Origin of the sequence: Streptosporangium sp. NPDC001681, from assembly GCF_040298085.1 — a bacterium.
Classification (GTDB): Bacteria; Actinomycetota; Actinomycetes; order Streptosporangiales; family Streptosporangiaceae; genus Streptosporangium.
This window is the reverse complement of sequence record NZ_JBEOZN010000027.1, coordinates 1-85,874: the sequence shown is the minus strand read 5'-3', so window position 1 is coordinate 85,874 and position 85,874 is coordinate 1. Positions and strand designations below refer to the sequence as shown.

Genomic DNA, 85,874 nt, shown 5'->3' with positions numbered 1-85,874 from the left:
AGGAGGGAGCCGCAGCGTGCTGCGGTGACCGACGACAACGCGGCGAGGCGCCGCCTGACCGACCGCAGTAGGCAAAAGATCCGCAGGACAGGGCCTAGAAGGGTGTCTCTCCGGCCGGGTCGGAGTGCCGCCGCTGGGCCATGGCGGCCGCGAGCTTCACCCGGGCACCCTGAAGCCACTCCTCGCAGACCGCGGCCAGCTTCTCGCCGCGCTCCCAGAGCTCGATCGACTGTTCCAGGGTGAGCCCGCCCGCCTCGAGGCTGCGGACCACCTCGGTCAGCTCCTCGCGCGCCTGCTCGTACGACGGTCTCTTCTCATCGGCCACGCACCCCACCTTAGATCGTGACGCCCACCCGGTGACGCCGTGCCGTACCGGGAGTCGCGGCGCCTCCCCGCGACGGCGTGATCGACAAGGCACCTCCCCGGTCGCTCCGCAGGGTAGTACGGCTGGAAGAATGCCCAGGTGAACGTTCGTGACGCGACCACCAGGGACATCCCCGAGCTGGTGCGCCTCCGTGAGATCCTGGCCGACCGGATGGCAAGGGACGGCAACCTTCCCATCGAGGAGGAGTGGCAGCAGGCCTACGCAGAGAGCCTCGAAGAGCGGCTGGGCAGCCTCGACACCGCCGTCTACGTGGTGGACTCCCCGGAAAAGGGGCTGGCGGCCTGCGGGATCGGCCTCATCTTCGACCGCTTTCCCGGACCCAGCCTTCCCGACGGCCGCTACGGCTACATCCAGGGCATGACCACCGACCCGCGCCACCGGCGCAGGGGGCATGGCCGGGCCATCATGGGGGCCCTCCTGGAGTGGTACCGCGACAGCGGGATCCGCAGGGTCGACCTGCACGCCACCTCGGACGCCGAGTCGCTCTACCGGCGGCTGGGGTTCGTCGACGACGGCTACCCCTCGCTCACCTGGCGGGATCACTCCTGACCCGCACCCGGTCGTCGGGGAAGCGCACGGTCAGCTCGTCGCCGGGGGAGACCTCGCTCGCGAGCCGTACGACATCGCCCGAGGGGCGCTGCACGATCGCGTAGCCGCGCTCCAGCGTGGCGGCCGGAGAGAGCGAGACCAGGCGGGCGCGCAGGTGCTCCAGCGAATCGGCGGCGCGGTCCAGGGAACCGGTGAGGGAACGTCGTGCCCGGTCCCTGAGCTGCTCGGCCTGCTCGGCCCTGCGCTCGATCTCACGCACCGGGTCCGCGAGGGAGGGCCGGGAGCGGGCCGCGGCCAGCCAGGCCGTCTCGCGGTCCAGCCAGCCGCCCACCACCCTGCGGCCCCGGTCCCTGAGCTGACGGATCAGCGTCATCTGCTCGCCGACGTCCGGCACCACCTTCTTCGCCGCGTCCGTGGGCGTGGACGCGCGCACGTCGGCGACCAGGTCGAGCAGCGGGTTGTCCTGCTCGTGGCCGATCGCGCTGACCACGGGCGTGCGGCAGGCCGCGACCGCCCGGACGAGCGCCTCGTCGGAGAAGGGCAGCAGGTCCTCCATCGACCCGCCGCCCCGCGCGACCACGATGACGTCGACCTCGGTGTCGGCGTCGAACTTGCGCAGCGCCTCGATGACCTCACCGACCGCGTACGGCCCCTGCACGGCCACCGGCTCGACCTTGAACCGGACCGCCGGCCAGCGGCGCCGCGAGTTCTCCAGCACGTCGCGCTCGGCGGCCGAGTCCCGGCCGCAGATCAGGCCGACCGCGCCCGGCAGGAACGGCAGCCGCCGTTTCCTGTCGACGCCGAAGAGCCCCTCGGAGGCGAGCAACCGGCGCAACCGCTCCAGCCGCGCCAGCAGCTCGCCCACCCCGACCGGCCGCATCTCCAGCGCGGTGAACGCGAACGAGCCCTTGTTGACCCAGAAATCGGGCTTCAGGTGGGCCACGATCCTCGCGCCGTCGACCGGCCGGGGGACGGTCGCCTCGTAGACACCACGCGGGCAGGTGATCCGGGCCGACACATTGGCCACCGGGTCACGCAACGTCAGGAACACCGTGCCGCCTCGGGCGGTCAGCTCGGTGATCTGTCCCTCGACCCAGACGGTGCCGAGCTTGCCGATCCAGCCGCCGACCATCTGCAACACCGTGCGAACCGGGAGGGGCTGCTCAGGGGTGGTGTTCGAGCTCATGGCCGGGAGCCTACGCGCCGGAGGCGACTATTCCGCGGCCGCCAGCTTGGCCAGGCGGTTCTCGTACATCCGTACGACGGCCTCGCGGCCCGCGGTGGCGCGCTCGTAGGCGAGCAGCTCCTGAATCTGCTCGGACGTCCTGCCGCGCATCCGCGCCCGCAGCGACGCGACGGTCAGCTCCGCGTAGCCGGGCAGCGGCTCGGTCACCTCGACCGCCGCGACCCTGGTCTCGGTCACCTCGACCTGCACCGCCGCGGGCGTCTCGACGGGGGCGTCGCTCTCCGCCACCGGGGTCGCCGGGGCGGCGGCCTTGACGGTCTTGCGTGCCCTGGTCGTCCTGGCCTTCGGGGCGGCCTTGGGGGCGGCGGCCTCGGACTCCACGGACTCGGCGGCCTTGGCCTTGGCCCGGGTGGCCCTGGGCTTCTTCGCCGCGGGGGCCTCGGCGACCGGGGTTTCCACGACCTTCGTTTCGGCGGCGGGGGCCTCCGCGACCTCGGGCTCGACGGTGGCGGCGGGGGTTTCGGCGGCCTCCGGTTCGACGGTGGCCGGGGTTTCCACGGTCTTCGCCTCGGTGGCGGGGGCCTCCGCGACCTCGGGCTCGACGGCGGCGGGGGTCTCCGCGGTCTCCGGCTCGACAACGGCCGGGGTCTTGGCGGCCGCTGCCTCGGTGGCGGCCTGGGCCTCCGTGGTGGAGGGCTCCGCGACGGGGGCCTCGGCGGGCTTGGGCTCGGCGGCCTTGGCCTCCGGGGCGGGGGCCGGCGCCTCGGTGGCGGCCGGGGTCTCGACGGCCTCGGTCTTGGCCTCGGTGGCGGCGGGCTCCGCCGCCTTGGGCTTGGCGGGGCTGAAGATGACCGGCTCGCGGGTGGTCCTGGCGCCGTTGCTCTCGGCGGCGGTCGCCTTGTCCGCGGCCTTCTCCGGGCGCGGCGCGAAGATGACGGGCGCGCGGCGGGCGGGCTTCTCCACCTGCTCCGTGGCCTTCTCAGCGGTCTCCGCCAACTGGTCGCCGACCGTCTCGCGGGACCCGTCGGGCTCTTCTCCCTGGCCGGAGGTACCCTTGATCTTGGACCGTACGCGGTCGCCGAGGAGCAGGGCCTGGCCCACCCCGCTCAGCGCGGACTGCAGCATGTGCAGCGGCAGGTCTTTTGCCTTCTGTGTGACATTGCGGATCATGTCGGGGACTGACATATCGTCTCCCTGGGAGGTCTGTATCGAGAAAGGCTAGTGTGGCAAGACTGTGCCGCATGAGCTTGTGGGACGTATGGGCTGTCTCGCGGGCGTCTCCACGTAGCATAAGAGCATGACTTCCAAGACCTCCGCGACCCGACGCGTACTGGTGGCGAAGCCCCGCGGTTACTGCGCGGGGGTCGATCGCGCCGTGCAGGCCGTGGAGAAGGCGCTGGAACAGTACGGTGCCCCGATCTACGTCCGTAAGCAGATCGTCCACAACACCCACGTGGTCAAGACGCTGGAGGCGCGCGGAGCGATCTTCGTCGAGGAGACCGAGCAGGTGCCCGAGGGGGCCATCGTGGTCTTCTCCGCCCACGGTGTCTCACCGGCGGTCCATCAGGAGGCCGCCCGGCGCAGTCTCAAGACGATCGACGCCACCTGCCCGCTGGTGACCAAGGTGCACAACGAGGCCAGGCGCTTCGCCTCCCAGGACTACGACATCCTCCTCATCGGCCACGAGGGTCACGAGGAGGTCGAGGGCACCGCGGGCGAGGCACCCGACCACATCCAGCTCGTCGACGGTCTGGAGTCGGTCGGCACCGTGCGGGTCAAGGACCCCGAGCGGCTGGTCTGGCTGTCGCAGACCACGCTCTCCGTGGACGAGACGGTCGAGACGGTCTCCCGGCTCAAGGAGCGCTTCCCGAACCTGATCGACCCGCCGAGCGACGACATCTGCTACGCCACCCAGAACCGCCAGGTCGCCGTCAAGGAGATCGCCGCACAGGCGGAGCTGGTCATCGTGGTCGGCTCGGAGAACTCCTCCAACTCCAAGCGGCTGGTCGAGGTCGCCCTCGACCACGGGGCCGACGCCTCCTACCTCGTCGACGACGCCTCGCTCATCGAGGACGCCTGGCTCGACGGTGTCACCACGGTCGGCGTGACGAGCGGCGCCTCGGTGCCGGAGGAGCTCGTCACCGAAGTCCTGGCCCGCCTCGCCGGGCATGGCTTCGAGGACGTCGAAGAGGTCGAGTCCGTCCAGGAGAGCGTGCGCTTCGCGCTCCCGCACGAGCTGCGCAAGGACCTGCGCGCCACGGTCTGACCGCCCCGCTGTTCGCGGAGTGCCGCCGCCGCTACGGGCATGATGCCGCCCCGGCCCGTTGCGGCCGGCCATGGCCGGTTGTGGGATCTCCTGCCCGGCGGTTACGAGCCCTCGCGCGGCGTGCCGTACACCTTGGGCTCGAAGTACCCCTCGGGCTCGGGGGCGAAGGCGGAGTCGCCGCTCCTCGGCGCGGGAACGGAGGCCTTGCCGACCCTGAGCTCGTCGCGCAGCTCACGGACGCAGCGGGTCAGACCGCGGCGCCAGGCGATGACCAGCACCAGGAGCGAGCCGCCGAACAGCCACGGGGCGCCCTGCGAGAGCGCGGTGTACATGCCCAGGCCGAAGGCCTGGATGGGCGTGGGCGCGAACAGGGAACGGACCGCCTCGATGAGCACGGTGGTCACGAAGAAGACCAGGGGCGGAGAGACCACCAGCGACAGCAGGTCCCTGCGGTTCACCAGCACCGCCGCGGCCACGCAGCCGGCCACGAACGCCGCCCCGGTCAGCGCCGCCACCCCGAACAGCGCCTGCAGCACGCTGCCCACCAGCGTGGACGCCAGCACGAGGGCCAGCGCGCCCCGGACGGTCAGCCGGATGCCGCCGGTGGCCCGGCCAAGTTCACTCATACGATCACCCCGCCGGCCGGCTGTACGCCGCCTCGCTCGTCCACCACTGGCCCCCCATGACCTCGGCCCCCACGTCGTCAACTCCGTCGCCTCCAGTGTCCGGCCGTCGGCGCCTTGGGAGAACAGTTTCAGGGCAGGTCGTTGGCCAACCTACCGTTCAGGCGGGATACGAGAGGCGAGCTTGGCTCCTCTTCCGCGAGCAGTTCCGGCGAGGTCAGCGCGCGTGGCAGGTCCTCGATCGCCTGCGGCCTGTCCAGATCGGCCTCGACCAGTCCCAGATCGTTTAGTTTGCGCGCGCTCACCAGCACCCGGGTCTCCAGCGAGCCGACAGTCCTGTTGTACGACTCCACGGCCCGGTTCAGCGAGCGGCCCAGAGCGTCGACGTTACGCCCCATGCTGCTCAGCCGCTCGTACAGCTCCTTGCCGACCTCGAAGATCGCCCGCGCGTTCTCGCTGAGCGCGGCCTGCTGCCAGGCGTACTGCGCGGTGCGGAGCATGGTGATCAGCGTGGTGGGGGTGGCGATGTGGACCCGCCGCCGCATGGCGTACTCCAGCAGGGCGGGGTCGCGCTCCAGCGCCGGGGCGAGGAAGGCCTCGCCGGGGATGAACAGCACCATGAACTCCGGTGCCGGGCTGAACGCCTGCCAGTAGGTCTTGGAAGCCAGCCGGTCCACGTGCTCGCGCACGTGACGGGAGTGGGAGTCGAGCCGGGCCGACTGGTGGTCGGGGTCGGCCGACTCGGCGGCCTCCAGGTAGGCGGCGAGGGAGACCTTGGAGTCGACCACGATGTTCTTGCCGCCGGCCAGCCGTACCACCATGTCGGGCCGTAGCACGCCGTCCGGCGTGGTGACGCTCACCTGCTCGTCGAAGTCGCAGAACCGCTGCATCCCGGCGATCTCGGCGACCCTGCGGAGCTGGAGCTCTCCCCATCGGCCCCGGGCCTCGGGGCGTTGCAGGGCCCGTACCAGGGAGCCCGTCTGGGCGCGGAGCTGCTCGTTGCTCTCGCGGACGACGTCGATGTGCCTGGCCAGCTCCGCGTGGGCGGCCCGCTGGCCCGTCTGCGTGTCGCGCAGCTGTGTCTCGACGCGGGCCAGGGTGTCCTTCAACGGCTCGATCAGGTGCTCGACCGCCTGCTTGCGCTGCTCCAGCTCACCGGCCGCCTCGGCCCGGTTGGCGGCCAGCCTCGTCTCGGCCAGCTCCAGGAACCGCAGGTTGTTGACGTCGAGCGCCCGGCTCGACAGGGCCTGGAACCGCTCGGAGAGCTGCTCCTCGATGTAGACGACCTTCTCCTCGGCGATCTTCGCGCGGGCCTCGGCGTCGGCCAGACGCGCGATGACGTCGGCGGCTCCCGAGGAGGCGCGCGCCCGGCCCAGCAGGAAGCCGATCGCGAGCCCCGCGGCGAGGCCCACCGCGAGCTGGAAGGAGAGCGCCATGACGTCCACCCCGGCATGATTCCAGGCCCGGTCACTCCTGGCGCGCCGACACGCCTTCCGAAGGCGCCCGGGGCCGGACGGGGAGTTGCGGAATCGTGTCCGAACCTGGCCGAACCGGGGAGAGTCACCTGGACGGCTCCGATCGGTGCCGAACCATCGGCGGCGGGCGCCTGAACGGGATGTCCACCACCCTGTGACCTGCCCGTGGCAGGTAGCAGTGGGTCATTCCGCGTAAACTCGGCTCACGTGAGCCTGAGCATCGGCATCGTCGGATTGCCCAACGTCGGCAAGTCAACGCTTTTCAACGCGCTGACGAAGACCGCCAACGCCCTGGCGGCGAACTACCCGTTCGCCACCATCGAGCCCAACGTGGGCATCGTCGGCGTTCCCGACCCACGTCTTGAGAAGCTGGCCGAGATCTTCGGGTCCGCGAAGATCCTGCCGGCGAAGGTGGAGTTCGTGGACATCGCCGGGCTGGTCCGCGGCGCCTCGGAGGGACAGGGGCGGGGTAACCAGTTCCTCGCCAACATCCGCGACACCGATGCGATCTGCCAGGTCATCCGGGTCTTCAACGACCCCGACGTGACCCACGTGGACGGCGGCGTCGCCCCCGGGCGCGACATCGAGACGATCAACACCGAGCTGATCCTCGCCGACCTGCAGACCCTGGAGAAGGCGATTCCCCGCCTCCAGAAGGAGTCTCGGACCAACAAGGACCGCAAGTCCGTGCTGGACGCGGCGGAGGTGGCCTTCAAGCTCCTCGACGGCGGCACCACCCTGTACGCCGGAGCCTCCGGTGCCGGGATCGACCCGAAGGACCTGCGCGAGCTGCACCTGCTGACCGCCAAGCCCTTCCTGTACGTCTTCAACCTCGACGCGGACGAGCTGGTGGACGAGGAGCTCAGGGCCCGGCTCTCGGCGCTCGTCGCACCGGCCGAGGCCGTCTTCCTCGACGCGAAGATCGAGTCCGAGCTCGTCGAGCTCGACGACTCCGAGGCGCTGGAGCTCCTGCAGTCCGTCGGCCAGGAGGAGTCGGGCCTGGCCCAGCTGGCCAGGGTGGGTTTCGAGACCCTGGGCCTGCAGACCTACCTGACCGCCGGCCCCAAGGAGACCAGGGCCTGGACGATCTCCAAGGGCGCCACCGCCCCCGAGGCGGCCGGGGTCATCCACACCGACTTCCAGCGCGGCTTCATCAAGGCCGAGATCGTCTCCTTCGACGAGCTGGTGGAGACCGGCTCCATCGCCGCCGCCCGCCAGGCCGGCAAGGCCCGCATCGAGGGCAAGGACTACGTCATGCGCGACGGCGACGTGGTGGAGTTCCGCTTCAACGTCTGACCGATCCGCGTTCCCCGGGCCAAGGAGACCTCCCGTCTCCTTGGCCCGAGGTGTTTTCACCCCGCCTCTGTCGTCACCTCGCCGGCGCGGGTGCTTTTCAGGTGGCGCTCTCCGGTGGGCCGGCGATCCGTACGTCGGCCACCGCTCTTCTTCTCGGGCCGCCCAGCCGATCATCTAAGAGCTCTACTCCAAAAAGAGAGCACTGCTCTTGACATCGCTGCTCATATAAAAGAGCATTGCTCTCGAATTGGGGCACCGTTCTGATCGGGTCGAGTGCCTCTCCCACCTGTGATTCGGAGAGCCTCGTGAACGCCGGCAGTTTCCCCCCTCTCACCGGCCGGGCACGGCTGAGCGCCCTGTCCTTCGCGATGGCCGGCGCCCTCTTCCTGCTGTATCCGGTGGTTCGGCCGTACTCCGACGAGACGACGCTGCGCGGTGCGGAGGCGATGGCGTCCGGCGCCTGGATCGCGGCGCACCTGTTCGCGGTGGGCGGTTTCATCCTCCTCACCCTGGGCCTGCTGGGCCTGCGCACCGTGCTGAGGGACCGGCTCGCCTCGGGCGCGGTCGTGGTGACCTGGATAGGGGTGGGGCTCACCCTGCCGTACTACGGAGCCGAGGTCTTCGGGCTGAACGCCCTCGCGCAGCGAGCCCTGCAGGAGCAGGATCCCGGGCTACTGGAACTGGCCGGCGTGATCCGTCTTGGGGTGGTCTCGGGCGCCATGTTCATCGCCGGGCTCCTGCTGCTGGCAGCCGGTTCGATCCTGGCCGCCGCCGCCGTCCGGCGGTCCGGCACCCTGCCCAGGTGGAGCGGGGTCCCGCTCGCTCTCGGTTTCGCCCTCTTCCTCCCGCAGTTCTTCGGCACCCCGGCACTCAGGATCGCGCACGGCGCGCTGATCGCGGCGGGGGCTCTCTGGCTGGCGGTGTCCCTGTGGCGTACGGCCTCGGTGGCCACCTCCGAAGAGGAGGACACCGTCGCTGTCTCTGTCGGGTAGGCAGGGCGTCGAAGGCGGACGAGGGGCCGCGGAGGTGGGGCTATTTCGGAGGGTGTGACACTGGGTGACGCATTTCGTGTTAAATGCGCAGGTCGCGACAGTCCGGGGACCGTCTAGTTAGCAATGCGTGGCGTTTGAGTAATCGACCCATGCGCTGGCCAGGGGTAATGCGCTTTTCATTGGGCATCGGCGGCATCGCCGGTCTCGCCGGGGTTCCAGACCGGGTTTGCTCAGTCATCACGATGCCTGCAGCATAGGCGTGGCTTTCCTGGAAGAATCGGCGGGGCGGCTAGAGTAAGTGCGTCACCATGGCCAACGGGATCGGCGGCGATACGACACCGTGTGGCCGAGGATTGACGCGAGCGGAGGCGTGATGGCTCGAAGGTCGACGGTCCAGCGTGATCCCCGGATCGCTGGCGACCCTGAGCTGTCGGCATACCCGGACTTCCCCGACGACCCCGATCTCGGACGCGCCCCGGCGCGCGGGCGGGGCACGTCGCGTGGCCGCTGGTCCGGTGGAGGCGGTCGCTGGCTGGTGTGGACCGGCCGCGCCGTGCTCTGGGCGCTGATAGTCGTCATCGTGGTGAACGGGGTCCGCGCGCCCTTCGAGCGCTTCACCCAGCAGAACGCCCCCTCGGGCGCGGCACCCGTCTCCGACAGCGGATTCCCCGCCGCCCAGGGGTCCGCCTTCGCGACCCAGTTCGCCGAGGTCTACCTGAACTTCGACGGGGCCCGCCTTGAGGAGAGAAGGTCGCGGCTCGCCCCCTACCTGCCCGAAGGCACGGAGCCGCAGTTCGGCTGGGACGGTTTCGGCCGGATGAGCGCCGGCGCGGTGGAGCCGTACGGGATCGAGGTCGTGGACGCGGACAACGCGGTCGTCACCGTCCTCTACCAGTCGGACAACCGCCGCCAGCTCCTGTCGGTGCCCGTCTACCACGACCGGTCCACGAAGAGGTTCGTCGTCGCGGGGCGTCCGGGCATCCTGCCGGCGCCGAAGGCGGCCAACCTGCCGCCCAAGACCGCACCCGAGCGCGACCGCGCCGTGGAGCAGGAGCTGCGCACCCCGCTGGAAGACTTCTTCAAGGCCTACGCGGCGAGCGACACCGGCTCGCTGCAGCGTTACGCCGACGCCGGGATCACCCTGGAGGGATTCGGCGGCGCGTTCACCTTCCTGCAGCTCAAAGAGCTCGCCGTGCCCCTTGGAGGGGGAGCCGCCCGCGAGGTGACCGCGACGGTCCTGTGGGGTGTGCCGTCAAAGGCGAGGCAGTCCACCGACCCGGAACCCGCGGATCCCGGCCAGATGGAAGGCAAGCTCGAGCAGGCCTATCTGCTCACCGTGGTCAAGCAAGGCGACAAGTGGTTCGTCAAGGACATTCGCGGTGCGTATCGATCTGTGGCGAGGTAACGCATGATCGAATGGTGCCGGTCCACGGTGAGCAGACCCCCCCTGATCGATGAGCCGCCGGTTCGGGTTCGCGCGCGAGTGCGTCGCGGACCCGTCGCCGCCCGGGGGCCGCGATCGTGAGTACGGAGGACAAGAAGTGATTCTCAAGACCATGCTGCTGAGCGCCATGGAGTTCGCTCAGCCCACAGCCCCTCCGGCAGGCGTCAACACAGAAGGCCTCGCTGACTTCCTCCGCAGTTTCTTCGCACCGCTCTTCCTCGTCATCGTCTCGGTGGTGGCCCTCTTCTTCCTCTTCACCCGTGAGATCACCAGATTCGTTCAGTTCATCATCCTGGCGATCGCCATCGGAGTGATCTTCTACGTGCCGAACATCATCGAGGTGACTGCCAAGGCGATCGCGGGCGCACTGGGCATCTCGGGGGGTTGAGACCGCCTCCAAACGGTCAAACAAGGAGAGGCGGAGAGGAGGATCACGTGGATCTGCCCACGTACACCAATATCTGGAGGATCGAGAAGCGGCTCTACAAGCTGTACGACCTACGGCTGCCGACGCCGCTCCCGATCGTCTGGATCGGTGGGTTCGTGGGAGTGCTGGCCCCGTGGTCGCTCCTGCTCTACCTGCTCGGCCTGCCCTTCGCGGCCCCCTGGCACGTGCTCTACCTGGTGCCGCCCGGTGTCGTCACCTGGCTCTCCACCCGGCCGGTGATCGAGAGCAAACGGCTCACCGAGCTGATCCAGTCGCAGATGCGTTACATGGGCGAGCCGCGCACCTGGTGCCGGATGGCTCCCATCTCCGAGCCCGCCGAGGTCGCGCTGAACGGCCGGGTCTGGCGGGCCGCGCCGCAGCCCGCCTCGGTCCGGGTCAAGGCGTCGCGCAAGGCCCGCCACGCCCAGTCCAAGCGCGCCGCCGCACGCTCGCGCGAGGTGCGTCCAGCCGTGGCCGCCGCGGCGGCCGCCGCCGCCACCGCCCCGGTCGCCCGCGAGCGCGTCGCCTGGGGCGAGGCCCGCGCACTCCGTCAGGGCACCGCCCCGGCCCTCGCCCAGACCGAGGCCGCCCGGCCGACCCCGGTCGCCGTCCCCGTCCTGTCCGCGGTGCCCCGCGCCTCGCTGCCCGTCGTGCCCCCGGAGCCGGCTCCCGCCGAGACCGTCACCTCCCTGCCGGATACGCCGGTCCCGGGCCCGTCCTCGCGGCCGACCGCCGACGGCTCCGCCGACCGGCCCAAGGCCCGGCAGGACCGTCCTCCCGTACGGGAGGACGCCGAGGACACTCCGGCGACGTCCGGCACGCCGGACACACCCGAGGCTCCGGCCGCTCCGATCAGCACCGAGGCGCTGCGGCGGCTGCGCAGGCTCGCCGCCTCCGCCGAGGCCCAGCGCGCCGCCGCCCCGCCCGCGCAGCCTGTCTCTCCCGAGCCCGAGGCGTCTCCGGAGATCTCCGTGCCCGCCTCGCGCTCTCCCGTCCGGGAGCGTCCCGAGGCCCCGGTCGTGCCGCCGCCCTCGCCCTCGGCTCCGGAGCCGGCCCGGGTGGAGACACCCGCCGAGAGGCCGGCCGTCGTGCCCGACCCCGTGGAGAAGCCCTCCGCCCCGGCCGTTCCGTCCTTCGTGCCCAGGTTCGTCGGACCGGCGCCGGCAGGACGCCGTGACGCTGAGGCGGCCGAACTCCCGCCGGACGACAGGAGCGCCCGGCGCCAGCACCGCAGGGGGCGGCCCACACCGATCGGCCGGGCGGCCGACACCGCGAAGGCATGGCCGCCCGAGCGGCCCGCCGGGACGCAGGCGGGTCCCGGCATCCCGGGGGACACCGGCGTTCAGACAGGTGCCGGCATGTCGATCCGCGCGGTCCCCTCGGGAGCGGCGAAGGCCGATCCGGTGGCCCCCGTGGTGCCGGTGCCCACCTCCTCGGCCGGCGAGGCGGGGGCCAGGGTCCGCCGGGTGGAGTCGGTGGTCGGCCGGGACTCCTCGGGCGGCTGGCGGCGGCTGGCCCAGGTGGTGATCGGGCCTGGGGGCGGCCGTACGGACGGCTCGGAGATCGACGAGGCGCGGGCCAGGGCGGTGTTCAGCGGCAGCCGCCGGGTGGTGGTGCTGGGATGTACCGGCGGTGCCGGGCAGACCACGACCGCGCTCATGCTCGGGCACACCCTCGCCCGCTACCGGGAGGACCGGATTCTCGCGGTCGACGCCAGCACCGGCTCGCACGCCCTGTCCAGCCGGATCCAGGGCGAGTCGCCCGAGACCCTGAGCTCCCTGCTCGCCGGCCTCGACAACGTCCAGGGATACCTGGGCATGCGCGCCTACACCAGCCGTTGTGCCTCGGGGCTGGAGGTTCTCGCCGGGGATACCGACGCCGGTGCCGAGCAGCGACTGTCCGACCGCACGCTCTTCTCCGACCGGCGGCTCGGCCAGACGATGGACACGCTCGACCGGTACTACAAGATGATCGTCATGGACCCGGCGGCGGCCCTGGCCGCGCGGGTGCTCCCCTACGCGGACCAGCTCGTCCTCGTCGTCCCGGCCAGTGAGGACGGGCCCGACGCGGTGGCCATGACCTACGAGTGGCTCGACGGGCACGGCTGCGCCGACCTCCGTCGCCGGGCGGTCATGGTCGTCAACGGGGTGAGCCGCCGCAGCATGGAGGACGTGGAGCAGGCGGAGGCGGTCGCGCGGGGCAGGTGCCGGGCGATCGTCAGGGTCCCCTGGGAGGACGCGCTGGCTCCCGGCAGGGCCGATCGGGTGGAGCCGTCCCACCTGAGGGCGCCGGGCCGCCGGGCCTACCTGGCCCTGGCGGGTGTCGTGGTGGCGGGCTTCGGAACGGTGCAGGCGGGTCGACCCAGCGAGGAGGAACTAGCTCAGTGATCCCCCGGGCGCGAGAAGACGTGGTGAACGGGCGTGACGAGGTGCGGGTGAGCGGGCGGGCCGGAGGCCGTGCAGGCAGGGCCGTACGACCGGTGGGGGAGGGTCTGTGAGTCGTGCGTCCCGAGCGCGCAGCCGCCTCGCCGTCCGGTACTTCGACGACCGGATCCTGCTGACCGACTCGTCGGTCTGGGCCTATTTCAGGCTTCCCACCGTGAGCTACGAGTTCATCACTCCCGAGGAGCGGGAGGCGCTGGCCACCAACATCACGATCGCGCTGGCCGCCATCCGGATGCCGGACGCCGAGGTGCACCTGCGGGTGGCGCACCGCACCTACCCGGCCGCCGAATGGGCGATGGCGCTGAACGCCACCTCCGACGAGGGCCCCGGCTGGCGTGACTACCTGGAGGACATGTACCGGCACGTCTGGGCCAAGGACTTCTGGACCAAGGAGGTCTACCTCGGCGTGCGGCTCGGCACGCGCGGCAGGCAACTGGGCGCCGGGGTCCTCTCCCAGCTCTTCGGCTTCTACCAGCGCAGCGAGAAGGCCCTGGGCATCGAGGACGACCACGTCCCCAAGGCGGAGATCGCCAAGTGGTCCGAGCAGGCGGAGCGGCTGGGCAGGGCGCTGTCGGCCAGCGCCCTGTACGCCAGGCACGCCAGCTCCGTCGAGCTCGCCTGGCTGTTCCAGCACGCCACGACCGGCTCCCTCGGCGACCCTCCGGCCTCGGCCAGCCCCAAGCGGCGGTGGGGGCAGGGGGAGATCGAGTCCCTGGTCGAGGGGCAGATCCACAACGGCAGGGCGCTGCTCCGGATCGAGCAGCCGCACGGTGACTCCTACGTGGCGCACATGTCCTTCGCCCGTTTCCCCGACCTGATGCCCTTCCCCGACGGCGAGCCCTGGATGCACTTCGCCGACCAGCTGCCCTTCCCGGTGGAGATCAGTTCGAGGATGCGGCTGATCCCGCCGGTCAAGGCGAGCAAGGACGTGGCGCGCCAGCTCGCCCACGCCCGTGACATGGACATCCACATCCGCGAGGCCGGGGCGGAGGCGCCGCTGGCCCTGGCCGAGCAGATCGACGCGGCCCGGATGCTGGAGCACGGCATCACCAAGGAGCGCCTGCCGTTCGTGTACGGCTGGCACCGGCTGATCGTGTCGGCCCCGACCGAGGAGATCTGCGTACAGCGGGTCGAGGCGGTCGTGGAGCACTACCGCGACATGGGCATCGACATCGTCAACTCCACCGGCGACCAGTTCTCGCTGTTCTGCGAGACGCTGCCGGGCGAGCGGGTCAGGGTCAACGCCTACGCGCAGCGGCAGCCGCTGCGCACCATCGCCGGCGGCATGGCCACCGCCACCGTCGACCTGGGCGACCGGACGGACGAGGGCGGCTCGGGCTGGATGGGGCCGTACGTAGGGGAGACCCTGGGCCGGGCGCGCAGCATCGTGCACTTCGACCCGCTGGTGGCGGCGACGCGCAACCGGCCCACGGCCATCGCCATCACCGGCGAACCCGGCGGTGGCAAGACCACGCTGGCGCTGTTGATGATCTACCAGATGGCGCTGCGCGGGGTGACGGTCGCGGTCATCGATCCCAAGGGCGACGCCGACTCGCTGGTCCAGCTGCTGCGGAAGCGGGGCAGGAAGGCGCGGATCATCCCGCTCGGCTCCGCGGCACCGGGCCTGCTCGACCCGTTCTCCTTCGGCGACGACCTCGCGGCCAAGAAGACGATGGCCACCGAGACCCTGCGCCTGCTGCTGCCGCGCATGTCGGAGGAGCGCGAGTCGGCGATGATCCAGGCGGTCGCCGCGGTCTCCAACGCCGAGGACCCGTCGCTGGGCAAGGTGGTCGACTTCCTGGAGCAGACGGACGACGCCGCCTCCAAGAACCTGGGCGCGGTGCTCCGCTCCATGTCCGACATGCATCTGGCCAGGCTCTGCTTCGACCCCTCGGGCGGCGACCAGATCGACACCGAGGGCTGGACCACCGTCTTCACCCTGGGCGGTCTGACGCTGCCCGACGCCTCCACCGGCCGCGACGACTACTCCTACGAGCAGCGGCTGTCGGTGGCGCTGCTCTACCTCGTCGCGCAGTTCGCGCGAGGGCTGATGAACGGCCTGGACCGGCGGACCCCCAAGGCGATCTTCCTGGACGAGGCATGGGCGATCACCTCCACTCCCGAGGGCGCCAAGCTGGTGCCCGAGGTCAGCAGGATGGGCCGCTCCCGCAACACGGCGCTGGTGCTGGTCTCGCAGAACGCCGGTGATCTGCTGAGCGAGCAGGTGACGAACTGCCTCTCCTCGGTGTTCGCGTTCCGCTCCACCGAACGGGTCGAGGTGGAGCACGTGATGGCGCTGCTCGGCGTCGAGGCGTCCGAGGAGCACAAGGCGGTGCTGCGCTCGCTCGGTAACGGTGAGTGCGTCTTCCGGGATCTGGACGGCCGAGCAGGCCGTATCGGGGTGGACCTGATCTCGGATGAGCTGCTGCGCTGGCTGGATACGAACCCTACCCACGACAAACCCGACGAGAAAGTGCATGATCTTCCTGGGGGCGACAGAGTCGGTGGGCCGGGGGCTGCGGCGCTGGAGGTGCGGTCATGAAGGGCTCTCGCAAGAGGGGTTCCCGCAGGGGAAGGCTGGGCAGGCGGATCGCCATCGGGCTGGTGGCACTGGCCGCGTTCCTCGCGTTGCCGATGGTGTTCCCCGACGACGCGTCCACGGCCGTCGCAGCCGCTCCCTGCGACATGTCGCCCGACCTGTCCCCCGACATCGTCGAGGGAGGCGTGGACGGCCTGATCAAGCCGCCGGTCCCCGACTCCGCGCAGCCGGGTGCCCAGGCGGAGGTCCCCGCGGTTCGGGGCAACTACGCGACCTACGGCATGAGCGGCCAGTTCTGGCACACCCACCAGCTCGGCTGTGACGACATCGCGGCGGTGATGGGCAACGCGATGGCCAACACGGTCTTCCTGTGGGCCAAGGCGCTGGACCGGCTGACCATCACGACCTACCAGGCGGCCGCCACCGAGGGGCCGCTGGAGTCGATCAAGAACGTCGTCGACGACATCGTGGTCCGCCTGGCCGACGCCATGTACTGGCCGTACCTGCGGCCGCTGGTGATCCTCGGCGCCATCTGGCTGGCCTGGTACGGGCTGATCCGCAAGCGCGCCACCACCACCGCCGAGGGCGTCATCTGGATGGTCCTCGCGGTCACCGTGGCCGTCTGGTTCTTCAGCCGCCCCGGAGACCTCACGGGGCTGGGCAAGATCGTCACCGACAAGACCGGCGAGGTGGTCAACTCCGCCTTCTCCGGACTTCCCGGCGCGGGCGGCACCTCCTGCCTGCCGGCCAAGGGCGAGGCCAACCCGCAGGTCCAGGGCGGCGGATACGGTCAGAGCGGCGTGCCAGGAGTCGAGCAGAACTCCGACGCGCTCTGGTCCACCCTGGTCTGCAAGCCGTGGCTGATGGGCCAGTTCGGCACGGCCGACGCCGACGCCCCCGTCATCAAGGCGTTCGGCGCCAAACTGCTGGAGATCCAGACGATCGACGCGGCCGAGCTGAAGGCGCAGCAGGCGCCCGAAGCAGGCTTTCACCAGGCACGATACGAGACAGAGGTCGCCGACAAGCTGCAGAACACGCCGATCTTCCCCCTTTTCCAGGGCAAGGACTGGACGAACCGGCTGGGGGTCGCGATCGGCGCCTTCATGGCCGCGGTGGTCGCGGGGCTGCTGATCTTCCTGGTGGCGGTCTCGCTGCTGGTGCTCAAGGTCGGGTTCCTGCTGCTGCTGATCCTCGCGCCGGTCTTCCTGCTGATCGGCGTCCATCCGGGATCCGGGCGGATCATCGCCATGCGCTGGGTGGAGATGCTGATCGGCACATTGCTCAGACAGGCGGTGCTGGCCCTCGTCCTGGGCGTGCTCGTGTACGGCTACGCGCTGATCATCTCCACCGCGATGCCGTGGGGCATGCAGGTCATGTTCATGGCGATCCTGACGATCGCCGTGTTCTTCTACCGGCGGCCCTTCCAGCACCTGTTCGCCTCCATGGACGGGCACACGCTCACCACCAGGATGCTCGGTGAAGCGGCCACCGCGCCGACCCTGCAGCGGGCCGCGTCCGCGCTGCCGCCGGTCGCGGCGGCCAGGGTGGGCCGCTGGGGCATGCGCAAGGCGGAGCCGATGCTCCAGGCGGCCGCGATGGCCGGCGGAGCCTCCATTGGCGCGGCGGCCGCCGCCACGGTCGCCCAGGGCAGGGGACGCGGCGAGGACGGCGCCACGCCGGCCACCCCGTCGGGCACCCGGGTCCCGGTCGGCGCGCAACCGGCGCCGCTCGACACCGACTCCCAGGCGGCAGGGCGGCGCAAGGGCACCGGCCGCCCGGTCACCGCGGCCCGCCCGGGCGCGGCGCCACCGCTCAACCTCTCCGGTGCCGGTACGGGCGGCGGCGGCGCGCCCCCCACCAGGTCCGGAGGTTCCTCGGGACCTGGTGGGGGACGTGGCTCCGGCGGCTGGTTCGGCGGCTCGTCGGGAGGCTGGGCGCCGCAAGGCGGCTCCTCGGGCAACGGGGGGTCCTCGGCGGGCAGGTCGTCCGGCCCCTCGGCGGTCAGGCCCGCCGCGCCATCCTCGGGTGGCGGCGGCCGGTCGGGCGGCGGCATCTTCGGCGGCTCCTCGCGAGGCGGCTCCGGCTCGGGGTCGCGTAACGGCGGCTCCTCCCGCGGCTCTTCGGGGTCGAAGAGCTCGAACGGTTCGAGGTCGGGCGAGAGCATCTTCGGCGGCTCGCGGAGTTCCTCCGGCGGTTCGCGGAACCGGGACGCCGGGGGCAGGTCGTCCGAGGCGCCACCGCTCTGGATCACCAGGCGAGCGGAGCGCGGTGGTGATGCCGGTGAGCCGCCACCGTTCTGGCTCCGCCCGTCCAACCCGGACAGGGACTGACGTTGACCGAGGGAGGCAACCGGCGGGGAGCCGTCTTCGCGGTGCTGGTCGCGGTGCTCGCGGCGGTCGGCGTCTACCTGACCATGTGGCCGGAGAGCGGCGGCGGGGTGGAGAACCCGACAGAGCCCGCGGGGGCCACCCGTACCGTGGCAGCGGGACAGGAGCCGGTCGCGGAGCCGACGCGTCCGGAGGCGACGGCCAGCAACGCGCCCTTCGACGTCTACTCCTACCTGCCGATGACCAAGCAGGAACTGGCGGCCGCCGCCGACTACGCGCAGCGCTTCACCGCCGAGTACGGCACGTTCAGCTACGACGAGGACCCGGCGGTCTACGGCGACCGCCTCAAGGGTTACACCACGGCTGAGTTCTCCGGGGTGCTGCTGCGCACGGTGACCTCGCCGGGCACCGTCGAGGCGAACAAGGCCGACGAGGTCGTCTCGGTCGGCGCGGCACGGGTGAAGGAGATCCGGCAGATCAACAGCGCCTCGGTGGTGTTCGTGGTCGTCGGCACCCAGAACGTCACGGCCAAGAGCGGGGTGAACGAGAGGACCGCGGAGTACGCCGTCACGCTCATCCAGGTCGGTGCCGAATGGCGTGTCCACGACCTCCAGCCGGCGGATTCCGGCCAGGAGGGAGACGAACAGCCTTCCGAGACCGGCGCGGCCGGATGAACGGCGGAACCTCATGAGGGAGAACAGACACCTCCGCCTCGCGCTGGTCCTCGGAGTCGCCGGACTCTGCATGATCACGCTGATCATGGCGCCGATGATGATGATCAGCGGTTTTCCCTCGTTCCCCTCCATCACCGGGCAGGCGCAACCCGACTGCGGGAAGAACGTCCAGACGGTGGGCGACGAGTCGGAGACCGCGACGTCCGACATCCCCGAGGAGTATCTGAAGCTCTATCGCGAGCACGGGCAGAAGGTCGGCGTGCAGTGGAACGTGCTCGCCGGGGTCGGCAAGCGCGAGACCGACCACGGCCGCTCCACGCTCCCCGGCGTGCGCAGCGGCGTCAACTACGCGGGCGCCGCCGGGCCGATGCAGTTTCTCATCAGCACCTGGGGCGGCAAGGCCAAGATCAAGATCCCGTCCACGTTCAACGGCTACGCCTCCGACGGCGACGGAGACGGCTGGGCCGACGTGTACAACCCGGCTGACGCCATCCTAGGCGCGGCGAAGATGCTGAAGCGGAACGGCGCGCCGGAGAACGTACGGCGTTCGCTGTTCGTCTACAACCGTGCCTGGTGGTACGTCGACCAGGTCATGGAGATCGCCAAGAAGTACGCCAAGGACGGCGAGGTCAGCACCCCGCCCGAGGCGGACGACAGCTGCGACGAGCCCATGCTGGAGGCGGCGCCGACCGGTACGGTGGCCGGGATCCTGCAGTACGCGCTGGCCCAGCGGGGCAAGCCCTACATCTGGGGCGGTACGGGGCCCGCCGGTTACGACTGCTCCGGGATCATCTACATGGCCTACCGGAGCGTCGGCCTGACCATCCCGCGCACCACGTTCGTCCAGTGGCCGTTCGGCGTGAAGATCTCCGCGGGGCAGGAGCAGGCGGGGGATCTCGTCTTCTTTAACGCCGGTCCCGGCACCGGCCCGAACCGTCCGGGGCACGTGGGCATGGTGGTGTCACCGGGCAAGATGATCGAGGCGAGATGCCGGCTGTGCGGGCCGATCAAGGTCACCACCTACCGGGAACGCGCCAACATCATGGGATTCACCCGCCCGCTGCAACACCCCCAGATCCTGGAACAACTCAAGTTGAGGGAGCAGGGCTGACAGAATCGGGGCGTCGCGTTTGGAAAAGGGACGGCCTGGCCTACCCGGCAGGTGAATCGCTTCCTGTTACGGTTCCGGTGTTCGAAGCGGTCAGGGCTTGACCATCGCCCAACTCGGCCGGGGAAAGCGAGCAGCCGCTTTTCCCGGGGAGCGGAGGAGTCACGGAAAAGGTCGTTGTGGGCGCCGCCATCGTCGACGGCCAGGGCAGGCTGCTCGCCGCCCAGCGCGCCGACCCTCCCGAGCTGGCCGGCGGCTGGGAGCTGCCGGGAGGCAAGGTCGACCCCGGCGAGGACGAGCATACGGCGCTGGTCAGGGAGTGCCAGGAGGAGCTCGGCGTACTGATCGAGGTGGGCGAGCGGGTCGGCGGCGACTGGGCGCTCGCCGGCGGCTACGTCCTGCGGGTCTGGTTCGCGGTGATCGCCGAGGGCAGGCCGGAGACCAGGGAGCACCTGGATCTGCGCTGGCTGGAGGTGGACGAGCTCTACGACGTGGCGTGGCTGCCCGCGGACCTTCCAATCGTGCGGGCGGTACAAGGTCGTCTCAACGATGGGCAAGGTCGGTTCAATAAGGATTGATCGACTCCGCACCGTGACATAACTGCTACTGGACGTGGCGATGTCGCGGGTCCGTACCCGGGGAACGGAGATATGCGGTGACCGTATGGTGGCGTGGTACTCGGATCGTGTCGGCTGTCGGAGCGGGGGTGCTCATCCTCGGCGGCGCCTCGGGGGTGTACGCCGCCCAGCCGGCAGAGTCGGCCGAGTCGCCCCTCGACCTGGCCGCCGCCTCCGGTACGTGGTCGCGGTGGAGCCGCACCGGTGAGGTGATCCGCTTCCGCATCCGCCTGCGAGGGCCGGGCGCCGGCGCGCGGCTGGCGGTCGTGACGACCCCCGCCGATGCCCTCAGAAGCATCGAGTGCCCGGTGGCGACCAGGCCCGCGACACCGCTCCCCAAGGGGACTGCGGTCTGCTCGGTCGGTGACCTGCCCGCCGACGGCGGGCTCGTCGACGTGCTGCTCGCCGCGCCGCAGCGTCCCCGGGACATCACGCTGACCGCGATGGCCCGGATGCGCGGACCCGGTGGCGAGACGGTGCAGCAGGGTCAGGGCACGCTCAAGGGCTCGGATGTGGTGACCCGGCAGGTGCGGGGCACCATCGGGGGCACCGTTGGGGGCGCCGTCGGGAGCACTGCCGGGGGCGCCGTCGGGGGCACTGTCGGGAGCACCGCCGGAGGCACCGTCGGGAGCACCGCCGGGGGGCCGGACGCGGTGCCGCAGCAGATCCGGGGCGCCGTGGGGAGCCCGGAGCCGGTCCACGCCCAGCGGGAGGTCAGGCAGACTCTGCCCGTCTCCGGTGCTCCGGAGGTCTCCGGCCCTTCCAGGATCTATCTGGGAGATGCCGCCTCGGCCTGGCCCGCGGATCCGCAGGCGGGCGTGGAGACGCTCGGTGGCGTCGACCTGGTCCTCAACGCTCCCCAGGCAGTCGGGGAGCGGGGCTGGGTTCCGAAGATCGCCCCCGGCGCGTCGGAGGCGGAGAAGGCCGAGCAGCGCACGCTGGCGTTCCTTTTTGATGTTCTGGAAAGGCCGTCGGGCCCCGAGGTGCCGCGATCGGTCGTGGCGGGGGGCGGCAGTGCCGCTACGGGCATGGGCGGAAGCACGGCCGTGCCCTCGACCTCGGTGGCTCCCGCAGCCCCGGCTGCTCCCTCGGCCCCGCTGGCTCCCTCGGCCCCGGTGGCTCCCGAGGGCTCGGTTCAGCCGGGAACGCGGCTTCCCGCCGACGCCGCCGTTCCGGGCGCCGCACCGGAGACGAGTGGCGGTGTGGCCGGCCATGGCCCGGCCGTCGCCGTACCGAAGCCGGTGAAAGCACCTGAGGAACATCTCCTTCAGCGGCAGAACGGCAGGAACCATCCGGTCATGGGGTCTCACGCGGGACGCGGGGCGGCCGGGCGGAAGATGTCCGGGAAGCAGCGGGCGGCCTGCCGGTCCGGCGCGCGCCGCGAGGGGGCGGGCCGGCCGATGCTCGGGCCCGTGGGACCCGGCTATCCGGCAGGCGGCCAGACGGTGATCGGCAAGCCCGGAGCGCGCCGCCCGGTGGTGGCGCCGATGGGGCCCGGTTACCCGGGGGCCGTCCAGTGGCCGTCCGGACAACTCGTCCAGCCCGGTCAGGGCATGCCTGGCCGGCCGGCCAAGCCGGGACAGGGCATGCTCGTCCAGCCCGGCCAGGGTATGCCCGGTCAGCTCGGTCAGGGCATGCTCGTCCAGCCCGGTCAGCTCGGCGCGCAACCGCAGGGGATGGGGCAGCCGATGCTTCCGGGCCATCCGGGGGCAGGCGGGAAGGGAAAGGCCGGCCGGCCCGGTGCGCCGCAACGGGAAGCGGGCGGGCCGGTCGGTCCCGGCTACCCGGGGACCGGCTTCCCGGGGACCGGCTTCCCGGGGACCGGCTACCCGGGAGCGGGACAGCAGGTGCCCATGGGACAGCCGCCGGGCGGCCAGGCACCGATGGTGCCGCAGCAGGTACCGCCGCTGCCCATGGGGCAGGTGCCGGGCGTACCGTCGCAGGTGCCGCCGGCCTCCGCGGGGATGGCGGGGGCGGGCCAGCCGCCCGGTCTCGGAACCGGGCCCCAGCTCCAGTTGCCGCCGGCGGGATCCTTCCCAGCCGCCGCACAGGTCCCCGTACCGCAGGGTGCGCCCCTCCCGCAGGATCTCGACGGTCCGAACACCCAGGTCCAGGCGGTCGCCGAGTCAAGCCCGCTGCTGACGGGAGTACGGGGCCTACCAGCGGTGGGAGCAGCGGTGGGAGCACTCGTCGGCCTCCTCTGGCTGCAGCGGAGGATCCAGCGCCGCCGTCGTTCGCGACACGTTTTGTAAAAGGCGATTTACTGTTACTTTTGCCCAACTAGTATTTCTTTGACGTGTTCATGGTTGATTGCACGGAGGGCACCGGTGACGCGAGCACGGCTCAGGGCAGCTGTCTCCGCCGTTGTGATGTCTTTGGGGATCAGCGGTGCCTTCCTGGTCGCCGTGGCACCGCTCACCGGTTCCTCCGTGGCCGGCGCGACGGTCAGGACGATGGTCGCCGACCCGTCGTACATCCCCGGATGTGACGTCGATCCGGCGGGGCCCTGTGAGGAACCCACGCCGGTCGTCACGGTCACGGTCACCGAGGATCCCGGGGGCGGCACGGAGGAGACCCCGGTCCCGCAGAAGACCGTGACCACCACAGTGACCGTCCCGCCGACGACGAAGCCCCCGAAGACCACGGCCCCGCCGCCCCCGCAGGAGCCGGTCGCTCCGCCGGCCCAGGAGACCACGGCCCCGATCGCTCCGCCGGAGACCGAGACCAGCCCTTCGGCGTCCGAGGAGGCGGAGGTCCAGTTCCCGGCCAGCACCCCGTCGGACACGCTTCCCTCCGCCACGCCCAACCCCCAAGAGAGCGCCACGTTCGACGAGACCTCCGTGGCCGAGATCCGCAACGCGAACGCCGAGTTCGACGGGGCCACGCTGAGCCGCCAGCTCGGCATCCCGGCGCTGATCCTGGTGCTGCTGGTGCTGTTCGCCGTGCTGATCTTCGAGGGCAGGCTGCGCCGCCTGGCCCACGCCGCGGCCATCCGCCGGGCCGGTCCCCGGGGAATGGGTCCCCGCGTCGATTCGATGGACCCGATGGCCTATCACGGCGGTCCCGGCTACGCCGCCGGACCCGGTTTCGTTCCCGGCCCCTACCAGGGCGGCACGGCCTACGCGCCGATCATCAGCCTCGTCCCGATGCAGATGTACTCTCCGGTCTACCCGGAGGGCTACGCCCCCGGGCAGTACCCCTACGGCTACGAGCAGACGACGGCGTACATGCCCGCGCCCGGCTACGAGCAGCAGGCCACCGGCCACGGCGACCCGTACGGCCAGCAGACCGTCCAGGGGCAGGTGCCCTACGGCCCGGTGGGCCAGGACGGTTCGGCGGCCGCGTTCCACGGCACCCAGCCCTTCGGCCAGGAACCGCAGGATGATCGGAACCTGCCGGGCCGCCCCCAGGGCGATTTCCAGCCCCAGCCCTTCGGACCCGAGTCGCAGGGCGCTCCGGGTCAGGGTGGGCCGGACGAGCGTACCCAGCCCGGCCGGCCGGAGAACCTCGGCCCCGAGCCTCGCGAGGGGCGTTTCCCGCAGGGGCAGCCCGAGTCCCCCGGGGCGCCGTTCCCACAGGAGCCTCCCCGAGGCGGCCCTGGCGGCCACGGGGGTCCCGCCGGTGGGGCTCACGGCAGTGGGGCTCACGGCAGTGGTGGCCCGCCGGTTCAGGGTGGTCCCGGTGGCCCCGGCGGTGATCCGGCGACGCTGATCGGCCCCGGTGGTCCGGGGGCCTACGGTGGCCCCGGTAATCGGCCGGACGCCGGCGAGCAGCCCCCCATGGGGCCGGCCTCGACGGCGGTCTACCCGCTCCCCGGTCAGGACGCCGGCAAGAAGAAGCGCGGCCTCTTCCGCCGCTCCACCTGACCCGTACCGGCCCGGCGGGTCCCAGCCTCTGGAACCGTCCTCGCCTCCGAGCACGCTGTCGCGCGCGGACCTGATGTCAGTGGATACGCGGAAGCGGCGGCCACCGCTACCACGTGTCTCATCCCCGCCGCAGTAGGTCGCCATGGCCGCGATCCCGTGTCTGATCGCGTCCTCGTTGACGTCTCCGAAGCCGAACACGATCCCCGGCGAGCCCTCGCCGTTCGGCGATCGGTGTCGATCGAGCCCCCGCAGCCCGACGGAGCGCTGGGCCGCCGCGTCGACGATCTCCGCTTCGTCGGCTCCCTCGGGAAGCCGGGCGACGGCGTGGAAGCCGGCGGCGAGCCCCGTCAGTTCGAGGCCGGGGGCGTGCTCGCCGATCGCTTCGACCAGTTCGCTGCGACCGCCGGTTCAGGCTGCCGAGTGCCGGGTTCAGCCGAGATACGACCAGCAGCCTCCAGCACTTGAAACGCTGGGGAAACACGGCGGCGCCGCCCGGGGAGAGTCCCGTGGGCGGCGCCGCCGTGCAGGGGTCAGCTCTTCGAGCCGGAACGCTTGAAGATCTTGTTGCCCAGCCAGACCAGCGGATCGTACTTCCGGTCGACGACGCGCTCCTTCATGGGAATCAGCGCGTTGTCAGTGATCTTGATGTGCTCGGGGCAGACCTCGGTGCAGCACTTGGTGATGTTGCAGTAACCCAGGCCGTGCTCCTCCTGAGCGGAGTCCTTGCGGTCGGCCACGTCGTACGGATGCATGTCCAGCTCGGCGATCCGCATCAGGAAGCGCGGACCGGCGAAGTCGGGCTTGTTCTCCTCGTGGTCACGGATGACGTGACAGACGTTGTTGCACATGAAGCACTCGATGCACTTGCGGAACTCCTGGGACCGCTCGACGTCGATCTGCTGCATGCGGTACTCGCCCGGCTTCACGTCGGCCGGAGGAGTGAAGGACGGGATCTCCCTGGCCTTCTGGTAGTTGTACGAGACGTCCGTGACCAGGTCCTTGATCACCGGGAACGTCCGCATGGGCGTCACGGTGATCGTCTCCTCCTCGCTGAAGGTGGACATCCGGGTCATGCACCCGAGCTTCGGCCTGCCGTTGATCTCCATGGAGCACGAGCCGCACTTGCCGGCCTTGCAGTTCCAGCGGACGGCGAGGTCGGGGGCCTGGGTCGCCTGGAGCCTGTGGATGATGTCGAGAACGACCTCGCCCTCGTTCACCTCGACGGTGAAGTCCTCAAGCTTGCCCTCGCCGCCCTCGCCCCGCCAGACGCGGAACTTCGCCTTGTAACTCATGGTTACTCCTTGGCCAGCGCGTCAAAGGCGGCCAGCTCTTCCTCGGTGATGTACTTCTTCAGCTCGTCGCGGTCGAACAGCGTGATGAGGTCGTCCCGCATCGCGGTCTGGACCTGCTCCTCGACCGTGATGCCGGAGCCGTCCGGGGTGAGGGCACAGCGCAGGATCTTGGTCCGCCACTCGGCGGACATGACCGGGAAGTCGTCCCGGGTGTGGCCGCCGCGGCTCTCCTCGCGCAGCAGCGCCGCCTTCGCCACGCACTCCGAGACCAGGAGCATGTTGCGCAGGTCGAGGGCGAGGTGCCAGCCCGGGTTGTAGATCCGGCTGCCGGCCGCGCCGACGTTCTGGGCCCGCTCCTTGAGCTTCTCCACCGCCTCCAGCGCCTCGGAGACCTCCTCGGACTTGCGGATGATGCCGACCAGCTCGTTCATCGTCCGCTGCAGCTCGTGGTGGACCTCGTACGGGTTCTCGCCCGAGCGCTCCAGCGGGGCCAGCGCCTCCGCGCTCGCCTTGGCCACGGACTCCTCGGAGATCTTCGGCCGGGCGGCCAGACCGTCCACGTACGAGGCCGCTCCCATGCCCGCACGGCGGCCGAACACCAGCAGGTCCGACAGCGAGTTGCCGCCCAGCCGGTTGGAGCCGTGCATGCCGCCGGAGACCTCACCGGCCGCGAACAGACCGGGTACGGCCGCCGCGCCGGTGTCGGCGTCGACCTCGACGCCGCCCATGATGTAGTGGCAGGTCGGGCCGACCTGCATGGCCTCCTTGGTGATGTCGACGTCGGCCAGTTCCTTGAACTGGTGGTGCATCGACGGCAGCCGCTTGATGATCTCGGCGGCCGGGAGGCGGGTGGAGACGTCGAGGTAGACGCCGCCCTGGGGCGATCCGCGTCCCGCCTTCACCTCGGAGTTGATGGCCCGCGCGACCTCGTCGCGGGGGAGCAGCTCCGGAGGGCGGCGGTTGTTGGCCTGGTCGGTGTACCAGCGGTCGCCCTCCTCCTCGGAGGTGGCGTACTTGTCCTTGAACACCTCGGGGATGTAGTCGAACATGAAGCGCTTGCCCTCGGAGTTCCTCAGCACCCCGCCGTCGCCGCGGACGGACTCGGTGACGAGGATGCCCCGGACCGAGGGCGGCCAGACCATCCCGGTGGGATGGAACTGGATGAACTCCATGTTGATCAGGTTCGCCCCGGCCAGCAGGGCCAGCGCGTGGCCGTCGCCGGTGTACTCCCACGAGTTGGACGTGACCACGTACGACTTGCCGATGCCGCCGGTGGCCAGCACGATCGCGGGGGCGTCGAACAGGATGAGCTTGCCGTTCTCCCGCCAGTAGCCGAAGGCGCCACAGATGGCGTCGCCGTCCTTGAGCAGGCGGGTCACCGTGCATTCCTGGAAGACCTTGATGTACGCCTCGGCGTCACCGTGGAGCTTCTCGTCCTCCTGCTGGAGCGCGACCACCCGCTGCTGCAGGGTGCGGATCAGCTCCAGGCCCGTGCGGTCGCCGACGTGGGCCAGCCGCGGGTACTCGTGCCCGCCGAAGTTACGCTGGCTGATCTTGCCGTCCTTGGTGCGGTCGAACAGCGCGCCCCACGCCTCCAGCTCCCAGACCCGGTCGGGAGCCTCCTTGGCGTGCAGTTCGGCCATCCTCCAGTTGTTGAGGAACTTGCCGCCCCGCATGGTGTCGCGGAAGTGCACCATCCAGTTGTCGTCGCTGTTGACGTTGCCCATGGCCGCGGCGGCGCCGCCCTCGGCCATGACCGTGTGCGCCTTGCCGAACAGGGACTTGCAGACGATCGCCGTACGCTTGCCCTGCTGACGGGCCTCGATGGCCGCCCGCAGCCCCGCTCCGCCGGCGCCGATGACGACGACGTCGTATTCGTGACGCTCGATTTCCACTGGTGATCCTTATGCGAACGGGAAGGGAATGATGTTCTTGGCGACCAGCCGGACGTAGATGTCGGCGCCCATCACGCTGAACATGGAGATCAGTGCGAGCTCCTGGTGCTTGGCGTTGAGCTTGGAGACGATGCCCCAGGCCCGGTAGCGGACCGGGTGCTTGGAGAAGTGGTTCAGGCGCCCGGCCGTGATGTGCCGGCAGGAGTGGCACGACAGCGTGTACAGGTTGATGAGGATCGCGTTGACGATCAGGATCCACGTGCCCAGGCCGGTCGGCTTGGCGATCAGCGCCTTCACCGCGTCGTACGCCAGGACGAGGCCGATGACGATCGCCGCGTAGAAGAAGTAACGGTGAATGTTCTGAAGAATCAGAGGGAAGCGCGACTCACCAGTGTACTTCTTGTGCGGCTCGGCCACCCCGCACGCCGGGGGCGAGAGCCAGAACCCCCGGTAGTAGGCCTTGCGGTAGTAGTAGCAGGTGAAGCGGAACCCCGCGGGGAGGCCGAGGATCAGCAGTCCCGGGGGCAGGGCGTACCAGTCGCCGAACGGGGCGAGGCCGAACAGCCGCGCCTCCTCCGGACAGCTCGTCGCGAGACAGGGCGACGCGAACGGCGCGTGATATGGGGACACGAAGTAGCTCGCGTCGAAGATCGCCCACGTGGCGTAGACGAGGAATGCCGTGAAGATGATGAATGTGACCAGTGGATAGCGCCACCACGGGTCGGTTCGCAGGGTGCGCTCCTTGATCTGCGCACGTTGCCTTCTGGCCGGGCTCTCGGCCGTTGTCTGGGTCATCGAGACCTCTCCACCTCCCGCGAACCCCGCTCGCCTTGGGGTCCGGGTCGTTTCAGTTGTGCCGCGCGCTGGGCCATGGTCGCGCCGGCTCACACGTGCGCGCGCATGTTGGTGGGGGATACGTTACGACGGAGCCCGGGGGTTATGTGAGAGAGGTCACTGGTAATTTCACTAGCCAGGTGTGATTCCTGTCACGTTGGCGCGCAGAGGTGTCCTGCCTGCGACGTCTCACGAGGTGGACGATCACGGGGAGGTCTCGGGGGCCGTGAAAACGGGCGTGGGAATCCCGCCCGCGGGGGATCCCGCCGGTATGGGCGATGCCCGGCGGACCGGGGGATCCCGCCGCCGGGCGTGGCGTGCCGTCAGTAGTGCTGGCCGGAGTTGGGCAGCTTGACGACGGTCACGAAGAAGTCGTCGATCCGCCGGACCACGCTGATGAACTGGTCGAAGTCGACGGGCTTGGAAACGTAGGCGTTGGCGTGCAGGTTGTAGCTGCGCAGGATGTCCTCCTCGGACTCCGACGTGGTCAGCACCACCACCGGGATCCCGCGGAGCTTCTCGTCGGCCTTTATGTCCTGGAGCACCTCCCGGCCGTCCTTGCGGGGCAGGTTGAGGTCGAGCAGGATCAGGTCGGGCCGGGGCACGTCGGCGTACTCGCCCTCCTTGCGGAGGAAGGACATGGCCTGCTCGCCGTCGTTGACCACGTGCAGCTTGTTGCGGACCTTGTTGAGCTCGAACGCCTCCCTGGTCAGCAGGACGTCGCCCGGGTCGTCCTCGACCAGCAGGACGTCGATCCAGCGCAGGTCATTCATCAGCGGTGTCTCCTGAGGGAAGGGTCCAGCGGAAGGTCGTACCGGTCCTGGTGGTGTTCTCGGGTCCGCCGTCCTCGGTGTCCAGCCAGATGCGACCGCCGTGGTACTCGACGATCTTCTTGCAGAGAGCCAACCCGATGCCGGTGCCCGCGTAGACGTCCCGCCCGTGCAGGCGCTGGAAGATCAGGAAGATGCGGTCAGTGTACTTACTGTCGATGCCGATGCCGTTGTCGGTGCAGGAGAACTCCCACATGTCCCCGTCGCGCCGCACCCCGATGTGGATCTCCGGCGGGTCCTGCGAGTGGAACTTGATCGCGTTGCCGATGAGGTTCTGGAAGAGCTGGGTGAGCTGCACCCGGTTGCCGTGCACCCGGGGCAGCTCGTCGTGGGTCACCGTCGCCCCACCGTCCTCGATCGGCGCGGCGAGGTTGTTCAGCGCGGCCTTGAGTGGCACCGTGGCGTCGATGCCGGTGCGCTCGCCGCCCATCCTGCCGACCCGGGAGAAGTCGAGCAGGTCGTTGATCAGCATCTGCATGCGCTTGGCGCCGTCGACCGCGAAGGCGATGTACTGCTTGGCGCGATCGTCGAGCTGGTCGCCGTAGCGCTGCTCCAGCATCTGGGTGAAGCTGGCCACCTTGCGCAGCGGCTCCTGCAGGTCGTGACTGGCCACGTAGGCGAACTGCTCCAGCTCGCTGTTGGAGCGCCTCAGCTCCGTCGCCTGGTCCTCCAGCTTGCGCTGCGTCTCCGAGGCTCGGTGCCACTCGGCGAGGATGCGGCGGCGCATCGCGTCGACGTGGCCGGACAGCTCGGCCAGTTCGGCGGGATGCTCGACCCCGAGCTTGTGGTCGAAGTCCCCCTGGGCGACCGCGCGCACCTGCTCGTTCAGCTCCGCCAGCGGGCGGAGCACCGCGTGGCGCACGATGAGGGCCGAGACGATCGCGGCCGCGACCAGTGCCCCGGCCACCCCGATGAGCGCGATGTAGAGGGCCTGCCAGCCGCGGTCGAGCTGAGCGCTGCCGATCTCGTGCAGCCGGCTCAGGTGGCTCTGCAGATCCGAGAGGGACTGCCGGATCTCGGTGAACCGGGTGGCGTTGACCGTGGCGTTCTGCCGGGCGGCGTCGGTCTTCAGCGTCGGCACCGAGGCGATGACCTGCTCCGCGTAGTCGCGCCGCCAGGCGTCTCCGCCGGCCTTCAGCCGGGCGACCTCGGCGCTGACCGCCTGCCGCTCCGGCATCCGGGGGACCAGCGCGGTGAGCGCCGCCATCGCCCTGTCCTCCTCGGCGAGCGCCTTCCGGTAGTCGTTCAGGGAGGTGTCCTCGTTGGTCCTGCCGTACGCCCGCACCGAGCTCTCCTGCGCGGTCAGCGCGTTGGAGATCTCCAGGGTGCGCAGCGTCGCCGGGTCGATGACGTCGACCAGGGTCTCCCTGGCCTGGCGCGCGTCCTCGATCGACCTGATCGTGACGACGGCCGAGATCATGAAGATCAGTGCGATGCCCACCCCGGCGAACATGAACCAGCGTCCCACCGGAAGCCTCCCGAACCCCTTAGCGGGGGTGGGCGAGGGCAGGGGCTTGGGACTGGTGCCGCGATCCGAGCGCTCGGTCATCGTTTCCCGTTCCGGGAGATGAGCACGGTCGCCAGGTCGTCGCTGAGCGCGTCGCGGTTCAGCTCGATGACGCGCTCGATGAGGCGGTCGAGTTCGATCCCGCCCTGCTCCTGGACGAGCCTGAGCAGGCCCTCGGTGCCGAGCAGGTCGGGTCCGCCGCCCACGGTGGCCTCGATCAGCCCGTCGGTGTAGAGCAGCAGCGACCAGTCGTCGCCGAGCGCGACGTCGATCTCCGACCAGTGCACGTCCTGGAAGATGCCCAGTGGCGGTCCCGAGGGGGTGCCCGGCACCACGCCGATCGCGCCGTCGCGGATCAGCAGCGGCGGCGGGTGGCCGACCACGTGCATCCGCGCGTGGCTGAGCGCGGGGTCGATGGTGGCGATGCACAGGGTGGTGAAGATCTCCGCGGACTTGCGTTCCAGGCGGAGCACCGACTCCAGCGTGCCGAGCAGTTCGTTGCCGGTGTGCCCGGCCAGGACCAGGGTCCGCCAGGCGATCCTGAGCGCGACCCCCAGCGCGGCCTCGTCGGGACCGTGCCCGCACACGTCGCCGACCACCACGTGGACGGCGCCGTCGGGGCTCTGCACGGTGTCCCAGAAGTCACCGGCGAGCAGGGCGCGCCTGCGTCCTGGCAGGTAGCGGGCGTGGTGTTCCAGAACCTCCGTGGTCAGCAGCGGGACCGGGAGGAGCCCGCGTTCGAGGCGGGAGTTCTCCTTGGTGAGCAGTTCGGCCTCGACCAGCCTGCGCTGGGCCAGGTCGGCGCGCTTGCGCTCCATCGCGTAGCGGATCGCCCGCGCCAGCAGGCGACCCTCCACGTCCTGCTTGACCAGGAAGTCCTGGGCGCCCGCGGCGACCGCCTCCACGCCGACGTGGGCGTCGTTCAGGCCGGTCAGCACGAGCACGGCGGCATGCGGCGCCATCGAGAGCACCTGCTCCAATGCCTCCAGGCCGGCCGCGTCGGGCAGGGAGAGGTCGACGAGCACGCACTGCACGTCGGAGGTCAGCCGGACCCTGCTCTCGGCCAGGCTCCGCACCCAGATGATCTTCGGTGGGTTGTCCGCCTCGCCGAGCAACTCCTCCACGAGAAAGGCGTCGCCCGCGTCATCCTCGATCAGAAGAAGCGTGAGCGTTTCGTTGGCGGGGGCGGTCACTGACGCCTCTTCGTGAGCTCGGGAGAACCTGTCGACGCTACGTAGAATAGTGCGACACGTCAGGTACCGGGGCGCCGATGCGGGGTGATTCACCGCCCGCCGGACACCGGGGGAGGCACCGAGCGGCACGGGGGCCCGACGGTGTCCTCGCCGGGAGTCAACCCTGGATGATCAGGTCCAGTCCCTGGGGGAGGGTGCCCTCGTGGGCGGCCTCGGCGAGGAAGAGGAGCAGGGTCGCGCGGAAGGCCTGGGCCGCGCGGGTGGGCTCGACGTCCTTGCGGTGCGCGATGGCGATGGTGCGGCGCAGCCCGGGAGGAGCCAGGGGCGTCCCGGAAAGTCCCGGGCGGCCGTCCAGGACCATCGAGGGCACCAGCGCGACCCCCAGCCCGGCCTCCACGAAGCGCAGCACGGCGTCCATCTCGCCGCCCTCCACCGCGAACCTGGGCTCGAACCCGGCCTGCCGGCAGGCGTTGAGCGTGGCCTCCCGCAGGTCGTATCCGCGCCTGAACATCACCATCGGCCGGCGGCGCAACTCCTCGATGCGCACGTACGACCTGCGGGCGCGAGTGGTCGAGGGAGAGGCGACGACGAGGTTCTCCCGCAGCACCTCCTCGGTGACGAGGGCGGGGTCGTCGCTGTGCAGCGGCATGATGATCAGCGCCAGGTCGAGCTGGCCCCGGGCGAGGGTGCGGACCAGGTCGCGGGAGCCGCCCTCCTCCACGAACAGCTCGATGCCGGGGTAGGTGTGGTGGAACCTGGCCAGCGCGTCGGCGAGCAGCCCCGCGCAGAGCGAGGGCGTGGCGCCCAGCCGGACCCGGCCGCGGCGCAGCCCGGCCAGCTCGCCGACCTCGCTCCTGGCGGTCTCGGCGTCGGCCAGCATGCGGCGGGCCAGCGGTAGCAACGCCTCGCCCGCGGGGGTCAGCGTGACGTTTCCCCGGGCACGACTGAACAGCGGCGCGCCGAGCTCGGCCTCCAGGGCCTTGATCTGCTTGCTCAGCGAGGGCTGGGCTACGCGCATCCGCTCGGCGGCCTGGGTGAAGTGCCGAGCCTCGGCGACCGCCACGAAATAGGCGAGTTGCTGGAGCTGCACGTTTCCCTAGCGTACGGACCCTCCGACCGCGGATTCGGGGCGGGTGGTGGTGGGAGAGACAATGTGAGATTGCTCGCACCACGCGGCGAGACGCGACACTGGAAGCAGCGGGGACGCAGAGGTAATAGCCGCAGGCTATGGAAACCACATCCGCGATGACTTGGACTTGGATAAATCCCCTTACCTAGCGTCACATAGGTGACTGCCACGATTGAGCGCGGATCCGCCACCGCGTCTGTGAAACCCCCCGCGGACACCGCGAAGACCGCGAAGCCCGGGCGAAAAGGCGGCTTCCTGGGCTCCTCCAACGGCAAGAAGGCCGTGATGGCCATCACGGGCGCCGTGATGGTGCTCTTCCTCGTCGGCCACATGGCCGGAAACCTCAAGAGCTTCGCCGGTGCCGAGTCGTTCAACTCCTACGCGGCCTTCCTGCGGACCATGGGCGAGCCGATCTTCCCGCACCGGGTCCTGCTGACCGTCGTCGAGGTCGTGATGGTCGTCGCGGTCGCCCTGCACATGTGGTCGGCGATCTCCCTGGCCCGGCGGGCGAGCAAGGCCCGCCCGGTCAAGTACGCGGCCAGGCGCAAGTCCAGGGCGAACGGCTACGCGGTCCACACCATGCGCTACGGCGGCGTCGTCATCGTGCTGTTCGTGATCTACCACCTGCTGGACCTGACGTTCGGCGCGGTCAACCCGGCCGGTGGCGGCGCCACCCCCTACGACCGCCTGGTCGAGGGCTTCGCGCCGTCGCGCTGGTGGGTCACCCTGTTCTACGTGCTCGCCCTCGTCATGGTCGGCCTGCACCTGCGCCACGGCCTGTGGAGCGCCTTCCAGACGCTCGGCCTGGCGAGCAGCCGCAGCTACCGCCCGCTGAAGGCCGTCGCCGCGGGCCTGTCGGCGCTGCTGGTCATCGGCTTCCTCGCGGTCCCGGTGGCGGTCGCGATCGGAGTGATCAAGTGAGCAAGAGCTCGAACCCGGCGGGTCTTCCGCACGGAGAACAAGGGGTGAGGACCGCGATGAGCACGGGGTACACCGAAGGTGAGCCGATCCGTGACACCAAGGCCCCCGACGGCCCGATCGAGGACCGCTGGGAGAAGCGCAAGTTCTCCGCGAAGCTGGTCAACCCGGCCAACAAGCGCAAGCTCCACGTCATCGTCGTGGGCACCGGGCTGGCGGGCGGCTCGGCCGCCGCGACCCTCGGCGAGCTCGGCTACAACGTCACCTCGTTCTGCTACCAGGACACGCCCCGCCGCGCGCACTCCATCGCGGCACAGGGCGGTATCAACGCGGCCAAGAACTACCGCGGCGACGGCGACTCGATCTACCGGCTCTTCTACGACACGGTCAAGGGCGGTGACTTCCGCGCCCGCGAGTCCAACGTCTACCGGCTCGCCCAGGTCAGTGTGAACATCATCGACCAGGCCGTGGCCCAGGGCGTGCCGTTCGCCCGCGAGTACGGCGGTCTGCTCGACACCCGCTCCTTCGGCGGCGCGCAGGTCTCCCGTACCTTCTACGCCCGAGGCCAGACGGGTCAGCAGCTCCTGCTCGGCGCGTACCAGGCGCTGGAGCGCCAGATCGCGGCCGGCACCGTCAAGATGCACACCCGGCACGAGATGCTCGACCTGATCGTCTCCGACGGCCGGGCACGCGGCGTCATCGTCCGTGACATGGTCACCGGCGAGATCGAGCGGCACGTCGCCGACGCGGTGGTGCTGGCCAGCGGCGGGTACGGCAACGTGTTCTTCCTGTCGACGAACGCCAAGGGCTGCAACACCACGGCGATCTGGCGGGCACACCGGCGTGGCGCGATGTTCGCCAACCCCTGCTACACCCAGATCCACCCGACCTGCATCCCGGTCAGTGGCGACCACCAGTCGAAGCTGACCCTGATGTCGGAGTCGCTGCGCAACGACGGCCGCGTGTGGGTGCCGCTGAAGGCGGGCGACGCCCGTCCGGCCTCGGCGATCCCCGAGGAGGAGCGCGACTACTACCTGGAGCGGATCTACCCGGCGTTCGGCAACCTGGTCCCGCGTGACATCGCCTCCCGCGCGGCCAAGAACGTCTGCGACGAGGGCCGCGGTGTCGGCCCCGGCGGCCTGGGCGTCTACCTCGACTTCGCCGACGCGATCCGCCGTCTGGGCCGCGACGCGGTGGAGAAGAAGTACGGCAACCTCTTCGAGATGTACGAGCGCATCACCGGCGAGGACCCGTACGCCCAGCCGATGCGCATCTACCCCGCCGTCCACTACACGATGGGCGGCCTGTGGGTGGACTACGACCTGCAGTCCACGATCCCCGGCCTGTTCGTGATCGGCGAGGCCAACTTCTCCGACCACGGCGCCAACCGTCTCGGCGCGTCCGCGCTGATGCAGGGCCTGTCCGACGGCTACTTCGTGCTGCCGACCACGATCGGCGACTACCTCGCGAACGGCCCCTACGGTGAGGTCGACGAGGACGACGTGGCCGAGGCCGAGGCCGAGGTGCGCCAGAAGATCGACAAGCTGCTGACGAACAACGGCAACCGCACCGCGGACTCCTACCACCGTGAACTCGGCAAGATCATGTGGGAGTACTGCGGCATGGAGCGCACCGAGGAGTCGCTCCGCAAGGCGCTGGAGCGGATCCCCGAGCTGCGCGAGGAGTTCTGGCGGAACGTGAAGGTGTCCGGCGAGGCCGACGAGCTGAACCAGGCACTGGAACGGGCCGGACGGGTCGGGGACTTCTTCGACCTGGCCGAGCTGATGTGCATCGACGCGCTGCACCGCACCGAGTCGTGCGGCGGCCACTTCCGCGCCGAGTCGCAGGACGCCGACGGCGAGGCCCTGCGCGACGACGAGAACTTCTCCTATGTCGCGGCCTGGGAGTACGGCGAGCAGGGCCCGATCCTGCACAAGGAAGACCTCGACTACGAGTACGTCAAGATGAGCCAGCGGAGCTACAAGTGAGCGCATCCGACGCAGTCCGCGCGGCGAATGAGGAGAGGTAAGCGAACCATGAGTATGAACCTCACTCTCAAGGTCTGGCGTCAGAAGGGCCCCAAGGACGAGGGCCGGATGGTCAACTACCGGGTCGAGGACGTGTCACCGGACATGTCCTTCCTGGAGATGCTCGACGTCCTCAACGAGCGGCTCATCCTGGAGGGCGACGACCCGATCGCCTTCGACCACGACTGCCGCGAGGGCATCTGCGGCATGTGCGGCATGGTCATCAACGGCGTCGCGCACGGTGAGCAGGTGGCCACCACCACCTGTCAGCTGCACATGCGTCACTTCGAGGACAACGCGGTCATCACCATCGAGCCGTGGCGCGCCGCGCCCTTCCCGGTGGTGAAGGACCTGGTCGTGGACCGCTCGGCGTTCGACCGGATCATCCAGGCGGGTGGCTTCATCTCCGTCCCGGCCGGTTCGGCCCCCGACGCGCACAGCGTCCCGGTGAAGAAGGTCGACGCCGACGCGGCGTTCGACGCGGCCACCTGCATCGGCTGCGGCGCCTGTGTCGCCGCCTGCCCGAACGGCTCGGCCTCGCTCTTCACCGCGGCCAAGATCACCCACCTGAGCCTGCTGCCGCAGGGCCAGCCCGAGCGCGACTCCCGTGCCGTCGCGATGGTCGAGCAGATGGACGCCGAGGGCTTCGGTGGCTGCACCAACACCGGTGAGTGCACGGCGGTCTGCCCCAAGGGCATCCCGCTGGACACCATCGCCCAGATGAACCACGACTACCTGCGGGCCGCCAAGTAGACCAAGTGGTCGCCGGGCATCCGGTCCCGTCCCCCGGGGCCGGATGTCCCGATCGATCGTCCGGGCCTTCCCGGGTTCACCGAGCCGTACATCCGGAGTGATGTACGGCTCGCGCCGTCCCGGCGTGATCCATCCGGCCGGTGATGGGCTGATGACCGTTCGGCCGAGAGCGCGTTCTGCCGCCTCCTGACGCGCTCAGGGGGGTGACGGTTCCGATGCCGGGCGACGACACCGGGGATTCGACCGCCCGAGGACTCCGGCCGGTTCCTTCGGATCAGTGCCGGTCCGGCCGGCCGAGGTGGCGGGCGATCTCGTGGCGGACGTCGTCGGCGGTGAGGCCCGCCTGGGTGATGACCCGCATCCCGGGCCCCGTGCCCGCGCGGACCAGGCCGAGCAGGATGTGCTCGGTGCCGATGCGTTTGTCCTTCAGCCGCAGGGCCTCCCGCAGTGACAGCTCCAGGGTCTTCTTGGCGCCGGGGGTGAAGGGAACGTGGCCCCGGGGTGCCTTGCGGTCGCGGGGGCGATCCAGGGCGCCGGGCCCGAAGGCGGCCTCGACCTTCTCCCGGATCGCGTCGAGGTCGATGCCGATGGTCTCCAGGGCCTCCGCGTCGAGCTCGCCGGCACGGGGAGTGCGGCCGACCGCCTCGTCGGCCCGCTCGTGGGTGAGGCCCAGGCCGGTCAGCACCTGGGCGCCGACGCTGTCGCCCTGGCGTAGCAGGCCGAGCAGCAGGTGCTCGGTGCCGATGTGGCCGTGCCGCAGGCGCCGCGCCTCCTCCTGGGCGAGGACCGTCACCTGCCGGGCATTGTCGGTGAACCTTTCGAACATGGTCAGTCCCTCCGTCTCAGCAGCCCTCTGCCGCCCGCGTACTTCTTGTGCACCGCCTGCCGGCTCACTTCCAGACAGTGCGCGATCTCCTGCCAGGACCAGCCCTGGTCCCTGGCGTTCTCCACCTGGAGGGCCTCCAGCCGGTCGACCAGCGTCCGCAGTGCCCGTACGGCCCGCAGGCCGACGGCCGGATCGCGGCTACCGGCGTCGGATGCCAGCTGCGCCGTATCACTCATGCCTGTCAATTTAGGTTGACGAGGTCCATTTGTCAACTCTGATTGACGGCGACACGCCGGGGAGGCCGAAAATCGTTTGCCGGGCCAGGTCGGAGTTTGTGACCCTTGTTGTGAGATGCGCTCCTTACCAGCCGCCGACCCCGGCCTTCCCGATGCCCGCAGCCCGATCCGTTACCTGTTGTGGGTGGCCCGCATGCAGCGAGGCCCACTGCTCCTCGGCATCGGCTACGCCATCCTGTGGTGGCTGGCGATGGCGCTCGTACCCGCCGCGATGGGCAACGGCATCGACGCGATCACGGCCAAGGACCTGCCGGCCCTGGTCACCTGGGGTGCCGTGGTGTTCGCCCTGGGAATCACCCAGGCCGTCATGGGCGTCCTGCGGCACCGGATGGCCGTCTACAACTGGCTGAGTGCCGCCTACCGGACCGTCCAGGTCACCGTCAGGCAGTCGACCCGGCTGGGCGCGACCCTGCCCAAACGCATGTCCACCGGCGAGGTGGTCAGCGTCGGCAACTCCGACATCGCCCACATCGGTAACGCGATGGACATCCTGCTCCGCGGCAGCGGCGCCGTCGTCGCCATCGCCGTCGTGACCGTCATCCTGATCGACGCCTCGCCGCAACTGGGACTGATGGTGCTGGTCGGCCTGCCCCTCGTGGCGGTCGCCGTCGCGCCCCTGCTCAAGCCGCTGCACCGCCGCCAGAACGACCACCGCGACCTGCAGGGCGACCTCGCCACCCGCGCCGCCGACATCGTCACGGGCCTGCGGGTGCTCCGCGGCATCGGCGGTGAGCGGGTCTTCGCCGACCGCTACGGCGCCGAGTCGCAGCGAGTGCGCCACGCCGGTGTGCGGGTGGCCTCCGTCGAGTCGATGCTGGAGGGCGCGCAGGTCCTGCTGCCCGGATTGCTGATCGCCGGGGTGACCTGGCTCGGCGCGACCTTCGCGATGCGCGGCGAGATCACCGCCGGCCAGCTCGTCGCCTTCTACGGCTACGCGGTCTTCCTGATCGCCCCGGTGCGCACCCTCACCGAGGCGGCCGACAAGCTGACCAAGGGGCACGTCGCCGCCCGCAGGGTGGTGCGCATCCTGGCGCTGAAGCCCGAGGTGGAGGGCGGCACCGGCCGCTCGGAGGGTGGCCTGCTGCGCGACGTGACCTCCGGGGTCGCGGTGCGCCCCGGCATGCTCACCGCCATCGCGGCGGCCGTCCCCGAGGAGGCCGTGACCATCGCCGACCGGCTCGGCCGCTACAGCGACGGCGACGTCGACTTCGGCGACGTGGCGCTCGACGCCCTGCCGATCTCCGAGGTCCGCCGCCGCGTCCTCGTCGCCGACAACGAGGCCCAGCTGTTCGCCGGGGTGCTCAGGGACGAACTGGACGTCACCGGCCGCGCCTCCGACGAGGAGATCACCCGGGCGTTGCAGGCCGCGTGCGCCGTCGACATCGTCGAGGCGCTGCCCGGTGGTCTGGAGGGGCGCGTCGCCGAGGCCGGCCGGGAGTTCTCCGGCGGCCAGCAGCAGCGGCTCAGGCTCGCCAGGGCGCTGACCCTCGACCCGGAGGTGCTCATCCTCATCGAGCCCACCAGCGCGGTCGACGCGCACAGCGAGGCCCGCATCGCCGACCGGCTGGCCAAGGCCCGCGCGGGCAAGACCACGCTGGTCTGCACGACCAGCCCGCTGGTGCTCGACCGCACCGACCACGTCATCTACGTCGAGGGAGGCGTCGTGCGCGCCGAGGGCACGCATCGGGAGCTGCTGGCCACCCACCCGGGCTACACCGCCGTCGTGACCCGGGGTGAGGAGTCATGAGCAGGCAGATCCTGCCCGTCGCCGACACCGCGCAGGTTCGGGCGTACGCCCGCAGGCTCACCCTGAAATATCCCGGAGGGCTCATTGTGGCGCTGGGCCTGCACGGCCTGGCCGCCGTCGCCGGCCTGGCGGTGCCGTGGCTGCTCGGCGGCCTCGTCCAGGGCGTCCAGGACGGCACCGGGATCGACGTCACCGCGGTGTCGCTGGCCATCGGCGGCTTCCTGGTCGCCCAGGCGGTGCTGGTCAGGTTCGCCGTCTACGCCTCGGCCAGGCTCGGTGAGAAGGTTCTCGCCGAACTGCGCGAGGAGTTCGTCGGGCGGGTGCTCGGCCTGCCGCTGTCCGTCGTCGAGCGGGCCGGATCCGGCGACCTGATCTCGCGGACCTCGCGTGACGTCGACTCGCTGTCGCGCACCGTACGGCACGCCGTGCCCGAGACGATGATCGCGCTGGTCACCTGCCTGATCACCGTCGGCGCGCTGGTACTGGTCGGGCCGCTGCTCGCGCTGCCCTCGCTGCTGGCCGTCCCCATCCTGTGGATCTCCACCCGCTGGTATCTCAACCGGGCCAGGGACGGTTACCTGCGCGAGAGCGCCGCGTACGCCGACATGACCGACGGGCTGGCCGAGACGGTCGGCGGCGCCCGCGCGGTGGAGGCCCTGGGCCTGCAGGAGCGGCGGCACCGTCGCACCGACACCGACATCGCCCGATCGTGGGCGGCCGAGCGCTACACGCTGGGGCTGCGCACCGTCTGGTTTCCCTCGGTCGAGCTCGGCTACGTGATCCCGATCGTGGCGACGCTGGTCATCGGCGGTCTGTTCTACGTCCAGGGCTGGGTCTCGCTGGCCCAGGTCACCGCGGCCACGCTCTACGTCCAGCAGCTCATCGACCCGCTCGACCGGCTGCTGATGTGGATCGACGAGCTCCAGGTCGGCGGCGCCTCCATGGCCCGGCTGCTCGGCGTCGCCGAGGTGCCCGACGACCGCGAGGCCACCTCCGCCGCTCCCGAGGGCAGTGCGCTGGCGGCCGACGACGTCCGCTACGCCTACCGCGAGGGCCACGACGTGCTGCACGGCATCGACCTGCTGGTCGAGCCGGGCGAGCGGCTGGCCATGGTCGGCCCGTCGGGGGCGGGCAAGTCCACGCTGGGCCGCCTGTTCGCCGGCATCCACGGCCCCCGCACCGGCTCGGTGACCGTGGGCGGCGTCCCCCTGGTCGAGCTATCCCTGAACGACCTGCGCGGCCAGGTCGCCCTGGTGACCCAGGAGCACCACGTCTTCCGGGGCACGGTGCGCGACAACGTGCTGATCGCCAGGCCCGACGCCGACGACGCGCGGGTCCGCGAGGTGCTGGAGGCCGTGGACGCCTGGGACTGGGTCGAGGCCCTGCCCGAGGGGCTCGACACGGCGGTCGGCTCCGGCGGCGAGCACGTTCCCCCCGCCCAGGCCCAGCAACTGGCCCTGGCCCGGCTGGTGCTGGCCGATCCGCACACCCTGGTCCTCGATGAGGCCACCTCGCTGATCGACCCCCGCGCGGCCCGCCGCCTGGAACGCTCGCTGGCCGCCGTCCTCGACGGCCGTACGGTGATCGCCATCGCCCACCGCCTCTACACGGCCCACGACGCCGACCGCGTCGCGGTCGTGGAGGACGGCCGCATCAGCGAGCTCGGCTCCCACGAGGAACTGGTCGCCGCGGGAGGCTCCTACGCGGCCCTGTGGCGCAGCTGGCACGGCACCTCCAACTGACGAGTGCCGAGGGCCGTCCCGGCCGCGCCGCGAGGGTCAGTCTCGGAGGGCCTTCGGCCGGGCCGCGTCCTGTTTCGGAGGCTCAGGAGGGGCCGGGCGGCGGACGTGGACCGGCGTTCCGGTCGGGATCATGTCGAACAGGGGCTTGGCGTTGTGCAGCGGGACCCGGATGCAGCCGTGGGACGCGGGGTGCAGCGGGACCCTCTCCGAGCCGTGGAAGCCGATGGCCCCGTTGAAGTAGATGGTGTAGAACTGGTCGCCCAGTGGTCCGTGGGTCCATCCGGTGGTCCGCCACCAGGAGCGGAAGTCTCCGACGGGCGTGACGGCGACCCCGCAGTGGCCGTTCTTGCAGTAGTGCTTGTCGTTACCGGTCGAGATATGGGTGACCAGGGCCGGCTTGCCGTCCCGCCAGGCGGTGAGCAGCTGGCGACGCAGGTCGATCTCCACCCTGGTGGGCTCTCCCCAGGGCACCAGCGGTCTGAGACGCGCGGGGTGGGAGAGGGCCTTCCAGGTCGGCGGGTCGATCTCGTCGACGGCGGGCAGTCCGTTGGCCTTCTGGAAGGCCCATACGGCCGCGCGTAGCGCGGGGCTGTACTCCTGGCCGGGAGATCCCGGGTTGAACCCCAGCCGGTCGAGACGTTTTTTGACCTCCTGGACCTGGGGTCCCCGGTCACCGGGGCGAAGGACGGGAAAACGCGACAGTGAGGTGTGCTCGGAACGGGGTGGGTGGTCATCGGCGACGGCGGGTTCGGAGCGTCTCGGTGACGCGACGCCGGTGTTCGCGATGCCGAACGGCAGGCACGAGGTGAGCGCGAGGGCCGTGTTCGCGATCAGGAGGCACTTGACGATTCTCTGCATTTCAGTGAGCCTTTTTGGTCTGTCGTCGCGACCGGGCAGGGTGATATGCGGTGATGGAGGCACCGGGCCACCTCACCGTGTTCATGCCGTCTCGCGTCGACTCCGGGAAGAAAAGAGAATGCTCAGCAGGAGTAGGAGTACGTGCGGTCCTCCACGGCCGCGCGCACCAGGCCGACGGCCTCCTGGGCGCAGCCCCAGGAAAAGCTGAATCCGGCCCCGCCGTGTGCGAAGTTGTAGATGATCCGCCCTTCCTCGTCCCATTCGAGGCAGACGTTTTCCTTCCGGAACGGCCGCAGTCCGGCCCGTACCGGCTCATCGGGATCCAGCTCGAAACCTCGCAGCGCAGGCATGAAGGCCAGGCAGCGCTCGTACATGTCCCGCACCGGAGCGTGGTTCTCCAGGTTGATTCCGGTGTCCCACTCGTCCTTTTCCGCCAGCCCGCCGAGAACAAGGATCCGCGGACTGCGCGGCACGATGAAGACGATGTCCTGCTCGCCGTTGTTCGCCTCGTCGTGGGAGACGCAGTGGGCCTCGTCGATCCCGTCGTTGCGGACCCGCACCAGCGCACCGCGGAGTGGATACATGCTGACACCGCGGAGCTCGGCGGTGCCGAGCCCCGCGCAGCAGACGATCACCTCGGCGTCGAACCGGTCGAGGAGCTCGGCCTTCCTCTCGGTCAGCGTCCCCTCGATCCGATGCCGTCTGACCCGCACCCCGTGCGTTTTGACCTGCCGCATCAGCCACAGCATGTACCGGTCTGTGTCGATCATGGGCGCCAGGTGGGAGTAGGCGTCAACCACGCCGTAGCCGGGGCTGATGCCGTTCCGCTCGGCGAGCGATCGGTCGCGGACGAAGCCGCGCACCTTCCCCGCGAGCTCCCGCATCTTGTGGAGATCGTGGGGATTCTCCTCGACGGGGTGCTTGAAATAGAAGTTGGACCTCCGCATGGCCACCCCGGGAACTCCGGACCGGGCCAGCTCCTCGAATATCCGGTACGAGGTGACGCACCAGCTCTTGGAGCGGGCGAGCGAGACCTGGTCGTGGTGGTAACCGCAGACCGCGGGCGGCCACTCCCACAGCGCGCCCGCGACGACCGAGACGATGTCGGGTGCGAACCTGTCCGCGATGACGGTGACCCGGAATCCCTCCCTGGCCAGACACAGCGCGGTCGTCAACCCGCTCACACCGGCTCCGACGACAAGTACCTTCTCTGAATTCGCGCGCACCTGGGAACGCCTTCTTTCTGGATCCGTCCAGCTCGATCAATTTTCGGCGTGGCCGACCGAGGAAGGCCGTCACGACGAGCGCTGAAACTTCTCCAGGGTAAATCGAGGCACCGGTGAACCCCGGAATGGCGGCGAATCCGGGATGGGGGACGGGTGGCCACCGGCGAATGGGAAAAAAGTACCGAACGGGGAAAAGCCATACGCGTCCCAAATCCCGCGATGACGAGCGTTTGGCGGCGTGCCGGATTTTCATCGCCAATCCATGGATCGGCCCGGGAGAATGACGGCGTATTCTTGGCCGTTTCCCGGCGGGCACGGTGGGCCGATCGGGGGCATGGCGGGCTGGATTGCCTACGTTGCCCTGGGGACTCGCCTATATATCCTCGGTGGGACTGTTGGGGGTAGCTGGCCGGTCGAGTCGTACTTGTTCCAGAACGTGGCGACCGGAGGAATTCAGCCGCGCGCCCGATGGTGGACGCCGTGCAGGTGAGCGGTTCTGTGCCGCACCGGCACGGCGTCATACCCTCTGACGGGAATGGCCCCGGCTCAGACCAGGGCCTTCTTGAGGAAGTCGACCTGGAGCAGGAGCAGGTTCTCCGCCACGACCTCCTGCGGGGTCATGTGGGTGACCCCGGACAGCGGCAGCACGTTGTGCGGGCGACCGGCGGCCAGCAGAGCCGAGGAGAGGCGGAGGGTGTGGGCGGCGACCACGTTGTCGTCGGCCAGGCCGTGGATCAGCAGGAGGGGGCGGTCCAGCTTCTCGGCGTCGGCGAACAGGGACGAGGAGTCGTAGTGCCCCTCGTCGGGCCGGCCGAGGTAGCGCTCGGTGTAGCAGGTGTCGTACAGGCGCCAGTCGGTCACCGGGGCTCCCGCGACGGCCGCGTGGAACACGTCGGGGCGGCGGAGCACGGCCAGGGCGGCCAGGTAGCCGCCGAAGGACCAGCCACGGATGCCGACCCGCGTCAGGTCCAGGTCGTCGGGGAACCGCGCGGCGGCGCCGTGCAGGGCGTCGATCTGGTCCTCCAGGACCGGGGTGGCCAGGTCGTGCAGGACGGCCCGCTCGAACTCGGGGCCCCGCCCCGGGGTGCCGCGGCCGTCGGCCACGACCACCGCGAAACCCTGGTCGGCGAACCACTGGCTGGTCAGGTGCGCCCCGGCCGCGGCCAGGACGCGCTGGGCGTGCGGTCCGCCGTACGGGTCCATGAGGACCGGCAGTCTCGCAGAGCCCGGCACGTGACCGGAGGGCAGCAGCACCGCGGTGGCCAGGTCGCGCTCGCCCGCCCTGATCAGGGAGACCCGCAGGTCCAGGCCGGGGCGCTCGGCGTACGAGGTGATGTGGCCGCGGGGCGTGCCGTTGTGCAGGACGCGGGTGACGGAGCCCTCGCTTTCGAGGGTCTGACCGGTGATCACGAGGGTGCCGCCCGCGGTGTGGCCGCTGTAGACGCCGCCCTCGGTCGGGCTGACGAGTGTGATCTGACCCCTTCGGTACGCCCATACCGCGATCTCGGTGGGTTCCCCGCTCGCCCGGAAGAGCACGGTCTCGCCGTCGATGTCGAGGATCTCGCGGACCTGGAGGGTGGGCGGCGTGACGGGGTCGTCGCCGACGATCAGGCGGTGGCCGCCCTCGGAGGTGGCGGCCCAGACCAGGCTGCCGTCGGCCAGGTGGCCGGGCACGCCGGTGACGACGTCGACCCAGGCGGGGTCGGTGTCCTCGCGCACCAGGGTGGAGGTGCCGGTGGCCGGGTCGACGGCGAGCAGCCGCATGGTCCGCTGGTCGCGCGTCATGGTGACGATCGACAGGCCGTGGGCGTCCCAGGCGGCGTTGACCAGGTACTCGTCGTCGAAGGGCACGGGGACGCGGGCCCCGGTGAGGGTCAGCACGAAGAGTTCGACCCCGGCGTTGGCGGTTCCCGCGGAGGGATAGCGCTGCTCGGCGGCGGGCCGGGCCGGGTTGGCCGGGTCGGAGATGTGCCACCGCTGGACCGGCGACTCGTCGGCCCGCTCGACCAGGATCGCGTCCCCCGACGGGGACCACCAGTAGCCCCGCATGCGGTCCATCTCCTCGGAGGCGATGAACTCGGCCAGGCCGTAGGTCACCTCCGGGGCCTCGGGGCGGGCCAGCGCGTGGTCGACCTCGTCCGCCAGGTCCTGGATGTGGAAGGCGCCGCCGGTCACGTAGCCGACGTGTTCTCCGGTGGGGGACATCCGAGGGTCGATCACCGGTCCGGGGGTCTTCAGGTTCCTTATGTACCCGGTCTTCAGGTCGACGACGTAGAGGCCACCGGAGAGCGCGAACGCGGCGGTGGTCACCGTGGCGTCGGTGCTGTATCCGACGATGCCGCCGGCCTGCTCCCTGCTCCGCTCACGGCGCGCCCGCTCCTCGGGGGGCAGGTTCTCGTCGTCCGCGGCCAGCGCGCGCGGGTCGACGACGAGCCGTTCCGCGCCGCTGAGGACGTCGTACTCCCACAGGCAGGTCACCGGGTCGGAGCCGCCTCTGGTCCGTAGGAAGACGACGCGATCACCGCCCGGAGCGATCGTGAAACCGCGGGGCACTCCGAGGGTGAATCGGCGGGTTCTGGCGTGCAGGCGAGGAAAGCTCTCACTCATACGAGCCATCTTGCCAGTTCCGCATCGGCTGTCCTGTTTTCCAGAAGTGGTGAATTCGGAGGTTCTGGGCGATCCCTGGCATCGATACCCTCGAACCTATGACTGACCGGCGCCTGATGCTCGTGCATGCCCATCCGGACGACGAGACGATCGGCAGCGGGGCCACCATGGCCAGGTACGCGGCCCAGGGCGCGCACGTCACGCTGGTGACCTGCACCCTGGGGGAGGAGGGCGAGGTCATCCCGCCTGAACTGGCCCACCTGACCGCCGATCGCGACGACACCCTGGGAGAGCACCGCGTCTCCGAGCTCGCCGCGGCCTGCGCCGCGCTCGGCGTCACCGACCACCGGTTCCTGGGCGGCCGGGGCCGCTGGCGCGACTCCGGCATGATGGGCGTCGTCTCCAACCACGCCGCGAACGCCTTCTGGCAGGCCGATCTGGACGAGGCGGCGGGCGAGCTCGTCAGGATCATCCGCGAGGTGCGGCCCCAGGTGCTCGTCACCTACGACGAGAACGGCTTCTACGGCCATCCCGACCACATCCAGGCCCACCGGGTCACCTGGCGGGCCTTCGAGCTGGCGGCGGACCCGGCGTTCGGCGAGGGCGACCTGTGGCGCGTCTCGAAGTTCTACCACACCGCCATGCCCAGGTCGGTGATGATCAGGGGCGAGGAGGCGATGCGTGAGAACGGCGTCCCCTTCCTGGTCGAGCCGGTCGCCGACCTGCCGTTCGGCTGCGCGGACGATGACGTCACCACCGAGATCGACGCCCGCGCCCACCTCGAACGGAAGATCGACGCGATGCGGGCGCACGCCACCCAGATCAGCGTGAGCCCGCCCTGGTTCGCCCTGTCCAACGACGTCGGCCAGGAGTTGCTCGGGATCGAGCACTTCATTCTCCGCTCCGGCGCGCGGGGTCCCGCGGGGCCGGGAGCGCCGATCGAGGTGGGAGGTCTCGGCGAGCCTTATGGCCGCGAGGACGACCTCTTCGCCGGGATCGGTTAGCCTCGATGTTTGTGATGGAGCAGGTCCCCGCGACACGCGAACCCTCGGAGACGGTTGTCACCGTGGCGGTCAACGCGGTGCTCGTCATGCTCGGGCTGCTGATGGGCGTCCTCGGTGGGTTCGAGCACTCCTGGTACATCAGGCCCGTCCCGGTCTCCGCCCTCGTCTGCGTCGCCCTGCTGTTCGCGATCACCTACGGAGCGGGCCGGATGACCCGTGGCAAGGCGGCGGCCCTGTCGTTCGCGATGGGCTGGGCGCTGATCACCATGATCTGGATCAGCGGACGGCCGGAGGGCGACCTGGTCATCGCCAACGACCTGTCCGGCTACGTCTACCTCTACGGGGGCCTCGCGGCGGTCGCGGTGGGGGTCATGCTCGCGCCACCGGCCGCGGAGGGCGGCTCGTGGCTGCTCACCCAGCACGGGTACGGTCCTCGCCCGCAGCCCTCACCCGCCCCGCCGGGCCCGCAGGCCCCACCCGGTCAGGGGCCGCCGGGCCCGCAGCCCCCGCCGGGCCCTCAGGTCCCGCCCGGCAGCTGAGGCTCGCCCGGCCGGGTTCTGCCCGGATTTCGCGTGGTGGAGGCCGCTACCGCGAGCCGTCCGGATGACGCACAATCCCGGTATGCGGCGGTTACATCGGGTACGGCGGACTGTTAACCACATCAACCTGTCCACGCCCCTGGGGCTGCTACTGGCGCGCCTCGGGCGGGCCAGGGTGGCCGCCGGGCCCGACGGGCTGATCCTGGCGTACGGCTACCGCTTCCGGTTCCCGATCGCCTCGGCGTTCACCGTGGGCAACGTGGTGCTGACCAAGCACGAGGAGGGCTTCCTCACCGGAGCCCTGCTCAGGCACGAGGACCGGCACGCCTCCCAGTACATGTTCTGCGTGGGCCTGCCGATGCTCCCGCTCTACGTCGTGGCGGTGGCGGTCTCCATGCTGATCTGCGGCGACCACGCCTCGTGGAACCTCTTCGAGCGGCTGGCGAACCTGGAGGACGGCAACTACGCCCGCAGATCCCCGTGGTGGTTTCGTACTAAATCCTCTTAAAAGGGAATGGATCTCTCTGTGGGGGGATCAACAGGGGGTGAGCTGACGATGACAGAAGGGGACCGCCCATGTCGCAGACGTCCCACCCCGAAGCCGCCGCCACAGAACTCACAGGCCCTGTCGAAGAGCCGCCCCGCCGTTCCGGGTGGTCGGCCCGGTTCGCCACGCGGCCGGCGCGCGCGCTGAGACAGCTGGGCCGGGCCCCCAAACGAATGGCCGTGGCCGAGGCGGCGGCCGGCTCCGCCACGCTCCCGGAAGCCCCCACCCGGCCGGAGCCGCCCGTACGACCGGAGCCACGACCGGAGCCACGACCGGCGCGTCCGCCGGGCCGCCCGGCACCCGCGCCCCGGCGGTCGTGGCCGGGCGGCTTCAGGGACCGGCTGACCTCGCCGGTCCCGACCTTCCAGGAACTGCTGGCGATCATGTGGCACGGCAGGCTCCGCCCAGGGGTCGGGGACGCGGACCGCATCCCGGTCCACCGGGACGGGCTTCCCCGCCCGACGGGGACCGACGCGGTCCTCACCTGGGTGGGCCACGCGACGTACGTGGTGCAGATCGGCGGGCTGACCATCCTCACCGACCCGGTCTGGGCCAGGAAGATCCCCGGCACCCGGCCCCGCCTGACCCCGCCCGGCGTCGCGTGGGCGGACCTGCCCCGGATCGACGCCGTGGTGATCAGCCACAACCACTACGACCACCTGGACGCGCCGACCGTGCGGCGGCTGCCGCGGAGCACGCCGGTCCTCGTCCCGGCCGGGCTCAGGTCCTGGTTCACCAGACGCGGGTTTCGCCACGTCATCGAGCTCGACTGGTGGGAGAGCGGCTGGGTGGGCGGTGTCCGCTTCGACTTCGTACCCGCCCACCACTGGAGCCGCCGCACGGTCTGGGACACCTGCAGGACCCTCTGGGGCGGCTGGGTGATCGCCTCCGACGACCAGACGATCTACTTCGCCGGGGACACCGGTTACGGCGAGCGCTTCGCCCAGATCGGGGCGCGCTACCCGGGCGGCATCGACCTGGCCCTGATGCCGGTGGGCGCGTTCGAGCCCCGCTGGTTCATGAAGGCCGCGCACGTCGACCCCGCGCAGGCCGTACGGGCCTGCCAGGACGTCGGGGCGCGCCGGATGGCGACCATGCACTGGGGCACGTTCGTACTGTCGGGAGAGTCGCTCCTCGCGCCGGTGGAGGAGGCCAGAGCGGCCTGGGCGGAGGCCGGGCGGGACCGCGCCGACCTGTGGGACCTCGCCGTCGGCGAGTCCCGCGTGCTGACCACCTGACCACCTGCGACTCGGCGTCCCGGTGGGCGGGCGCCTCCCGGCGCCCGCCTCGGATCATCAGGGGCTGAGCGTCAGGACGTTGGTGGCCGCCTTCTTGACGGACTCCTCGCGGGCGAGCATGGGGATGGTCTTCCCGCTCGCCCAGAGCGGCGCCTGGTCCCAGTAGTTGTCGTGGAACGCGTGGCCGGAGGCACCGGTCAGGTTGATCCACTGGGATTCGTCCAGGTTCCCCAGGTCGACCACCATCCGCATGGACGGCAGCCAGCCCACCGTGTAGTCGGACTGGACGTCCCAGCCGGCGGCGTTGACCGCGTCGTCGCTGCCGGCCACCGGGAACGGGCCCCGGTTGAACAGCCACTCGATCGGGCCGATCCCCGAGGTTCCGAAGGTCTGGTGGACGAGCTTCAGCGAGTGCAGGTCTCCCCAGCGCCAGTCCTTGACGTCCGGGCCGAGCCGGGCGTTCAGCTCGTCGTAGGCCAGGGCCATCGCCCGTCGCAGCATGTCGTCCCGGGTCTCGGTACGCGGGGTGCCGCTGTCGTCCCAGAACGCGTCGTTCGGCTTGTCGAGCATGACCCGGACGACCTCGAACCAGCGGTCGCCGCCGCCGGGCCAGGCTCCCTCGGGCAGGTCGTCGTTGAAGGTCTCGATGAGCAGGTGCCGCCAGACGGCGTTGAAGTACATCGCGGGGGCCGAGTCCGCACCCTGCGAGCGGTCCCACTTCCGCAGCAGCTCGCGAGCGTCCTCGGTGGGCCCGGCGATCTTGACGTCCAGCAGCCTGGGCACCAGGAGGTCGGCGAAGCCGTTGTCGGTGTCCTGTTGCAGCGCGCTCATCGCCGCCACGTCCACCTTGTCGCCCTTCACCGCGTCGCGGAGGCGGTCCAGGATGCGCTGGGAGCGGTATCCGTACGCCCAGTCCTTGGTGAGGTTGTACGGGTAGCGGGTGGGGTCGATGACCGCGTTGTTGGCGGTCACGATGTAGCCCTCCGGCGGGTTGTAGAGGCTGGGCAGCTCGTTGAAGGGGATCGTCGACTGCCAGGCGTACTCGCCGGTCCAGCCCGGCACCGGCCAGGTGCCGTCGCCGCGGCTCCGCACCGGGATCCGCCCGGGGGCCTGGTACCCGATGTTGCCCGCGGTGTCGGCGTAGATCAGGTTCTGTGCGGGCACCTCGAACTTGCTCGCCGCCGCCCGGAACTGCTGCCAGTCCTGCGCGGTGTTCAGCTCGAAGATCGCGTCAGCGGTCCTGCCCGGCTCCAGGGCCGTCCACTTGAGCGCGACCGCGTCGGCCTTCTCCTCGAAGACCGCGTCCATGCCGGGCAGCGTGTCCTTCGTGCTCTGCAGGACGTCGGAGATGATCGGCCCGTGCATGGTGTCGCGCACCTTGAGCTGTACGTCGGCGCCTCCGGCCACCTTGATCGTCTCAGTCCTGGTGGTCAGCGGCTTCCAGTCGCCCATGAACAGGTACGAATCATCCTTGATCCGCTCCAGGTAGAGGTCGGCGACGTCCGGGCCGAGGTTGGTGAAGCCCCAGGAGATCCTGTCGTTGTGGCCGATGATCACGCCGGGCACGCCGGAGAAGCTGAACCCGGTGAGGTCGAACGGGCACTCGGGACCCTTGGCGCGGCAGTGCAGCCCGGTCTGGTACCAGACCGAGGGCATGCCCGCGGACAGGTGGGGGTCGTTGGAGAGCAGGGGTTTGCCCGACTTGGTGTGCTTGCCGCCGACCACCCACGAGTTCGAGCCGATGCCGCTGCCGCCCGCCGGGTCGCCCATCAGGCTCGGCACCGCGCGGATGGCCGCCGCCGCCCGGATCAGCGCCCCGGTGGCCGGTGTCCCCGGCGGCTCCGTGACGCTCTTCTTCGGCTCCTCGTCCTGGTCGAACCCGCGTTCGCCGACCGAGCCCTGGGTGACGATCGGCTGGTGGGTGTCGTAGGGGTAGGAGGGCCAGAGCTGCTCCACCCGCCCGCGGGGCAGCTTGCTCGCCGCGAGGGCCCGGCCGATCTCGTCGGTCAGGTTGGAGCGCAGGTCCCAGGCCATGGCCTTGAGCCAGGCCAGCGAGTCGACCGGGGTCCACGGCTCGGGGCTGTAGCCGGGGCTGGTCGCCCGCAGCAGCACGTACTCCAGGCTCCGGGCGGCGAAGCCGTCGTTCTGCTCCATCCAGGCGTTCACCCCGTCGGCGTAGACGTCCAGGTAGCGCCGGGTCTGCTCGCCGAGCAGGGGCAGCTCCTTCTCCGCCACCTTTCGCCAGCCCATGGTCCGGATGACCTTGTCCTCGGTCAGCGTCGCCGAGCCGAACATCTCCGACAGCCGGCCGGCGGTCACGTGGCGGCGGAAGTCCATCTCGAAGAAGCGGTCCTGCGCGTGCACGTAGCCCTGGGCGAGGAACAGGTCGTCGGGGGAGTCCGCGTAGATATGCGGGATACCCGTTTTATCGCGATATACGGTGACTTTCCCGGTGAGGCCGCGTACCTTGAGCTCGCCTTCGAGCTGAGGGAAGGACGCCCGTACACTCCACACGCCGGCCCCGGCGAACAGCAGACCGAGCACCACGAGGACGGAAAGTACGCGTGCCAGCCACTTGAACGGACGGGGCATCCAGGCGTACGGGCGGAACCTCACAAAAACCTCCTAGGCGACATGCTCCAGCAAGTGTGGCACCACCCCAGAGGTCCCGGCATTGTGATCATTAGCGAAGATGCGGGTATGACACTTTCCACGGCCGATCTGGTCGACGCCCACGGCGCCGCGGTCGCGAGCTGCCTGACCCAGTTCCGCTCCTACGGCCTGCGCCCCCGATTCGCGGGCCCGATCGCGACGGTCCGCTGTCTGGAGGACAACGCCCTCGTCAAGCGGGTGCTGGCCACCCCCGGTGCGGGCCGCGTGCTGGTGGTGGACGGTGCGGGCTCGCTGCGCACCGCGCTGATGGGCGACCTCATCGCCGCCTCGGCCGTCTCCTCCGGCTGGTCAGGCGTGGTCATCAACGGCGCCGTCCGCGACACCGCCGCCCTCGCCGGCCTGGACCTGGGCATCAAGGCCCTCGGATCGAACCCGGCCAAGAGCGCCAAGGAGGGCACCGGCGAGCTCGACGTCCCCGTCACCTTCGGCGAGGTCGTCTTCACCCCCGGCGCCTGGCTCTACAGCGACGAGGACGGCATCCTCGTCAGCCCCGTCGAGCTCTCCTGACGTGCCGTTCCCGGTCGCTGAGGAGTCCCGGCCCGGAGTGCCGCCCCGCGGCCAGGACCGGGAGCGACCGGGGGAGGAGGCGGTCCGGGTCCTGGCGGCAGGTCAGATCGGGCCGATTCCCCAGTGGTGGACGGCGCGGTCTCCGGGAGCGAGCCGGATGACGTCCTCACCGGTGCGGAAGGCGTTCGGCGGGCAGCTCATCGGCTCCACCGCCAGCCCCTGGCGGCGGTGCTCCTCGGGGAGGGTGTCACCGGTGTAGAGCTGGAGCCACTCGATCCCCTCACCCGCCCACAGCTGGACCCCGCGGGTCCCGTCCGCGTCGCTCAGCCGCACCCGTACCAGCCCGTCGGCGCCGCGCTCCAGGTCGGTGAACGCGGTGTCGAGCACCGTCCGGCCGATCGGGCGGGCGGTCCTGAAGTCGTACTCGGTCTCCTTGACGTCCTGGCGGCCGGTGGGGATCTTCCGGTCGTCCACCGCGAGCCACTGGCTCGCGGGAAGTTCCAGAAGCGCGTCGTCGAGGGTGCCGAGCGTCAGGTAGGGATGGGCCCCGAAGCCGTACGGCGCGTCGGTGGTGCCGACGTTCTCCGCGGCCACCTCGACCTCCAGGCCGGACGCGCCCAGCGCGTACCGGATGGACAGATCCAGGATGTGCGGATAGCCGAGCTGGGGGAAGAGCCGCAGCCCCAGCCGGATCGAGGCGTCGTCGTGGGAGAGGACACGCCAGGGGAACGACCGGGAGAAGCCGTGGATCGCGTTGCCGGTCTGCGGCTCGCTCAGCGCGAGCCGCCGCTCCTCGCCGTCGAACGTGTAGCGGCCGTCCTCGATCCTGTTCGGCCAGGGGAGCAGCGGCAACCCCGCGCCGCCGATCGGGGACAGGTCCTCGGGGAAGTCGACGACGAGCGGCCGGCCGTCCAGGGTGAGGCTCCGCAGGCCGGCCCCGACCTCGGTGATGACCGCCTGGAAACCGTCGGCCGCGATGGTGTACTGAGTCCCGGTGGGCGCGATGTTTGTCACCCGATAATTCAACACCTATGAGACAGCTCTGTGGTGGGTCGTGTCAGGGGCTGTTCCCGGCGCGGGCCGCTCCGTGGCCGTGTCAGGGACCGGGTTTCCGACACGGACCGCGCCGAGGGCCGGTCAGGGGGGATGTCAGGACCAGGTCTGGCCGTCCGGGGTGTCGACGACCTTCACGCCGAGGGCGGCCAACTCGTCGCGGAGGCGGTCGGAGGTGGCCCAGTCCTGGGCGTCGCGGGCTCGGGCGCGTTGCTCGACAAGCTCCGCGGCACCCCCGGGCAGGCTCCTCGACCTGCCGATGTCGAGGGAGAGGTCCAGGGCGAGGATCTGGTCGAGGTGCAGGAACGCCTCGAAGCGGGAGCCGGGGGCGACCGAGCCGTCGCGCTCCAGCTCGCGCAGCAGCCGGAGCGCCAGCGGGGTGTCGAGGTCGTCGTCGAAGGCCGCCTCGATCCGGGAGACCCGATCGGCGGGCATCGGGCTGCTCGGCGACTCCGACCACTCGGCCACCTGGCTTCGCCAGCGCCGCAGGGTCCTGTCGGCGGCCCGCAGGGTGTCCCAGGTGAGGTTCATCTGCTGGCGGTGGCGGTGCTCAAGCAGCGCCAGTCGCACGGCCAGCGGGTCCAGGCCCGCGTCCGCCACGTCCTTGAGCAGCACCACGTTGCCGGTGGACTTCGACATCTTGCGCCCGTCGAAGAGCAGGTGCTCGCCGTGGACCCAGTGCCGCACCACCTCGTGTCCGGCGGTGGCGTCGGACTGGGCGCGCTCGTCCTCGTGGTGCGGGAAACGCAGGTCGATCCCGCCGGTGTGCACGTCGATGCGCTCGCCGAGGAAGCGCAGCGACATGGCCGAGCACTCGATGTGCCAGCCGGGGAAGCCCCGGCCCCACGCTGTCTCCCAGGTCAGCTCCCGGTCCGAGGGCTTCCACAGCGCCCAGTCGGCGTGGAAGCGCTTGCGCGGATCGACGCCCTCGACCCGGTGGCCCGGCCTCAGCCGGTCGAGCCGGTTGCCGGAGAGCTCACCGTACGTCGGGAAGGAGGCCGCGTCGAAGAAGACCGACCCGTCGGGCACCGCGTACGCGTGCCCCTTCTCGATCAGTTTGGCGATCATCTCGATCATCAGGTCGATCGTCTCGCTGGCCCGGGGCGAGTGCTCGGGCGGCCGGATGTTCAGCGCGGCCGTGTCGGCGAGGAAGGCGTCCTCGTAGAACCGCGAGATCTCCAGGGCGCTGCGCCCCTCGGCCCTCGCCTGGGCGAGCACCTTGTCCTCGCCGGAGGGGTCGATCTCGGCGTCGTCGACCAGGTGACCGACGTCCGTGATGTTGCGGCAGACCACCACCCGGACCCGCTGCCGCTCGCTGACCCGCCTGATCAGGTCGGACAGCAGGTACGACCGGAGATTGCCCACGTGGGCCGACCTGTAGACGGTCGGTCCGCAGGTGTACATCCGCAGCGAGCGGCTCCCCTCGGGAACGATCCGCTCGACCTGGCGATTCCGCGTGTCATACAGGCGCAACATAGGCCGAGCCTACGCAATCAACCCCGACGCCACACCGGACGGGCTCCACACACGCGCGATGGGAGCCGACTCGGCCGAGCCCGCGCGAGCGGAGCGAGCGCAATCAGACACTTCCTTCCAGGAAGGCGAGGATCTCGCGGTCTCCCCGGTCGCGCAGGCGGGCGATCACCTCCTCGCGGGTGCAGCCGTCCGAGAGGCCGATGCGGGCGCCGATCAGCCGGACGCCCTCGGCCTCCGAGGCCACCGGCGCCGTGTAGCCGATCAGGTGCAGCGCCCGGTTCAGGGCGGGCAGCGCCGGTGAGGCGGCGGGCAGGTAGCGGGTCAGCAACTCGCCGCCGTCGGAGACGGTCAGGAAGACGTGGTCACCCTCGGAGGCGTTGGTGGCGATCAGGACGGGGCGGATGGAGCCCATGGTCGGCTGGTTGTGCCAGCTGATCACCACGTCGCCCGAGGGGGTGGAGGCGGTCAGCTGGCCGCCGGGGGCCATGCCCAGGTGCGCGGCGAAGCCGGTCGGCAGCGGGGAGCCGGAGCCGCGCAGGTGCTCGGCGTTGACATCCACCCGGTGCCACCAGCGCCCGTCGCGGCTGCGGAAGCAGCGCCGGGTCTCCGAGACGTCGCGGCGCGGCTGGTAGTCGGCCTGCTCGGCTCCGGCCACCCGGATCCACCCGCGCTGCGTGCGCTCGAAGCCGGGGCCGCCGGCGTACGCGCGGACCGAACTCTCGCTCACGTCGTAGCGCCCGGTGAGGTTGGTGACGATCGTGTTGACGGACGCCTCGCCGTTGGCGCGTTCGATCTCCCTGACGATCATTTCCCGGATGCCCAGATACTGCTCGCCGCCCCAGCGCGACAGCCCGTACTTGTTCCGGTCGACCCGCAGGAACCGGTCGTCGGCGGTGAGCTGGTTGCGGATGCCGACGAGGCTGTAGTCCTCGCCGATGCGTTCCTGGATCTCCTCGGGCGTCAGCGGGTTGCCCGCCACCGCGAGCACGGCCTCGGCCTTGTCGTTGACGCTGCGCGGCCAGGGCACCACGTGGTTCTCCAGCACCCGCAGCTGGGGCACCGCGATGAGCCAGCGCTCGGCCACGTCCTCGCGGATGCCGAGCTGGCTGACCAGCGTGACGGCCTCGTCCAGCGGGCGCGGCCCGTCCGTGAACAGCTGCCTGGTCTTCTCCCTGAGCTCGTCCGCACCGCCCGCGACCAGCCAGCCGTCCACCTGCTCGTAGCCGCTCAGCAGCGTCCTCACGAACCGCCAGGAGGGGATGCCCAGCGTGGCCAGGTCGGTGCGGTGCCAGGGCACCGCCGCGGCCAGGTCGTCGGCGGGCACGGCGGAGCCCAGCCGGCCCCGCAGCCAGGACACGTGGCCGGTCAGCGGGGCCGCGTCATCCGTGGCGAGCCAGGCCTCGACATGGTCGCGCAGGTCACGCTCGATCTGCCGGATGCGCTCCCTGGTGACGGAGAAGCGCTGGGCCAGGTCGTCGAGGGTGGCCCGCTGGGAGGCGTAGAGCCGGTCCCTGGCGATGGCCCGCTGCCGCTCGTCCAGCGTGGCGAAGACCTCGTCGATCAGCTCGGGCAGCGGCCGGTCGGGCCTCGCGGGGCGGGTCCGGGCGACGCTCTCCTCGGTGACCGGTTCGAGCAGCCGCTCCAGCACCCCGGTGAACAGCTTGTGCACCGTCTCGCGACCGAGCCCTTCGGGCGTGCGTACGCTCGAGGCGGGGTCGGCGAACCTGAGCAGCGGGAGGACGTCACCGAGCATCAGGTGACCCCAGCACGCCAGGGCGAGGTCGGTCAGGCGTCCGGCGACCTCGGACGTCCCGATGGTGGAGCAGGCCCTGTCGAGCGGAAGCGCCTGCCACCACGCCTCTGGGAGGCGTGGATCGGTTGCGATCGGCGCTACCTGGCCGGGAGAGGTCCAGCGCAAAGGTGGCGCGATGTCGCTCAGGCTGAGGTTCATTGAGGTCCAACCGGCAAAGGGGATTACATCCGCAATTCAGACTATGTGGTCAGTTGGGAAGGAAGGGACTTGCCCGTCCGGAATGGGATACGTAAAGGAGTTCTCGTGCCCGGGTGCAGGCGACATAGAGCAGGCCGCGCTCCCGCTGAAGATCGTGGGCCCTGGCCGCCGGATCCTCGCCGACGGGGGTCAGCGAGTCGGGGTCGGGCACGATTCCCTCGCCCACGCCGATCACCGCGACCCGCCGGAACTCGAGTCCCTTCATGCCGTGCAGCGTCGTCACTCGCACCCCCAGCTCGCGCAGAGCGGTCCGCGCGTCACGCACGAGGCCGGCGGTCCTGGCGGCCACCGCTATCTCCTCGGGCATCACGCCCTCATCCACCCACTCTCCCACCTGTGCCACCAGCCCCGTCAGCTCATCCTGCGGTGAATCGTAGGCTCGGACCATCGGCCTGAGCCCGTGCCGGGTGCTCCGGAAGCCGTAGAGCTCCTGCACACCGTTGACGAGCCCGTCGGCGGGACCGCCTCCGCGTAACCGGACTCCCCAGGACAGGATCTCCTGTGGGAGCCGGTACGACACCTGCAGACGCTGCTGGATCGCGTCGATCCCGACGGCGCTGAGCGTCACCCTCGTGTCGAAGATGCGCTGGTGCGGGTCGCCCACGATGAACAGGTCGTCGCGGGCGTGCGGCACCGCCGCCCGCAGCAGCCGCCACTGCGCGGGGTGCAGGTCCTGCGCCTCGTCCACCACGATGTGCCGGTACGGCTCCCGCATGGGCTCCGTCTCCTCCAGCAGGTCTCCCGTGGTCTGGCCGAGCAGCACCGACGCCTCGGAGGCCAGCTGCAGCAGGGTCCGCTTGCCGCGCTCTCGCAGCCGTCCGGTGACGTGCCCGATCGCGTCCCAGACGGCGCCGCGCTCCTCGGCCGACAACTCGACGCCGCGGCCCGAGCGGGGGGTGTCCAGGTACTCCTCCAGAGTCCGGAGGTTCTGCGCCAGCACCACCTGCTCCCACTCGCGCAGCAGGAACGCCGGGCTGTGGCCGGTCGCCGTCTCCTCCCAGAGCGCCGTCAGCTCGGCGGCGCCGACCAGCGAGGGCGGACGGCCCTCGGCCTCCGCGACGATGCGGTGGGCCAGCCGGTCCACGTTGCCGACCTCGATCCGCTTGCGGATCGTCTCGTCCTCGATCAGCAGGTCGAGCCTGGTCGCGAGTTCGGCGCTCAGCCCCTGGGAGAAGGTGACGAGCAGGATCTGGCCGCTCGCGCGCCTGGCCAGGTGGGCCGCCCTGTGCAGGGCGACGAGCGTCTTTCCGGTGCCCGCGCCACCGGTGATCAGCGTCGGCTGCTGGTAGGACTCCCAGTACGCCAGCCGGTGCTGCGGCGGCCGCAGGAACACGCACCAGCCGGGCGCGTCGAGCACGCGGTTCAGCTCGCGCGGGTGGTCTGTGAAGACGGCCCGGTCCGGGCTGCGCAGGAGCGCGGCGCCGAAGTCCTCGGGGTTGATCGGCTCTGGTCCCGCGGCGACGGCGCGGCAGTTCTCCAGTTCCCGCCAGGCCCCGGCCATCGACTCGCCCCTGGCGAGCGCCGCCAGCGGCTCGTACTGCGTGGGGGGCAGCAGCGGTTCGAGCGCCTCCAGGGTGAGCTGGTCGGTGATCTGCCTGACCAGCGGCAGGAACCGGCCGTCCACCCCCAGTTCGGCCAGGTCGCTGTCGCAGATCTCGGAGAACAGCCGCGTCGTGGACGCCTCGGCCGCCCTGCGCACCGCGGGCCGTACCTGGTCCAGCGCCTCGGCGTCCCACATCTCGACCACGCCCAGCGCGGTGTTGACGCCGAACCGGTAGCGCTGGGCGTACGCCCACGCCTCCGCGTCCGGCAGCACGGTCAGCAGCCAGTAGACGTCCCGCTGCTTGACCACGACGCCCCGGTACCGGTCGGCCAGCCTCAGGGTGGCGACCCGGGGGTCCCTGGCCCCCCTGACCCGCTCGGGGTGCGGAGCACCCGCCACGTTCTGCAGGAACCTGCGCGCCGAGACCACGACGTCCCGGCGCACCGGCTGGGCCAGGGCGCCGAGTTCGACGGGGAAGTCCGGGGAGATGGCGAGGCGGGGCATGAGCTAGGCCAACAGTGACAGGAGATCGCGGTCCCCGCGTTCTCGTAGCCGGGTGAGAAGGTCGGGTATGCCCACGGGGCCCGTCATGCCGACCCGGGTGGCGATGACCCGCCCGGCCTGTTCCGGGGTGCCGCCCGAGGCGGTGTAGCCGACGAGTCTCAGCGCCTGGGCCGTCGCCTCCCCCTCGCCCCTGGCGGACGGTAGGTGCCTGGCCCGCAGGACTCCCTCGTCGGAGAGGGTGAGGAACAGGTGGCTGCCCTCCTTGGCCCCCACGTCCTCCAGGAGCGTGCTGAGCGACTCGAGCACGGGCCTGTCGTGCCAGCTGAGGACCAGATCGCCGACCGCGCTGCTGACCGTGCGGCCCTCACCGGGTGACATCCCGAGGTAGGCGGCGAACCCGCTGGGCAGCGAGCACTCGGCGCCTCGCAGGTGGTCGGAGGTGACGTCGATCCGGAGCCACCAGCGGCCGTCGGGCTGGCGGAAGCAGCGCCTGGTCAGCGAGACGTCCTTCAGCGGGCGGAAGGGGGCCTTCGCCGGTTCCCCGTTCTCCCGCGGCGCGCCGGGCGGCTTCTCCGCGATCAGGGCCGGGGTGCCGTTCGGGCGCTGGGGAGGCCGTTCGCCCGCGCCGAGGATGCGGAGCTGCGGAACGTTCTCCAGCCACTCCTTGGACACCTCGGGGTGGATGCCCAGCGAGGAGACCATGTCGAGGGCCTTGTTGATGGTCAGCGGCGGCTGGGCGTCGCTGAGCATGTCGCGGGTGCGATGGCGGAGCTCGGCGATGTCGCCCTCCACCAGCCACTCGTCGACCAGGTGGTAACCGGGGAGCGTGGCCAGCACGAACTGCCAGGCCGGGATGTCGAGAGAGTGCAGCTCCAGGGTGTGCCAGTCGGCGGCGTTGATCAGCCGCTCCTTGGGCGCCGCCCTGCCGAGCACCCTTCTCATCTCCTCCAGGTGCTCCCGGTACGGGGCGGCCTCGTCGGAGGCGATCCACTCCCCGAGCTCCCGGCGCAGGTCGACCTCGATGCCGAAGATGACCTCCGGCCGCACCGCGAAGAGCTTGGCCAGCGCCTCCGCGCTCGCCGGGGTGTCGCTGAACAGCCTGTTCTGCGCCACCGCCCAGCGCTTGTCCTCCGCGTTGGCGAAGACACCGTCCACCAGCGCGTGCAGGTTCTCCACAGGCTGCCCGGCCCGACGGCTCCGCGCGGCCTCCTCCGGCTCGGGAGCTCCCGCCGCCTCCGGGGTGGCGGGTACGGAGTCATCGATGGGGTCGTCGATGGGGTCGTCGATGGGGGCGTCGCCGGTTTCGGCGACCGCCTCAACCGGAGCGGCGGCAGCCGCCTCGGCCTCGGGCACGCTCTCGGCGGGGGACTCCCGGACTTCTTCGAACGCGGCGCCGGGCGCGGCGGCCTGAGCCTCCGCGTCGGTCACGGGCGGATCGTTCCTCGCCGGGGCCGGCTGGAAGAGCGATCCAGGGACGGCGGCGGGCTCAGCCTCAGCCTCAGCCGCACGACGTGCCTCGGGCACCGGCAGGGCTTCCGGCACGGCGTCCCCGGCGCTCTCCACGCTCTCGGCCGTGCTCTCGGCAGTGGGCCCTGAGGTGGGCCCTGAAGCGGGTTCGGCAGCGGGTTCTGCGGGGGACTCCGCCACGACACCCGGCCCGGTCTCCGGCGGGGTCTCCGGCCCGGGGACGGCTCCAGAGTCATTCGGTATGGCATCGGACTCGCCCGGGACCGACTCGCTCCGCGCGGCGGGCGCCTGGACCGAAGCCGCCGGAGCCGAAGCCGCCTGGACCGAGGCCGCCGGGAGCGGGGTCGCCAGGTGTGCGAAGACCGCCGTGAAGAGGGCGTGCAGTAGCGGGACCGGCTGGATGAACGGCTGGTCGCGCAGGTCGTGGCCGGTCAGCGCGAGGAGACCCGGCCAGGATCCCGCGCGGTCGAGGGCTATGGCCGTACAGGGCTCGTCGGCCTCGTCCGGGTCCAGGACGTGCAGTGCGGGCAGCACGTCGCCCACGGTAGCGGCAGGCCAGTGGTTCAGGGCGAGCGCGGTGAGGATCTCCGCCAGCCGCTCAGGAGGCAGCACGGCGAGCACGCGGGCCATCGGCAGGCTCCGCCACCAGGCGTCCGGCAGGTCAGGCTGGTCGCGCAGAAGTGGGATCGTGGCCGCGTCGCTCCAGCGTAGCGGCGGCACGAGGTCACTCAGACAGAAGTTCATCCGTTCCCTTCACCAGCCCCTTAAGCCGCCCGAGACACTCCATGTGGCCGGGGAACGAGACTCATGGAACAGACCATAGTCTGGCAAATCGCCACGGCGCATTGGGTCGGTTCAGCGGCGTACAGCCGCGAACCGCAGTCGCACGTAGTCGGCCATCCAGCCGGTCTCCCGCCGCAGGGCGGGGGCGGCCAGCTCGTTCACCCGGTGGAGCAGCGAGTCGACCATCTCCATCGGCACTTCCTGGAGCAGCGAACCGGCGAACATCCGCACCCAGTCGGCCGCCCCGTTGGGGCACTCGTCGAGCGGGGTCGGCCGATCGAAGTATTCCAGCAGGCGGACCGTGAAGCCGCCCTTCTCCAGCCTTGTGGCGTACTCGGCGGGGGTGGGGAAGTACCACGGCAGGCCGGGCTCACGGAGCCCGTACTCCCGCCAGGCGGTGGACAGCGCCGCCGTCAGCGCGGCGCAGTTGCCCGCGCCGCCCATCTCGGCCACGAACCGTCCGCCGGGTGCGAGGGCCTCGCGGACACTGGTGATCACCGCGTCCGGCTCCTGGCCCATCCAGTGCAGGGCCGCGTTGGAGAAGACCGCGTCGTAGGGCTGGGCCACTGTGAAGTCGCGGCCGTCGCCGACTATGAAGTCCAGCCCCGGGTACTGCGCCAGGGCTTTTTCGATCATCGCCTGCGATCCGTCGATCCCCAGGACATGCGCGCCCCGGGAGGTGATCTCGGCGGTCAGCGTCCCCGTGCCGCAGCCGAGATCCACGATGCGCTCGCCCGGCTGCGGGTCGAGTAGTTCGACCAGGGGGGCGCCATGTGCTGAAACGTACCCGAAGCTGCTGTCGTAGGCGCGAGCGTTCCACCTCGTCAAGCTAGGCGCGTCGTATCGCAAGACGATCAGCTCACATTCTGAGACGCCAGGGTCTCTTATCGGTACTCTCCAGACACTTTAGAGCCTCTGGGAAGTCACGACATATCAGTCTCATCAGCCCCACCCTCATCTCACCTTTCTGGCCCACTCGCGCTGGAGGTAGGCCCTGGCCCTGTCGATCTCCGAGACGGTGAGGATCACGGGCCTCCCGCTGGTGGCGGGGAGCTTGGCCGCGAGTTCGTCGTCCAGGGTGCCGCGCATCTGGAGGGCCTCCATCCTGATCGGGCGGGCATAGCCCTTCAGGAAGAGGTTCTGGCCCCTGTCGGAGAACAGGAACTCCTGCCAGAGCCGGGCGGCGGCAGGGTGCGGGGCCTGCTTGTTGATGGCCTGGACGTAGTACGAGCCGAGCACGGCGTCGCCGGGAATCGCGACCTTCCAGTCCTTGCCGGCGGCCGCCCGCTCGGCGTTGTGGTAGTCCCAGTCGACGACGACCGAGGCCGCCTTGGGGGTCGCCGCGAGGTTGCCCGCGCCCTTGAGGCGGTGGAAGAACTCAACGCCCCGCTCCGCCCTCGCCTCGCCGCCCCTGAGCGAGACGGCCATCACCCCGTTGAAGGCCGCAGAGACCTCCCGGGGGTCGCCGGGCAGCGAGACGCTGTGACCGGGCTTCAGCAGGTCGGAGAAGGAGACGGGGGCCGCGACCTTGCTCGGGTCGTAGCCGATGGACATGTACCCGCCGTACCCGGCGTACCAGGTGCCCCGGTGATCCTTGAGATGGTCGGGGATGTCCTGCCAGCCCTGGACCCGGTACGGGGCGAAGAGGTCGGACTTGGACACGGCGACGTCCATGCTCAGGTCGAACACGTCGGGTTTGAGCGCGGGGATGGCCGCGATCTCCCTGGCGCTGTTCGCGTCGGGTTCCAGCTGGTCGACCTTGATTCCGTACTCCTCGGCGAAGGTGTCGATGATCTCGCCGTAGTTCACCCAGTCGCGCGGTAGCGCGATCACCGTGAGGGTCCCCTCCTTCTTGGCCGCCTCGACGAGGCGTTCCATCGTCGAGAAACCCTCCTTCATGGAGGCGGCCCGGGTGTTGACCGGCGGGAGTTGAATGTTCTGAGGAGCCGGGGCGCCACATCCGGCGATCGTGGCCGTGAGGATCACGGCGGCTGCGGCGCTGGTACGTACGGTCACGGAGAAAATACTCTCCGCTGTCATTCGTCCGGTCGAGCAGGCGCGGCCCTTCCTACCGGACGGCTTATACGTGTCTTGGCGAGCGGCTTACCCGAACGTGCCGGCGGGCGCCTCAGGCGCGCGGGGGTCGCGGCTCCTGGACCACCTTCGCCGCGGCGAGCGTCTCCTCGCCGATCTCGACCAGCGTGCCGTCCCGTTTGCGTACGCCGAGCACGCCGTCCCGCCAGAACTCCAACTCGCCCACCGCGTCCCGGAACCCCTCGGGAACCCGTCTCCGCGTGGTGACTCTTTTGCCCACGTCAGAGGGGGTTATGGTGATATTTAGGCGAGCACCGAAACCAAGGGCCATCGACTTTTGCCCCCTCCCGTTTCAGACACGTGGCAGGCCCGGCAATACTAGGGCTAAGCAACCCGCGGTCGAAGTCGTGCCTAGGTGCGTAAAGAAGAAGGAGCCCGAGGTGACCTACGTCATCGCGCAGCCTTGCGTGGACGTCCTGGACAAGGCATGCATCGAGGAGTGCCCTGTCGATTGCATCTATGAGGGGGGACGGATGCTCTACATCCACCCCGACGAATGCGTCGACTGTGGCGCGTGCGAACCCGTCTGTCCGGTGGAGGCCATCTTCTACGAGGACGACCTTCCCGAGCAGTGGAAGGAATTCTACAAGGCGAACGTGGACTTCTTCGAGGACCTGGGATCGCCCGGCGGCGCCTCCAAGGTCGGCAAGATCGAGAAGGACCACCCGGTCGTCGAGGCTCTGCCCCCGCAGGCCGAGAGCCACTAGGTCCTGTCGGGCGGATCTTGCCGCGGCGAGGATCGGTCGGCTGCCGCCTCGCGGAGCGAAGGAGGTCGCCGCGGCGTGCCGCGGCGACCGGCGACAACGCGGCGGGGTGCCGCCTGACCGGCCGCGGTGGGCGAAAGATCCAAAGGACGGTGCCCGGGATTCGATGCCGGAGGGGTGAGAAATCGCTCCTCCGGTGCGTGTCACCGGCAGAGCGAAAGGCGACGGCTGAATCAAGTGAGCGCCACTCCTAACATGCCCGCGAGGCTCCGATGATCGGCCTGCCGGACTTTCCGTGGGACCGGCTCACGCCGCTGAAGGAACTGGCGGCGTCGCACCCCGACGGGATCGTCGACCTTTCGGTGGGCACCCCCGTCGATCCGGTGCCCGCCATCGTGCGCCAGGCGCTCGCGGACGCCTCGGACAGTCCCGGATACCCGCTGACCCATGGTTCCGAGCGCCTCCGCTCGGCCGCGGCCGGATGGCTGCGGCGCAGGCACGGAGTGATCCTCGACCAGGCGAACGTGCTGCCGCTGATCGGTTCCAAGGAGTTGGTGGCCTGGCTGCCGACACTGCTCGGTGTCGGGGCGGGGCAACGAGTGATCTTCCCCGAGCTGGCCTATCCCACCTACGACGTGGGGGCCCGCCTCGCGGGCGCCGAGCCGTACGCCGCCGACGGGCTGCTCGCGCTCGGGCCGGAGCGGGTGCCGCTGGTCTGGGTCAACTCCCCGTCCAACCCGACGGGTAAGGTCCTGCCCGCCGAGCACCTGCGCAAGGTCGTCTCGTGGGCGCGCGAGCACGGCGCGGTCGTGGCCTCCGACGAGTGCTACATCGAGCTGGGCTGGGAGGAGCAGCCGGTCTCGATCCTGCACCCGGACGTCTGCGGCGGCTCGCACGAGGGCCTGCTGGCGGTGCACTCGCTGTCCAAGCGCTCCAACCTGGCCGGCTACCGCGCCGGGTTCGTCGCCGGCGACCCCGCGCTGATCAAGCGGCTGCTGGAGATACGCAAGCACGCCGGCATGATGATGCCCGCGCCGGTCCAGGCGGCGATGGCCGTCGCGCTGGACGACGACGAGCACGCCGAGGAGCAGCGGGCCCGCTACGCCGCCCGCCGCGCGGCGCTCCGTCCCGCCCTGGAGGCGGCCGGTTGGAAGATCGAGCACTCCACGGCGGGTCTGTACCTGTGGGCGTCCAACGGGACGGGTTGCTGGGAGCAGGCCCGCGCGCTGGCCGACAGGGGGATCCTGGTCGCCCCCGGCGACTTCTACGGGACCGCGGGTGAGGGGCACGTCAGGGTCGCCGTGACGGCCGGTGACGAACGCATCAGTGCGGCAGTGCGCCGGCTCCAGTAGGATCGCGCGGCATGACCCCCGAGGTCGCCGTGATACTCGGTTTGAGTGTGGTCACCCTTGTCCTGTTGCTCGGCGCGTTCTTCGCGACGACGCGTCAGGGCAGGGGGGCCGACGATCCCGACCCTCCCGGCGAGACCCCCCCCTCCTCGGTTGGGGCCGCGCAGCCGCCCCAACCGGCCATGGGCCATGTCGGCATCGACTATCCCGACCCCCGTACGATCAAGGTCGGTGACACGATCGAATGCCGGGGGGTGCGCAGTCGTGTTCTCGGCGCCCTGTACCTGTCGTGGCAGGGAACCCAGTGGACCGAGTACCTTCTCGACGACGGCACCCGCCGCTACCAGTGGCTCTCGATCCAGATGCACGACGGCCTGGCGACCGGCGAACCGCCGCACCTGGAGGTGCTGCTGTGGACGCAGGTGCCCACCGAGGGCATGGTCCCCGCCAAGACCACCCTGAGCGTTGAGGGGGTCGACTTCCTCCCCATCGACCGTGGCACCGCGGCCTTCCGCGGCGAGGGCGTCACCTCGATGCCCGAGCGGGGCCTGCTCGACTTCGCCGACTACCGGGCGGCGGACGGCCGCCTGCTCAGCTTCGAACGCCTGCAGGGCCAGCGCTGGAGAGCCTCACACGCCCAGCCCCTGGCCCCGGGCACGATCAGGATCGAGAAGAAGGGCTGAGCCCCGCGGTGCAGGGGGCTCCCCCTGGCGGAGGGGGAGCCCCCTGGGTAAGGGGCGCCGGGGCCTGCGATCGGGGACTGGTGGCCCGCGGGGACGGGTTCGACCTCGACCTGGCCGCCCGCGAGCTGATCACCGTCTTCGAGCTCGCCACCTATCGCCGGCCCTGACCCGGCACCCGCCACCGTCGCGAACCCCGAAAGTGATCCGGAGACGTCAGCGGATCACTGGGAGATCTCGACCTTCCCCGCGGGCACCTTGGGGTCGGCCTTCCAGCCGTCGTGGCCGTTCGCGGAGACCCACGACTGGCCGTCGTAGCGGATCCTGGTCAGCCCGAACTCCTTGGCGTGGGCGATCGACCAGCCGGCCACCAGCCAGCCGCGCCTGCGCGACGGGGCCTCGAACGCGGCCCCGAGCGCCCTGGTGAGCTCGCTCTTCGCCGCACCCGTGTCGGGGCGCGGGCTCTTGCCCGAGGGAACGGGGAACCAGCAGTGCACAGCCTTGGGGACGCGTCCGGTGAACGCCGCGGCGAGGATCTTCCCGTCCTCCTCGTGCTGGGCGTACGCCGACCCGTCGGCCGAGCGCTGCACCGCCTGGGCCGCCTCGTGCAGCGGCAGCTTCCGGTATCCCTTCACCTTCACCAGCGCGGCGAAGAACTTCTCCGAGGCATAGACGGGATCGATGAGCTGGCTGGGTTTTCCCCACCCCTGGGAGGGCCGCTGCTGGAACACACCGACCGAGTCGCGGTCGCCGCCCCTCAGGTTCTCCAGCTTCGACTCCTGGATGGCGGTGGCGTAGGCGATCACGGCGGCCCGCTCGGGCAGCTTTTTGCGGGCCGCCACGGCCGCGATGGCCGCCGCCACCTGGGCCTGCGCGATGTCCAGGTCCAGCGAGCCCTCCGGAGTCGTGATCCTGCACCCCTCGCCGAGGTCGACGAACGGTTTCGCCCGCTTGAGCAGGGTGAACAGACCCGCGGTGATGGCCACCACGAGCACGACCACGATCGCGATGATCGCGATAACCCCTTTTGAGAAGCGCCCTCGCACGGTCAAGAACCTACCGGTCCCCGCGATTGCTCAGCCTGTGATAACGCGGTGAACACTAGGCTCCGGGCCATGACCCAGCGCGATGCCAGCCCGCTGCCCGCGGCCGTCGACGAGCTGTGGCGACGCCGGGCCGAGCTGAGCCCCGCCGACGCCGAGGCCCGCGCCGTCGTGGTGAGCGCGGTGGACATGCTCGACGGCGGGAAGGCCCGGGTGGCGGAGGTTTCCCCCACCGGCGAGGTGGTCGTGGACGAGCGCGCCCGGCGGGCCGTCATGCTCGCCTTCCGGGTGCTCGGCATGGCCAGGTCCCAGGTGGGTGATTTCCATCACCATGATCGCCTTCCGCTGAAGACCTCCGTCGACGGGGTACGCGTCGTGCCGGGGGCGATCGCCCGCTGGGGCGCCTACCTGGCGCGAGGCGTGGTGCTGATGCCCTCGTTCGTCGACATCGGCGCCCACCTGGACGAGGGCAGCACCGTGGACACCTGGGTCTCGATCGGTTCGTGCGCCCAGATCGGCAAGAACGTCCACCTGGCCGGCGGGGTCGGCGTCGGAGCGGCGGGCGGTCAGGACGGCGAGGAGGGCTCCGGCGCCGCGGGGGAACCGTCGAGGGCCGCACCCGCGGTCGTCGAGGACGGCGCGCTGATCGGCCGCCGTGCGGTGATCGCCGAGGGGGCCCGGGTGGGCCGGGGCGCCGTGGTCGGCGCCGGGACGATCCTGTCGGGCTCGACCCCTGTCGTCGACGTGCGGACGGGAGAGGAACTCGGCCGTGGCCGCGTCCCGGACTGGTGTGTGGTGGCAGGGGGGACCCGGCGGCGTGAGTTTCCCGGCGGTACCTTCGGGCTGCGCTGCGTGCTGGTGCTTGAGCGCCTGGAGGAGGGCCGCAGGCCCGGCGGGGCCGAACTCGACCGGATGCTGCACGGACACGGGTAGGCGGTCCGCCCGGCAGGGGTCGCCCGGCCCCCGTGCCGAACTCGACCGGATGCCGCGCGGACACGGCCGGGGGTGGCGGGGGCGGGCTCGTCCGGATCCCGCGCGGGCACTAGGGTCGCGGGCATGAGTACGCGTCTGGATCTCACACAGGATGTCGGGGAGCTCACCGCCCGGATCGTGGACGTCGAGTCGGTCAGCGGCGACGAGAAGGCACTGGCCGACGCCGTGGAGGAGGCCCTCCGGCTGCTCCCGCACCTGACGGTCGAGCGCGACGGCGAGTCGATCGTGGCCCGTACCCATCTGGGCCGCGGTGAGCGGGTGGTGATCGCCGGACACCTGGACACCGTCCCCGTCGCGGGCAACCTGCCCAGCCGGGTCGAGGGCGACCTGCTCTACGGCTGCGGCACCTCGGACATGAAGGCCGGCGTCGCGGTCGCCCTGAAGCTGGCGGCGACCCTCCCGGAGCCCAGCAGGGACGTGACCTACGTCTTCTACGACTGCGAGGAGATCGAGGCCGAGCGCAACGGCCTGCTCAGGCTCAGCCGCAGGCACCCCGACTGGCTCGCGGGGGACTTCGCGGTGCTCATGGAACCCACCGACGGCACGATCGAGGGCGGCTGCCAGGGCACGCTCAGGGCCCAGATCGTCACCCGGGGCAAGCGGGCGCACAGCGCCAGGTCCTGGTTCGGGGTCAACGCGATCCACGCCGCCCAGCCGGTGCTCGCGATCCTGAACGCCTACCAGGCGAGGCTGCCCGTCGTCGACGGGCTGGAGTACCACGAGGGCCTGAACGCGGTGGGCATCGGCGGTGGCGTCGCGGGCAACGTGATCCCGGACGAGTGCGTGGTGACGGTGAACTACCGCTTCGCCCCCGACCTGTCGCTGGAGGAGGCGCGGGCCCACGTGAGCGAGGTGTTCGAGGGGTACGAGGTCCGCTTCACCGACGGCGCGGCCGCCGCGCGGCCCGGCCTGACCCATCCGGTGGCGGCGGCCTTCGTCGACGCGGTGGGCGGCACGCCGAGGGCCAAGCTCGGCTGGACCGACGTCTCGCTCTTCGCCGGTCTCGGCGTGCCCGCCGTCAACTACGGCCCCGGAGACCCGAATATGGCGCACCAGCAGGGGGAGTTCGTCTCACTGAAGAAGATCGCCGGCTGCGAGCGTGGAATGCTCGGCTGGCTGTCGTGAAAGGCCGGAGTCATCCGGCCAGGTGTGCCGCTCACGGCGGATCCGCTCCGCCCTGACGTGGGCGGTTACCCCGCGAGGGGCCGGGGCGGTGCCGGGCGCAAATGAAAGTGGCTTTCCTCGCCGGCCATTTGGCGGGGAAAGCCACTTTCAGTCCCGAGCAGCACCCTCGGCAGTTAGACGCGCCCTCGTCAAAATTCGGTTCCATGTTTTCATAGAGATTTTTCAAGATTTTTCTGGGACGGCACTACGGTGTCCCGCATGAAGAAAACACGTCCTGAACGCCGCCAGGGAGCCGCGGTGGTCCGCGGTGACCTCGTCTCCGACTCCACCTACGACCAGCGGCTTCTTGACCGGAGAGGGCCGGCCGACTGGCTGCACATGGACCCCTGGCGGGTGATGCGGATCCAGGCCGAGTTCGTGGAGGGCTTCGGCCAGCTCGCCGAACTGCCCCAGGCGGTGACCGTGTTCGGATCCGCGCGTACCCCCGCGGGCACCCCCGAGTACGAGATGGGGATCAAGCTGGGCAAGAGCCTCTCCGAGGCGGGCTACGCCGTGATCACCGGTGGTGGCCCCGGCTGCATGGAGGCCGCCAACAAGGGGGCGGCGGAGTCCGGCGGTGTCTCGGTCGGCCTGGGCATCGAGCTGCCCTTCGAGCAGAGCATGAACGAGTACGTCGACCTCGGCATCGAGTTCCGCTACTTCTTCGTGCGCAAGACCATGTTCGTGAAGTACTCCTGCGGCTTCATCACGCTGCCCGGCGGGTTCGGCACCCTGGACGAGCTGTTCGAGGCGCTCACCCTGGTCCAGACGGGGAAGGTCACCTCCTTCCCCGTGGTGCTGATGGGCACCGAGTTCTGGGGCGACCTGATCGGCTGGATCAGGAACACCCTCGTGCGGACCGGCAAGATCTCCGCCCGGGACGCGGATCTCATCCATGTCACCGACGACGTGGAGGAGGCGGTCCGGATCATCGTGGAGGCCGACCGCACCAGGGGCGGGCGGGTCAGGGGCGAGCGGAGAAGCCCATGACCCTGGCCGGCGATGCCGAATAAGGTCGGGGCGTGTTCATATGTGTATTCCTCGCGTCTAGTCAAAGAATCGACAAGAAGTACCAGGAGCTGGCCGAGGAGGTCGGTGCGGAACTCGCCAGGCGCGGGCACGACCTGGTGAGTGGAGGGGCCAAGGTCTCCTGCATGGGCGCGATCGCCCGAGCGGCCCGCGCGGGCGGCGCCCGTACCGTGGGCGTGATCCCCCAGTCACTGGTGGACATCGAGCTCGCGGACGAGCACGCCGACGAGCTGGTGATCACTGGCGACATGCGCGAGCGCAAGGGGGTCATGGACGCCCGCTCCGACGCCTTCCTGGTGCTGCCGGGCGGCATCGGAACGCTCGAGGAGCTGTTCGAGATCTGGACGTCCCGCACGCTGGGCCTGCACGACAAGCCCCTGGTGGTCCTCGACCCGTGGGGCATCTACCGGCCGCTGCGGGACCTGGTCGAGGGCATGCAGGAGGCGGGTTTCACCCGGCCGAACGTCTTCGACGCCATCTCCTGGACCGCCACGGTCGACGAGGCGTTCCGGCTGCTGGAGAAGTCGACCAGGCACCTGGAACCGAGCGCCGAGGAACTAGGCGAGGCCACGGCGGGTTAGCGCGGGTGGACGCCGCCCGGCGAGGGAGTCGGTCATCTCGACCGCGAGTCGCACCTGTTCCCGGCGATCCGTACGGAACACGCGGGCACCCGCCCAGGCACAGATCGAGGCCGCGGTGAGCTCCGCGGCCTCGGCGTCCCGCTCGTCTCCGGCGGTGGCGGCGGCCAGCCCGGCGGGGGTGACGACCACGGTGCGCCCGGCGCGGACGAGCTCCTCGACCTCCCCGATCGAGTGGGCCTCGACCCAGCCGGGTTCGCCCGGATCGCCGGGGCCGAGCACGAGGGGGGCCGTCGGCGGGACCGGTGGGACCGCCCCGGTCCGCCCGCTCGGAGAGGCCGGAGCCCGGCCGTCGCCCACCTCGGCGGAGGCGGGCGGGAGGCTGCTCTCTTCAGGGAACGGAGGAGTCACGACCCGATCCTAGGTCAGCGGAGTTGTGGCACGATTCGTATGTGCTGGTCGTATTAGCCCTCGCTGCCGTAGCCGTCATCGCCAGTGTCACGGTGGTCGCCATGGGGCGGGGGGGTGAGCTGAGCGAGTTCGCTCCCGACGTGCCTCCGCTGGACCTGCCCAAGGGCGGCCAGCTCGGTGCCGTCGACTTCATGGCGCTCCAGCTCCCGGTGAGCCTCGTCGGCTATCACACCCAGAGCGTGGACGAGGCGCTGAACCGGGTCGCCGGAGCCCTGAGCGAGCGCGACACCAGGATCGCCGTGCTGGAGCAGCGGGTGGCCGAGCTGCTCGCCGGCAGGCTCCAGGCCCGCCACGAGCTCAAGGGCGACCTGCCCGCCACCCTGCGCGAGCTTGAGGCGCCGTACGAGCTCTCCGGCCACGGCAGGCCCGCGGCGGGCAAGGAGCGGTCCGGCGGGTCGTCCGCCGTTTCACTCACCGAGCGCGAGGCGCCGCACCGGCTCCCCGACGCGGCCGAGCCCGTGCCGGACCCCGTGGTGGACCCCGTGGTGGACCTCGTGCCGGACGGAGGGGATTCCGGCGGGTCACCGGCCGTTCCACGGGTCGAGCACGGGCCGGAGGGGGCCGATGGACTCCCCGAGGCGGATGAGATTTCCGTGGTGGAGAAGCCGCCCGGCGCGTCGCGGGTCTCCTCGCCGTCCGAGCCGTCCCAGGTGCCGGACTCCCCGTCCCCTTCCGGGGCCTCGCCGGAGCCGTCCTCCGGTACCGTCGGCGTCCACCTCGGTGAGCGGCCGGAGAAGGACGACAAGGAGGAGTCCCGTTGACCGAGACCTCGCGACCCGTCGTGCCCGCGGCATCCGTGGAGCTCGTGCGCTGTGGGTGGGTGAGCGCGGCCCCCGACTACATCGCCTACCACGACGAGGAGTGGGGCCGCCCGGTCACCGGCGACGACCGGGTGTTCGAGCGGATCACGCTGGAGGCGTTCCAGTCCGGCCTGTCCTGGATCACCATCCTGCGCAAGCGGGAGAACTTCCGCGCCGCCTTCGAGGGGTTCTCCATTCCGGCCGTGGCCGCCTTCGGCGAGCAGGACGTCGAACGCCTGCTCGGCGACGCAGGCATCGTCAGGAACCGGGCCAAGATCGAGGCGACGATCGCCAACGCGAGGGCCGCGCTCGGCATCGGCCTGTCCGATCTCGTCTGGAGTCACGCGGACCCCGGCTCGCCGGTTCCGAAGACCCCGGCGGACCTGCCCGCCCAGACCCCCGGTTCCAAGGCGCTGGCCAAGGAGCTCAAGTCACACGGTTTCCGTTTCGTCGGTCCGACCACCGCCTACGCGCTGATGCAGGCCATCGGCCTCGTCAACGACCACCTGGCCGACTGCTGGACACGCCGGGCCTGACGGCCTCCCCCTCACGGGCGAGGGGGAGCTCCGCGCGGCCGGGCCCCGCCGGCCCGTACGCGGTGGTTTCGCGGGATCCCCCGAGACCGGCCAGGGGACGTCAGCGGCCCTGGAAGACCGGGCGCTCCTTGGCGAGGAAGGCGCGGGTCGCGTTCAGGTGGTCGTCGGTCTTGGCGCAGGCGTCCTGGAGGTCGGCTTCCAGCTCCAGGGCCTCGGCCAGCGAACCGGCCGAGGCGAACCGCAGGGCGCGCTTGGTGGCCGCGTAGGCGCTCGTGGGCCCCTGTGCCAGCCGTACGGCCAGCGCGCGGGCCGCGATGTCCAGCTCGTCGGCGGGGACGACCTGGGAGACGATCCCGAGTTCGAGCGCGCGGGCCGAGCCGACGGGGTCGCCGAGCAGTAGCAGCTCCGCCGCGCGGCCCGCGCCGACCAGGCGCTGCAGGGTCCAGGAGGCGCCCGAGTCCGGGGCCAGGGCGATGCCGGAGAAGGCCATCGCGAACCTGGCCTTCTCCGAGGCGATTCGCAGGTCGCAGGCGAAGGCCAGCGCGGCGCCCGCGCCCGCGGCGACGCCGTTCACCGCCGCGACGACCGGCTTGTCCATCTCGGTGATGGTGCGGACGATCGGGTTGTACTGGGTACGTACCGTGTCGTCCAGGCCCCGGCCTGCCTCCAGGTTCGCGGCGTGCTCGCTCAGGTCCTGGCCGGCACAGAACGCCCGCCCCGTCCCGGTCAGCAGCACCGCCCGCACGGCGCGCTCCCGCGACGCCGCGGTCACCGCCTCAAGCAGGGCGGTCTTCGCCCGGGAGGTCAGCGAGTTCATCGCCTCCGGCCGGTTGATGACGATGGTGGCGACGGCGTCGTCGACGGAATAGAGAACGTCGTTCAACAAGGGCTCCTTCAGGCTTCCCGGCTCCGCGTGCTACGGCTCGCCGAGGTGGCGGTCGACGAAGGCGGCGGCGGCTGGGAGCAGCCGTCCGGCCTCGTGTTCGAAGTAGATTCTGGCCTGCTCCCCCGGCCAGCCTCGCGGCAGGAGCTCGGTCGGGAGCCCGGGGTCGCGGAACAGGAAGTTGCGCCAGCCGTGCAGCAGCCTGCTGCGGACGGCGAACACCCGGGCGTCGCTCGCGTCGCGGGGCAGCTCGCCGACCAGGTCCATCGCCTGGGCCAGCCAGCTCCGGTAGGCGGCACCGATGCCGTCCAGGTCCCATGTCCTGGCGGCCAGTGCCGCGGGGTCGCCGTCGAGCACCGCGTCGAACCGCTCGGCGCCGACGCCCTCGCCGCTGAGGATCGTCTCCAGCTCGGGGGAGGGGCGGGGGCCGATCCAGGTGGTCTCGGACAGGGGCGCGTACCCGATGAAGGACAGCTCGGCCCGGAGGCGCTCCCTTCTGGACCGCTCGCGCACGGGCTCCAGCACCAGGATGTGCCACCGGCCGTTCCAGGTGATCGTCCCAACTCGGTAAATTCTCAACGCGGCCTCGTCGAGACGGTGCACGCACTTGGGGGTGACCTCGTAGCCGGGGCCTCCGGGCAGCCGGGCGGGCGCCAGCCAGCCTTGCCGTACCATCCGCGAGATGGCGGTGCGCACGGCCGGAGCGGCGATGTCCAGCGAGGCGAGCAGGCGGACGAGGGCGGCCACGGACGCGCGGCCGCCTCGGGATCTGAGGTGATCCCCGTACAGATCGAAGAGCGCGGCGCGGGCGTTCACGAGGACAAGTTTGGCCGTCCGGGGGGTCTCGGACAACGGTCTTGATCGCCGGATGAGCCGACGCTGAGACTGATCGTTCCCATTCTCCGTGCGGAGGCGGGATAATAGGACATCACAGAAGACGTGAATGCGTCGGCCACCCTCGGGTCAGTCGGAGATCCGGAGCCCGAAGCAGGAAGGGATACACGCATGGCGGCTATGAAGCCGAGGACCGGTGATGGTCCGCTGGAGGTCGTCAAGGAAGGCAGGGGGATCGTCATGCGGGTTCCTCTGGAGGGTGGCGGCCGTCTCGTCGTTGAGCTCTCCGCGGACGAGGCAAGCGCCCTTGGTGAGGAACTGAAGAAAATCGTCGGTTGATACCGATCTAAGACAGAGTGGCGGAGCCGGGCCCTATTTGAGCTTGCTCGGGGAGCATGACACCTGCGATGGCCCGCGCGACCGACGATGAACACGGCCCTGGCCGTCGGACCGCCTCGCGGCGGCTCGCGCCAGGGCCGCGGTGTTCTCCCCGGCGTTTCTCTCCTGCCGGGCCTGACGACTGGAGTCACCCATGCCCATCTCCCCCTATCTGCTCCTGCCCCGCGTGCCCTATGCCCAGGGGCTGTCCGCCGGGGAGGACGCCGAGACCGAGTCCTTCGGCGACGCCGAGTTGCTCGCCGTTCCCTTCGCCGAGGATCTCGCACCCGAGATCGAGCTGCCGGTGCCCGTGGCGGCGTTGCTCGCCCACTACCAGGCCAAGGGCGAGGCGGGTGAGATCGTCGAGGTTCCCGTCGCGAACGGCGACGCCGTGGGCCGGGTGCTCCTCTACGGAGTCGGCGACGGCTCGGCGACGGCCCTGCGCAAGGCCGGCGCGGCGGTGGCGCGGCGCGGTAAGGGCAAGGACGCCATCAGGATCGTGCTGCCCGGCGGGCCGGTGGCCGCCTTCGTGGAGGGCGCGCTGCTGGCCACGTACACCTTCAGGGTCGGCGAGGCGAAGTCCCCCGTGACGACGCTCGAGTTCGTCGGAGACGGGGTCGAGGCGGAGGTCGCCGGCGCGGAGGTGATCGCCGGGGCCGTCGCGCTCGCCAGGGACCTGACCAACACCCCGTCCTCGGTGAAGTCACCGGCCTGGCTCGCCGAGCGCGCCGCCGAGCAGGGCGTCGCCGTGCGGGTGTGGGACGAGCGGGAGCTGCGCTCCGGCGGGTTCGGCGGCATCCTCGCCGTCGGGAAGGGGTCGGTGAACCCGCCCCGGCTGATCCAGCTCTCCTACCGGCCCGAGGGCGCGACGCGCCACGTGGTCCTGGTCGGCAAGGGCATCACGTACGACACCGGCGGCCTGTCGCTCAAGCCGACCGCCGGCATGGTGTTCATGAAGACCGACATGGCCGGCGGAGCGGTGGTCATCGCGGTCCTGGGCGCGCTGGCCTCGCTCGGCGTGCCGATCCGGGTCACCGGCCTGATCGCCGCCGCCGAGAACTCCTTCTCCGGTTCGGCCCAGCGCCCCTCGGACGTGATCACGCAGTACGGCGGCCGGACCGTGGAGGTGCTCAACACCGACGCCGAGGGCCGCCTGGTGCTGGCCGACGCGCTGGCCTACGCCGACGCGGAGCTGGACCCGGACGTCATGGTGGACATCGCCACGCTGACCGGGGCGATCAGCGTGGCCCTGAGCAAGAGTCTCGGCGCGGTCTTCGCCTCCGAGGACGCGCTGGCAGGCGCGCTGGTCGAGGCGGGGGAGGTCAGTGGGGAGCGGCTCTGGCGGATGCCGCTGATCGAGGACTACCTTCCCGCGCTCGACTCGTCGGTGGCCGACCTGACCAACATCGAGGCCGGATCGACCTACGGCGCGGGTTCCGTCACCGCGGCGCTGTTCCTGCGCGAGTTCACCGGCGGGCGGCCCTGGGCACACCTGGACATCGCCGGCGTCGGCCGTAGCGGCGCGGACGAGGGCCTGTTCAGCAAGGGGGCCACCGGATACGGCGTGCGCCTGCTGCTCGAATGGCTGGCGGGGCTCCAGGAGCGGTGATCGCGCGGCGGGCGGGACGGTGTCACCGACGGTGTCACCGTCCCGCCCCCGGTCGGGCGGCCGCCGTCAGTCGGAGAGCTTGACGGCCGCCAGGATGCCGTCTCCGAGAGGCATCATCAGCGGGCGGAGCCGCTCGTCGGAGCGGACGAGCTTGCCCAGCTCCCTGATGGAGACCGTGTCGGGGTCCCGCTGCACGGGGTCGGCCACCCGGTTGCCCCAGAGGGCGTTGTCGAAGACGACGATGCCGCCGACCCGGAGCAGCCGGACGGACTCGGCCAGGTAGTCGGCGTACTCGTGCATGGCGCCGTCGCAGAAGACCAGGTCGTAGCCGCCGTCGGACAGCCGGGGGAGCACGTCGAGGGCGCGGCCGGTGATCAGACGGGTCCGGCCCCCGGAGAATCCGGCCTGGGCGAAGCTCTGCCTGGCCAGTCGCTGGTGCTCCGGTTCCACGTCCACGCTGGTGAGCGTGCCGTCCTGGCGCATGCCGCGGAGCAGCCACAGGCCTGACACCCCGCAGCCGGTGCCGATCTCCACGACGGCACGGGCGTTGATGGCGGTGGCGAGGAAGCAGAGAGCGGCGCCGCCGCCGGGCAGGATCGGGGGCGCTCCCACCTCGGCGCCGCGCATGCGCGCGGCCAGCAGGATGTCGTCCTCCCTGTGGAACTCATCGGCATAGGCCAGAGTGGCCTCCAACGGACTTGTCGGCGTCTCTGCCATCGGCCTCTCCTCCCGCTTTCTCCGTACACAGTCATATAGGCGCTGGGTCGCAGCCTAAGGGAGGCAGGCCCGATCGGGAACTCATGTCGTCCCCGGTGCGTTGCACGGTTTAAGCGGCCTTTGCCGGTCCTGAAGGTAGTCAGTGCGCACGAAGGGACGAAACCAGGCACTATGGCGATAGCGGTGGTCCCGGAGAGAGGAGTACTGGTGGACGAGCCTGACCACCAGGCAGAAGCTCCCGTGTCTGATTGGACGCCTCCTACCTGGGAGGAGGTGGTCCGGGCGCACTCGGCGCGAGTGTACCGGCTGGCCTATCGGCTGACCGGCAACGTGCACGATGCGGAAGATCTCACACAGGAGGTCTTCGTCCGGGTCTTCAGGTCGTTGTCGAACTACACGCCGGGCACTTTCGAGGGCTGGCTGCACCGCATCACCACCAACCTGTTCCTCGACATGGCGCGGCGCAAGCAGCGCATCAGGTTCGAGGGGCTCGCCGACGACGCCGCCGAGCGGCTGCGCGGGCGCGAGCCTTCTCCCGCACAGGTGTACGACGACACCCATCTGGAGCCCGACATCCAGGCGGCACTCGACGCCCTCGCGCCCGAGTTCCGCGCGGCCGTCGTTCTGTGTGACATCGAGGGGCTGTCCTACGAGGAGATCGCGGCGACGCTGGGTGTGAAGCTCGGCACGGTCCGGAGCCGGATCCACCGTGGGCGGGCGCAGTTGCGTGAGGCGCTCGAGCATCGCGCGCCGCGGAACGATCCATTCCCCCCGAGCGTTACTCACGGGGAGGAATTCGCATGAGAAATCACAGTCATGACGAATGTCACGACGAGCCACTTGGCAAGGAGTGCGCATGAGTCATCTAGGAGAGCGTGTTTCCGCACTGGTAGACGGTGAGCTGAACCACCACGAGCGTGACCGGGCCCTGTCGCATCTGGCCTTCTGCGCCGACTGCCGGGCCGAGGTCGACGCCGTGCGAGCGCTGAAGAGCCGGTTGCGGTCCCTCGACGGGCCCGCGATGCCGACCGACCTGACGATGTCCCTGCTGCGGATGGCGGAGCCCGGCGGCCCGTTGCCCCCGCGTGAGCGCCCCTTTCCGGCCTCGCGCACCTTCGGCGGAGCGCCCATTCCGAGCATGTACAGCATCGCTCCCCCCGACAACCGCCCCAGGGGCCGGGCCCAAGGACCTCGCCGCACCCGGAGAGCGGGTTACGTCGCGGTGGGTGTCGCCTCGGCGGCCGTGGCGATCGGCACACTGTTCGTGGTAGGCGGGGCCGATCCCAACCCGCGTGTCGTACCGCCGGTCGACATGTTCGCCAACCAGCACAGGAACACGGCACCCTACGGCGGATCGGCGACGCCCACCTTCTCGCCCACTCCGTGATCCGGCTGCCCGCCACGATCATCCTGGTGGCTGTCATGTTGCTGGGGCTGGTGACGGGCGGTACGGCACACGCGGTCAGGACCTCGCACGCCATACCGCCGGACGAGGCGGAGAACGAGGACACCGGCCTGCGCCTGCTCCGTGAGGCGGCGGTCGCGGGCCGGGCCCGCGGATACGCAGGCACCCAGTACGTCACGGTCTGGGGCGCCTCCGGCTCCACCTCGGCGGTGCTGGAGGTGCACAACGTCCCCGGGAAGGGGATGACGGTGCGTACCGAGCCCGCGGGCTCCGTGCAGAGCGTCGATCCAGGCACCCCCGCCGGGGGCATGTCCAGCCCGTCGGAAGCGATGCTCGAGGTGCTGGCCCGGAACTACCGGGTTGTGGCCGCCGGGGAGGGGCACGCCTGCGGGCGCCCCGCCCGCCTCGTGGACATCCTGCGCGCGGACGGCACGGTCGCCGCCCGCTACTGGATCGACAAGGCCGCCGGGCCGGTGCTGCGCCGCGAGCTCATGGACGCGAGGGGCCGGGTCGTCAGCGTCGGAGCCTTCGTCGATCTGACCCTCGACCCGGTGACCAAGGGGGTGGTGCCCACGGTGCCGCTGGCCACCGGGGGCCTCGATCTCGTGGAGATGCCCCGCCTGCTGGCCGCGGGCTGGCGTATTCCCCGTGCCCTGCCGGGCCGCCTGGAGCTGTTCGCCGTGCGAAGCGCCCCCGCTGGATACTTGTATCTGGGATATTCGGATGGGTTGTCGGTTGTGTCGGTTTTTGTGCAACCCGGAGTGCTTGATGAGGATCATCTCCAGGGTTGGCATGCGGAGCGGCGCAGCGGGCATACGATCTGGATTCGAGGCCCGGTTGGGCAGGAGATGATCTGGGCGAGTGGGGGGCATGTCTATACAGTCTTCGCGGACGCGCCGGCCGACATGGTCGACGCGGTTGTCGCGGCCCTACCGCACGAGCATGTTCCGGATCTCTGGACGAGGCTCGGCCGAGGTGCGAGTCGCCTGCTCTCGTGGGTCAATCCCTTCGGATGACGTGTGTTTTACACATCTCGTATGCCGCTCGGGGGAAGATTGCCGGGTTGACCCGGTGAGTGGGCATCTGCGAGGCAAGGAGTAGTGAGTATTCGATGACCGACGAGGCCCGTACCGGCCACGGGGCGCACGATGCTGCGGGGCGTACGCCGTCGGACTTCACCGACGGTGGTCACGGCGCTCCGGAGTCCCGCCACGCCGACTCCTCCGGCCCCGAGTTCTCGCGCCCCGAGTTCCTGCCCGCCGGAGAGGGCGCGCCGCCCCAGGCCGAGCAGCCGGGAGACGACGGCTGGAGCCAGTTGGGCGCCCCGCCAGGCCGCGGCCGGTGGGGTGGGCCGCAGGGGCAGCCCGAGTTGCTCCGTCACGACGACGGGGAGGCGTCGGCGGGCGAGGGCGTCCAGGGACAGGGCCACGCGCCGGAGAGCTGGGGCGACCCCTCCGGCCGGCTCAGGTACGACACGGCGGTCTTCGCCGCCCACCCGGCTCCGCCCCCGCCGCCCACCCAGGCGTTCGGCATGGGTCCCGGCTGGGCGCCGCCTCCCGGTAGCCCGGGGCTGCCAGGGAGCTTCGGCGGCCCGGCGCCCGTGGCGATTCAGCGCGGGCCGCGTACGGCCACGCTGGTCGTCCTCGCCGTGGTGATCGCGTTGCTCGCCTCGCTGCTCGGCAGCGTCGGCACCTATCTCCTCACCAAGCCGACCGGCTCGGGGCGCGACCCCTCCTACAGCCTGGGGAACGCGCCGACCGGTTCCAACGCCCGGCCCCCGGATTCGGTGGCGGGTGTGGCCTCGAAGGTGCTGCCCAGCGTGGTCTCGCTGGCGGTCGAGGGCGGGACGAGTTCCAACACCGGTTCCGGCTTCCTGATCAAGGGCGGCTACGTGGTGACCAACAACCACGTGGTCGCCGGAGCCGATCCCAGCGGCCGGATCCAGATCCAGTTCAACAACCGCAAGTCCACCTCCGCCGTCGTCGTCGGCCGCGACCCCGAGTCCGACCTGGCAGTGGTCAAGCCGGCGGAGACCTTCGGCGCCCCGGAGATCACCCTCGGCAACTCCGACAACGTGGTCGTGGGCGACCCGGTCATCGCCATCGGCTCCCCGCTGGGCCTGACCGGCACCGTCACCTCCGGCATCGTCAGCTCGCTCAATCGTCCCGTTCAGGCGGGTGAGGAGAACAACTCCGAGACCACCTGGCTCAGCGCGGTCCAGACCGACGCGGCCATCAACCCGGGCAACTCCGGGGGGCCGCTGGTCAACGGCAACGGCGAGGTGATCGGCGTCAACTCGGCGATCGCCACTCTCGGCAGGTCGGTCGGCAGCCAGAGCGGCAGCATCGGCCTCGGTTTCGCCATCCCGGTGAACCACGCCCGCCGCGTCGCCCAGGAGCTGATCACCACGGGCAAGGCCAAGAAGTCGCGGATCGGTGTCGCCATCGACCCGACCTACCAGGGTGTCGGAGTGCGTATCGCGACCGAGGCCAGGCAGGGTTCCCAGCCGATCGAGCCGAACGGCCCCGCCGCCCAGGCGGGCCTCAAGCCGGGCGACGTCATCCTGGAGGTCGACGGCGTCGTGCTGCAGGACGGCAACGAGCTGATCGCGCTGGTCCGCAACAGGGCTCCCGGTGAGAAGCTCTCGGTCAAGTACCAGCGCGGCGGCCAGGAGAACACCGCGACCGTGACCGTCGGCACCGCGCCGGACCAGCCCGCACCCGAGCCTTCCTGAGTCGCCTGGCAGGGGCGCGTGCTTACCCTTGGCGGTATTAGTCTGGAACCTCTCCGGTGTGTAGCCGGAGAGGTGCCCACGGCATTCTTTCGGTAGGAGATCACCGTGTTCGGACTCGGCTGGCCTGAGATCGTGGCGCTGGTGGTCATCGCCCTCCTCGTCTTCGGCCCGGAGAAACTGCCCCAGGCCGCTGCCCAGGCGGGCAAGACGTTGCGCAACCTGCGCCGGATGGCCAACAACGCGAGAGACGACCTGCGGACCGGGCTGGGGCCGGAGTTCGCCGACTTCGACCCGGCCGACCTGAACCCGAAGAACTTCGTCCGCAAGCACCTCACCGCCGACCTTGAGGACGACTGGAAGTCCACCCCGGCCACCGCCACCGCCGAACCCGCCCCCTCCTACCCGGCGGGCGGCGAGCTGGGCTACGGCGAGATCCCTCCGTACGACTCCGAGGCGACCTGAGTCCCTCCCGGACGGCCGACGGCGGCGCCCCCTCCCGCAGGGGGCGCCGCCGTCGTCGTGTCGGAGCGGGTGCCGTCAGCCGCGCCGGGTGGGCGAGATGCCGAGCTGGAGGCCCTTGAGGCTGGTCGACTTCTTGCTGAGGGAACCGGCGACGCGGATCAGCTCGGCCGCGGCCGGGGCGTCCGGGTCGGTCAGTACGAGCGGCTTGCCCTCGTCGCCGCCCTCGCGCAGGCGCATGTCGATCGGCACCTGGCCGAGGAGCGGCACGCGGGCGCCGAGGGTGCGGGTGAGCGCGTCGGCCACGGTCTGGCCACCGCCCTCGCCGAAGACCGAGACCCGCTCGTCGCAGTGCGGGCAGGGCAGCCATGACATGTTCTCGATGACGCCGGCGATCTGCTGGTGGGTCTGGACGGCGATCGATCCCGCCCGCTCGGCGACCTCGGCGGCGGCCTGCTGCGGGGTGGTCACCACCAGGAGCTCCGCCGAGGGCATCCGCTGCGCCACGGAGATCGCGATGTCACCGGTGCCCGGGGGCAGGTCCATCAGCAGCACGTCCAGGTCGCCCCAGTAGACGTCGGCGAGGAACTGGTGCAGGGCCCGGTCGAGCATGGGACCGCGCCACACGACGGGGGTGTTGCCCTCCGGCTTGAACATGCCGACCGAGATGACCTTGATGTCATGCGCCACCGGCGGCATGATCATGTCCTCGACCTTGGTGGGACGCTCGGAGGTGCCGAGCATGCGAGGGATGCTGTGGCCGTAGATGTCGGCGTCGACGACGCCGACCTTGAGACCGCTCGCGGCCATCGCGGCGGCCAGGTTGACGGTGACCGACGACTTGCCGACACCGCCCTTGCCGGAGGCGACGGCGAAGACACGGGTCAGCGAGCCGGGCTGGGCGAAGGGGATCTCCTTCTCGGGACCCTTGTTGCCGCGCAGCTTGGTCTGCAGCGCCTTGCGCTGCTCGGGGCTCATGACGTCCATCTCGACGGAGACGCCGGTCACTCCGTCGATCCTGGAGACCGCGGCGGTGACGTCTCGGGTGATGGTGTCCTTCATGGGACAGCCGGACACCGTGAGGAAGATCGCGACACGTACCGCCCCCTCGGGGGAGATGTCGACGCTCTTGACCATTTCGAGCTCGGTGATCGGCCGACGGATCTCAGGGTCGTTGACGGTCGCGAGGGCGGCCATCACCAGTTCCGGGGTAGGTGCCATCGAAGTGTCGGCAACACGGCGTCACACTGGGGCGACGGAGGATGCCGTCCCTCCTTGTCTGTTATCGATGAGGCGTCTCAAGGGCAGGAACTGCCCGTCGTGGCGCTCGTATGGCTTGGCGAGAGGCCCGATCCCGTCAGGGAACGGTCGGCGTCGGAAGTCCAATGGTATGAACCCCGGAACGTCGGCAGGAATTCCGGCCCCGGTTCTGGTCGCCGGATTCGGACAATTCGCTGTGTAGATGCGCGTGCAACGTTCTAAGGTTACTGTGTGACCCTCACGGCGGGCGAGTCCATGGAGAGCTTCAGCTCGGAGGAGCTGACGCTCTGGCGCATGCTCCAACGAGCCCAGGTCCGCATCGCCCGGGTGCTGGAGGCCGACCTGCTGATCGAGCACGATCTGCCCCTGGCCTCCTACGAGGTCCTCCTGCAACTCTTCGAGGCGCCCGAGCGGCGGCTGAGGATGAACGACCTGGCGGACCGGGTGCTGCTCTCGCGCAGTGGCCTGACCCGGCTCGTCGACCGCCTCCAGCGGGACGGCCTGGTCGAGCGCGAGGCGTGCACCAGTGACGCGCGCGGCCTGTTCGCGGTGCTCACCGACGCGGGCGCGGCGCGGCTGGCCGAGGCCGGTCCCACCTACCTGCGCGGCGTCCGCGCCCAGTTCCTGGACATGCTCGACGCCGACGAGCTGCGTCAGTGCGCGGTCATGCTGAACAAGCTCCTGCCCGCCTCCGGCACCGAACCCTGCTGAGGCCCCGCGGCGGGTGGCCGCCGCGGTCGTACCCCTGCTCCCGCTTGCCCGGGCTCGCGCCGGGCCGTCCTGACCGGTGGCCGGACAGGGTTGTCGAGCGTCATGTCACATACCAGCTCCAGGGTGATGTCGAACACATAAAGGATCTTGCGGACTATACGGACAAAGATTGATATTGCGGATGTTTCCCTAGTTGTTCTGGAGGCTCCGCTTGCCGAAGTTACGGGCAGCCCTTGTCGTCCTCGCGGTTCTCGCGGCGGGCGTCACCCCAGCCCACGCGGCCACCCAGCCATCCCTCACCATCGAGCGAGGACGGTCCCAACCGGTCTTCTCCTACGCCGACGCCGTCCGCGAGCACGTCTACGTCGAGTCGGGTGTCGACAGCGACTCCGATGGGAGGCCGGACCGGGTCCGTGTCGACATCATCAGGCCGAAGGAATCGGGTTCCGGGCTCAAGGTGCCGGTGATCATCGATGAGAGTCCGTACTACGACAACTCCGGCCGGGGTAACGAGGCCGAGCGGAAGGTCTATGACGCCGCCGGGAACGTAGTGAAATTCCCGCTGTTCTACGACAACTACTTCGTACCGCGCGGTTACGCCGTCCTCAATGTCGACATGATCGGCACCACCAGGTCCGACGGCTGTCCTGACGTCGGCGGGCAGGCCGACGTGCTGGGCGGCAAGGCCGTGATCGACTGGCTGAACGGCCGCGCCACCGCCTACCGCCCCGACGGCACGCCCGCGGTCGCGGACTGGACCACCGGCAAGGCCGCGATGATCGGCAAGTCGTACGACGGCACGCTGGCCAACGCCGTGGCGGCGACCGGTGTGCAGGGGCTGGAGACCATCGTCCCGATCTCGGCGATCAGCTCCTGGTACAAATACCAGCGCTCCAACGGGGTGATCTACAACTACGACTACATGTCGTGGCTGGGGAACTACGTCGACACCGACCCCGAGGCCAAGTGCGCCGCGGTGCGGGCGCGGCTGGACGCCGAGGACGGCGATGACACCGGCGACTACAACGGCTTCTGGGCCGAGCGCGACTACATCGCGGGCTCGATGGCCGACGTCTCCAAGGTGCGCGCCAGCGTCTTCGCCGTGCACACGGTCAACGACCTCAACGTCAGGCCCGACAACTTCTCCAAGTGGTGGCAGGCGCTGGCCGGCCGGAACGTGCCCCGCAAGATCTGGGTCGGGCAGTACCAGCACGTCGACCCCTTCGACTTCGAGGGCCGTCGTGACCTCTGGGTCGACACGCTGCACCGCTGGTTCGACTACTGGCTGCTCGGCGTGCAGAACGGCATCATGCGAGAGCCCCGCGCCGACGTGCAGACCAGCCTCGACCGCTGGATCACCCAGCGCGACTGGCCCGCCCCGCTCTCCCTGAAGGTCCCCTTCCGCCCCGCGGCCGACGGCTCGTTCGGCCTCGTACCGGCCAGGAAGGGGCAGACCGCTACGTTCACCGACATCCGCCAGTCCGAGGACGCGATGGTGGCCGACGTCGGCACCGTCAAGCCGGGGCGGGTGGCCTTCACCACCGGCGAGCTGCCGCTGGACCTGCGGCTGTCCGGCACACCCGTGGTGGACCTGCGCGTCGCGCTCGACAGGCCCACCTCGAACCTGACCGCGCTCCTCGTCGACTTCGGCGAGGACACCCGGATCGACTGGCGGCGGGGCCAGGGCATCACCACGGCCGCCGAGGAGAGTTGCCACGGCGAGAGCACGGCCTCCGACGACGCCTGTTACCGGCAGGTCGTCACCAACCGGGCCACCCGGCCCCTGGAGATCGTCGCCCGTGGCTGGATCGACGTGCAGAACCGCGACTCGCTCAGCGAGCCCTCGCCACTGCCCCCGGGCACGTACGGCAAGGTCAGCTGGGAGACGCTGCCGCAGGAGTACGTCTTCAAGAAGGGGCACAGGCTGGCCCTCGTGATCGCCGGCACCGACTCGACCTACAGCGCCGAGCGGGCCACCGGCGCGAACGTCACCGTCGACCTGGCGGGGAGCAAGGTCGTGATCCCGCTGGCGATCAGCACCCTCGGCAGCGCCGACGTGCCGAAGGACACGGCCAGGTGGCAGGGCCCGGCGCGACTGGACCTGCCCCCGAAGTACCTCAGCCCCGCCGAGGTCCCGGCCGACGTCATCGAGAAGGAGCGCGCGCTCTTCGAGGAGATGACCCGCGAGGAGGGCAAGCCC

At 70.5% G+C, this 85,874-nt stretch carries 75 protein-coding genes; 43 read left to right on the top strand and 32 right to left on the bottom strand.

All coding sequences use genetic code 11. The annotated features are described in order from the left end of the window. Positions 1-94: 94 nt before the first annotated feature. Entirely contained in the window at positions 95-325 is a 231-nt protein-coding gene (locus ABT130_RS15360) for an exodeoxyribonuclease VII small subunit (protein WP_030910800.1), read from the bottom strand. A gap of 138 nt (positions 326-463) precedes the next feature. Here ABT130_RS15360 and ABT130_RS15355 point away from each other — a divergent pair, with 138 nt between their 5' ends. Further along, on the top strand, positions 464-934 hold the full coding sequence (locus ABT130_RS15355) for a GNAT family N-acetyltransferase (RefSeq protein WP_350955978.1): 471 nt from the start codon (positions 464-466) through the stop codon (positions 932-934). Here the strand turns inward: ABT130_RS15355 and xseA are convergent. Next, the gene (gene xseA / locus ABT130_RS15350) at positions 912-2,120 is read right to left on the bottom strand and encodes an exodeoxyribonuclease VII large subunit (RefSeq protein ID WP_350921640.1); all 1,209 of its coding nucleotides are present in this window, start codon (positions 2,118-2,120) and stop codon (positions 912-914) included. The two genes, ABT130_RS15355 and xseA, sit on opposite strands and share 23 nt — an antisense overlap. A 27-nt stretch (positions 2,121-2,147) precedes the next feature. Further along, positions 2,148-3,305 carry a DUF8129 domain-containing protein gene (locus ABT130_RS15345; RefSeq protein ID WP_350955976.1) on the bottom strand — a complete coding sequence of 386 codons (1,158 nt, stop codon included), beginning with the start codon at positions 3,303-3,305 and terminating at the stop codon, positions 2,148-2,150. Between the two features lie 112 nt (positions 3,306-3,417). Between ABT130_RS15345 and ABT130_RS15340 the strand changes: the two genes are divergently transcribed. After that, positions 3,418-4,386: a 4-hydroxy-3-methylbut-2-enyl diphosphate reductase gene (locus tag ABT130_RS15340; protein ID WP_350921645.1), complete on the top strand. Its 969-nt coding sequence runs from the start codon at positions 3,418-3,420 to the stop codon at positions 4,384-4,386. A gap of 101 nt (positions 4,387-4,487) precedes the next feature. Here the strand turns inward: ABT130_RS15340 and ABT130_RS15335 are convergent, their stop codons facing one another. After that, positions 4,488-5,012 (bottom strand): DUF6542 domain-containing protein, encoded by a 525-nt coding sequence (locus tag ABT130_RS15335; protein ID WP_350955974.1) that lies wholly within the window; start codon positions 5,010-5,012, stop codon positions 4,488-4,490. A gap of 128 nt (positions 5,013-5,140) precedes the next feature. Continuing rightward, complete coding sequence (locus ABT130_RS15330; protein WP_350955983.1) at positions 5,141-6,445, bottom strand: DNA recombination protein RmuC; 1,305 nt, start codon at positions 6,443-6,445, stop codon at positions 5,141-5,143. Between the two features lie 246 nt (positions 6,446-6,691). Here ABT130_RS15330 and ychF point away from each other — a divergent pair, with 246 nt between their 5' ends. From ychF to ABT130_RS15270, 12 genes are all read left to right on the top strand, one after another. Beyond that, positions 6,692-7,780, top strand: a complete 1,089-nt coding sequence (ychF, locus tag ABT130_RS15325) for a redox-regulated ATPase YchF (protein WP_350955972.1) — start codon at positions 6,692-6,694, stop codon at positions 7,778-7,780. A gap of 305 nt (positions 7,781-8,085) precedes the next feature. Beyond that, positions 8,086-8,772, top strand: a complete 687-nt coding sequence (locus tag ABT130_RS15320; RefSeq protein ID WP_350955970.1) for a hypothetical protein — start codon at positions 8,086-8,088, stop codon at positions 8,770-8,772. A gap of 373 nt (positions 8,773-9,145) precedes the next feature. Continuing rightward, positions 9,146-10,177, top strand: a complete 1,032-nt coding sequence (locus tag ABT130_RS15315) for a conjugal transfer protein (RefSeq protein WP_350955968.1) — start codon at positions 9,146-9,148, stop codon at positions 10,175-10,177. A 151-nt stretch (positions 10,178-10,328) separates the two neighbouring features. Continuing rightward, on the top strand, positions 10,329-10,604 hold the full coding sequence (locus ABT130_RS15310) for a hypothetical protein (protein ID WP_037970213.1): 276 nt from the start codon (positions 10,329-10,331) through the stop codon (positions 10,602-10,604). A gap of 47 nt (positions 10,605-10,651) precedes the next feature. Next, positions 10,652-13,030 carry a TcpE family conjugal transfer membrane protein gene (locus tag ABT130_RS15305; protein ID WP_350955966.1) on the top strand — a complete coding sequence of 793 codons (2,379 nt, stop codon included), beginning with the start codon at positions 10,652-10,654 and terminating at the stop codon, positions 13,028-13,030. 106 nt (positions 13,031-13,136) lie between these two features. Continuing rightward, positions 13,137-15,629 carry an ATP-binding protein gene (locus tag ABT130_RS15300; protein ID WP_350921658.1) on the top strand — a complete coding sequence of 831 codons (2,493 nt, stop codon included), beginning with the start codon at positions 13,137-13,139 and terminating at the stop codon, positions 15,627-15,629. Beyond that, entirely contained in the window at positions 15,626-17,956 is a 2,331-nt protein-coding gene (locus tag ABT130_RS15295; protein ID WP_350955964.1) for a type IV secretion system protein, read from the top strand. The genes ABT130_RS15300 and ABT130_RS15295 overlap by 4 nt, the downstream gene beginning before the upstream one ends. Before the next feature lie 2 nt (positions 17,957-17,958). Next, complete coding sequence (locus tag ABT130_RS15290; RefSeq protein ID WP_350955962.1) at positions 17,959-18,627, top strand: hypothetical protein; 669 nt, start codon at positions 17,959-17,961, stop codon at positions 18,625-18,627. 13 nt (positions 18,628-18,640) lie between these two features. Next, on the top strand, positions 18,641-19,738 hold the full coding sequence (locus tag ABT130_RS15285; RefSeq protein WP_350921665.1) for a C40 family peptidase: 1,098 nt from the start codon (positions 18,641-18,643) through the stop codon (positions 19,736-19,738). A gap of 176 nt (positions 19,739-19,914) precedes the next feature. Beyond that, entirely contained in the window at positions 19,915-20,313 is a 399-nt protein-coding gene (locus tag ABT130_RS15280; protein ID WP_350921668.1) for a (deoxy)nucleoside triphosphate pyrophosphohydrolase, read from the top strand. A 107-nt stretch (positions 20,314-20,420) separates the two neighbouring features. Continuing rightward, complete coding sequence (locus ABT130_RS15275) at positions 20,421-22,604, top strand: mediator complex subunit 15 domain-containing protein (protein ID WP_350955960.1); 2,184 nt, start codon at positions 20,421-20,423, stop codon at positions 22,602-22,604. A gap of 117 nt (positions 22,605-22,721) precedes the next feature. Beyond that, on the top strand, positions 22,722-24,218 hold the full coding sequence (locus tag ABT130_RS15270) for a hypothetical protein (RefSeq protein WP_350955958.1): 1,497 nt from the start codon (positions 22,722-22,724) through the stop codon (positions 24,216-24,218). A 530-nt stretch (positions 24,219-24,748) separates the two neighbouring features. Here the strand turns inward: ABT130_RS15270 and ABT130_RS15265 are convergent. The 7 genes from ABT130_RS15265 to ABT130_RS15235 form a co-directional block, all read right to left on the bottom strand. Next, positions 24,749-25,510, bottom strand: coding sequence for a succinate dehydrogenase/fumarate reductase iron-sulfur subunit (locus ABT130_RS15265; protein WP_350921675.1), 762 nt, complete (start codon positions 25,508-25,510; stop codon positions 24,749-24,751). Between the two features lie 2 nt (positions 25,511-25,512). After that, complete coding sequence (locus tag ABT130_RS15260) at positions 25,513-27,405, bottom strand: fumarate reductase/succinate dehydrogenase flavoprotein subunit (RefSeq protein ID WP_350955956.1); 1,893 nt, start codon at positions 27,403-27,405, stop codon at positions 25,513-25,515. 9 nt (positions 27,406-27,414) lie between these two features. Next, positions 27,415-28,200, bottom strand: a complete 786-nt coding sequence (gene sdhC, locus ABT130_RS15255; protein ID WP_350921678.1) for a succinate dehydrogenase subunit SdhC — start codon at positions 28,198-28,200, stop codon at positions 27,415-27,417. Positions 28,201-28,562: 362 nt separating this feature from the next. Next, positions 28,563-29,012, bottom strand: a complete 450-nt coding sequence (locus ABT130_RS15250) for a response regulator (RefSeq protein ID WP_350921681.1) — start codon at positions 29,010-29,012, stop codon at positions 28,563-28,565. After that, positions 29,005-30,537, bottom strand: a complete 1,533-nt coding sequence (locus ABT130_RS15245) for a sensor histidine kinase (RefSeq protein WP_350955954.1) — start codon at positions 30,535-30,537, stop codon at positions 29,005-29,007. Before ABT130_RS15245 ends, ABT130_RS15250 begins: the two co-directional genes overlap by 8 nt. Before the next feature lie 77 nt (positions 30,538-30,614). Beyond that, complete coding sequence (locus ABT130_RS15240; RefSeq protein ID WP_350921685.1) at positions 30,615-31,769, bottom strand: PP2C family protein-serine/threonine phosphatase; 1,155 nt, start codon at positions 31,767-31,769, stop codon at positions 30,615-30,617. A gap of 157 nt (positions 31,770-31,926) precedes the next feature. After that, on the bottom strand, positions 31,927-32,859 hold the full coding sequence (locus ABT130_RS15235) for a LysR family transcriptional regulator (RefSeq protein ID WP_350955952.1): 933 nt from the start codon (positions 32,857-32,859) through the stop codon (positions 31,927-31,929). Positions 32,860-33,057: 198 nt separating this feature from the next. Between ABT130_RS15235 and ABT130_RS15230 the strand changes: the two genes are divergently transcribed. The 3 genes from ABT130_RS15230 to ABT130_RS15220 are packed head-to-tail and all read left to right on the top strand — an operon-like array spanning position 33,058 to position 36,596. Next, positions 33,058-33,819, top strand: coding sequence for a succinate dehydrogenase cytochrome b subunit (locus tag ABT130_RS15230; protein ID WP_350955950.1), 762 nt, complete (start codon positions 33,058-33,060; stop codon positions 33,817-33,819). Between the two features lie 56 nt (positions 33,820-33,875). Next, positions 33,876-35,804 (top strand): fumarate reductase/succinate dehydrogenase flavoprotein subunit, encoded by a 1,929-nt coding sequence (locus tag ABT130_RS15225; protein ID WP_350921690.1) that lies wholly within the window; start codon positions 33,876-33,878, stop codon positions 35,802-35,804. A gap of 54 nt (positions 35,805-35,858) precedes the next feature. Next, entirely contained in the window at positions 35,859-36,596 is a 738-nt protein-coding gene (locus ABT130_RS15220; protein ID WP_343976320.1) for a succinate dehydrogenase/fumarate reductase iron-sulfur subunit, read from the top strand. A 274-nt stretch (positions 36,597-36,870) separates the two neighbouring features. Here ABT130_RS15220 and ABT130_RS15215 read toward each other — a convergent pair whose 3' ends face one another. Both ABT130_RS15215 and ABT130_RS15210 read right to left on the bottom strand, forming a co-directional pair. Beyond that, positions 36,871-37,422 (bottom strand): Clp protease N-terminal domain-containing protein, encoded by a 552-nt coding sequence (locus tag ABT130_RS15215; RefSeq protein ID WP_350921692.1) that lies wholly within the window; start codon positions 37,420-37,422, stop codon positions 36,871-36,873. A gap of 2 nt (positions 37,423-37,424) precedes the next feature. Beyond that, on the bottom strand, positions 37,425-37,658 hold the full coding sequence (locus tag ABT130_RS15210; protein WP_350921694.1) for an RNA polymerase subunit sigma-70: 234 nt from the start codon (positions 37,656-37,658) through the stop codon (positions 37,425-37,427). A gap of 115 nt (positions 37,659-37,773) precedes the next feature. Between ABT130_RS15210 and ABT130_RS15205 the strand changes: the two genes are divergently transcribed. Then, positions 37,774-39,465, top strand: a complete 1,692-nt coding sequence (locus ABT130_RS15205) for an ABC transporter ATP-binding protein (protein ID WP_350955948.1) — start codon at positions 37,774-37,776, stop codon at positions 39,463-39,465. Beyond that, positions 39,462-41,207 (top strand): ABC transporter ATP-binding protein, encoded by a 1,746-nt coding sequence (locus ABT130_RS15200; protein ID WP_350955946.1) that lies wholly within the window; start codon positions 39,462-39,464, stop codon positions 41,205-41,207. Before ABT130_RS15205 ends, ABT130_RS15200 begins: the two co-directional genes overlap by 4 nt. Before the next feature lie 36 nt (positions 41,208-41,243). Here the strand turns inward: ABT130_RS15200 and ABT130_RS15195 are convergent, their stop codons facing one another. The 3 genes from ABT130_RS15195 to ABT130_RS15185 all read right to left on the bottom strand — a co-directional run bounded on the left by ABT130_RS15195 (position 41,244) and on the right by ABT130_RS15185 (position 45,898). Further along, entirely contained in the window at positions 41,244-42,065 is an 822-nt protein-coding gene (locus tag ABT130_RS15195) for a L,D-transpeptidase family protein (protein WP_350955944.1), read from the bottom strand. Between the two features lie 122 nt (positions 42,066-42,187). After that, positions 42,188-43,291 carry an FAD-dependent oxidoreductase gene (locus ABT130_RS15190; protein ID WP_350921702.1) on the bottom strand — a complete coding sequence of 368 codons (1,104 nt, stop codon included), beginning with the start codon at positions 43,289-43,291 and terminating at the stop codon, positions 42,188-42,190. Between the two features lie 546 nt (positions 43,292-43,837). After that, positions 43,838-45,898, bottom strand: a complete 2,061-nt coding sequence (locus ABT130_RS15185) for a S9 family peptidase (RefSeq protein ID WP_350955942.1) — start codon at positions 45,896-45,898, stop codon at positions 43,838-43,840. Positions 45,899-45,996: 98 nt separating this feature from the next. Here ABT130_RS15185 and mshB point away from each other — a divergent pair, with 98 nt between their 5' ends. From mshB to ABT130_RS15165, 4 genes are all read left to right on the top strand, one after another. Continuing rightward, entirely contained in the window at positions 45,997-46,902 is a 906-nt protein-coding gene (gene mshB / locus ABT130_RS15180) for an N-acetyl-1-D-myo-inositol-2-amino-2-deoxy-alpha-D-glucopyranoside deacetylase (RefSeq protein ID WP_350955940.1), read from the top strand. Between the two features lie 14 nt (positions 46,903-46,916). After that, positions 46,917-47,441 (top strand): DUF6113 family protein, encoded by a 525-nt coding sequence (locus tag ABT130_RS15175; protein WP_350955938.1) that lies wholly within the window; start codon positions 46,917-46,919, stop codon positions 47,439-47,441. Between the two features lie 82 nt (positions 47,442-47,523). Then, complete coding sequence (locus ABT130_RS15170) at positions 47,524-47,949, top strand: hypothetical protein (protein ID WP_350921711.1); 426 nt, start codon at positions 47,524-47,526, stop codon at positions 47,947-47,949. A gap of 68 nt (positions 47,950-48,017) precedes the next feature. Continuing rightward, the gene (locus ABT130_RS15165; RefSeq protein ID WP_350955936.1) at positions 48,018-49,226 is read left to right on the top strand and encodes an MBL fold metallo-hydrolase; all 1,209 of its coding nucleotides are present in this window, start codon (positions 48,018-48,020) and stop codon (positions 49,224-49,226) included. 57 nt (positions 49,227-49,283) lie between these two features. Here the strand turns inward: ABT130_RS15165 and ABT130_RS15160 are convergent, their stop codons facing one another. Next, positions 49,284-51,818, bottom strand: a complete 2,535-nt coding sequence (locus ABT130_RS15160) for a penicillin acylase family protein (protein WP_350955981.1) — start codon at positions 51,816-51,818, stop codon at positions 49,284-49,286. A 108-nt stretch (positions 51,819-51,926) separates the two neighbouring features. Here ABT130_RS15160 and rraA point away from each other — a divergent pair, with 108 nt between their 5' ends. Then, complete coding sequence (gene rraA, locus ABT130_RS15155; protein ID WP_350955934.1) at positions 51,927-52,406, top strand: ribonuclease E activity regulator RraA; 480 nt, start codon at positions 51,927-51,929, stop codon at positions 52,404-52,406. Positions 52,407-52,508: 102 nt separating this feature from the next. On the opposite strand, the gene ABT130_RS15150 is transcribed toward rraA, so the two are convergent. The 8 genes from ABT130_RS15150 to ABT130_RS15115 all read right to left on the bottom strand — a co-directional run bounded on the left by ABT130_RS15150 (position 52,509) and on the right by ABT130_RS15115 (position 63,557). Then, complete coding sequence (locus ABT130_RS15150; RefSeq protein ID WP_350955933.1) at positions 52,509-53,420, bottom strand: aldose 1-epimerase family protein; 912 nt, start codon at positions 53,418-53,420, stop codon at positions 52,509-52,511. 135 nt (positions 53,421-53,555) lie between these two features. Then, on the bottom strand, positions 53,556-54,935 hold the full coding sequence (gene cysS / locus ABT130_RS15145) for a cysteine--tRNA ligase (RefSeq protein ID WP_350955932.1): 1,380 nt from the start codon (positions 54,933-54,935) through the stop codon (positions 53,556-53,558). 103 nt (positions 54,936-55,038) lie between these two features. Beyond that, positions 55,039-56,886, bottom strand: a complete 1,848-nt coding sequence (locus tag ABT130_RS15140; RefSeq protein ID WP_350955931.1) for a sigma factor-like helix-turn-helix DNA-binding protein — start codon at positions 56,884-56,886, stop codon at positions 55,039-55,041. Between the two features lie 49 nt (positions 56,887-56,935). Next, entirely contained in the window at positions 56,936-58,993 is a 2,058-nt protein-coding gene (locus tag ABT130_RS15135) for a UvrD-helicase domain-containing protein (RefSeq protein ID WP_350955930.1), read from the bottom strand. Positions 58,994-58,996: 3 nt separating this feature from the next. Further along, positions 58,997-61,204: a hypothetical protein gene (locus ABT130_RS15130; RefSeq protein ID WP_350955928.1), complete on the bottom strand. Its 2,208-nt coding sequence runs from the start codon at positions 61,202-61,204 to the stop codon at positions 58,997-58,999. Positions 61,205-61,315: 111 nt separating this feature from the next. Next, positions 61,316-62,071 carry a class I SAM-dependent methyltransferase gene (locus ABT130_RS15125; RefSeq protein WP_350921759.1) on the bottom strand — a complete coding sequence of 252 codons (756 nt, stop codon included), beginning with the start codon at positions 62,069-62,071 and terminating at the stop codon, positions 61,316-61,318. Between the two features lie 126 nt (positions 62,072-62,197). Then, complete coding sequence (locus tag ABT130_RS15120; RefSeq protein WP_350955926.1) at positions 62,198-63,259, bottom strand: ABC transporter substrate-binding protein; 1,062 nt, start codon at positions 63,257-63,259, stop codon at positions 62,198-62,200. Positions 63,260-63,371: 112 nt separating this feature from the next. Continuing rightward, positions 63,372-63,557 carry a putative acetyltransferase gene (locus tag ABT130_RS15115; protein WP_342666812.1) on the bottom strand — a complete coding sequence of 62 codons (186 nt, stop codon included), beginning with the start codon at positions 63,555-63,557 and terminating at the stop codon, positions 63,372-63,374. Between the two features lie 160 nt (positions 63,558-63,717). Here ABT130_RS15115 and fdxA point away from each other — a divergent pair, with 160 nt between their 5' ends. From fdxA to ABT130_RS15095, 4 genes are all read left to right on the top strand, one after another. Next, positions 63,718-64,044 (top strand): ferredoxin, encoded by a 327-nt coding sequence (fdxA, locus tag ABT130_RS15110; protein ID WP_030910647.1) that lies wholly within the window; start codon positions 63,718-63,720, stop codon positions 64,042-64,044. 269 nt (positions 64,045-64,313) lie between these two features. Continuing rightward, positions 64,314-65,393, top strand: a complete 1,080-nt coding sequence (gene dapC, locus ABT130_RS15105; protein ID WP_350921763.1) for a succinyldiaminopimelate transaminase — start codon at positions 64,314-64,316, stop codon at positions 65,391-65,393. A gap of 11 nt (positions 65,394-65,404) precedes the next feature. Further along, complete coding sequence (locus tag ABT130_RS15100) at positions 65,405-66,073, top strand: DUF4178 domain-containing protein (protein WP_350921766.1); 669 nt, start codon at positions 65,405-65,407, stop codon at positions 66,071-66,073. Positions 66,074-66,081: 8 nt separating this feature from the next. After that, positions 66,082-66,240: a hypothetical protein gene (locus ABT130_RS15095; protein WP_350955924.1), complete on the top strand. Its 159-nt coding sequence runs from the start codon at positions 66,082-66,084 to the stop codon at positions 66,238-66,240. A gap of 54 nt (positions 66,241-66,294) precedes the next feature. On the opposite strand, the gene ABT130_RS15090 is transcribed toward ABT130_RS15095, so the two are convergent. Then, positions 66,295-67,116 (bottom strand): hypothetical protein, encoded by an 822-nt coding sequence (locus ABT130_RS15090; protein ID WP_350921768.1) that lies wholly within the window; start codon positions 67,114-67,116, stop codon positions 66,295-66,297. A gap of 69 nt (positions 67,117-67,185) precedes the next feature. Here ABT130_RS15090 and ABT130_RS15085 point away from each other — a divergent pair, with 69 nt between their 5' ends. The 4 genes from ABT130_RS15085 (at position 67,186) to ABT130_RS15070 (ending at position 70,880) form a co-directional block, all read left to right on the top strand. Next, positions 67,186-68,046 (top strand): 2,3,4,5-tetrahydropyridine-2,6-dicarboxylate N-succinyltransferase, encoded by an 861-nt coding sequence (locus tag ABT130_RS15085; RefSeq protein ID WP_350955922.1) that lies wholly within the window; start codon positions 67,186-67,188, stop codon positions 68,044-68,046. 123 nt (positions 68,047-68,169) lie between these two features. Further along, positions 68,170-69,231: a succinyl-diaminopimelate desuccinylase gene (gene dapE, locus ABT130_RS15080; protein WP_350955920.1), complete on the top strand. Its 1,062-nt coding sequence runs from the start codon at positions 68,170-68,172 to the stop codon at positions 69,229-69,231. A gap of 258 nt (positions 69,232-69,489) precedes the next feature. Then, a complete protein-coding gene (locus ABT130_RS15075) occupies positions 69,490-70,260 on the top strand; it encodes an LOG family protein (protein WP_350955918.1) in 771 nt (256 codons plus the stop codon). Positions 70,261-70,292: 32 nt separating this feature from the next. Further along, complete coding sequence (locus tag ABT130_RS15070; protein WP_350955916.1) at positions 70,293-70,880, top strand: LOG family protein; 588 nt, start codon at positions 70,293-70,295, stop codon at positions 70,878-70,880. Here the strand turns inward: ABT130_RS15070 and ABT130_RS15065 are convergent. Beyond that, entirely contained in the window at positions 70,857-71,288 is a 432-nt protein-coding gene (locus ABT130_RS15065) for a hypothetical protein (RefSeq protein ID WP_350921779.1), read from the bottom strand. The genes ABT130_RS15070 and ABT130_RS15065 overlap by 24 nt on opposite strands. Positions 71,289-71,329: 41 nt before the next feature. On the opposite strand from ABT130_RS15065, the gene ABT130_RS15060 reads away from it, so the two are divergent. Further along, positions 71,330-72,109, top strand: a complete 780-nt coding sequence (locus ABT130_RS15060) for a hypothetical protein (RefSeq protein ID WP_350955914.1) — start codon at positions 71,330-71,332, stop codon at positions 72,107-72,109. Beyond that, positions 72,106-72,684: a DNA-3-methyladenine glycosylase I gene (locus ABT130_RS15055; RefSeq protein ID WP_350955912.1), complete on the top strand. Its 579-nt coding sequence runs from the start codon at positions 72,106-72,108 to the stop codon at positions 72,682-72,684. The genes ABT130_RS15060 and ABT130_RS15055 overlap by 4 nt, the downstream gene beginning before the upstream one ends. A gap of 100 nt (positions 72,685-72,784) precedes the next feature. Here ABT130_RS15055 and ABT130_RS15050 read toward each other — a convergent pair whose 3' ends face one another. Beyond that, a complete protein-coding gene (locus tag ABT130_RS15050) occupies positions 72,785-73,567 on the bottom strand; it encodes an enoyl-CoA hydratase-related protein (protein WP_350955910.1) in 783 nt (260 codons plus the stop codon). 33 nt (positions 73,568-73,600) lie between these two features. After that, a complete protein-coding gene (locus ABT130_RS15045) occupies positions 73,601-74,383 on the bottom strand; it encodes a PaaX family transcriptional regulator (RefSeq protein ID WP_350955908.1) in 783 nt (260 codons plus the stop codon). Positions 74,384-74,572: 189 nt separating this feature from the next. Between ABT130_RS15045 and ABT130_RS15040 the strand changes: the two genes are divergently transcribed. Both ABT130_RS15040 and ABT130_RS15035 read left to right on the top strand, forming a co-directional pair. Then, complete coding sequence (locus tag ABT130_RS15040; RefSeq protein ID WP_084195322.1) at positions 74,573-74,740, top strand: DUF3117 domain-containing protein; 168 nt, start codon at positions 74,573-74,575, stop codon at positions 74,738-74,740. Between the two features lie 193 nt (positions 74,741-74,933). Beyond that, positions 74,934-76,388, top strand: a complete 1,455-nt coding sequence (locus ABT130_RS15035) for a leucyl aminopeptidase family protein (protein ID WP_350921791.1) — start codon at positions 74,934-74,936, stop codon at positions 76,386-76,388. Between the two features lie 66 nt (positions 76,389-76,454). On the opposite strand, the gene ABT130_RS15030 is transcribed toward ABT130_RS15035, so the two are convergent. Then, entirely contained in the window at positions 76,455-77,105 is a 651-nt protein-coding gene (locus ABT130_RS15030) for an O-methyltransferase (protein WP_350921793.1), read from the bottom strand. Between the two features lie 171 nt (positions 77,106-77,276). Here ABT130_RS15030 and sigE point away from each other — a divergent pair, with 171 nt between their 5' ends. The 5 genes from sigE to ABT130_RS15005 all read left to right on the top strand — a co-directional run bounded on the left by sigE (position 77,277) and on the right by ABT130_RS15005 (position 81,706). Further along, positions 77,277-77,909: an RNA polymerase sigma factor SigE gene (gene sigE / locus ABT130_RS15025; protein WP_350921795.1), complete on the top strand. Its 633-nt coding sequence runs from the start codon at positions 77,277-77,279 to the stop codon at positions 77,907-77,909. A gap of 52 nt (positions 77,910-77,961) precedes the next feature. After that, positions 77,962-78,492 carry an anti-sigma factor family protein gene (locus tag ABT130_RS15020; protein WP_350955906.1) on the top strand — a complete coding sequence of 177 codons (531 nt, stop codon included), beginning with the start codon at positions 77,962-77,964 and terminating at the stop codon, positions 78,490-78,492. Positions 78,493-78,527: 35 nt separating this feature from the next. Beyond that, complete coding sequence (locus ABT130_RS15015; RefSeq protein WP_350955979.1) at positions 78,528-79,526, top strand: sigma-E factor regulatory protein RseB domain-containing protein; 999 nt, start codon at positions 78,528-78,530, stop codon at positions 79,524-79,526. Positions 79,527-79,621: 95 nt separating this feature from the next. Then, positions 79,622-81,244 carry a S1C family serine protease gene (locus ABT130_RS15010; RefSeq protein ID WP_350955904.1) on the top strand — a complete coding sequence of 541 codons (1,623 nt, stop codon included), beginning with the start codon at positions 79,622-79,624 and terminating at the stop codon, positions 81,242-81,244. Positions 81,245-81,349: 105 nt separating this feature from the next. Continuing rightward, entirely contained in the window at positions 81,350-81,706 is a 357-nt protein-coding gene (locus ABT130_RS15005; protein WP_350955902.1) for a sec-independent translocase, read from the top strand. A gap of 75 nt (positions 81,707-81,781) precedes the next feature. On the opposite strand, the gene ABT130_RS15000 is transcribed toward ABT130_RS15005, so the two are convergent. Further along, positions 81,782-82,924, bottom strand: coding sequence for an Mrp/NBP35 family ATP-binding protein (locus ABT130_RS15000; RefSeq protein WP_350955900.1), 1,143 nt, complete (start codon positions 82,922-82,924; stop codon positions 81,782-81,784). Between the two features lie 270 nt (positions 82,925-83,194). Between ABT130_RS15000 and ABT130_RS14995 the strand changes: the two genes are divergently transcribed. Both ABT130_RS14995 and ABT130_RS14990 read left to right on the top strand, forming a co-directional pair. Beyond that, entirely contained in the window at positions 83,195-83,674 is a 480-nt protein-coding gene (locus ABT130_RS14995) for a MarR family winged helix-turn-helix transcriptional regulator (protein ID WP_350921807.1), read from the top strand. 211 nt (positions 83,675-83,885) lie between these two features. Next, on the top strand, positions 83,886-85,874 hold a 1,989-nt coding region (locus tag ABT130_RS14990), incomplete at its 3' end, for a Xaa-Pro dipeptidyl-peptidase (RefSeq protein ID WP_350955898.1).

Excerpts from the sequence above, each read along its gene's own strand:
- ABT130_RS15185 (WP_350955942.1), bottom strand. The coding sequence starts at position 45,898 with ATGAGTGAGAGCTTTCCTCGCCTGCACGCCAGAACCCGCCGATTCACC.
- ABT130_RS15310 (WP_037970213.1), top strand. The coding sequence starts at position 10,329 with ATGCTGCTGAGCGCCATGGAGTTCGCTCAGCCCACAGCCCCTCCGGCA.
- ABT130_RS15335 (WP_350955974.1), bottom strand. The coding sequence starts at position 5,012 with ATGAGTGAACTTGGCCGGGCCACCGGCGGCATCCGGCTGACCGTCCGG.
- rraA (WP_350955934.1), top strand. The coding sequence starts at position 51,927 with ATGACACTTTCCACGGCCGATCTGGTCGACGCCCACGGCGCCGCGGTC.
- dapE (WP_350955920.1), top strand. The coding sequence starts at position 68,170 with ATGAGTACGCGTCTGGATCTCACACAGGATGTCGGGGAGCTCACCGCC.
- ABT130_RS15140 (WP_350955931.1), bottom strand. The coding sequence starts at position 56,886 with ATGAACCTCAGCCTGAGCGACATCGCGCCACCTTTGCGCTGGACCTCT.
- ABT130_RS15000 (WP_350955900.1), bottom strand. The coding sequence starts at position 82,924 with ATGGCACCTACCCCGGAACTGGTGATGGCCGCCCTCGCGACCGTCAAC.
- mshB (WP_350955940.1), top strand. The coding sequence starts at position 45,997 with ATGACTGACCGGCGCCTGATGCTCGTGCATGCCCATCCGGACGACGAG.
- ABT130_RS15020 (WP_350955906.1), top strand. The coding sequence starts at position 77,962 with ATGAGTCATCTAGGAGAGCGTGTTTCCGCACTGGTAGACGGTGAGCTG.
- ABT130_RS15200 (WP_350955946.1), top strand. The coding sequence starts at position 39,462 with ATGAGCAGGCAGATCCTGCCCGTCGCCGACACCGCGCAGGTTCGGGCG.
- ABT130_RS15170 (WP_350921711.1), top strand. The coding sequence starts at position 47,524 with ATGCGGCGGTTACATCGGGTACGGCGGACTGTTAACCACATCAACCTG.
- ABT130_RS15315 (WP_350955968.1), top strand. The coding sequence starts at position 9,146 with ATGGCTCGAAGGTCGACGGTCCAGCGTGATCCCCGGATCGCTGGCGAC.
- ABT130_RS15085 (WP_350955922.1), top strand. The coding sequence starts at position 67,186 with ATGACCCAGCGCGATGCCAGCCCGCTGCCCGCGGCCGTCGACGAGCTG.
- ABT130_RS15135 (WP_350955930.1), bottom strand. The coding sequence starts at position 58,993 with ATGCCCCGCCTCGCCATCTCCCCGGACTTCCCCGTCGAACTCGGCGCC.
- xseA (WP_350921640.1), bottom strand. The coding sequence starts at position 2,120 with ATGAGCTCGAACACCACCCCTGAGCAGCCCCTCCCGGTTCGCACGGTG.
- dapC (WP_350921763.1), top strand. The coding sequence starts at position 64,314 with ATGATCGGCCTGCCGGACTTTCCGTGGGACCGGCTCACGCCGCTGAAG.
- ABT130_RS15130 (WP_350955928.1), bottom strand. The coding sequence starts at position 61,204 with ATGAACTTCTGTCTGAGTGACCTCGTGCCGCCGCTACGCTGGAGCGAC.
- ABT130_RS15345 (WP_350955976.1), bottom strand. The coding sequence starts at position 3,305 with ATGTCAGTCCCCGACATGATCCGCAATGTCACACAGAAGGCAAAAGAC.
- ABT130_RS15225 (WP_350921690.1), top strand. The coding sequence starts at position 33,876 with ATGAGCACGGGGTACACCGAAGGTGAGCCGATCCGTGACACCAAGGCC.
- ABT130_RS15040 (WP_084195322.1), top strand. The coding sequence starts at position 74,573 with ATGGCGGCTATGAAGCCGAGGACCGGTGATGGTCCGCTGGAGGTCGTC.
- ABT130_RS15035 (WP_350921791.1), top strand. The coding sequence starts at position 74,934 with ATGCCCATCTCCCCCTATCTGCTCCTGCCCCGCGTGCCCTATGCCCAG.
- ABT130_RS15285 (WP_350921665.1), top strand. The coding sequence starts at position 18,641 with ATGAGGGAGAACAGACACCTCCGCCTCGCGCTGGTCCTCGGAGTCGCC.
- ABT130_RS15340 (WP_350921645.1), top strand. The coding sequence starts at position 3,418 with ATGACTTCCAAGACCTCCGCGACCCGACGCGTACTGGTGGCGAAGCCC.
- ABT130_RS15175 (WP_350955938.1), top strand. The coding sequence starts at position 46,917 with ATGGAGCAGGTCCCCGCGACACGCGAACCCTCGGAGACGGTTGTCACC.
- ABT130_RS15205 (WP_350955948.1), top strand. The coding sequence starts at position 37,774 with ATGCGCTCCTTACCAGCCGCCGACCCCGGCCTTCCCGATGCCCGCAGC.
- ABT130_RS15075 (WP_350955918.1), top strand. The coding sequence starts at position 69,490 with ATGAAGAAAACACGTCCTGAACGCCGCCAGGGAGCCGCGGTGGTCCGC.
- cysS (WP_350955932.1), bottom strand. The coding sequence starts at position 54,935 with ATGTTGCGCCTGTATGACACGCGGAATCGCCAGGTCGAGCGGATCGTT.
- ABT130_RS15100 (WP_350921766.1), top strand. The coding sequence starts at position 65,405 with ATGACCCCCGAGGTCGCCGTGATACTCGGTTTGAGTGTGGTCACCCTT.
- ABT130_RS15015 (WP_350955979.1), top strand. The coding sequence starts at position 78,528 with ATGTTGCTGGGGCTGGTGACGGGCGGTACGGCACACGCGGTCAGGACC.
- ABT130_RS15010 (WP_350955904.1), top strand. The coding sequence starts at position 79,622 with ATGACCGACGAGGCCCGTACCGGCCACGGGGCGCACGATGCTGCGGGG.
- sigE (WP_350921795.1), top strand. The coding sequence starts at position 77,277 with ATGGCGATAGCGGTGGTCCCGGAGAGAGGAGTACTGGTGGACGAGCCT.
- ABT130_RS15265 (WP_350921675.1), bottom strand. The coding sequence starts at position 25,510 with ATGAGTTACAAGGCGAAGTTCCGCGTCTGGCGGGGCGAGGGCGGCGAG.
- ABT130_RS15165 (WP_350955936.1), top strand. The coding sequence starts at position 48,018 with ATGTCGCAGACGTCCCACCCCGAAGCCGCCGCCACAGAACTCACAGGC.
- ABT130_RS15160 (WP_350955981.1), bottom strand. The coding sequence starts at position 51,818 with ATGCCCCGTCCGTTCAAGTGGCTGGCACGCGTACTTTCCGTCCTCGTG.
- sdhC (WP_350921678.1), bottom strand. The coding sequence starts at position 28,200 with ATGACCCAGACAACGGCCGAGAGCCCGGCCAGAAGGCAACGTGCGCAG.
- ABT130_RS15295 (WP_350955964.1), top strand. The coding sequence starts at position 15,626 with ATGAAGGGCTCTCGCAAGAGGGGTTCCCGCAGGGGAAGGCTGGGCAGG.
- ABT130_RS15210 (WP_350921694.1), bottom strand. The coding sequence starts at position 37,658 with ATGAGTGATACGGCGCAGCTGGCATCCGACGCCGGTAGCCGCGATCCG.
- ABT130_RS15030 (WP_350921793.1), bottom strand. The coding sequence starts at position 77,105 with ATGGCAGAGACGCCGACAAGTCCGTTGGAGGCCACTCTGGCCTATGCC.
- ABT130_RS15215 (WP_350921692.1), bottom strand. The coding sequence starts at position 37,422 with ATGTTCGAAAGGTTCACCGACAATGCCCGGCAGGTGACGGTCCTCGCC.
- ABT130_RS15195 (WP_350955944.1), bottom strand. The coding sequence starts at position 42,065 with ATGCAGAGAATCGTCAAGTGCCTCCTGATCGCGAACACGGCCCTCGCG.
- ABT130_RS15270 (WP_350955958.1), top strand. The coding sequence starts at position 22,722 with ATGTCTTTGGGGATCAGCGGTGCCTTCCTGGTCGCCGTGGCACCGCTC.
- ABT130_RS15220 (WP_343976320.1), top strand. The coding sequence starts at position 35,859 with ATGAACCTCACTCTCAAGGTCTGGCGTCAGAAGGGCCCCAAGGACGAG.
- ABT130_RS15330 (WP_350955983.1), bottom strand. The coding sequence starts at position 6,445 with ATGGCGCTCTCCTTCCAGCTCGCGGTGGGCCTCGCCGCGGGGCTCGCG.
- ABT130_RS15250 (WP_350921681.1), bottom strand. The coding sequence starts at position 29,012 with ATGAATGACCTGCGCTGGATCGACGTCCTGCTGGTCGAGGACGACCCG.